At 59.2% G+C, this 112,302-nt stretch carries 113 protein-coding genes, 1 tRNA gene and 1 pseudogene (2 of these 115 only partly in view); 52 read left to right on the plus strand and 63 right to left on the minus strand.

Annotation, left to right across the window (positions count from 1 at the left end):
- Window positions 1-63, plus strand: the final stretch of a protein-coding gene (locus tag K7431_RS00345) for a hypothetical protein (protein WP_012724046.1). It extends 192 nt beyond the left edge of the window; the window shows 63 of its 255 coding nt (coding positions 193-255); its start codon lies off the left edge, out of view; its stop codon occupies window positions 61-63.
- Window positions 64-113: 50 nt separating this feature from the next.
- Here K7431_RS00345 and K7431_RS00350 read toward each other — a convergent pair whose 3' ends face one another.
- Window positions 114-335, minus strand: coding sequence for a hypothetical protein (locus K7431_RS00350; protein WP_012724047.1), 222 nt, complete (start codon window positions 333-335; stop codon window positions 114-116).
- Between the two features lie 89 nt (window positions 336-424).
- On the opposite strand from K7431_RS00350, the gene K7431_RS00355 reads away from it, so the two are divergent.
- From K7431_RS00355 to K7431_RS00455, 21 genes are all read left to right on the plus strand, one after another.
- Entirely contained in the window at window positions 425-1,024 is a 600-nt protein-coding gene (locus K7431_RS00355; protein ID WP_012724048.1) for a hypothetical protein, read from the plus strand.
- Window position 1,025: 1 nt separating this feature from the next.
- Window positions 1,026-2,516, plus strand: a complete 1,491-nt coding sequence (locus K7431_RS00360) for a terminase (RefSeq protein WP_012724049.1) — start codon at window positions 1,026-1,028, stop codon at window positions 2,514-2,516.
- The gene (locus K7431_RS00365; RefSeq protein WP_012724050.1) at window positions 2,516-3,976 is read left to right on the plus strand and encodes a DUF4055 domain-containing protein; all 1,461 of its coding nucleotides are present in this window, start codon (window positions 2,516-2,518) and stop codon (window positions 3,974-3,976) included. The genes K7431_RS00360 and K7431_RS00365 overlap by 1 nt, the downstream gene beginning before the upstream one ends.
- Window positions 3,894-5,006, plus strand: a complete 1,113-nt coding sequence (locus tag K7431_RS00370) for a minor capsid protein (RefSeq protein WP_255610689.1) — start codon at window positions 3,894-3,896, stop codon at window positions 5,004-5,006. The genes K7431_RS00365 and K7431_RS00370 overlap by 83 nt, the downstream gene beginning before the upstream one ends.
- 8 nt (window positions 5,007-5,014) lie before the next feature.
- A complete protein-coding gene (locus K7431_RS00375; protein WP_012724052.1) occupies window positions 5,015-5,503 on the plus strand; it encodes a DnaT-like ssDNA-binding protein in 489 nt (162 codons plus the stop codon).
- A 70-nt stretch (window positions 5,504-5,573) separates the two neighbouring features.
- Complete coding sequence (locus tag K7431_RS00380; protein WP_012724053.1) at window positions 5,574-5,792, plus strand: hypothetical protein; 219 nt, start codon at window positions 5,574-5,576, stop codon at window positions 5,790-5,792.
- A 98-nt stretch (window positions 5,793-5,890) separates the two neighbouring features.
- On the plus strand, window positions 5,891-6,658 hold the full coding sequence (locus tag K7431_RS00385) for a hypothetical protein (RefSeq protein ID WP_012724054.1): 768 nt from the start codon (window positions 5,891-5,893) through the stop codon (window positions 6,656-6,658).
- A 3-nt stretch (window positions 6,659-6,661) separates the two neighbouring features.
- Window positions 6,662-7,639, plus strand: coding sequence for a major capsid protein (locus K7431_RS00390; protein ID WP_012724055.1), 978 nt, complete (start codon window positions 6,662-6,664; stop codon window positions 7,637-7,639).
- A 55-nt stretch (window positions 7,640-7,694) separates the two neighbouring features.
- Window positions 7,695-8,000, plus strand: coding sequence for a HeH/LEM domain-containing protein (locus K7431_RS00395; RefSeq protein ID WP_012724056.1), 306 nt, complete (start codon window positions 7,695-7,697; stop codon window positions 7,998-8,000).
- 10 nt (window positions 8,001-8,010) lie between these two features.
- A complete protein-coding gene (locus tag K7431_RS00400; protein ID WP_012724057.1) occupies window positions 8,011-8,388 on the plus strand; it encodes a hypothetical protein in 378 nt (125 codons plus the stop codon).
- 2 nt (window positions 8,389-8,390) lie between these two features.
- Window positions 8,391-8,783 carry a hypothetical protein gene (locus tag K7431_RS00405; protein WP_012724058.1) on the plus strand — a complete coding sequence of 131 codons (393 nt, stop codon included), beginning with the start codon at window positions 8,391-8,393 and terminating at the stop codon, window positions 8,781-8,783.
- A gap of 1 nt (window position 8,784) precedes the next feature.
- Window positions 8,785-9,441 (plus strand): hypothetical protein, encoded by a 657-nt coding sequence (locus tag K7431_RS00410; protein WP_012724059.1) that lies wholly within the window; start codon window positions 8,785-8,787, stop codon window positions 9,439-9,441.
- The gene (locus K7431_RS00415) at window positions 9,438-9,854 is read left to right on the plus strand and encodes a phage tail terminator-like protein (RefSeq protein ID WP_012724060.1); all 417 of its coding nucleotides are present in this window, start codon (window positions 9,438-9,440) and stop codon (window positions 9,852-9,854) included. Before K7431_RS00410 ends, K7431_RS00415 begins: the two co-directional genes overlap by 4 nt.
- 73 nt (window positions 9,855-9,927) lie before the next feature.
- Window positions 9,928-10,584, plus strand: coding sequence for a phage tail protein (locus tag K7431_RS00420; RefSeq protein ID WP_012724061.1), 657 nt, complete (start codon window positions 9,928-9,930; stop codon window positions 10,582-10,584).
- Window positions 10,585-10,587: 3 nt separating this feature from the next.
- Window positions 10,588-10,968 (plus strand): phage tail assembly chaperone, encoded by a 381-nt coding sequence (locus tag K7431_RS00425; protein ID WP_012724062.1) that lies wholly within the window; start codon window positions 10,588-10,590, stop codon window positions 10,966-10,968.
- A 17-nt stretch (window positions 10,969-10,985) separates the two neighbouring features.
- A complete protein-coding gene (locus tag K7431_RS00430) occupies window positions 10,986-11,288 on the plus strand; it encodes a DUF1799 domain-containing protein (protein ID WP_012724063.1) in 303 nt (100 codons plus the stop codon).
- A gap of 27 nt (window positions 11,289-11,315) precedes the next feature.
- Window positions 11,316-14,369: a phage tail tape measure protein gene (locus tag K7431_RS00435; RefSeq protein ID WP_012724064.1), complete on the plus strand. Its 3,054-nt coding sequence runs from the start codon at window positions 11,316-11,318 to the stop codon at window positions 14,367-14,369.
- Complete coding sequence (locus K7431_RS00440; protein ID WP_012724065.1) at window positions 14,369-14,707, plus strand: phage tail protein; 339 nt, start codon at window positions 14,369-14,371, stop codon at window positions 14,705-14,707. The genes K7431_RS00435 and K7431_RS00440 overlap by 1 nt, the downstream gene beginning before the upstream one ends.
- Window positions 14,708-14,717: 10 nt before the next feature.
- A complete protein-coding gene (locus K7431_RS00445; protein ID WP_012724066.1) occupies window positions 14,718-15,470 on the plus strand; it encodes a phage minor tail protein L in 753 nt (250 codons plus the stop codon).
- Window positions 15,471-15,472: 2 nt separating this feature from the next.
- Window positions 15,473-16,237: a C40 family peptidase gene (locus K7431_RS00450; protein ID WP_012724067.1), complete on the plus strand. Its 765-nt coding sequence runs from the start codon at window positions 15,473-15,475 to the stop codon at window positions 16,235-16,237.
- A gap of 25 nt (window positions 16,238-16,262) precedes the next feature.
- The gene (locus K7431_RS00455; RefSeq protein ID WP_012724068.1) at window positions 16,263-16,508 is read left to right on the plus strand and encodes a hypothetical protein; all 246 of its coding nucleotides are present in this window, start codon (window positions 16,263-16,265) and stop codon (window positions 16,506-16,508) included.
- Between the two features lie 284 nt (window positions 16,509-16,792).
- Here K7431_RS00455 and K7431_RS00460 read toward each other — a convergent pair whose 3' ends face one another.
- Window positions 16,793-17,875, minus strand: a complete 1,083-nt coding sequence (locus tag K7431_RS00460; RefSeq protein ID WP_043205310.1) for a type I restriction endonuclease — start codon at window positions 17,873-17,875, stop codon at window positions 16,793-16,795.
- 182 nt (window positions 17,876-18,057) lie between these two features.
- Between K7431_RS00460 and K7431_RS00465 the strand changes: the two genes are divergently transcribed.
- The 9 genes from K7431_RS00465 (at window position 18,058) to K7431_RS00505 (ending at window position 26,603) form a co-directional block, all read left to right on the plus strand.
- On the plus strand, window positions 18,058-18,258 hold the full coding sequence (locus K7431_RS00465; RefSeq protein WP_148270915.1) for a hypothetical protein: 201 nt from the start codon (window positions 18,058-18,060) through the stop codon (window positions 18,256-18,258).
- Between the two features lie 89 nt (window positions 18,259-18,347).
- Window positions 18,348-18,770 carry a hypothetical protein gene (locus K7431_RS00470; RefSeq protein ID WP_012724072.1) on the plus strand — a complete coding sequence of 141 codons (423 nt, stop codon included), beginning with the start codon at window positions 18,348-18,350 and terminating at the stop codon, window positions 18,768-18,770.
- A 55-nt stretch (window positions 18,771-18,825) separates the two neighbouring features.
- Window positions 18,826-19,419: a tail assembly protein gene (locus K7431_RS00475; protein ID WP_043205312.1), complete on the plus strand. Its 594-nt coding sequence runs from the start codon at window positions 18,826-18,828 to the stop codon at window positions 19,417-19,419.
- A gap of 59 nt (window positions 19,420-19,478) precedes the next feature.
- Entirely contained in the window at window positions 19,479-23,048 is a 3,570-nt protein-coding gene (locus tag K7431_RS00480; protein WP_012724074.1) for a host specificity protein J, read from the plus strand.
- Window positions 23,049-23,389: 341 nt separating this feature from the next.
- A complete protein-coding gene (locus tag K7431_RS00485; protein WP_012724076.1) occupies window positions 23,390-24,019 on the plus strand; it encodes a hypothetical protein in 630 nt (209 codons plus the stop codon).
- Window positions 24,020-24,028: 9 nt separating this feature from the next.
- On the plus strand, window positions 24,029-25,249 hold the full coding sequence (locus tag K7431_RS00490) for a hypothetical protein (protein ID WP_012724077.1): 1,221 nt from the start codon (window positions 24,029-24,031) through the stop codon (window positions 25,247-25,249).
- Complete coding sequence (locus tag K7431_RS00495) at window positions 25,246-25,620, plus strand: hypothetical protein (protein WP_012724078.1); 375 nt, start codon at window positions 25,246-25,248, stop codon at window positions 25,618-25,620. Before K7431_RS00490 ends, K7431_RS00495 begins: the two co-directional genes overlap by 4 nt.
- A gap of 57 nt (window positions 25,621-25,677) precedes the next feature.
- Complete coding sequence (locus tag K7431_RS00500) at window positions 25,678-26,103, plus strand: cell wall hydrolase (protein ID WP_043205313.1); 426 nt, start codon at window positions 25,678-25,680, stop codon at window positions 26,101-26,103.
- Window positions 26,103-26,603 (plus strand): lysis system i-spanin subunit Rz, encoded by a 501-nt coding sequence (locus K7431_RS00505; protein ID WP_043205314.1) that lies wholly within the window; start codon window positions 26,103-26,105, stop codon window positions 26,601-26,603. The genes K7431_RS00500 and K7431_RS00505 overlap by 1 nt, the downstream gene beginning before the upstream one ends.
- Before the next feature lie 153 nt (window positions 26,604-26,756).
- Here the strand turns inward: K7431_RS00505 and K7431_RS00510 are convergent, their stop codons facing one another.
- From K7431_RS00510 to K7431_RS00540, 7 genes are all read right to left on the minus strand, one after another.
- A complete protein-coding gene (locus K7431_RS00510; protein ID WP_043205316.1) occupies window positions 26,757-27,437 on the minus strand; it encodes an SOS response-associated peptidase family protein in 681 nt (226 codons plus the stop codon).
- A 284-nt stretch (window positions 27,438-27,721) separates the two neighbouring features.
- Window positions 27,722-28,081, minus strand: a complete 360-nt coding sequence (locus tag K7431_RS00515; protein ID WP_012724082.1) for a hypothetical protein — start codon at window positions 28,079-28,081, stop codon at window positions 27,722-27,724.
- 93 nt (window positions 28,082-28,174) lie between these two features.
- Complete coding sequence (locus K7431_RS00520) at window positions 28,175-28,384, minus strand: hypothetical protein (RefSeq protein WP_012724083.1); 210 nt, start codon at window positions 28,382-28,384, stop codon at window positions 28,175-28,177.
- 181 nt (window positions 28,385-28,565) lie between these two features.
- Window positions 28,566-28,817, minus strand: a complete 252-nt coding sequence (locus K7431_RS00525) for a hypothetical protein (protein WP_012724084.1) — start codon at window positions 28,815-28,817, stop codon at window positions 28,566-28,568.
- A gap of 332 nt (window positions 28,818-29,149) precedes the next feature.
- Window positions 29,150-29,863 (minus strand): ankyrin repeat domain-containing protein, encoded by a 714-nt coding sequence (locus tag K7431_RS00530; RefSeq protein WP_012724085.1) that lies wholly within the window; start codon window positions 29,861-29,863, stop codon window positions 29,150-29,152.
- Window positions 29,864-30,108: 245 nt separating this feature from the next.
- Entirely contained in the window at window positions 30,109-30,318 is a 210-nt protein-coding gene (locus K7431_RS00535) for a hypothetical protein (RefSeq protein WP_043205317.1), read from the minus strand.
- A gap of 401 nt (window positions 30,319-30,719) precedes the next feature.
- A complete protein-coding gene (locus tag K7431_RS00540; protein WP_012724087.1) occupies window positions 30,720-31,958 on the minus strand; it encodes an MFS transporter in 1,239 nt (412 codons plus the stop codon).
- A gap of 155 nt (window positions 31,959-32,113) precedes the next feature.
- Between K7431_RS00540 and K7431_RS00545 the strand changes: the two genes are divergently transcribed.
- Entirely contained in the window at window positions 32,114-32,926 is an 813-nt protein-coding gene (locus tag K7431_RS00545) for a class I SAM-dependent methyltransferase (protein WP_012724088.1), read from the plus strand.
- A gap of 148 nt (window positions 32,927-33,074) precedes the next feature.
- On the opposite strand, the gene K7431_RS00550 is transcribed toward K7431_RS00545, so the two are convergent.
- Window positions 33,075-33,461, minus strand: a complete 387-nt coding sequence (locus K7431_RS00550; protein ID WP_012724089.1) for a TIGR03067 domain-containing protein — start codon at window positions 33,459-33,461, stop codon at window positions 33,075-33,077.
- 361 nt (window positions 33,462-33,822) lie between these two features.
- On the opposite strand from K7431_RS00550, the gene K7431_RS00555 reads away from it, so the two are divergent.
- Window positions 33,823-35,139 carry a Wzz/FepE/Etk N-terminal domain-containing protein gene (locus tag K7431_RS00555; protein WP_012724090.1) on the plus strand — a complete coding sequence of 439 codons (1,317 nt, stop codon included), beginning with the start codon at window positions 33,823-33,825 and terminating at the stop codon, window positions 35,137-35,139.
- Between the two features lie 249 nt (window positions 35,140-35,388).
- Window positions 35,389-36,288 carry a lipid A hydroxylase LpxO gene (lpxO, locus tag K7431_RS00560; protein WP_012724091.1) on the plus strand — a complete coding sequence of 300 codons (900 nt, stop codon included), beginning with the start codon at window positions 35,389-35,391 and terminating at the stop codon, window positions 36,286-36,288.
- Window positions 36,289-36,307: 19 nt separating this feature from the next.
- Here the strand turns inward: lpxO and ligD are convergent, their stop codons facing one another.
- Together ligD and ku are read right to left on the minus strand one after the other, a co-directional pair.
- On the minus strand, window positions 36,308-38,824 hold the full coding sequence (ligD, locus tag K7431_RS00565; protein WP_012724092.1) for a DNA ligase D: 2,517 nt from the start codon (window positions 38,822-38,824) through the stop codon (window positions 36,308-36,310).
- 3 nt (window positions 38,825-38,827) lie between these two features.
- A complete protein-coding gene (gene ku / locus K7431_RS00570; protein WP_012724093.1) occupies window positions 38,828-39,661 on the minus strand; it encodes a non-homologous end joining protein Ku in 834 nt (277 codons plus the stop codon).
- 183 nt (window positions 39,662-39,844) lie between these two features.
- On the opposite strand from ku, the gene K7431_RS00575 reads away from it, so the two are divergent.
- Both K7431_RS00575 and K7431_RS00580 read left to right on the plus strand, forming a co-directional pair.
- On the plus strand, window positions 39,845-40,159 hold the full coding sequence (locus tag K7431_RS00575) for a hypothetical protein (RefSeq protein WP_012724094.1): 315 nt from the start codon (window positions 39,845-39,847) through the stop codon (window positions 40,157-40,159).
- 12 nt (window positions 40,160-40,171) lie between these two features.
- Entirely contained in the window at window positions 40,172-41,329 is a 1,158-nt protein-coding gene (locus K7431_RS00580; RefSeq protein WP_012724095.1) for a PQQ-dependent sugar dehydrogenase, read from the plus strand.
- Window positions 41,330-41,397: 68 nt separating this feature from the next.
- Here the strand turns inward: K7431_RS00580 and K7431_RS00585 are convergent, their stop codons facing one another.
- A complete protein-coding gene (locus tag K7431_RS00585; RefSeq protein ID WP_012724096.1) occupies window positions 41,398-41,877 on the minus strand; it encodes a nuclear transport factor 2 family protein in 480 nt (159 codons plus the stop codon).
- Between the two features lie 56 nt (window positions 41,878-41,933).
- Window positions 41,934-42,497 carry a TetR/AcrR family transcriptional regulator gene (locus K7431_RS00590; protein WP_012724097.1) on the minus strand — a complete coding sequence of 188 codons (564 nt, stop codon included), beginning with the start codon at window positions 42,495-42,497 and terminating at the stop codon, window positions 41,934-41,936.
- Between the two features lie 123 nt (window positions 42,498-42,620).
- On the opposite strand from K7431_RS00590, the gene pssA reads away from it, so the two are divergent.
- The gene (gene pssA / locus K7431_RS00595; RefSeq protein ID WP_012724098.1) at window positions 42,621-43,964 is read left to right on the plus strand and encodes a CDP-diacylglycerol--serine O-phosphatidyltransferase; all 1,344 of its coding nucleotides are present in this window, start codon (window positions 42,621-42,623) and stop codon (window positions 43,962-43,964) included.
- Window positions 43,965-44,025: 61 nt separating this feature from the next.
- Here pssA and efeO (K7431_RS00600) read toward each other — a convergent pair whose 3' ends face one another.
- From efeO (K7431_RS00600) to K7431_RS00620, 5 genes are all read right to left on the minus strand, one after another.
- Window positions 44,026-44,844: an iron uptake system protein EfeO gene (gene efeO, locus K7431_RS00600; protein WP_012724099.1), complete on the minus strand. Its 819-nt coding sequence runs from the start codon at window positions 44,842-44,844 to the stop codon at window positions 44,026-44,028.
- Window positions 44,845-44,871: 27 nt separating this feature from the next.
- A complete protein-coding gene (gene efeB, locus K7431_RS00605) occupies window positions 44,872-46,176 on the minus strand; it encodes an iron uptake transporter deferrochelatase/peroxidase subunit (RefSeq protein ID WP_043206236.1) in 1,305 nt (434 codons plus the stop codon).
- 14 nt (window positions 46,177-46,190) lie between these two features.
- On the minus strand, window positions 46,191-47,393 hold the full coding sequence (gene efeO / locus K7431_RS00610; protein WP_012724101.1) for an iron uptake system protein EfeO: 1,203 nt from the start codon (window positions 47,391-47,393) through the stop codon (window positions 46,191-46,193).
- 10 nt (window positions 47,394-47,403) lie between these two features.
- On the minus strand, window positions 47,404-48,249 hold the full coding sequence (gene efeU / locus K7431_RS00615; protein WP_012724102.1) for an iron uptake transporter permease EfeU: 846 nt from the start codon (window positions 48,247-48,249) through the stop codon (window positions 47,404-47,406).
- A 114-nt stretch (window positions 48,250-48,363) separates the two neighbouring features.
- A complete protein-coding gene (locus K7431_RS00620) occupies window positions 48,364-49,758 on the minus strand; it encodes a J domain-containing protein (RefSeq protein ID WP_012724103.1) in 1,395 nt (464 codons plus the stop codon).
- A 130-nt stretch (window positions 49,759-49,888) separates the two neighbouring features.
- On the opposite strand from K7431_RS00620, the gene K7431_RS00625 reads away from it, so the two are divergent.
- Entirely contained in the window at window positions 49,889-50,905 is a 1,017-nt protein-coding gene (locus K7431_RS00625; RefSeq protein WP_012724104.1) for an AraC family transcriptional regulator, read from the plus strand.
- A 139-nt stretch (window positions 50,906-51,044) separates the two neighbouring features.
- On the opposite strand, the gene K7431_RS00630 is transcribed toward K7431_RS00625, so the two are convergent.
- From K7431_RS00630 to K7431_RS00680, 11 genes are all read right to left on the minus strand, one after another.
- Complete coding sequence (locus K7431_RS00630; protein ID WP_232504873.1) at window positions 51,045-52,199, minus strand: MFS transporter; 1,155 nt, start codon at window positions 52,197-52,199, stop codon at window positions 51,045-51,047.
- Between the two features lie 94 nt (window positions 52,200-52,293).
- A complete protein-coding gene (locus tag K7431_RS00635; RefSeq protein WP_012724106.1) occupies window positions 52,294-53,274 on the minus strand; it encodes a ThiF family adenylyltransferase in 981 nt (326 codons plus the stop codon).
- On the minus strand, window positions 53,267-54,700 hold the full coding sequence (locus tag K7431_RS00640; RefSeq protein ID WP_012724107.1) for a putative transporter-like protein: 1,434 nt from the start codon (window positions 54,698-54,700) through the stop codon (window positions 53,267-53,269). The genes K7431_RS00635 and K7431_RS00640 overlap by 8 nt, the downstream gene beginning before the upstream one ends.
- A gap of 38 nt (window positions 54,701-54,738) precedes the next feature.
- Window positions 54,739-55,971, minus strand: a complete 1,233-nt coding sequence (locus K7431_RS00645; RefSeq protein WP_012724108.1) for a hypothetical protein — start codon at window positions 55,969-55,971, stop codon at window positions 54,739-54,741.
- Between the two features lie 167 nt (window positions 55,972-56,138).
- Window positions 56,139-57,134: a cupin-like domain-containing protein gene (locus K7431_RS00650; RefSeq protein WP_012724109.1), complete on the minus strand. Its 996-nt coding sequence runs from the start codon at window positions 57,132-57,134 to the stop codon at window positions 56,139-56,141.
- A 92-nt stretch (window positions 57,135-57,226) separates the two neighbouring features.
- Entirely contained in the window at window positions 57,227-57,367 is a 141-nt protein-coding gene (locus K7431_RS00655) for a hypothetical protein (RefSeq protein ID WP_158309473.1), read from the minus strand.
- A 429-nt stretch (window positions 57,368-57,796) separates the two neighbouring features.
- Complete coding sequence (locus tag K7431_RS00660; RefSeq protein WP_012724110.1) at window positions 57,797-59,212, minus strand: efflux transporter outer membrane subunit; 1,416 nt, start codon at window positions 59,210-59,212, stop codon at window positions 57,797-57,799.
- Window positions 59,209-62,388 (minus strand): efflux RND transporter permease subunit, encoded by a 3,180-nt coding sequence (locus tag K7431_RS00665; RefSeq protein ID WP_012724111.1) that lies wholly within the window; start codon window positions 62,386-62,388, stop codon window positions 59,209-59,211. The genes K7431_RS00660 and K7431_RS00665 overlap by 4 nt, the downstream gene beginning before the upstream one ends.
- 15 nt (window positions 62,389-62,403) lie before the next feature.
- On the minus strand, window positions 62,404-63,645 hold the full coding sequence (gene mexE / locus K7431_RS00670) for a multidrug efflux RND transporter periplasmic adaptor subunit MexE (protein ID WP_012724112.1): 1,242 nt from the start codon (window positions 63,643-63,645) through the stop codon (window positions 62,404-62,406).
- Between the two features lie 211 nt (window positions 63,646-63,856).
- Window positions 63,857-64,384 (minus strand): sterol desaturase family protein, encoded by a 528-nt coding sequence (locus K7431_RS00675; protein WP_012724113.1) that lies wholly within the window; start codon window positions 64,382-64,384, stop codon window positions 63,857-63,859.
- Between the two features lie 97 nt (window positions 64,385-64,481).
- A complete protein-coding gene (locus tag K7431_RS00680) occupies window positions 64,482-65,396 on the minus strand; it encodes a LysR family transcriptional regulator (protein ID WP_012724114.1) in 915 nt (304 codons plus the stop codon).
- 106 nt (window positions 65,397-65,502) lie between these two features.
- On the opposite strand from K7431_RS00680, the gene K7431_RS00685 reads away from it, so the two are divergent.
- A complete protein-coding gene (locus K7431_RS00685; RefSeq protein ID WP_012724115.1) occupies window positions 65,503-66,318 on the plus strand; it encodes a phytanoyl-CoA dioxygenase family protein in 816 nt (271 codons plus the stop codon).
- A 79-nt stretch (window positions 66,319-66,397) separates the two neighbouring features.
- Entirely contained in the window at window positions 66,398-67,366 is a 969-nt protein-coding gene (locus K7431_RS00690; protein WP_043206240.1) for an ABC transporter substrate-binding protein, read from the plus strand.
- A gap of 9 nt (window positions 67,367-67,375) precedes the next feature.
- On the opposite strand, the gene K7431_RS00695 is transcribed toward K7431_RS00690, so the two are convergent.
- The 4 genes from K7431_RS00695 to K7431_RS00710 are packed head-to-tail and all read right to left on the minus strand — an operon-like array spanning window position 67,376 to window position 72,028.
- Complete coding sequence (locus K7431_RS00695) at window positions 67,376-67,885, minus strand: response regulator (protein ID WP_012724117.1); 510 nt, start codon at window positions 67,883-67,885, stop codon at window positions 67,376-67,378.
- A complete protein-coding gene (locus tag K7431_RS00700; RefSeq protein ID WP_012724118.1) occupies window positions 67,882-70,197 on the minus strand; it encodes an ATP-binding protein in 2,316 nt (771 codons plus the stop codon). Before K7431_RS00700 ends, K7431_RS00695 begins: the two co-directional genes overlap by 4 nt.
- Complete coding sequence (locus K7431_RS00705) at window positions 70,194-70,847, minus strand: response regulator (protein WP_012724119.1); 654 nt, start codon at window positions 70,845-70,847, stop codon at window positions 70,194-70,196. Before K7431_RS00705 ends, K7431_RS00700 begins: the two co-directional genes overlap by 4 nt.
- Complete coding sequence (locus tag K7431_RS00710; protein WP_043205322.1) at window positions 70,844-72,028, minus strand: sensor histidine kinase; 1,185 nt, start codon at window positions 72,026-72,028, stop codon at window positions 70,844-70,846. Before K7431_RS00710 ends, K7431_RS00705 begins: the two co-directional genes overlap by 4 nt.
- 170 nt (window positions 72,029-72,198) lie before the next feature.
- On the opposite strand from K7431_RS00710, the gene K7431_RS00715 reads away from it, so the two are divergent.
- Window positions 72,199-72,717, plus strand: coding sequence for an SgcJ/EcaC family oxidoreductase (locus tag K7431_RS00715; protein WP_012724121.1), 519 nt, complete (start codon window positions 72,199-72,201; stop codon window positions 72,715-72,717).
- Window positions 72,718-72,774: 57 nt separating this feature from the next.
- On the opposite strand, the gene K7431_RS00720 is transcribed toward K7431_RS00715, so the two are convergent.
- Both K7431_RS00720 and K7431_RS00725 read right to left on the minus strand, forming a co-directional pair.
- A complete protein-coding gene (locus K7431_RS00720) occupies window positions 72,775-74,850 on the minus strand; it encodes a TonB-dependent receptor (RefSeq protein ID WP_012724122.1) in 2,076 nt (691 codons plus the stop codon).
- Between the two features lie 51 nt (window positions 74,851-74,901).
- Entirely contained in the window at window positions 74,902-75,291 is a 390-nt protein-coding gene (locus K7431_RS00725; RefSeq protein WP_012724123.1) for a DUF2946 family protein, read from the minus strand.
- Window positions 75,292-75,574: 283 nt separating this feature from the next.
- On the opposite strand from K7431_RS00725, the gene K7431_RS00730 reads away from it, so the two are divergent.
- On the plus strand, window positions 75,575-76,915 hold the full coding sequence (locus K7431_RS00730; protein WP_012724124.1) for an ABC transporter substrate-binding protein: 1,341 nt from the start codon (window positions 75,575-75,577) through the stop codon (window positions 76,913-76,915).
- A 3-nt stretch (window positions 76,916-76,918) separates the two neighbouring features.
- Here the strand turns inward: K7431_RS00730 and K7431_RS00735 are convergent, their stop codons facing one another.
- The 6 genes from K7431_RS00735 to K7431_RS00760 all read right to left on the minus strand — a co-directional run bounded on the left by K7431_RS00735 (window position 76,919) and on the right by K7431_RS00760 (window position 85,101).
- Entirely contained in the window at window positions 76,919-78,541 is a 1,623-nt protein-coding gene (locus K7431_RS00735; RefSeq protein WP_012724125.1) for a dipeptide ABC transporter ATP-binding protein, read from the minus strand.
- On the minus strand, window positions 78,538-79,437 hold the full coding sequence (locus K7431_RS00740) for an ABC transporter permease (RefSeq protein ID WP_012724126.1): 900 nt from the start codon (window positions 79,435-79,437) through the stop codon (window positions 78,538-78,540). Before K7431_RS00740 ends, K7431_RS00735 begins: the two co-directional genes overlap by 4 nt.
- A 3-nt stretch (window positions 79,438-79,440) precedes the next feature.
- The gene (locus K7431_RS00745) at window positions 79,441-80,391 is read right to left on the minus strand and encodes an ABC transporter permease (protein WP_012724127.1); all 951 of its coding nucleotides are present in this window, start codon (window positions 80,389-80,391) and stop codon (window positions 79,441-79,443) included.
- The gene (locus tag K7431_RS00750) at window positions 80,388-81,998 is read right to left on the minus strand and encodes an ABC transporter substrate-binding protein (RefSeq protein WP_012724128.1); all 1,611 of its coding nucleotides are present in this window, start codon (window positions 81,996-81,998) and stop codon (window positions 80,388-80,390) included. The genes K7431_RS00745 and K7431_RS00750 overlap by 4 nt, the downstream gene beginning before the upstream one ends.
- Window positions 81,999-82,060: 62 nt before the next feature.
- Window positions 82,061-84,493, minus strand: a complete 2,433-nt coding sequence (locus tag K7431_RS00755; RefSeq protein WP_012724129.1) for a TonB-dependent receptor plug domain-containing protein — start codon at window positions 84,491-84,493, stop codon at window positions 82,061-82,063.
- Window positions 84,494-84,774: 281 nt separating this feature from the next.
- Window positions 84,775-85,101 carry a DUF2388 domain-containing protein gene (locus K7431_RS00760; protein ID WP_012724130.1) on the minus strand — a complete coding sequence of 109 codons (327 nt, stop codon included), beginning with the start codon at window positions 85,099-85,101 and terminating at the stop codon, window positions 84,775-84,777.
- Window positions 85,102-85,317: 216 nt separating this feature from the next.
- On the opposite strand from K7431_RS00760, the gene K7431_RS00765 reads away from it, so the two are divergent.
- Window positions 85,318-85,404 (plus strand) — tRNA-Leu (locus K7431_RS00765).
- Window positions 85,405-85,486: 82 nt separating this feature from the next.
- On the opposite strand, the pseudogene K7431_RS30970 reads toward K7431_RS00765, so the two are convergent.
- Window positions 85,487-85,561: pseudogene (locus K7431_RS30970) on the minus strand (tyrosine-type recombinase/integrase); the annotation flags it as partial.
- Window positions 85,562-85,640: 79 nt separating this feature from the next.
- Between K7431_RS30970 and K7431_RS00770 the strand changes: the two are divergent.
- From K7431_RS00770 to K7431_RS00780, 3 genes are all read left to right on the plus strand, one after another.
- Entirely contained in the window at window positions 85,641-86,261 is a 621-nt protein-coding gene (locus K7431_RS00770; RefSeq protein WP_012724131.1) for a hypothetical protein, read from the plus strand.
- A gap of 187 nt (window positions 86,262-86,448) precedes the next feature.
- On the plus strand, window positions 86,449-86,646 hold the full coding sequence (locus K7431_RS00775) for a hypothetical protein (RefSeq protein ID WP_043205324.1): 198 nt from the start codon (window positions 86,449-86,451) through the stop codon (window positions 86,644-86,646).
- Window positions 86,647-86,761: 115 nt separating this feature from the next.
- Window positions 86,762-86,941 (plus strand): hypothetical protein, encoded by a 180-nt coding sequence (locus tag K7431_RS00780; RefSeq protein ID WP_080567189.1) that lies wholly within the window; start codon window positions 86,762-86,764, stop codon window positions 86,939-86,941.
- 595 nt (window positions 86,942-87,536) lie between these two features.
- Here the strand turns inward: K7431_RS00780 and K7431_RS00785 are convergent.
- From K7431_RS00785 to K7431_RS00795, 3 genes are all read right to left on the minus strand, one after another.
- Window positions 87,537-87,863 carry a DUF2388 domain-containing protein gene (locus K7431_RS00785; RefSeq protein WP_012724133.1) on the minus strand — a complete coding sequence of 109 codons (327 nt, stop codon included), beginning with the start codon at window positions 87,861-87,863 and terminating at the stop codon, window positions 87,537-87,539.
- A 1,039-nt stretch (window positions 87,864-88,902) separates the two neighbouring features.
- Window positions 88,903-89,184, minus strand: a complete 282-nt coding sequence (locus K7431_RS00790; RefSeq protein ID WP_043205329.1) for a hypothetical protein — start codon at window positions 89,182-89,184, stop codon at window positions 88,903-88,905.
- Between the two features lie 194 nt (window positions 89,185-89,378).
- Entirely contained in the window at window positions 89,379-89,906 is a 528-nt protein-coding gene (locus K7431_RS00795) for a DinB family protein (protein ID WP_012724136.1), read from the minus strand.
- Window positions 89,907-90,031: 125 nt separating this feature from the next.
- Here K7431_RS00795 and K7431_RS00800 point away from each other — a divergent pair, with 125 nt between their 5' ends.
- Window positions 90,032-90,721 carry a tellurite resistance TerB family protein gene (locus tag K7431_RS00800; RefSeq protein WP_012724137.1) on the plus strand — a complete coding sequence of 230 codons (690 nt, stop codon included), beginning with the start codon at window positions 90,032-90,034 and terminating at the stop codon, window positions 90,719-90,721.
- A 746-nt stretch (window positions 90,722-91,467) separates the two neighbouring features.
- Here K7431_RS00800 and K7431_RS00805 read toward each other — a convergent pair.
- The 7 genes from K7431_RS00805 to K7431_RS00835 form a co-directional block, all read right to left on the minus strand.
- On the minus strand, window positions 91,468-92,289 hold the full coding sequence (locus K7431_RS00805) for a hypothetical protein (protein ID WP_012724138.1): 822 nt from the start codon (window positions 92,287-92,289) through the stop codon (window positions 91,468-91,470).
- 18 nt (window positions 92,290-92,307) lie between these two features.
- Window positions 92,308-92,655 carry a DUF2493 domain-containing protein gene (locus K7431_RS00810; protein ID WP_043205330.1) on the minus strand — a complete coding sequence of 116 codons (348 nt, stop codon included), beginning with the start codon at window positions 92,653-92,655 and terminating at the stop codon, window positions 92,308-92,310.
- Window positions 92,656-92,720: 65 nt separating this feature from the next.
- Window positions 92,721-95,435 (minus strand): magnesium-translocating P-type ATPase, encoded by a 2,715-nt coding sequence (gene mgtA, locus K7431_RS00815; protein ID WP_043205331.1) that lies wholly within the window; start codon window positions 95,433-95,435, stop codon window positions 92,721-92,723.
- A 724-nt stretch (window positions 95,436-96,159) separates the two neighbouring features.
- Window positions 96,160-96,771, minus strand: coding sequence for a LysE family transporter (locus K7431_RS00820; RefSeq protein ID WP_012724141.1), 612 nt, complete (start codon window positions 96,769-96,771; stop codon window positions 96,160-96,162).
- A gap of 73 nt (window positions 96,772-96,844) precedes the next feature.
- Window positions 96,845-97,636: an AraC family transcriptional regulator gene (locus K7431_RS00825; protein WP_012724142.1), complete on the minus strand. Its 792-nt coding sequence runs from the start codon at window positions 97,634-97,636 to the stop codon at window positions 96,845-96,847.
- A 43-nt stretch (window positions 97,637-97,679) separates the two neighbouring features.
- On the minus strand, window positions 97,680-98,150 hold the full coding sequence (locus tag K7431_RS00830) for an arsenate reductase ArsC (RefSeq protein WP_012724143.1): 471 nt from the start codon (window positions 98,148-98,150) through the stop codon (window positions 97,680-97,682).
- Window positions 98,151-98,163: 13 nt separating this feature from the next.
- Window positions 98,164-99,447, minus strand: coding sequence for an arsenic transporter (locus tag K7431_RS00835; RefSeq protein ID WP_012724144.1), 1,284 nt, complete (start codon window positions 99,445-99,447; stop codon window positions 98,164-98,166).
- A 250-nt stretch (window positions 99,448-99,697) separates the two neighbouring features.
- On the opposite strand from K7431_RS00835, the gene K7431_RS00840 reads away from it, so the two are divergent.
- The 4 genes from K7431_RS00840 to K7431_RS00855 all read left to right on the plus strand — a co-directional run bounded on the left by K7431_RS00840 (window position 99,698) and on the right by K7431_RS00855 (window position 101,516).
- On the plus strand, window positions 99,698-99,913 hold the full coding sequence (locus K7431_RS00840) for a hypothetical protein (protein WP_043205333.1): 216 nt from the start codon (window positions 99,698-99,700) through the stop codon (window positions 99,911-99,913).
- Window positions 99,914-99,984: 71 nt separating this feature from the next.
- Complete coding sequence (locus K7431_RS00845) at window positions 99,985-100,680, plus strand: AzlC family ABC transporter permease (protein WP_012724146.1); 696 nt, start codon at window positions 99,985-99,987, stop codon at window positions 100,678-100,680.
- Window positions 100,677-100,988 (plus strand): AzlD domain-containing protein, encoded by a 312-nt coding sequence (locus tag K7431_RS00850; protein WP_012724147.1) that lies wholly within the window; start codon window positions 100,677-100,679, stop codon window positions 100,986-100,988. The genes K7431_RS00845 and K7431_RS00850 overlap by 4 nt, the downstream gene beginning before the upstream one ends.
- A gap of 174 nt (window positions 100,989-101,162) precedes the next feature.
- Complete coding sequence (locus K7431_RS00855) at window positions 101,163-101,516, plus strand: hypothetical protein (protein WP_043205334.1); 354 nt, start codon at window positions 101,163-101,165, stop codon at window positions 101,514-101,516.
- 143 nt (window positions 101,517-101,659) lie between these two features.
- On the opposite strand, the gene K7431_RS00860 is transcribed toward K7431_RS00855, so the two are convergent.
- The 8 genes from K7431_RS00860 to K7431_RS00895 form a co-directional block, all read right to left on the minus strand.
- A complete protein-coding gene (locus K7431_RS00860; RefSeq protein ID WP_012724149.1) occupies window positions 101,660-102,364 on the minus strand; it encodes a YoaK family protein in 705 nt (234 codons plus the stop codon).
- 69 nt (window positions 102,365-102,433) lie between these two features.
- Complete coding sequence (locus K7431_RS00865; protein WP_012724150.1) at window positions 102,434-104,056, minus strand: ABC-F family ATP-binding cassette domain-containing protein; 1,623 nt, start codon at window positions 104,054-104,056, stop codon at window positions 102,434-102,436.
- A gap of 124 nt (window positions 104,057-104,180) precedes the next feature.
- Window positions 104,181-105,218 carry a DNA topoisomerase IB gene (locus tag K7431_RS00870; protein WP_012724151.1) on the minus strand — a complete coding sequence of 346 codons (1,038 nt, stop codon included), beginning with the start codon at window positions 105,216-105,218 and terminating at the stop codon, window positions 104,181-104,183.
- Between the two features lie 78 nt (window positions 105,219-105,296).
- Window positions 105,297-106,376 carry a molybdenum ABC transporter ATP-binding protein gene (gene modC / locus K7431_RS00875; protein ID WP_043206245.1) on the minus strand — a complete coding sequence of 360 codons (1,080 nt, stop codon included), beginning with the start codon at window positions 106,374-106,376 and terminating at the stop codon, window positions 105,297-105,299.
- Window positions 106,377-106,381: 5 nt separating this feature from the next.
- Window positions 106,382-107,062: a molybdate ABC transporter permease subunit gene (gene modB, locus K7431_RS00880; RefSeq protein WP_012724153.1), complete on the minus strand. Its 681-nt coding sequence runs from the start codon at window positions 107,060-107,062 to the stop codon at window positions 106,382-106,384.
- On the minus strand, window positions 107,063-107,821 hold the full coding sequence (modA, locus tag K7431_RS00885) for a molybdate ABC transporter substrate-binding protein (RefSeq protein ID WP_012724154.1): 759 nt from the start codon (window positions 107,819-107,821) through the stop codon (window positions 107,063-107,065). It abuts the gene before it with no gap.
- Between the two features lie 119 nt (window positions 107,822-107,940).
- Complete coding sequence (locus tag K7431_RS00890) at window positions 107,941-108,999, minus strand: NAD(P)H-dependent flavin oxidoreductase (RefSeq protein ID WP_012724155.1); 1,059 nt, start codon at window positions 108,997-108,999, stop codon at window positions 107,941-107,943.
- Window positions 109,000-109,108: 109 nt separating this feature from the next.
- Window positions 109,109-109,987 carry an alpha/beta fold hydrolase gene (locus K7431_RS00895; protein ID WP_012724156.1) on the minus strand — a complete coding sequence of 293 codons (879 nt, stop codon included), beginning with the start codon at window positions 109,985-109,987 and terminating at the stop codon, window positions 109,109-109,111.
- A 173-nt stretch (window positions 109,988-110,160) separates the two neighbouring features.
- On the opposite strand from K7431_RS00895, the gene K7431_RS00900 reads away from it, so the two are divergent.
- Window positions 110,161-110,739, plus strand: coding sequence for a CGNR zinc finger domain-containing protein (locus tag K7431_RS00900; RefSeq protein WP_012724157.1), 579 nt, complete (start codon window positions 110,161-110,163; stop codon window positions 110,737-110,739).
- Here K7431_RS00900 and ada read toward each other — a convergent pair.
- Window positions 110,736-111,782, minus strand: coding sequence for a bifunctional DNA-binding transcriptional regulator/O6-methylguanine-DNA methyltransferase Ada (gene ada / locus K7431_RS00905; RefSeq protein WP_043205335.1), 1,047 nt, complete (start codon window positions 111,780-111,782; stop codon window positions 110,736-110,738). The genes K7431_RS00900 and ada overlap by 4 nt on opposite strands.
- 75 nt (window positions 111,783-111,857) lie before the next feature.
- On the minus strand, window positions 111,858-112,302 hold the 3' portion of the coding sequence (alkB, locus tag K7431_RS00910) for a DNA oxidative demethylase AlkB (protein WP_012724159.1). The gene runs 221 nt beyond the window's last position; only the last 445 of its 666 coding nucleotides appear in the window; its start codon lies off the right edge, out of view — the gene reads right to left on this strand; its stop codon occupies window positions 111,858-111,860.

Raw genomic sequence — 112,302 nt, forward strand, 5'->3', positions numbered from 1 at the left:
GGTGCTATGCGCCTGGGTGAGCAGAAGCTGATTGATGTGCTGCTGGATCAAGGAGAAGGGTAGGTGTGCCGCACATTAGCGCGGCACTATTTGCGGGGGGGAGTAGATGTAGGTTAGCCGCGATCGATAATGACGATCTGGGCTTCGATTTCACCCTTAATCGAGCTGGCTTTACCCTGGAAAGTAACGCTTCCGTTCTCGAATACATTACAGATTGACTTGTCATCGAACGTGAATTTTGCAGTCCCAATTGCGTCTGGAAACTCCTTATTCACGGTTGTATATGAGTTTTCGATGTGTGCGATCAGGCGCGCGGGGTATTTGGTTTTCGCCATGGTGAAGCTCCATCCTTGTTAGTGGTTGTTGTTTATGGTGGCTAACTGCCTTGTTTTCAAGTGATTTTCCGAGTTAGGTGAAACAATTTATGACAACCAAGCAGCCCGATTGGGAGGCGATCGAACGTGCCTACCGGGCTGGTTCGCTTTCCATCAGAACTATCGCTGAGCGTCAAGGCGTAAGCGACACGGCAATTCGGAAGAAAGCCAAGGTTCAGGGATGGGCGCGAGACCTTTCTGACCAAGTGCGCAAAGAGGTTCGCAGCAAGCTGGTTCGCGGCGAGGTTCGCAACGACCAAGGCGCGAACTGCGAACTTGACGCCGAGATCATCGAGGAGGCCGCAGAAGAAGGGGCTCGGGTGGTTCGCAGCCATCGCCGAGACATTCGCAAGGCCACGAACCTTGCGAACCTGCTGATGGATGACTTGCTCAATACCATCCAGCGCCGCGAAGAGATCGAAGACGCGATCATCGACGAGACTGACGAGGACAATAACGGCATGCGCCGGGCCTCGATGCTCGCTGCTGTCGCGCTACCCAGCAATTCCAAAACCCTGTTTCAGCTTTCCTCTGCAATGAAGAACCTGCAGGTTCTGGAGCGTCAGGCATTCAGCCTGGACGAGAAGGAGAAGACGGACGACGCCGACGAGATCTCGAAGATGATGGATGAATTAACACAGGACGCCTGATATGAAACCCGAGCACATGAAACTGCTTCGGGATCGGTTCTGGCGACTGAATAATCTCTACTTCATCACCGACAAGCAGGGTAAGAAGGTTCGCTTCCGCATGACGCAGGAGCAGATCGACTACTTCCAGGGGATGCATACCCGGAATATCATCCTGAAAGCTCGCCAGCTTGGCTTTACAACGCTGGTGTGCATCGTTCAGTTGGATGCAGCGTTGTTCGAGGCTGCCAAGTGCGCCTTGATCGCTCACACACTGAACGACGCGAAGCGCCTGTTTCGAGAAAAGGTCAAATACGCCTACGACAACCTGCCGAAAGAGCTGCGTGCCGCCAACCCGGCGCGGAGCGACGCTGCCGGCGAGCTGGTGTTCAGTAAGGGTGGTTCGCTTTACGTTTCCACCTCGTTCCGGGGCGGCACGCTGCGATACCTGCACGTATCCGAGTTCGGAAAGATCTGCGCCAAGTTTCCGCACAAGGCGCGGGAGATCGTCACCGGTGCTTTCGAGGCTGTCGCTGCTGAGTGTTTCGTCACCATCGAATCGACCGCTGAAGGCCGGGCCGGGTATTTCTTTGATTACAGCCAGTCAGCGGAGCGCCAGCAATTAGCCGGTGTCCCGCTAGGCCTGCTGGATTGGAAGTTCTTTTTCTTCAGTTGGTGGAACAACAAGGCCTACTGGCTTGACCCGACTGACGTTGTCATCCCGCAGCGCCTGACCGACTACTTCAACGAGCTATTCGCAAAGCAGGGCATCGACACGAACCCTGGCCAGCGCGCCTGGTACGCCGCCAAGGAGAAGACCCTCGGCGACGACATGAAGCGGGAATACCCGTCACTGCCGGCGGAAGCCTTCCAGCAGTCGATTGAGGGTGCCTACTACGCCAAACAGTTCACCAAGCTGTATGGAGCGCAGAGGATTGGCGCGCTACCGGACAACAGTCATCTGCCGGTGCACACGATATGGGATATCGGCGTCGGCGACTCCACGGCCATCTGGTTTGTCCGGATTGTCGGCGAGGAATATCACGTCATCGACTTCTACGAGAACAGCGGTGAAGGCCTTCGGCACTACATGAAGGTGCTCAAAGATCGCAAATACACGTATGGCGATCACTGGGGCCCGCACGACATTGATAACCGCGAATTCGGCAGCGACGGCAAGACTCGGCGCGAACTGGCCCGTGAGGGCTACGAGATCGACGGACAAAAATACAGCCTCAAGTTCAGCGTTGTTCCAAAGCTGGGCATCGACGAAGGCATTGAGCAGGTTCGGGAGATCCTTCCGGCCTGTGCCTTCGATGAGTCCAAGTGCGAACTGGGTATTTCCTGCCTGGAGAACTACCGAAAGGAGTGGGACGACAAGCGGGGCTGCTGGAAAGACAAACCACTTCACGACTGGTCATCGCACGGCGCGGACGCCTTCCGCTACTTCGCCGTCTCGATGGGCCGACGCAAACGCACAGGCGGAACACGCCGAATTGGAGGCTTGGCCTGATGCCAGTGCAATCGACAAACCCCGACTACGACGCGCACATCGCCGAATGGGAAATGATGGACGACGCGCTCGAGGGCGAGTGCGCGGTGAAGCGCAACGAGCGCAATCTGTCTAAGCCGAGCGGTATGGTTGAGGCCGAGAAGATCGACGCCTCCGGCAACAAGCACCTGTACCAGAACTACACCGATCGGGCCCAGTACGAGCACTGGGTGCGTGACTCACTGCGCTCAATGATGGGCCTGGTTTCTCGGCTGATCCCGGAGATGGAGCTGCCCAGCGGCCTGAAAGGGCTGGAAGACAACGCCACTGCTGACGGCTTCGGCTTGAAGCAGTTGTTCTTCCGCATGGTGCGCCAGGCTATCTCGCACGGCCGGGTGCCGCTGGTGGTGAACATCGATGAGAGCGGCGAGCCTTATTTCTCGACGTACGCCACGCGCAATGCCATCAACTGGGACACGGCTGATCAAGGTGGGCGGCAGGACCTGGTCCTCTCTGTGTTCCGCGAGTTCCGTAAGAAGGGCGGCGACCGCTACAGCCATGACTGCGACACGGTGTTCCGTGAGTTCTTCATGCAGGGCGAGGTCTGCTACACCGCCGTGCGGAATGAAGGCGGTGAACTGGTCGAGGACGAAAAGCCGCTGGGCACAACAGGAACTGACAACCGCCTGGTCAAAGGCCTGTCGTACTTGCCGGTGATCTACTGCGGATCGACAGACAACTCGCCAGAAGTGGATGAGGTGCCGCTGCTGACCATGGCGCGGGCCGCACTGAAGTCCTACCAGTTGAGCGCCGACTACTTCACGTCGCTGCATCAGACCAGCCACCCGCAGCCTTGGGTTTCTGGGCTGGATGAGGCTGTAGAGCTGAGCGTCACCGGCCCATCTGCGGCATGGGACCTGGGCCCAAACGGCGAATGCGGCTACTTGGAGTTCCAGGGCGCGGGTATTGAAGCCGTGCGCAAAGCCATGGACGACCAGAAAAACGCCGCGCTTGAGGCCGGCGCGAAAGTCATGGACGTGGCCGGAACCGAGTCGGGTGAGGCGCGCAAAACACGCCAGAACGACCAGCACGCCACGCTGCATAGCATCGTCATCACGGTGGCCGAGGCAGTGGAGCAGGGCCTGCGTTACGCCGCCGAATGGAAGGGCTACGACCCCAAGCAGGTCAAGTTCAAGGTTAACCCTGAGTTCGTGACCCCGGTGGTCGACGCCCAGGTGCTCGCCGAGCTGCTCAAGGGTGTGATGGCCGGCACGATCAGCGCCGACACCTACTGGCAGTACCTTACCACCGGCAAGCTGCCGGAGCGCCCATACGAAGACGAAGCCGAACTGATCAGCGATGAGCGCGAGTCGGCCGGCATCAATTTGGACAAAGACGATGCCATCGACAAACCTGGTGCAGGCGGACAGCCAACTGTTGGAGCAGACGACGCGCCACTCGGTAATGCTGGAGCGGCTTAAGGCCGGCGAGGTCAAGAAGTTCGAAAAGTACCTGCGCCACATCGATACGCTGGTGCGGGAGCAGTTGACCCGCAAGGAGCTGACCACCTACAGCCGGGACCGCCTTGAGCAGTTTCTGGCCCGGGTGGATGGCAAGCTACTGGATATCTACAAGGCATACGGCGACCTGGTCCAGGCTGATCTGGTTGATATCGCCCTTTATGAGTCGACCTTCGAGGCTAAAAGCCTGAGTAACGCACTCTCCATCGACGCGGTGGTGCCGACCAACACGGTGATTCGCGCGGCTGTGTTCTCCTATCCGCTACAGGTGAAGGGCATCGACGGCGGCAAGCTGCTGAAGAGCTTCGTCAGCGGCTGGACTCGCACCGAGACGATGCGCGTCACGAACACAATCCGGCTCGGCTTCGGCCAGGGCCAGACCAATGCCCAGATCATCCAGGCGATTCGCGGTACCGCGGCGCAGAACTTCACGGACGGCGTCCTAGCGGTGAGCAACCGCAACGCTGCCGCCGTGGTGCAGACGGCAATCCAGCACGTAGCCACCACGGCACGAATGGAGACGCTGAAGGCCAATAGTGACGTGGTGCTGGGCTACCGCTGGGTGTCGACGCTCGACCGCAAGACCTCGCAGCAATGTAAGGGCCTGGATGGCATGCGCTTCGATCTGGGCAAAGGCCCGCTGCCGCCGGCGCACATCAACTGCCGATCAACCACGGTGCCGACCACCAGGCTTTCGGAGATGTTCGCCAAGGACGCCACGCGCGCATCCGTGGGCGATAACGGTGGGGCCCAGGTCGACGCAGGCCTGAACTATTACGAGTGGCTGGCAACGCAGCCAGCGAGCTTTCAGGATCACGCCCTCGGGCCGGTCCGGGGCAAGTTGTTCCGCGATGGAGGACTGACGCCGGAGAAGTTCGCCAAGCTGCAGCTGGATAAGTCGTTTAAACCGCTGACGTTGGCGCAGCTGAAGGAGGCAGAGCCCGACATGTTCACCCGAGCAGGCGTTACACTCGGCGCTCCACCAGGTTGAGATAGCGCATGCAGATCATCGTTGAAGACGGTAAGGGCAGGCCAGACGCGAATAGCTTCGTGCCGCTGGAGAAGCTGACCTTCTACCGCGACTACTACGGGTTCCGGATACCTGAAGCAGAGGCTGACCAGGTCGAACTGCTGCTGCGCGCCGCGGCCGACATCAACGGTCGCCAGTGGAAGGGTCGTAAGGCCAATCCTGAGCAGGCAATGTCCTGGCCCCGGCGTGACTGCAAGATCGAATACCAGACGTTGTCCGAGACGTTCGTGCCCTTTGAGCTTGAATGGGGCCAGGTACGGCTGGCGGTCGAGCTATACGCTGTCGACCAGGGCTTCCATATCGAGGAGCCAACGCATTGCACTGAGCCCAATGGCCGGCGCACGCGGCTCAATCGCGATACGCCAGGCTTTCGCATGCGTCCGCCGCCATACGCGCCGAGCAGGACGCAGTTCGCCGATTACCTGATGATGCGCGGCCTGTCGGTAGTGGATTCATGAATATGGGCTTGAATTAAAGCGTCTAAGTCCCCATGTGTAACGGCCTAGATATCAAAAGAGGCGCTTTATCATGACGGATAGGGAAGACGTTGCGCGTGCTATCAAGGCGCTCAGTCCGAAATCAGAAATTATGGAGTTTGATTTCACTCCACACGCTCCGAAAATTCTGCGTGAGCTGGCCGACGAAATAGAGAAAGGGACCAAAAACCTAAAGAGTGCAGCCTGGCATTGCAGTAAATCAACGCCGCACATTCAGCAAATGGTTGTAACCATTGAGCGCGATAGCTAACTCATAACCCAATTTGAAGTTCACAAACCTCGGCAATGCCGGGGTTTTTTTATGCCTGCTGATTAGGTCGGCAGCCCAGAAATCCCGAGGGGATACCCATGTTCAAGCTTAAACAACTTTTTCTGAATGCAGCCGGCGAAGGCGGCGAGGGTGGCGGCGGTCCGGCGATCACTCCTGAGATTCAGGCGCTGATTGATCAACAAGTCGCTGGGCTCAAGACCAAAAATAGCGAATTGCTCGCCTCCCTCCGGACCACCAAAACAGAATTGGATGGTTTCAAGACCCAGTTCGAAGGCCTGGACATCAACGCGGTGAAGGCCCTGCTCACCAAGGTGGGTCAGGATGAGGAGACCCGCCTGCTGGCTGAGGGCAAGCTCGACGAGGTCATCACCAAGCGCACCGAGCGCCTGCGCACCGATTACGACACCAAGCTGGCTGCTGAGAAGACCCGTGCTGACAAGGCCGAGGCCTTCGCCGCCAAGTACAGCGACAAGGTGCTGGCCGATTCCATCCGCGCTGCTGCCATCAAGGCCGGCGCGCTCCCCGAGGCTGCCGAGGACATCATCCTGCGCGCCCGGGGCACTTTCAAACTCAGTGAAGACGGCGAGGCGATTGCCACCGACCGTGACGGCGAGGTCGTTTACGGGAAGGACGGGAAAACCCCGCTGTCGCCGCTCGAATGGGCGGAGTCGCTGCGTGAAACAGCAACACACCTGTGGCCAAGGGCTCAGGGTGCCGGGCAGACCGGCGACAACGGTGGCAAGGCCACGAAAAAGTGGGGCGAGTACACGGAAACCGAGCGCGCTGCGATCGCCCGTGACAACCCTGAGCTCTTCAAGAAAATCCAGGCCACCAAAGGAACCTAATCCATGGCAACTACCCAACTGACCGACATCTTCGTCGGTGACTACTACGCCTCCCTGGCGCCGGTTAACAGCCCAGAAAAGACCGCTGTATACGAGTCGGGCATTGTGACCCGCTCGCCCGTGCTGGACGCGATCGCCTCCGGCAGCCAGGGCACCGCCGAGATCAGCTACTGGCAGGATCTCAACGCTGATGAAGCCCCGAACATCAGCAACGACGACCCGAACGACCAGGGCGAAGTCGGCAAAGTCACCCAGGACAGCATGCGTGCCCGGGTTCTGTATCTCAACAAAGGCTACGGCGTTACTGACCTGACCGCTGAGCTTGCGAACAGCGAGCCTCAGCAGCAGATCCGCAACCGCTTCGGCACCTACTGGACTCGCCAGTGGCAGCGCTACACTCTGGGTGCCGCTCGCGGCATCATCGCGTCGAACATCGCGAACAACGGCGGTGACATGGTCATCGACGCGGGTGCGACCATCAGCGCGAATGCCTTTCAGGATGCCGCGTTTACCGCCGGCGATGCGGCCGACCAGTTCGGCGCGATCGGCGTGCACTCGGTGGTGATGAACCAGATGGTCAAGCAGGACCTCATTGAGTATCTGCGTGACTCCGACGGCAAGATCATCCTGGCCACATACCTCGGCAAGCCAGTGTTCATGGACGATGCCCTGGTGTATGGCGCGGGCAAGTATCTGTCCGTGTTCTTCGGCCAGGGCGCGTTCGGTTACGGCGAAGGCACGCCGAAGGTTCCGGTAGAACTGGAGCGTAAGCCGGGCGGCGGTAACGGTGGCGGTGCCGAGGTGCTGTGGGAGCGGAAGACTTACATCCTCCAGCCTGCCGGCTTCAGCTGGAAGGGTTCCGAGGCTCAGAACCTCAGCCCAACCGCGACTCAGTACGCAGCTGCTGCGAACTGGCAACGTGTGTTCAGCCGCAAGCAGGTTCCGTTCGCCGCTGTGATCAGCGGTACCACCACGCCGTAATTCGGCCCACACAGCCTGGCGCCCTTATGGCGCCGGGATGCTTTTGAGGTGATTCATGAAAGTGATCTACACGGACAAACCGGGCAAAGAGCGCGGCGTGTGCTACCGCCTGTTGAGCGAGTTCTTTGGGGTGATCGGCACCGCGACTGAGGTTGTCGTCGAGGGCGATGCGCCGGATATCTTCGATGCCTACCAAGCGGCTGGCATCAAGGTTTCCGACGGCAAGGAGCCAGAGAACAAAGAAACCGACCCTCTGAAAATGAAGGTCCCCGAGCTGAAAGAATGGCTGACCGAGAAGGGCATTGCCTTCGACCCGTCCGCCAAGAAAGAAGACCTGCAGGCCCTGGTGCCAGCGAAATAAGGACAAGCATATGACCGACTTCATCACCGTTGCCGATGTTGATACCTCGCTGGGTCCTGGCTGGGCCGGCACCGGTGATCCGGTCCTTGCTGTGACCATGGCAAACGCCTGGCTCACTGCCAAGATTAAGCGGGCTGTTCCTGATCCGGTCCCGGCCGAGATCAAAACAGCTGGCGCCCAGGTCGCCAAAGAGGCGGCGGCGGGCAAGCTGTACACAGCAACGCAGAAGGAAGTGCAGAGCAAGACCGTATCCGCGCAGTCCGGCACGTCGGTGAGCAAAACGTACGTGGCAGGCTCTACCGACCAGTCGGCGGGCGTCAACTTCGCCCTGGCGCTGCTGGAGCCTTGGATCAAGCGCTCTGGCGTGATGATGCTGAAAAGGATCTGATCATGGGCATGCGCGAAGAGATCCAGGCTGAATTGGCCGAGGCGTTCGACGATCCCGATGGGCTGACCGACGCGGTTAAGCCCGTGACGGGCGTGCGCAAGGTTGCGGGCGAGTATGATCCGGACCTGGGCGGCGAAACGCCTGAGACCACCGTCAATTACATTGGGCGCGGTGTTCTGGGCAGCTACATGTCCAAGGAGATCGACGGTTCGCTCATCCAGACCACCGACAAGAAGCTGCTGGTGCTGCAAAACGAGCTGTTCCTGTCGGAGGCCGGCGTTCCGACGGCGGTACCGGCTGCCCCGGCCATTGGCGATATCGTCAACGGGCTGCGGGTGATGAACGTGTCAGCTGATCCGGCTGATGCGACGTGGACGGCTCAGTTGAGGAAGTGACATGGCAAGTAAAGGCGCAGGCCAGTCCGGCAGCTTCGCCCTGAGCCTGGCCGAGTTCGCCGCCCAGACCAGCGAAGCCATTGACGCCAGTGTGCGCGAAATCATCATCGAAGTCGGCAGCAGCCTGATCCGGATGTCCCCCGTGGGTAACCCGGAGATCTGGGCCGCAAACGTCGCTCACCGTGAGGTGAACACCCGGGCGGCCGACGACTATGACTTCAAGGTCGCGGTCCGCAATACGCTCATCAACCTCAACGAATCGAACTTCACCAAAGCTGGCAAACTGCGAAAGGGTGTGAAGTATGCCAAACCCCTGACAAAGACCGAGCGAGACCAGAACTTCAATGTGAACGGCTTGGTCGCTGGCAGTGACTACGTCGGTGGGCGGTTCCGGGCGAACTGGCACATATCGCTTGGCGTGGTAGAGAGCGTCACCTTTGATGAGGTTGACCCGAGCGGCGCCGAAACCACTGCTGCAATGGTTGCCGCGATGAGTGACTTCACCGCCGGCCAGATGGCCTACATCGTCAACAACTTGCCCTACGCGATCCCGTTGGAGTTCGGCCATTCCACCCAGGCCCCCGGCGGTATGGTCCGGGTAACCGTGGCTCGCTTCCAGCAGATCGTGCTGGAGGCCATCAGGAACAACCAGGTATGAGTCACGCAATCATCGCCTCGATCTACGAGGCCAAGCTGATCGCCTGGAACGCTGCCAGGTCGGACAAGCTCAAGATCGTTTTCGAGAACACGGCCTACTCGCCAGCGGAAGGCGAGACCTACCTGCGAGCCTTCACTATCCCGGGCGACACCGCGAGCAACACGCTCGGCGGTGATCACCGGCTGTTCACCGGCGTGTTTCAGGTCAGCATCATCGCGCCGGCGGGCACCGGCAAGATCAAGACCAACCCAATTACCACCGAACTGGTTGGCTTGTTCCCGCTATACGCCAGGGACACGAAGGGCGCGGTCACCGTGGTGACCATGTCGCCAGTTGACCCAGGGCCCGGCATCACAGGCGATTCAACTTACACCGCTCCAGTCTCGTTCTTGTACCGAGCCGACACCAACTGATCCCGCCCATTAGGCAAACCCAAAGACCCGCCATTGAGCGGGTTTTTTCACATCTGCAAAGAGGAAATACCCCATGGGCTACAAACTCCCGAACGGCGGCACCTTCCAGCACGCCGCAACCTACGCGACCGCACTGGCGTTCACTGCCATCAGCAACGCCGCCGAGGCCGTTGCCACTGTTGTCGGCGGCACCATTGCTGCCGGCGATATCGTTCTGCTCACGTCCGGCTGGAGCAAGCTGGATAGCAAGGTGGTGCGCGTGAAGGCGGCCACCGCGACGGCCATCACCCTGGAAGGTATCGACACCACGGATACTCAGGTTTTCCCGGCAGCGGGCGGCGCGGGCACGATGCGCAAAGTGCTGACCTGGGTGCAGATCCCGCAAATCTCCGACGTTGCCTTCTCCGGCGGCGAGCAGAACTACCTGGACGTGGTGTTCCTCGAGGACGACCAGGGCAAGCAGATCCCCACCGACAAATCGGCGGCAAGCATGGTCCTCACCATCGCAGACGATCCGGCCCAGGCGTTCAACGGAGTGCTGCTGAAGGCGGACGCCGGCAAGCAGATCGAAGCGGCCCGCTTGAACCTGCCCGGTAACGACACGCTGCTGTACGGCACCTACACGTCGTTCTCCAAACAGCCAGCGGTGTCCCGCAACAACCTGCTGACCCGCACCGTCAGCTTGGCGTTGCAGGCCGAGCCGACCCGCTACCTGACTGCGGTGGTTTAACCCATGGCTAAGATCCGTATTGCGCAAAAGGCTACGTTCAATGCGCCCGTGCTGATCCCGATCGTCGGCAGCGCGCCCGAGAAGGTTGAGTTCACCTTCAAGTACCGGGATCGCGCCGAGCTTGCCGCTTTATTCGATGAGTGGAACGAGGCGCGGGACAAGGCGCGGGCCGCGCTAGGCGATAAGCCGTCCTGGTCGGAAGTGGTCGCCGTGGACACCGAGCAGCAAACCCAGCAAATCAAGGACCTGGTAATCGGCTGGGGTTTCGACGACGAATACAACGACGACAACATCGTCGCATTCGTGAAGTCCTGCCAGGGTGCCGCCGAGGCGGTCGTTAAGGCCTACGAAGGCGCATACAACCAGGCCCGCCTGGGAAACTGACCGACGCCGCCCGCGCCATGTACTCGCCAAGCGTGCCCGACGCGATTATCGGCATGTTCGGCCTTGCCCCTGGTGATCTGGTTGAGGAAGTGGAGGTCTGGCCATGCAACTGGCCGGCCTTCCTCCTTTTCAACCGCATGTCCACCCAGTGGCGAGCAGGCGCCGGCGGCGCGATCGGTCTCGACTACAGCTGCATACGCGACGTGGCCGGTTTCCTCGGCATCAAGAAAAAGAAACTCGCTGAAATCTTCCCTGACCTTCAGGTGCTGGAAGGCGAAGCCCTGCGCGTTATGGCGGAGGAAAGGGAAAACAGCCCGTGACCACGGGCACTTATTCAAGGTGAGTCGATGAACATTGCAGAACTCGGTGTCAAGATCGACTCGGCCGATGCAATCCAGGCGAAAACGAGCCTGGATGAAATGGCGAAGGCCGGCGGCCGGGCCGAGCAGTCAGCCGTTTCGCTGATGAACGAAATGCAGGCCCTGGAAAAGTCGCTGTCCACCAGCGCCAAAACCACCCAGGACCTGGCAAAGCAGCGTGACGCTCTCGCCAAGCTGACCAAGACCGGCGCCTATGGCGAGGCCGAGGCGGCGAAGATCTCCGCTCAGCTGGACAAGCAGCAGATCGCCCTGGCCAAGTCTGCCCTGGACGAACAGAAGGCCCTGAACAGCCTGCTGGGTGCCATCGATCCAGCTCGCGCTGCCCTCGCCAAGCTGGATACGCAGGTCGAGCAGCTTGGCAAGCACCTGGATGCCGGCCGTATCAGCCAGGACCAGTACAACACTGCCCTGAGCAAGATCGACAAGGATTACGCCAAGCTCGAAAAGACCACCACCGGTTTCGACAAACTGCGCCTCGGTACACGCCAGGCGCAGGAAAACGTCGTGCAGTTGGGTAACGCGCTGTCGTCGGGTGATTGGGGTAGCGGCGTTCGCGCCGTCGCTCAGTTGGGCGCCGGTGCTGGCGCTGGTGCAGCTGGTATGCTCGCCATCCTGGCCCCGCTGGCCCTGGCCACTGCCGCCGTGGGTGGCCTCGCCGTTGCCTACTACAAGGGCAGCGAAGAGCAGGACCGCTATAACAAGTCACTGATCCTTACCGGCAACTACGCCGGCGTCAGTGCGGGGCAGCTTGGCGACATGGCGCGGCAGGTCAGCGCTACCGTGGGCACCACCGGCCAGGCCGCCGAAGTCTTGGCTCTGCTGGCTGGCAACGGCAAGATCGCTGGCGATAGCTTTACCGGCATCACCCAAGCCGCAGTATCGATGCAGGAAGCCACGGGCAAGGCAGTAAACGAGACGGTTGCTGAGTTCGTCAAGCTCGCCGATGACCCGGTAAAGGCATCCGCAGCGCTGAACGAGCAGTACCACTACCTCACCGCTTCGGTTTACTCGCAGATTGCCGCGCTGGAAGAGCAGGGCGATCACGCGGGCGCCGTGAAGCTGGCGACCGAGTCCTACGCCGATGCAATCAACGAGCGCACGCCGAAGATTCTGGAAAACCTGAGCTTCTGGGAGCGAGGCTACAACGCTGTTGCGCGCGCTGCTGACAACCTCAAAAACATCGGCCGACCGGACATTGGTGCAGACATTGAGCAGGCTCGCCGCGACCTGACCGATGCGCAGAAAGGCAATATCGGCCTGTTCCAAAACCAGAAGGAAATGATCGAGTTCCGGCAAAACCGCCTGAACATGCTGGAGGACGAAAAGGCAGCTCAGGCAGACATTGCCAAATGGGAGGGCGAGCAGGCCAAAGCCCAAGGGGCGGCGGTCACGGCAATGGCGAAGGTTGATGCGCTGACCAAGTCGTCGTTGACCAATGAGCAAAAGCGGACAAAGGAGATTGAGGACTATAAGCAGCAACTCGCGGATATCCGGAAGGTTGCGCCAAATGATCCCCGTCTCCAGCAGGACGTTGTCGAAAAAAACATCTCCAACATCAATGCCAAGTTCAAGGATCCAAAGGCTGCCGGCACACAGGTCGACCTGACCGCTTTCAACGACGCCAAAAACGAATTGGCCGCGATCACCGACACCTACAAAAACTACCAGAAGGAACTGGAAGCGGCGCAAAAGGCTGGCCTGCTGTCCGAGGAAGACTATCTGCTGCGGCGCCAGGCGCTGATCGGCAATCAACTCGACCAAACCACGGCAGCATACGAGGCTGAGATCGCCGCTCTTGAGGCCGCCAAGGGCAAGAAGTCCACATCTGCCGCGCAGAGCATCCAGCTCGACCAGAAGATCGCTGACGCACGCGCAGGGATGGTCAAGGCGCAGAAGGATGCGGATAGCCAGCTTGAGGTACTGGCGACCAACGAAACCGGGCGCCTTGCCAAACAGGAACGGGCCATCAGCACGTACGTGCAGGCCCTGGGGCAGCAGCAGCGGGCCTTGGAGCTGGCTGGCCAGCGCGCAGTTCTCGGCGTAGGACAGGGCGATCGCCAGAACGCGCTCAGCGGCGAGCTGAACAGCCAGCAGGACCGGTTTGCTCAGCAGTCGCTGGAGTTGGCCAACCAGAAGTCCGACCCGTCGCGCAACATGTCGGAAGAGGAGTTCAAGCGCAAATCGCAGGCGCTTGCCGATGCGAATAAGGCCGCGACGGACCAGATCCGGCAGAACTATGCGGACGTGGAGAATGCCCAGGGCGATTGGACGAAGGGTGCGACTGCGGCTTGGGACAACTACCTGGACTCGGCGCAGAACATCGCCGGCCAGACGAAAAGCCTGTTCAGTAACGCCTTCAGCTCCATGGAGGACTCGATCGTCAATTTTGCGATGACCGGCAAAGCGTCGTTCTCAGATTTCGCCAAATCGATCCTGGCTGATATGGCGCGTATCGCTACCCGTCAGGCGAGTTCGGCTTTGTTGGGCAGCTTGGTGGGCGCAGCGGCCAGTTACCTCGGCGGAAGTGCTGCAGGTGGCGGCAATGGCATGGCTGCAGGGTCTGCCGGTGCCACGTCGTCGAACCTCGGGGCGTCATCAGCCGGTTATTCCAGTACCTACTTCCCGCAAGCGAAGGGTGGCGCCTGGTCGGGTGGCGTGCAGATGTTTGCCGACGGCGGCGCCTTCACCAACTCCATCGTCAGCAAGCCCACGGCGTTTGGCATGGCCAACGGCAAGACAGGTGTTATGGGCGAGGCAGGGGAAGAGGCGATCATGCCGCTGACCCGTACTTCCAGTGGCAAGCTTGGGGTTATGGCTGCCGGCGGCGGATCTGGATCAACGCAGATCAATGTCGAGGTGCACATCGATGGCGAGGGCAACGCCTCGTCTTCGGCTGATGCTCCCGGCTATGACCTGTTCGGCAAGGAACTGGCCGCGTTCGTTGAGCAGAAGTACCAACAGATGCGCAACAAGGACATGGGCCAGGGTGGCGTCATCAACAAAGCAATTAAGGGGCGCTGATGGCTATCGAGCGATTCACCTGGGCGACAGAGAAGGGCGCAGAAGGTGATATCACCCAGCGCGTTCGCTCCAAGCAGTTTGGCGATGGATACGAACAGTCGGTAGAGGACGGCCTCAACAACCGGTCGCAATCCTGGCCCGTGACCTTCACGGGCATGAAGGGGCGCATCAAGGACATCATGGACTTCCTCGACCGACACAAGGGGGCGAAGGGCTTCCTGTGGGAGCCGCCCCTGGGTGAGCTTGGTCTCTACAAGTGCAACAGCTACAAGCCTGTGCACCGCGGTGGCCAGGTCTACGCCATCACCGCGACTTTCCAGCAAACCTTTCATCCCTGAGTAACCGCCCATGGCACTTATCACGGATATCCAGAAACTGGAGCCCGGCGGCGAGATTCGCCTCTTTGAAATTGATGGGACCGAATACGGCGCCGATTACCTTCGCTTCCACGGTCACGCCATCCCGCACACGCCAGAGGAATTGCTGGCCTATGAGGGCTCGGAAGAGGACCTGCCCGCCAAGTCGATTATCTGGCAGGGGCAGGAGTACGCAGCCTGGCCGGTGCAGATCGAGGGTATTTCCTCGAGCAGCGACGGCACCGCCTCTCGGCCGACTTTCGCCGCGGGTAACGTCAACGGTCGAGTCACGGCGCTGTGCCTGGCTTTCGAGGACATGCTTAAGTTCAAGCTGACGGTCCGTGAGACCCTGGCCCAGTATCTGGATGCGGCGAACTTCCCCGAGGGCAACCCGACCGCCGACCCGACCCAGGAGGCGCTGGAGATCTGGTACATCGACCAGAAAACCAGCGAGGACGGCGAAGCGGTGGTCTGGGAGCTGTCTTCCCCGGGCGAGATCGACAACCACGGTTTGCCCGGCCGGCAAATGACGACGTTCTGCCACTGGGCCATGACCAACGGTTACCGGGGGCCGGACTGCGGCTATACCGGTTCAGCGATGTTCGACGATGAGGACAACCCCACGGACGACCCGGCCCTGGACCAGTGCAAGGGCTGCCTATCGTCCTGCAAGCTGCGCTTCGGCGAGAACAACGAATTGTCCTTTGGCGGATTCCCCGCTGTATCCCTGATCGCCCGGAGCTGACCATGCGCAAGCACATCATTGCGGCCATCCAGGCGCACGCGCAGGCCGAGTATCCGCGCGAGTGTTGCGGCCTGCTGCTGGCCATCGGTCGGGCACAGAAATACTTCCAATGCCGGAACATCGCGACGGAGCCGAACGAAGAGTTCCGACTGGATCCAGAGGACTACGCAGCGGCGGAAGACCTGGGCGAGGTGATCGGCATTGTCCACTCGCACCCGGACGCCACCAGCAGGCCGTCACCGCATGACTTGGCCATGTGCGAGGCTACGGCCTTGCCCTGGCACATTCTGTCGTGGCCCGAGGGCGACATGCGCACGATCACGCCAACGGGCAGCACGCCGCTGCTCAAGCGCCCGTTCGTGCATGGGGCCTGGGATTGCTGGCAGGTGTGCGCTGATTGGTACGCCCGCGAGTGGGGTTTGGAGTTCGAGCCATTCCAGCGCGCCGATGGCTGGTGGGAGAGTGCGGAGAACGCAAGCCTGTACGAGCAGCACTACGAGGCGGCCGGGTTTGTGCGCGTAGACCGACCGCAGCGCGGTGACATGATCGTTATGCAGGTTGGCCGGACGGTTCACCCGAATCACGCCGGGATTTACCTGGGCACTGATCCGGCACTTCCTGGCGAAGAGTCGGGCGTGTACGGCCCCGGCCCGTTCCTGCTGCACCACCTGTACGGCAGGCCGTCGGAAATTATCGTATTCGGCGGGCCCTGGCACGACCGGACGCGCCTGATCCTCAGGCACAAAGACGCAACACAACCAAAATGACGCGGCAGAGCCGCAAGGGTGAGCTATGCAAGCCAGCCAGCGCTACACACTGAATATTCGAGATTTATTTATCAGCTCAAGCGAGGGCCTTTGCGGCGCCGAGGTGGTTGTCGCCATTCTAGACGGCGATACCGAAATCGACCGATTGAGCTTCAAGGGCAAAGTTGGGCCGGGTGGTGATGGTTGCGACAGAAGCTATACCGCGAAGCCGGGGCTGAAGGCGGAAAAAATCTCTGGCCCCGGGTCTATCACAATGAAATCAGCGATCTAGATCGGAGAAGATGAAATCATCCGTTCCGAGCCTGTGAGATCCGTACCCCGCGACGTAGCCATCACCCGCGGTCGTCGCTTGGGATTCAGCCTCATCTTTGCTCGAGAAAACGCCGTGAAGACTCCATGGAGAATTTCGGACAACACCCCAACCGAGTACGGACCCTGCGTTATCTGGATCTTTTGGTAGTTGATTACTCACATTGACCTCCAGGTCATAAACGCGCCGATATTGGCGCAACCCCAGTCTTTGGGATTACAGGCGTAGGACTGGGGAAATCCATTTTAGGTCTCCTGGTAAAAAGAGATCGTTTCTTTCAGCGAGGCTGAAAACTCATAGATCTCGTCCAGCGAGTTGATAGGGTGGCGCGTTTCGACTTTGTCCTTGTCGAAAATTCCCAGATATTTTTGACTGCGATTGAAGTGAAGCCTGGCGATAGGTTTTCGATTATTGTCGTCTAGGAGGATGCCGAAGTAGCTCTGTGTATCTCTGCTAGCTATGCGCTTTGCATCTATAACAGTCCGAACAATCGCTTTGATAATATGGAACCCTTCCAGCTCCTCCATCGTCGTCAGAATGCGATCTTCAGGCTCTTCCTGTGCATCAGTCTGATTTTCGGCCACGACCGATTCAGCGAGCGTGGGAAACGTGGCTTTACTCATCGCCGACTTCAGCCTGTCGTTGATCTGATCACTGAGAAACTGGGAAGCCGCCTTCCTTGTCAGCTGAGCAAATTGATCTCGAACTTTCTGGGTGATTACTCCTTCGTAGACTCGCGATGCGAAGAAACGAACGAAATCATCATCAGGCTGGGTGAACTGTTTGACCATTTCCTTTTTGATGTTTCCCACATACTTCAGTTCGCCAGCGGCATTGATGATCGAATCAACGTCGAAAGCGGATTTTGTCAGTTTTTGAAGCTCGGGGATGACATGCTCATCGATGTTGAGCAGGTCGATCTCAAGAAATGGCTTCTCGTCCATTTTGTTTGCAGCATCGAGATCTGTATAGAACCGATAAAATCTGCCATTTGTGAGGATGGAAATTCTCGCAGTCGTAACGTGGAAGTAGCGGAAGAGCTGGCTCGCATGGTTGATATTGAGCGGCTCGCCGACTTTTTTCGTTTCGATCAAAATCTGGATCTGGCCACCCTTCAAAATCGCGTAATCAATCTTTTCCCCTTTTTTCGTGCCGACATCGCATACGTATTCCGGAACGACTTCGGAGGGGTCGAACACATCGTAGCCCAGCACGGTATGAATGAACGGCATTACGAAAGCAGTCTTCGTTGCTTCCTCAGTTTGAATTGTCGATGCTAGCTGATTAACCTTCGCTGACATTGCGTTCAAGCGTTCTACAAAATCCATTTCTCTGCTCCGTTGCACGTTCATCCGGCTGGGCCGTAGAGGCGCAACGCTACTACGCCAAGCCCGTGCCCCGCCACTGGCATTCCATCCACGCTGGATGCCTGGCCAGCGTCGACTTTAGTCGAAGTTGATAGGCAACACTTGAGGCGCTAGATTCGTCTCGGCGATGGAGCCAATGCTCAATGCCAAACAAGGAAGAAGTAATGGTTAATAAGGTAAAAAACGAGGCCGAGCTGCAGGCGTGGGACCAATATGCTGCAGCAGCCATTGCCACGGCTTACAACGCCGTGCATGGTAATAACGCGCATGACTACGTATTGAAAGCTACACAAAGAGCTGCAGAAATTGCAGATGCGCTGATTGAAGAGCGCCGGAAGCGGTAAATATATATGACTTAGAGCCCAGCCCCGCGCTGGGCTTTTTGCATCTGCCCCCCAGTGCTACAGTCCCGCCAAACCAAAGAGGGAACGACATGCGGATTTTGATAGCGGCGATAGCGGTGGCGATGCTGGCGGGGTGCGCCTCATCGGCGATCTCGGTGCGGGATGCGAAGCCGGTCCCGTCGGACGAGGTTTATGCCTTCCAGACTAAACCAGCTGGCGAGAGCGGCAAAATCACCGTGGTGCGCGACTCCGGCGCGGTCGGTTCTGGCTGCGACATCGTTGTTTATGTCGACGGCCGCAGGGCTGCAAAAATCGGAACTGGTCAGCGGGCCACATTCTACCTTCCGCCGGGGTCGCCCAATCTCGGCGCGGGCCTGGCGGGCTCTGGCTTGTGCGCAGGTGCTGCAATTCGCACCATCGCAGCAACGGTGCAGCCAGGTAAGGAAAGCCTGTACCGTATCAGCGGCGACATGGCCGGGTTCTACATAGGGCCTTATGTCGATTACAACTGAATCAAGAAAACCTTGAAGCCGCCTCCGGGCGGTTTTTTATTACCCGGAGAAAATGATGCAGGCATCAGCGATCAACTACCAACCCATGACGACGGTTCGCCTGCATGGACAACTCCGACAGTTCGGCAAGTCGTTCCGGCTTTCCGTAAAGTCTCCAGCAGAGGCGATCAAGGCTCTTTGCGTTCAGATTCCTGGCTTTGAACGCTTCCTTTCGAATGCGAAATCACGCGGGCTTGAGTTCGCTGTCTTTCGTGATAATCGGAACATCGGTGAGAAAGAGCTGAATTACAACGGAGCGGGGGATATACGCATTGCACCGGTGGTTGTGGGTAGCAAGCGCGGCGGAATCCTCCAAACCATTGTCGGCGCCATCCTTATCGTGGTCGGGGTGATCTTCTCCGCTACACCTTTCGGCACCCCCCTCATAGGCGCCGGTATCGGTCTTGTCGCCGGCGGTGTTATCCAGATGCTGAGCCCTCAAGCCAGCGGCCTGAAGACCAGCGCTGCGCCAGAAAACACCCCCGGTTATGCGTTTGGCAGCGCCAAAAACACCACGGCATCGGGCAACCCAGTGCCGCTTTGCATCGGCGAACGGCGGTGGGGCGGCGCGATTATCAGCGCTGAGATCTACGCAGAAGATCGCATGTAACTACCACCTGTAGCACCACAGCCGCCCACGAGGCGGTTTTTTATTGCCTGGAGAAAAGCATGGGCGCAGCACACAAAATCGACGTTTATGGCGCCAAGGGCGGATCGGATAAGCCCAAAACACCTACTGAAGCGCCGGATAGTCTGCGCTCTGTCGCCATGGCCAAAATGCTGATCGCCGTGGGCGAGGGAGAGTTCGAAGGCACACCTACCGCGCGCGATATCTTCCTCGACAACACCCCGCTTCAAGACCCCCAAGGCAACATGAACTTCCCGAACGTTAAATGGGAGTGGCGCACCGGGGCGGTAGACCAAACCTATATCCAAGGCATCCCGTCGATCGCGAACGAAACAACGATCGGTACGGAGTTACGCAGTGGCACGCCCTGGGTTCGAGCCATCACCAACACTCAGCTTTCTGCTGTGCGCGTGCGCTTTGCCTGGCCGGCACTTCAATCGGTCGACTCGGGCGGGAACATCAACGGGTACACGATTGGCTACAAGGTCGAGTTGGCAACTGACGGTGGTGCCTACCAGGAAGTGCTGAATGAGGCCGTGTCCGGAAAGACTACAAGCGTCTACGAGCGCACGCGCCGCATCGATTTGCCGAGGGCGAGTTCAGGTTGGCTGCTGCGGATCACTCGTCTGACCGCGAACCAGAACAACAACAAAATCTCCGACACCATGCAGATTGCCGGCTTCACTGAGGTGATCGACGCGAAGATTCGATACCCGAACACCGCGCTGCTCTTCATTGAGTTCTCGGCAGAACAGTTCCGCAGCATCCCGGCCGTGACCTTGGGCTGCAAGGCTCGAAAGTGGCCGGTGCCGAGCAACTATGACCCTGCGACCCGAACTTATACGGGTATATGGGATGGCACCTTCAAAGAGGCGTATACCAACAATCCGACCTGGGCGACGCTCGGCATCACCACGAACGACCGTTTCGGCCTGGGCCGTCGCATCAAACCGTGGATGGTAGACAAGTGGGAGCTGTACCGCATCTCGCAGTACTGCGACCAGCTGGTGCCGGACGGCAAAGGCGGCATGGAACCGCGCTTCCTCTGCAACCTGAACCTGCAGAGCAAGGCTGACGCCTGGTCGCTGTTGCGCGATATCTCGGCGATTTACCGCGGCATGACCTACTGGGCCCAAGGCCAAGTATTCACGCTGTCGGACATGCCGCGCGCCACCGACTTCGACTTCGCGTACACCCGGGCGAACGTGATCGATGGCAAGTTCACTTACTCCAGCGCATCGGAACGCACCCGTTACAGCCGTGCGCTGGTCAGCTACGACAACCCGCTGAACAACTACGACACCGATGTAACGGCTGTGACCGATGCGAAGCTCCAGCGGCGCTACGGTGACAACCCGTTGGAGATCAGCGCAATTGGTTGCGACAGAGAGTCGGAGGCCCAGCGCCGCGGAAAGTGGGCGCTGCTCACGAACTCGAAGGACCGGGCCGTCACATTTAAGGTTGGCCTCGATGGTCGCATCCCGTTGCCAGGGTACGTGATCCCGATCGCTGACGAACTTCTGGCCGGCCGGCCGGTGGGCGGGCGTATCTCGGCGGTGAGCGGCAAGGTCATCACCCTGGACCGCGACACGCAAGCCAAGCCCGGCGACAGGCTGATCCTCAACCTGCCCGACGGCAAGTGCGAGGGCCGCACCGTGCAGATGGTCAGTGGCCGGCAGGTCACCGTGACCGTGGCTTACTCTGTGCCGCCTGAGCGTGAGTTGGTGTGGGCGCTGGATGCTGACGATCTGGCCATCCCGCTTTATCGCGTGGTCAGCGTGGCGCGGCCGGAGCCTGGCGTGTTTGAAATCTCGGCTGTGCAGTACGATCCGAGCAAGTTCGATCACATCGACACCGGTGCCCGGCTGGAAGAGCGCCCAATCAGCGTTGTGCCTATCACCGTGGTACCGGCGCCGGCGAGCGTCGACATCTCGTCGAACTACTCTGTGGATCAGGGCTTGGCGATCAGCACCATGAACATCTCATGGCCTGCCGTGGCTGGCGCTGTCGCGTATGACGTGGAGTGGCGCAAGGACAGCGGTAACTGGATCAAGCTGCAGCGCACCGGCTCTACCAGCGTCGACGTCACTGGCATTTACTCGGGCGCATACCTGGCCCGCGTTCGGTCGGTGAGCGCCTTCGAGATATCTTCCATCTGGAAGAGTTCCAACCTGACAAACTTGGAAGGGAAGGTCGGCTTGCCGCCGGCGGTGGCGTTTCTGTCCACCACCAGCGAACTGTTCGGGATCGGCATTCGTTGGGGATTCCCTGCTGGCGCCGAGGATACCCAGCGCACCGAGTTATGGTATGGCCAGGCCAATGACCTGTCGGTGGCCACCAAGCTGGCCGACCTGGCGCACCCCCAGGCGAATTACAGCATGCAGGCGCTCCAGGCCGGCGCGCAGTTCTTCTTCTGGGCGCGCCTGGTGGACCGCACCGGCAACGTGGGGCCGTTCTATCCAGTCGGCAACGGTGTAATGGGTATGGCCAGCGCCGATCCGGCGCCAGTGCTGGACTTGATCGCCGGGCAGATCGGTCGCACGGAGCTTGGCCAGGACATCGTTGACGAAATCGACAAGATTCCAGGCCTGCAGGCGCAGATCGATGCGCTCGATGGGCTGTCGGCCTATGACCCTGAGTCGGTCTACATCGAGGGCGACCTGGTGGTGGTCGGCAAGCGGATCTATCAGGCGACCCAGTTGGTGCCGGTAGATACCTCGCCGCCGAACGCCGCTTACTGGGTGGACGTGGGCCAAGTGCTGGTCACGGCAAACGGGCTGGCACGTCAGGTTGAGATCAACACCACCAGCATTACCGAGTTGGATGGTGTGGTCACGGCCCAGGCGTCGAGCCTTCAGTCCTTGCAGTCGGCATATCGGGATGACACTGGAGAGGGTGACCTGGCTGATGCGATCCATGGATACAACGCGGCAGCGAGTTTCGCGCAGGAAGTGAAGACGCGCGCCTCGCAGAACGAGGCCATGGTTCAGCGGCAGGCGGAACTCACCGCTTCGGTGGGCGATGTTGCCGGCAGCGTGACTGATCTGGAAAGTGTTGTGGTCACCGACCGCGAAGCAACCGCTCAGGCCATCCAGCAGATCGGCGTCAAGATCGATGACAACTCCGCAGACATCCAGACCGTAAGCCAGGCTCAAGCTGACACCGACGGCAAGTTCTCCACGATGTACTCCGTGAAAATGCAGGTCAATGCCGATGGGCAATTGGTCGCAGCTGGTTTTGGCTTGGGTATTGAGCAGGACGAAGAGGGGGTGCTTCAAAGCCAGTTCCTGGTCAGCGCTGATCGTTTTGCGATTGTCAGCACGTTGGCCGGCGGGCAGGTTTTTACGCCGTTCACGGTTGATAACGGGCAGGTCTTCATGCGCTCGGCGTTCATCCAGGACGGCAGCATCACCATGCTCAAGATCGGGCAGGCCCTGCAATCTGACAACTACGTCGCCGGTGTGCAGGGGTGGCGCCTCGATAAAGCTGGCAACTTGGAGTTCAACGGCCCAGCGCCCGGCGGTGGCCGGCTGACCATGACGAACCGCGCTATCAAGGTCTACGACGAAAACAACGTTAAGAGGGTTCAACTTGGGGATCTGACGGCATGAGCTTCGGCATGAGGATATGGGGGCCAACAGGGAAGTTGGAACTTGATGAGAACTCATTCACCGTAAGGATCATTTATTCAGGCGTTGTCGCGTTCATCACGGGAGGGAACCGGTACATCAATATTTCTATCCCTGGAGTTTCGCCGTCAACACACTCCGCAATCTGCATTCCGATTGGTGCATACCCCCAAGATCCAAACGCTCAGAACAACTATGCGGTTCAGTACGAGCCGGCGGTTTACTCTGGTGGTGTGACTGTATGGTTTGGGAATCGGACTGGAGCGGTGAATGCCATTAACGGACTTGGCCCTCAGAGACTATTGGTTATGAAGGATAGGTAGATGACATTTGGTTTGACGTTTACCAACAATAACGACGTGGTTACGCTCGACTCTGAATTCTCTAGGCTGGTGATTGTGCAGTCTGGGAGATACTCGGGCGGCGCCGCGTTCTCCCCAGCCATCACTACTGCCGAGCCTCCCCTGGTTTTCGTGCGCCCGGACGGAACGACGACTTTCCAGTACACCACTATCAGTGGCGGCTCTGGAAACTGGACTGGCTTTTCATTCTTGTCGGCTGGATCTGGCAATTACTTTTGTGCTGCGTTCAAGTCACGCGAGCTTGCAACCTATGGACTTAGGCTGTGGGACGGCGGAGCGAATCTGCTATTTGATAGCGGAACGCCTTGTGCTCAGTTCACACGCACGATAACCAGTTGGACATATACAGGTTCAAGTCAAACAGGGCAGGGCACAACTAAATCGAATTGGACTGCTTATTCGCCGCTGGATACCGGCGACTACATGCTAGTTAATAACATTGGCATGGATGTTGGTGGTAATTCGACGAGAGCAGCAAAGCTTTATGTTGTTTGGAATTACGGTAATAACAGGCTTGAGCCTTACATTATAGGTGTAAATAACTCGGTAAACTTCTTCATTCCCATCGTGTTCGCCAAGCCTATTTCATAGGGGATTTATATGACCTGGTACAAAACAGGCACAGTTTCTGTGACGCCTGGCAGCAATGCCGTGCTCGGCGCTGGCACATCGTTCATTGCGAACTCTCGTGTTGGCGATGCGTTTCGTGGGCCAGACGGTGAATGGTACGAAGTCACCAATATTGCCAGTGATTCTGCGCTTTCGATCGCGCCGGCCTACCAAGGCTCGGCTGTTGCAACTGGCGTTTACTCGCTTGCGCCGATGCAGGGGTACGTCAAGGACTCGGCTGATGCACTGAGAGCAGCTACCCAGGTGATTGCCAGCGGCGTTGCCGACATGCAGGAGCAAGTGGAGGTCGCTACCGAAGCGGCAACATCTGCCGGCCAGTCCAAGACGGTAGCCACTGAGCAGGCGGGTATCGCAACCGCTGCTGCTTCTTTGTCCACAGATAATAAAGACGCTGCACAGCTGGCTGCTCAGCAAAGCGCATCATCCTCTCAAGCCTCAGGCGCTGCTGCAAATCTCGCGGAGACGGCTAAGAATTCAAGTGTGCAATCGCAGCAAGCTGCCGCCTCGTCTGCAGCGGCGGCGGCTGCATCTGCTGCACACGCTGAAGAGGTTACAGTAGGCAAGGCTGCCAGCGGCGATAACAACGATATCACATCGCTGCGAGCGATAAGCGCTGATGGCTTCGACAGGATCAGGCTGGGAATCGCTCAGATGGCCGGGGCTACGGCGGGTGTCGGGGGAGTTAAAGGCCTGGTGCCCGCCCCCTCGATAGCTGACCGGCTGAAGGTGTTAAGCGGTGCAGGTACTTGGGTCGTTCTTCCATCCCCTTCTTGGGGTAATATCAGCGGCTCGCTTTCTGCGCAGACAGATTTGCAGACGGCTCTAGATAATAAGATAGAATCTGGATTAGTACAGTTTTCATACCTGTATCCAAATGGTGGGAGTGCAGCGAGCCCCGCGTCCGTAACAATCAATCAACGTTACGTTAATTCTAACCCATTCCCCGGGCACCCTGTTATATGCCAAGCTGAGCTGCTGGTAAATGGAGTTTGGGGTGACGCCGGATGGATGTTTGCAACTGCATCAAATATTCAGGGCACGAGAGCAAGTCAATACGGTGACGACATAGTTGTAGCTACTGGCGTATCTTTTCTGGCAAATATTAGTCAGAGTTCAGGTGGAGGGTTCCCTACTTCGCCCCAGAACTCTACCTATCCATGCAGAGTTAGGGTGTGGAGGATAAAGGCATGAAGTTTTATGCTCAGATTAATGGCAATCTACAAACGGTTGATGAGGCCGATTCGGGCTGTCCTGATGGTTGGATTGAAATGAAATATAGGCGTCCAGAGGATGCATATACGCTTGAATATACCGCTCAAGCGGATGGTACATGGGAAATCACTCAGGAAACATTGAACTCAAAGTTAGCTCCTATTGAGAACGATTGGCGGGACTCTGAAATGCCCAAAGCGCAGCAGAACGTTACCGCCATCGAGTACGGCGAGGAAGACATCCCGGGCACTGCACAGCAGTGGCAGAAATACTGGCTGGCGCTGCGCAAGTGGAACGACACCAACCCCGACTTTCCCGACAGCAGCAAGCGCCCAGTGGCCCCGAGCTGATCGTAATCAGAACAACACCACCCGCCATGAGCGGGTATTTTTTTGCCAGGAGAAAATATGAACGCGACTGATAAAGACCGCGATGTTTTGGCGCGCACGCTTTGGGGTGAGGCACGCGGCGAGGGCCTGGCAGGCCAAATCGCCGTTGCCTGGACTATCCGCAACCGGGTGTTCGACGGAAAGCCGAAGTCTTGGTGGGGGGAGGGCTATGCCGGGGTGTGCCTGAAGCCTTGGCAGTTCAGCTGCTGGAACCAAAACGACCCGAATTATGCGTACCTGAGTGGCGCCAAGTCGATTCCGGCCGCGCAGTTCGCCCAGGCTCAGCGCGCAGCTGATCAGGTGATGTCAGGCGCAACGCCCGATCCAACCGGCGGTGCCACGCACTACTACGCCACGACCATGCCTAAGGCGCCGGCCTGGGCGTTGGGTGCCAAGGAGACGCTGCGTCTCGGTCACCACATTTTCTTTAAGGATGTACCGTGATGACGCCGGGCCAGATCCTAGCGTCGATCCTCCTGGCGCTGTCCATCGGCTTTGGGGGCGCCTGGCAGGTGCAGGACTGGCGCATGGGCGAGAAGCTCGCTCTGCAGGATGGGCTGCATAAGAATGACCTGGCCGCTATCAGCAATGCCGCATCTGCCCAGGCCCGCGCTGATCAAGACAAGCGACTGGCCACCGAGCAGCAGCTCGCCATCCAAGACCAACAACACACCAAGGAATTATCCGATGCCCAACGTGATCAGGCTCGCCTGCGCGATCGCCTTGCCACTTCTGATCTGCGGTTGTCAGTCCTCCTCGAGGATCCAGCCGGTGGCTGCAACGTGCGTGCCGCCCCCGGCGCCGTCGGCGTGGTTCATGCAACCCGTCGAGCCCAACTTGACCCAGCGCATGCTCAACGAATTATCGGAATCACCGATGCCGGCGACCAAGGATTGATCGCCCTGCGGGCATGTCAGGCGTACGTCCGTGCAATTGCTCCCTGAGATCAATGAACTACTCTCTCGGAGATGGTTCGTATTGCGATGATTTGATTTATTGAAGGGTGCCATGGATAAGAGGCTTGCAGGCCTTTCGTTTCTGCTGACCTTGTGCTGGGTGGCGGCGGTAGCGTTTGTGATGTGGTATTTCTCGGGGCCTTAGCGCAGAGGGTGGATCAGTTCGGGCCCCTTGTTCCTGACGTTTCCAACGGCTGTGTCGACCTTGAACCATTCAAATGCTTCGGCTGGCTCTCCCTGGTGCAACACCATCTGCTCGGCGCGCTCCTCGGGAGTTGCGGGGTCTAGCCATTCCCGGGCCAGGTCCGGCGTCAGCACCACAGGGCGCCGGTCGTGGATGTCCACCATGCCGCCGGCGCTGTCGGCGGTGATGATCACGAAGCCGTCATGTTCGCCTGGCCCTTCATCTGCGTCTGGCAGTTGGCCGATCGCGGCGCAGAATATCGGCGCGCCATCCTGCCGCCGGATCAGATAGGGCTGCTTTTTGGGACCGCCTTCATCTACCCATTCAAACCAACCGTCTATGGGTGTGACAGCCCGGTGCGGCCAGATCGCCCGGAAGAATGGGCCGTGGGCTACCTTCTCGACGCGCGCGTTGATTGGAACTGCGCGGTCCTTCGCCCAATGTGGTCGCCATCCCCAGCGGACCGGGTCGGCGTGCAGCAAGTCGCCCTGCAGGTGGAGCAGTGCAACCTGAGTTGTTGGCGCGACGTTAAAGCGCTCAATCGGCTGATCGCCCATGGAGTTGGCCAGGGCATTGGGCATGCTCAGCGCTGCAACAAAGTCATGGATGCCGCGGTACTGCGTCAATCTTCCGCACATGATCGTCTCCGCTCGTCGGGGCTGATGAACAGACAGGCTTCGGTCAGTCTCTAACGGGTAGACACTGGGCAAGAGCATTCGTCATGAAGATCAGTAATGGGCAAGGCAATGCATTAGAGGGATCAACCCCGCCGAGCAATAGCGCAGCGACCGGATCTCTATCCCCCAAAGAGCGTTACGACATGAGCATGTCCGCTGCGAACGTTTTGAGGTCGCATGGACTGATTGACGGGGCCGGTTGGATCGACTTGTCAGATAGAGCTCTGACTGTATACGCAGACGAGCTAGGCTGAAGGCTCTTTTAGATTTGTCAGCTCCATCAGCAACTGCTGATTCTCCCTTAACAGGTGTTCGTTCTGACTTGCGATCATTTTCAAGTCCATGATCTCTTTTGCCATTTCCGAGGACTGGACATTTGTACGGCTTAGCTCCGCTTCAAAATATCGCAGCTTCGCCTCTGCTGTCGTCTTTCCGGTAGCCAGCAAGTCATTCATCTGTACAACGCCGGCCACATTGGCCCGTGCCTTGTGAAGCATCGCCTCAGTCTGGATGAGTTCGTCCTCAAGTCGCGCGCATTGGTGCTGGTACATTTCGAGGGGCGTGGGGCACCTGAGCCAGTCCTCTGTGGCTAAGTCGATGCTCATGTTTGTTACATCCAAATATTGTATGCGTGTACAGCGATCCGGATTTGGTCAGACGGAAGGCTTGAGGCGACGAACTGCAGGGTTACCCGTCGATCAGTCAGGCGACATGAGGACTGCCAGAGTCAGCTTCATGAACTCCTCGTTTTCGTCGATGGTGTGCAAAGCGCCTCGGATGTTCTCAGCCACATCGGCGGAGCCGCGCTGTTCGACCCAGTTCGAGAGCTCCATTATGGAGGCTTCCAAGGCCAGCTGATTTTCGTAGAGCTTGGACAGGAGGGAGGGAAGTAGGTCTGAGTTTGGCATCGGCGTTCCTCTGGTGGAGTGAACAGCGTAGCAGTTGGCGATTGGGAGCCCATCCCAAGGTTATGAGTGTCCACTCTCGACCCATAGCCACCTTTGGCCGAGGTCGGCTAACGGCCAAAAGCAGTCCCTAACACCTGAGAATTAAGCCAAGCCGCGAAGCGGTGTCGGCTTGAATGAATTGTCAGGCCACGGCCGTTCCAGCTGGGATCCAAAGATCATCGCCCTCAACATCATAGGTGCGCTGCTCGCAGCCACCGTCTTTGCAGCGGACATAGGAAAGCATACGGGTCGCGCCATCGCTGTGCGCCACCAACCAGTAGTAAGCATAACCATCATTCGAAAACTCGCTATCTGGCCAAACTTCGATACTGGGATGAAATGCGCTAAGGCGAGAGAACACTTCCGTCGATTTAATCATGGGTATGTCGGACATACTCTTTCCTGCGGTTAATTGTTTTGGGGTTCAAATTGGCCGAGTATTAAAAATATCAGTAAAAGCCTGCCTCAGATTGAACCCCTTTCGCGTGCTTCTTCTAGGTGCGCAAAATACTGGTCAGACATTAATTTTATGGCGCCGGCGGCACTTAGTTCGATCATGCGCCGATAAGCGTCCGCTTTTGGCCGAAAGCGGGCGCTCGCGTGAGGCTGTTATCCGCCCCGCTTAAGAGTGAGTGATCTCACCGCACTGCAGACCGACGGTGCTGACTAGCAATTTAGCTTTTGCCCGACTACCACTCAGTTTTCGTCTCCCATGACGCTAGAAAGTCACCTCAACTGCACAATTTGAGAACCCCACTCAGGCTCTGGAGCCCCTCGTGCCCTCAATTCAGCGAAGACTTGCGCAGAACACTCACCGTAACCCGAATAGCCGAGTTTGATAGCCGACATACCATCTTCCTCCCGAACGTAGGTAGCGTCCGCTCCTGCTTGCAGAAGCAACATAGCGATCTCGCTTCCCTTTTTCTTTCCGGCACTGCACGCGTGGAGCAAGGGCGTCAGCCCGTAGCGATCGACCTGGTCAATGGGTGCGCCGACCTCGATAAGAAATTTCACGAAGGCAATACGAAGCTTGTCCACTGCCGCCTCCATAGCGCCGTCCAGACTTGCGCCTGCATCCGCTAGCAACTTGGCTGCAGCAATCGTCCCGTTGTACACCGCCGATATCATTGCTGTACGGCCGAACTTATCTTTCAGGTCGACCTCTGCTCCGCGTTTGAGCAGCAACTTCGCAAGCTTTAAGTCGCCCCTTCCGCAGACCGACGCCAGCGGCGTTGAGAGTTCACCCGTACCATTGGGGTTTCCTCCATGGTCGAGCGCATGCAGGAGTATTTCCTCCCTGCCGTAATAGGCGGCTTTGTCGAGCACGCTGTGGGGATCAGCTTCAAAGTCATAGTCATGCCCAATGAAATCCAGAAGCTGCTGCAGGTCACAATCACGCATGAGGTTGCTGAGATCGTTTCTAAAACTCAATTCGCTCATTCAGACAAGTCCATTTGTTAGAGGTGAGTTTACGGGTGTTCAATGGATGGCAAAATAGTAGCAGACGATCTTGAGATATCGCTGAGTACGCACGCTCTCGATCAAAAAAATTGAAGGCTTGCATCAATCAAGTAGGAGGGCTTGTTAACCCCATAGATTAAAGTTTACTGGGTTTTTATTGGCTTGCGCACCTAGTTCCGTAGACACCCGAAGGCCGCTTTTGGCCGATTTCTGCCTGTTAGCGATTACTCCGGTGTCATCATGACCGCGAGCGTCATGTGGATAAATTCTTCATTGCGGTCGATGGCGACCAGAGCGCCTCGGATGTTCTCGGCTACATCTGCGGAGCCGCGCTGCTCCACCCAGTTCGACAGCTCCATGATGGAGGCTTCAAGTGCCAACTGGTTTTCGTAGAGTTTGGATAGCAGGGAGGGGAGTAGGTCTGAATTCGGCATGCGCGTTCCTCTTTTGAGTGAACAGCTTAGCAGCCGTTGAAGCTTGGGATTTGATATAGGTCGGCAGGACACCGTGGGAGGGTTATGCAGTTTCGGCATGGGCTGAAATTAGCCCGTTGGGACCAGTCTTGGGACCAACGGGTGCGTTTCGGTGCTTTATTGCTGATTACTCATGACGACTTGGCCCAGGAAACACTGATCAGCAGTAATCACAAGAATGCGTTTCATACCGCATGGTGATGTTAGCTGTGGAGATCAATTACTTTACCTATCAATGGGTTGCGAGCGTGGCGGCAGGAGCCTTCAGGCATGCGTCAACAGCGACATCAAGGCGCGAAACCCGGTCGCTGAGCAGAAAATTTGGGATGTGTGTTGGAATTTGGCGCGCATTGTCGCATATGTCAGGCGACAGTTGTATGTCGAGCGAAGGAAGGTTTCTCCAACGTCTCCGGCATCGCCAGCCATAACAGCGCCAAGGCCAGCGCCGCCACGCCGGCCAGGGTCAGGAATGCCGCGTTGTAGCCGGCCTCTTGCACCACAAAACCTGCCAGGCTGCTGCTCAGCGCCGCGCCCAGGCCAAAGACGGTGGAGAGGGCGCCCAGGCTGACGTTGAACCGGCCGGTGCCCTGGGTCAGGTCCTTGACGATTACCGGGAACAACGCGCCGAAGATACCTGCGCCGATGCCGTCGAGCATTTGCACGGCCACCAGCCAGTAAGGGTCGCTGGACAGGGTGTAGAGCACGCCGCGCAACGGCAGGATCATGAAGCCGGCCATCAGCAACGGCTTGCGACCCCAGATGTCGGCCTTCAACCCAACCAGCCAGGCCATCGGCACCATCACGAGTTGCGCGGCGACGATGCACGCCGACGTCAGCGGGGTGGCCATGTGCAGGTTGATCTGCGCCAGCTTTTGGCTGACCAGCGGCAGCATCGCCGCATTGGCCAGGTGGAACAGCGCGCAGCAGATGGCGAACAACAACAGCGGGCGGTTCGCCAGCAATACCTTCATGCCGGACGGTTGCTCATGATCGGTGTGATGCGCCGGGTCGAAGCCTCGGGCGACGTCGTGGTCGATCGCCTCGGCCGACACGCAACTGATCGCGACGATACTGGCCACCGCCATAAAGGCCATCAGGTAGAACACCACCACCGGCCCGAACAGGTAGGCCAGGCCGCCGGCCAACAACGCGGCCACGGCATTGCCGGCGTGGTTGAAGGTTTCATTGCGCCCTGTGCGGCGGGTGAACGCGCGGGGGCCGGTGATGCCCAGGGAGATCGCGCTGATCGCTGGGGCAAACACGGACGCAGCAACGGCACTGGCGGCCTGGGTAAGGGCGACCAGGCTGAAAGAACTGACAAAGGGCAGCAGCAGGCAACTGGCGGTGACCACAATGGCGGCCAGCGCAATGACCGCGCGCTTGCTGCGGGTACGGTCGATCAACGCGCCCGCCGGCCCCTGGGTGAGCAGCGCGGCGATACCCGCCAGGGTCATGACCACGCCGATACTGGCCGGGTCCCATTTGTGCACGGCCAGCAAGTAGATGGCGAGGTAGGGACCGAGTCCGTCGCGCACATCCGCCAGGAAGAAGTTCAGGCTGTCCAGGGACAGGGTATTACGCAGGTCGGAATGTTTGGCCACGGCAAGAACTTCTGAGGCGGCGTTCAGGGGTTGAACACTCACAGCGTAAATGACCTACAGGCGTGGCGTTAAGTTTCGCCCGTTTCTCGGGGTTTTAATCCGCAGGCACTTGGCTTATTTTCAGAGCCCCACTCAATGGATTATCTGGAGACGCAATGGACATGCCCTCACCTCAACAGGCGGTCGCCTGCAACAAGGACGCCTGGGACCAATCTGCCAGCCTGCACAAAACCACCGACACTTGGAACGCGCTGCTCAGCGGTGTCGGCAAGCCTGGTTTTTCATGTCTGGACCCGACCATCACCGGCGTGCTGCAAGACGTAGGCGTGGCCGGCAAAGACGTGGTGCAACTGTGTTGTAACAATGGTCGCGAGAGCCTCTCGTTGTTCAGCCTGGGCGCGCGCTCGGTCGTGGGCGTGGACCAATCGCCGGCGTTTCTGCAGCAGGCCCGTGAACTGGCGGGTGTCTCGCCGCACAACCCTGAGTTCGTGGAAAGTGATATTCATCAGCTGCCGCACGCGTTGCACGAGCGTTTCGATATCGCCTTGGTGACCATCGGTGTGCTGGGCTGGATGCCGGACGTGGCGCTGTTCATGCACCACGTTGCCAGCACCCTGAAACCCGGCGGCACGCTGGTGATGTACGAAACCCATCCGTTCCTGGAGGTGTTCGATCCTCGCGCGCAAAACCCATTCCTGCCGGCCAGCTCCTACTTCCAGCGCGAGCCCTTTGTGCTGCAGGAGTCAATTGTTTATGAAGGCCAGGGCGAGATTGCCGGGCCCACCTCTTATTGGTATGTGCATACCTTGGGCGACCTGGTAAACGCCGCGATCTGCGCGGGCTTGCAGATCAGCCACCTGGAGGAATATGCCCATTCCAACCGCGAAGAGCTTTACGACCAGTACGAAGACCAGCCTGCGCAATTGCCGATGTGCTTTACCTTGACGGCCATCAAGCGTGCCGATTGAGGCGTCATTCCACAGGCAAAAAAAGCCCGCGAAAAGACGCGGGCTAAGGGATTCACTGGAGATTCACTGGAGTAGGTAGGCTTCACCCTATAGACCCGAAAGTGAAGGCCCTGTGAAAATACTGTCACAGGTTCGTAAGGCGCGTCGTTCAGGAGCGCCGTACGAAAGTGCGCATGGTTTGACCTGGACCAGTACTGAATACGATTGGCCTGGGCATACTTTCATCGGCTGCAATGAACACAAACTCATCCCCTTCGAGGCGATAACTGGCAGGCAAGTGTTTGCCGGCGTCATCCCCTATGGAGTCGACCCAGGTAATGCCCTTGGGAACGGTGCTGCTGTCCAGGAAAAACCGGCCAGCCAGCAACACCTCGCCACTGACGGTTTTCACTTCGAAGTGGTCGCCGCTAATCGTGGTGATTGCGCCGGGGGCGCTGTGCGCGTCGACGGGATTAAGCACGCCACTGTCTTCGAGTGAGGTTTGCTCCCAGGCACCTTGGAGGGCTTGAAGGTCTGGGTCGGAAATGGATGACATACAAATTCCTTTTTGCTGAGGGGGTGAAGGCCTAATGCGTAGTCAAGCGTAGGAAGGGTCCTGTTTTTTATTTTCTTATGCAATTTTTCGTTATGAACACAGGCAATTGGCGTACTTTGCCTGCCCTCCGGGTAACGTCTTGTAACGGAGCGTCAATGCTCTGGGTGTCGGTCACTAATGACACCCGTGTCACTGAAATGAAACCGCTTGCTGCTTAGGCTGACGTTTCAGTGAATTGGGTGGCTCCGTTACCGCAGAGGGCCATGCGTGTCGTGTGGCCGGACGTTGCCCCCTGTTTATTCAGTTGTTGATCAGGTCTGTTGTCAGGCGCTGAATTTCAACTCACCAGGGTGTAAGACATTTGAACAACACTCCCCAGCTGCATCAATATTTGCCTACGGATGAAATCGATCTGTTTGAACTGTTTCACGCGATCTGGAAGCAAAAAAAACTGATCATCGGTTGCACGATTCTGGCGGGCCTTCTGGGAGTAGGCTACGCGTTCCTTGCGCCGAGGGTTTACCAAGTCAGCAGTGTGTTGCGGCCTGCGGCAATCAATGAGCTGGATGCACTCAACCGCTCCGAAGTCTACAAGTTACCGCCAGCCGATGCGCTGGCCAAGGTCGGTGCACAGCTGGATTCCTACGAAACGCGGCTGGGCTTCTTCAGGGCCAACCTGCCTTTGTTCGAGGCCTTTCAACAACCTGGGCGAAGCCTGGAACAGAGCTTTGAAGCGTTCAATCAGAACGCTATCAACTTGGTGGGCGCAGATCCCAAGAAGCCCGACGCACTCAACAATTACCTCCGCTTGGAAATGCAGTACCCCAATGGGATTGATGGGGTGGCGATTCTAAACGGGTTAGTAGCCTATGCGATCACGCAGCAACGCGAGCAAGTGGGCGCGGACCTCAAGGTGATCGTGAACAACCGCCTGAACGAGCTCAAAGGCAAGATCGACGCGGCACGCGCCAACTACGAAACGGGCAAAGCGTCAAAAATCGCCAGGTTGCTGGAGGCGGATAAGGTCAAGCGCGCTCAATTGAAGGATGAGCTCTCCGCGCTGCGCTTGCAGATGAAAATGCAGCGCGTCAGCCGCCTGGCAGAATTGGCCGAAGCTATTTCCATCGCCAAGTCCATCGGCATCAACAGCCCCACCACGCCTTCCGCCATGGGAGCCAGCGCGGTTCGTGGGGCCGGCCAGGTGATGCGCACCGAAGTTACCAACCAGAAAATCCCGCTGTACTTCATGGGCACCGAGGCGCTGGAGGCCGAGCGCACAGCGTTGGCGCAACGTTCCAATGATGACTTCACCAACAATCGGGTTGCCGAAATCAGCAAGGAGTTGCGCATGCTTGATGTCAATCGCGAAGTGGAGGTGCTCAACAGCCGTAAGGATGAGGACATATTCCTGCAAGGTGTGGAGCCACTGTGGGCGGAGGAGGCCCGGCTGCGCGGCCTCAGTATCGATATGAGCGCGCTGAAGTTGGTAACAGTGGACCGCCAGGCGCAGGAACCGCTGGGGCCGATCAAACCGAAAAAAGCCCTGATTATTGCATTGAGCCTGATGGCAGGGCTGATGCTGGGTGTTTTGGTGGCGTTGATTCGGCATTTCGCACAAGTGCGCCGGGAGAACGGGCCATTTTCGGTGATCGATGAGCGTCGTTTACCCCCTCGGTAAGATGGATTAACCGCACCGCGGGCGTGCCCCTGAGCAAGCCCGCTCAACACATTCAGAAGACAGCTTTTCACAATTCTTAGTTAACTTTTGGTTACAAACTGTGGCTAAATAACTGCCAATGGCAACGCACCGATCTCTCAGACGGTGGTGCCGATTGTGTGAATTGTGATTTCAGGTGCTGCTATCCATCCTCGGCCGTCGTGGGCACGCAGGAGCAGCCTGTTCTCTTCTGACGTGTGACGAAATCCCTTGAAGCTCATCATTGTTGTTCTTTACGTTGCCTCGATTGCGTATGTCCACCTGCGTGGCCGGGTGCGACACAAGCTGGGCCGCCAGCTCAGTGATCATTCGACCTTTCTCGCCCCGATCAACTGTTTTCTCTATCTCTTCTCCAAGCTGCCCAGCCGGCCCTACCTGTCGCCCAGCGATTTTCCCGACCTGAGCCCCCTCCAGGAACACTGGGAAGAAATCCGCCGGGAAGGCCAGAACCTGATGCGTGCCGGGGAAATCAAGCGTTCGGACCAATACAACGACGTCGGCTTCAATTCGTTCTTCAAGTCGGGTTGGAAACGCTTTTACCTGAAATGGTATGGCGACAGCCATCCGTCGGCGATGAAGCTGTGCCCGCGCACCACGGCGTTGGTCCAGAGCATCGGCTCGATCAAGGCCGCGATGTTTGCCGAGCTGCCGCCGGGCTCAAAATTGGTACGCCACCGTGACCCGTATGCCGGCTCGTATCGTTATCACCTGGGCCTGGATACGCCTAATGACCCAGGTTGCTACATCAACGTGGATGGCGAAAGCTACTCCTGGCGTGATGGCGAGCCGGTGATGTTCGACGAGACTTATATCCACTACGCGGAAAACACCACACAGCAGAACCGCATCATCCTGTTCTGCGACATTGAGCGTCCGATGAAGTACCGCTGGGCGGCGGCTTTCAATCGCTGGTTCAGCCGTACGGTCATGGCCGCTGCGGGTTCGCCCAATGATGAGGGTGACAAGACCGGTGGGCTCAACCGCGCATTCACGCGGCTGTACAAGATCCGTCTGCGTGGCAAAGAGCTGAAGAAGCGCAACCGTACACGTTATTACCTGGAAAAGTGGGCGATCTTCGCTGGTTTGGCAGCGATCTTCCTACTGATCTGATCGTCACGTTGGGCGGCATTCACACCGGTGGACGGGCGCCCAATTTGTCCCACATCTTCTGGCTGAGTTTCTGTCGGTTGGTATACCCGGCCCAGGGATCAGCCTTCAAACCGTTCAACCGCTGCTGCACATTGGCGACAGTCCATTGCTGCGCGCTGCGTAAACCCTTCAACTCCTCACGGCTGATCGGCACCGACACCGGCAGGCCAGGGCGTGCCCGCACGGAGTAGGCCGCCACGGTGCTGGCGCCCCGCGCGTTGCGCAGGTAGTCGATAAAGATCTTGCCGACGCGGTTTTTGGGCCCTGACGTCGCGGTAAAACGCTCGGGCAGTTGCTCGGTCATGAACTGGGCGATGGCCTTGGCGAACGCCTTGACGGTGTCCCAACCGTCGCGGCGCGCCAGTGGCACGACCAGGTGCAGTCCCTTGCCTCCGCTGGTCTTGACGAACGCTTGCAGCCCCAGTTCATCCAGCACCGACAGGGTCAGTTGCGCCGCTTCCAGCATGGCTTTCCAGGGCAGCGCCGGGTCCGGGTCGAGATCGAGCACAAACAGGTCGGGGGTTTCGATCTTGTCTGAGGTGGCGCCCCAGGTGTGAAATTCTACGGCACCCATTTGTACGGCACCGATCAACGCGCGGGTGCTGTCGATTTCCATCAGGCGCGCATGCCCTGGGTCGAGTGCCTGATCCAGGTGCTTGATGTTGGGAATGGCTAGGCGCTCTGAATGTTTCTGGAAGAATGGCTCGCCTTCGATGCCTTCAGGCGCTCGCAGCAATGAAACAGGGCGGTGGCGCAGGAAGGGCAGGATCCACTGGCTGATGCTGTCGTAGAACTGTGCCAGTTGCTGCTTCCGGGTGCCGCTTTGCGGGTCGATCACCCGGTCGGGGTGGGTGATCGTTACCGCAGCGCTGGTTTTTTTCGCGGGTTTCATGGCGTTGGCCGTTCGTGGTAGCTCGTGAATGATCTCGGCGGCCGGTTTGTCGCTGCGCAGCCCCACGAATGCCGCCTGGCGGACCACACCTTCCCGGGTCCATTCGGCGAATTGCACCTCGCCAACCAACGTCGGCTCCACCCAGTGCACGCCACGGGCCTGGGCGCTGCTCAGCGGCTTTTCCAGCGGCGATGTCTTGCGTTCCAGGGGCTTGAGTTGCGCGTAAATCGCTTTCAGTGACGCGTGATCAAAGCCTGTGCCCACACGCCCGGCATACACCAGCCCGGCATCGTCATTCACCGCCAGCAACAGCGCGCCGAAACCACTGCGTGAACCCTGTGGCCGGGTGTAGCCGACGATCACGAACTCCTGGCGCAGGCGGCATTTGAGCTTGATCCAATCGGCACTGCGACTCGACACATAGGGGCTGCCCAGGCGCTTACCGATCACGCCTTCCAGGGCGAGGTCACAGGCACTTTCGAAGATATCGCGAGGGTGGGCGGTGAAGGCTTCGGAGAACCGCAGCAACTTGCTTCTGCTTACGGCCAGCGCGTCCTTGAGCGCGGCGCGGCGTGCCTCGACAGGCGCTTGGCGTTGATCCTGGCCGTTGAGGAATGGCGCATCGAACAGGTAGTAGACAATGTCCAGGCTGCGGCCGATATCGAAGGCGTTTTGCAGTGCCTGGAAGTCCGGCAGGCCGTCGCCGTTCAGGCTGACCACCTCGCCGTCGAGCCAGCTGTCCTTGAGCTTGAGGGCCTGCAGGGCCTTGACCTGGCGCGGCAGGCGTTCGGTCCAGTCATGGCCGTTGCGGGTGAACAGGCGCACCTCGCCGTCACGAATGCGCGTGAGCATGCGGTAACCGTCGAACTTGATTTCGTACTGCCAGTCGCCTTCGGGGGCGCGGTCCACCAGCGTGGCCAATTGTGGGTTGAATTGTTCGGGGAGGGCGGTTGCCGCTGCTTGTTGTCGCGTAGCTTTGGTGCTGGGCTTGGCGTTGTATTTAACGTTGTATTTAACGTTGTATTTAACGTTGGATTTACCTGCCGAGGCGTCGCTGACCACGCTGTCCGGTTGAGCCTGAACGATGTCGTAGTCGTCTGCCGGGCGCGCCTGCGCGTCCTTTTCCTTGATCAACAGCCATTGTTCCTTGTCGCCGCTGCCCTTCAGGCGGGTGCGCACCAGCGCCCAGTCGCCGGAGAGTTTCTCGCCGACCAGGGTGAATGTGAGCTTGCCGGCGGCGTAGGCCTTACGCGGGTCATCATGGGGTTGCCAGATGCCGCGATCCCACACGATGACGTCGCCAGCGCCGTATTGGCCGGCGGGAATACTGCCTTCGAAGCTGCCATAGCTGAGGGGGTGATCTTCCACGTGGACGGCCAGGCGCTTTTGGCTCGGGTCCAGGCTCGGGCCCTTGGGCACCGCCCAACTGAGCAGCACGCCGTCGAGTTCCAGGCGAAAGTCATAGTGCAGGTTGCGCGCGTCATGTTTCTGGATCACAAAAGACAGCGCCGACGCGTTGCGTTTGCCGGCAGGTGCACGGCCTGCCGGTTCGCCGGTAACGCCGAAGTCGCGCTTACGGTTGTACTCGCTGAGGGGCTTTGGCATGGGTCATGAGGCCTTGGTGGATTTCTTCGCCGCCGGCTTCTTGGCGGGCTTGCCGGCCAGGCTGCGCTTGAGCAGTTCCGTCAGGTCGATCACGTCGGCGGACTTGCGCGCTTCGCTGTCCTGGCTGGTTTCCACGTCTTCGATCTTGCCGGCCTTGGCCTTCTTGGCCACCAGCGCCATGATTTTTTCCTGGAAACTGTCACGGTAGTCATCCGGCTGCCAGTCGGCGCTCATGTCTTCTACCAGGCGCTTGGCCATGTCCAGTTCGCCCTTGGCTAGGCTGGGTTTGGTCACGTCGCTGTCCAGTTCCAGGTCGTCCAGGCTGCGGACTTCGGCGGGCCAGCGCAGCATCACCAACACCAGCGCCGATTCCAGTGGCATCAAGGCCGCCAGGTGCTGCTTGGTGTGCAGCACCACATTGGCCAGCGCAACTTTGCCGGTTTTCTTAAGGGTTTCCCTTAGCAGCGCGTAGACCTTGCCGCCCCGTTTATCCGGCGCGAGGAAGTAGGGGGTGTCGATGTTCTGCAACGGGATCTGGTCACTGGCTACAAACGCGATGATTTCGATGGTCTGGGTCGACTTGGGGTGGGCCGAGCGGATTTCCTCTTCGCTGAGCACCACATAGCGGCCTTTTTCGAACGCAACGCCTTTGACGATGTTCTCTTTCGTCACCTCTTTACCGGTGGTCTTGTTGATGCGCTTGTAGCCCACCGGGTCCATGCTGCGCTTGTCGAGCCAGTCAAAGTCCACGCCCTGTGATGACGTGGCCGAGACCAGCGAGACCGGGATATGCACCAGGCCAAAGCTGATGGCGCCTTTCCAGATTGCCCGTGGCATAGGTGCGATTCCTTAAGTAGAGGCTGTGTTCTGGTGACTCGGACGCTGTACGAAAAGTTTCCACCGACAGATGCGCGGACAGATCGTGTTACACCTGATGAGAAACTATTTAGTGTCGAAAGCCGAACCCTAGGCGTAGCGTGTTATCGAAAGCAGGTAATCCTCGCCCTGAGAGGTTTCGTCATGAATAGCGGTATGCGTCACGTTGCAGCGCTGCTTGTGGGTTTGGCCCTTGCGCCTTTGGCGCATGCGCAAAACCTGCCCGGCAACAACAACGCCAACAACGGCCCGATCCACCGGGCCAACCCCAATAGCATGCAGGGCACTCAGCCCAATGCGCCGGCCATTCGCGGTATCCAGACCGGGCCGACCACGCGCACGCCGACCCTGGAGAACGGCGGTATCGGCAATCGTTACCCGCAACGCGATGCCACCCCCAGCCGTCCGACCACCGAAACCAAAGCCCCCACCTATGATGCCAACGGCAATCGCCGGTAAGGATTCAGCCTTATGTTTCTACGCAAAACCCTTCTAGCCGCCCTTTGTGCAACCACGTTGCTGCCGTTGACCACGGCTTTCGCCGCCGACGCCCAGCAGTTTCCCAGCGAACAAGGCAGCGTTACCGCCACCCCCATCGCCAAAGGCCTCGATCACCCGTGGGCAGTGGCCTTTCTGCCGGACAAGCAAGGCTTCCTGGTTACCGAGCGTCCTGGCCACCTGCGTTTTGTCAGCCCGGACGGCAAGCTCTCCGCGCCGCTGAAAGGCGTGCCTGAAGTATGGGCCAAAGGGCAGGGCGGCCTGTTGGACGTGGTGCTGTCGCCCGACTTCAAGCAGGACCGCATGGTCTACCTGTCCTACGCCGAAGGCGGCGGCAAGGGCGGTACGGCCGGCACTGCGGTGGGCCGTGGTCGCCTGGCGGCTGATCTGAGTGGCTTGACCGACTTCACCGTCATCCTGCGCCAGGAGCCGAAGCTGTCCACCGGCAATCACTTCGGTTCACGCCTGGCCTTTGACCGTGATGGCTACCTGTTCGTGACGCTGGGGGAAAACAACGATCGCCCGACCGCCCAGGACCTGGACAAATTGCAAGGCAAGGTCGTGCGCATCTATCCGGACGGCCGCGTGCCGGACGACAACCCCTTTGTCGGTCAAGAAGGCGTGCGCCCGGAGATCTGGTCCTACGGCCAGCGCAACCCTCAGGGGCTGGCGTTGAACCCCTGGAGTGGCACGATCTGGGAAAACGAACACGGCCCGCGTGGCGGTGATGAGATCAACATCATCGAGCGGGGCAAGAACTACGGTTGGCCGCTGGCAACCCACGGCATCAATTATTCGCTGACACCGATTCCCGAAGCCAAGGGCAAGACGGTGGAAGGCACAGTGCCGCCGCATCACGTCTGGGAAAAATCACCGGGTATCAGCGGTATGGCGTTTTATGATGCGGATCGCTTCAAGCCCTGGCAGCACAACGTGTTTATCGGTGCGCTGGTCGACCAGGAGTTGATCCGGTTGCAGTTTGATGGCGACAAGGTGATTCACGAAGAGCGCTTGCTGGGAGGCTTGAAGGCGCGGATCCGCGATGTGCGGCAGGGGCCGGATGGGTTCTTGTATGTGCTGACGGATGAGGATGATGGGGTGCTGTATCGGGTAGGGCTGAATCAGGACTGAAGTGCCGTAGCCGCGCGTGAGGGGGCAAGTCGAATCGTCGCACCGCCCCCTCACACATTTGCCAGGTCTTAAAGCCCCAGATCAGAAAGCCCCGGATGATCATCCGGGCGCCGCCCCAGCGGCCAGTGGAACTTGCGTTCGCTTTCCTTGATCGGCAGGTCGTTGATGCAGGCAAAACGATTGGCCATCAGGCCGTTTTCGTCGAACTCCCAGTTCTCGTTGCCATAGGAACGGAACCAGTTGCCGGAATCGTCGTGCCACTCATACGCATAACGCACCGCGATGCGGTTGTCGGTAAACGCCCACAGCTCTTTGATCAACCGATAATCCAGCTCCTTGGCCCATTTGCGGGTCAGGAAGCCCTTGGCGTCTTCGCGGTTGTAGGCAAATTCGGCGCGGTTACGCCAGTGGGTGTCGAGGGTGTAGGCCAGGGATACGCGGTGCGGGTCGCGGGAATTCCAGCCGTCTTCGGCCAGACGGACTTTTTCGATAGCCGACTCGCGCGTGAACGGCGGCAGCGGCGGGCGTGTTTCTGCGGCGGATGACATGGGCATTTTCCTCAAGACAATAAGGTTTCAGTCGAAAGTTGCGCTGACCTGTGCGTTCACAGTCCCAATAACGTTCGCGCCATGCATTGCGCATTATCGGCAGCTGTTGAATCACCCATCACCAGGGCAACGGTGATGGCGCCATCGATCAGGATCAGCAGTTGCGCGGCCTGCTGTGCCGGGTCGGGGGTGCCATGTGCTTGACAGAGTTCAAGTGCGTACTCGAACAGTTTCTGTTTGTGGGCCTTGGCCAGCAGGCGCACCGGGTCGTGCGGGTTGCCGGTTTCGCCGCTGGTGTTGATAAACGCACAGCCGCGGAAATCCGCTGTGTCGAACCAGGCCTTGAGCGCGCTGAACACCGCGAGCAGCCGTTCACCCGTGCCTTCGCTGCGTTCCACTTCGTCGCGCAGCCACTGCATCCAGCGCTCGTCACGACGTTGCAGGGCGGCAATCACCAATTCGTCTTTGTTGGCGAAGTAGCGGTAAACGCTTTTTCTCGAGACGCCGGCGGTTTTCACCAGGAAGTCCATGCCCGTGGCGGCGATGCCATGGCGATAGATCAACTTTTCGGCCACGTCGAGGATGATGTCGCGGGTTTCATTACCGGTCATATCGTTCATGTTGCAAACAGTAGAACGATCGTTCTTCTTGGTCAATAAATTTTTACATGCCGCGCAGCAAGACCTGAGCACCCCCATGGTGTAAGCTCGGGGACTCTTCGGATTCGACCCATTGCGAGCCTTATGCCGTCGTTCTTCAAACGCTCCCTGTTGCCCAAACTGCGCGGTTTCCCCCTCACTCCCGATGCCCTTGAGGTGCTGTCCGGCGCCGACGCGTACCGCCGTTGCCTGCTGGAAAAAATCGCCCAGGCCACGCGGCGTATCTACATCGTCGCGCTGTATCTGCAGCAGGACGAAGCGGGGCAGGAGATCTACGATGCCCTGCACGCGGCCAAGGCTGCGCGGCCGGAGTTGGATATCGTGGTGGTGGTCGACTGGCTGCGCGCCCAGCGTGGCTTGATCGGTGCCGGTAAACAGCCGGGCAACAGCGCCTGGTACCAGGCCATGACCCAAAGCCACAGCAGCGACGTGCCGGTGTATGGCGTGCCGGTGCAAACCCGCGAGCTGTTCGGCGTGCTGCACCTCAAGGGCTTCGTGATCGACGACAGCGTGCTGTACAGCGGGGCGAGCCTGAACAACGTGTACTTGCACAAGTTCGACAAGTACCGTTTCGACCGCTACCACCTGATCCACAGCAAGCCCCTGGCGGACTCGATGCAACACCTGGTGGAGCACGGGCTGATCGCCTCCAAGGCGGTTAATCGCCTGGACCTGCCCAACCCACCCACCACGCGCAGCTTGCGCAATGATATCGGCGACTTGCGCAGCCGCCTGAAACACGCGACCTATGACACCACGACGGGGCAGTTGCCCAATGGTCACCTGTCGGTCAGCCCGTTGCTCGGGGTGGGCAAGAACAACCCGCTGAACCGGGTGATCCTCGAACTGATCGCCAGCGCCCAGCAGCAACTGACCATCTGCACGCCGTACTTCAACCTGCCGCTGCCGGTGACCCGCGAGATCAACCGTGCCCTGGCGCGTGGGGTGAAGATCGACATCGTCGTCGGCGACAAGACCGCCAACGACTTCTACATCCCGCCGAGCGAGCCATTCAAGGTCATTGCCGCGCTGCCGTACCTGTACGAAATCAGCCTGCGCCGCTTCGCCAAACGCCATCAGCCGATGATCGACAGCGGCCAACTGAACCTGCACCTGTGGCGCGACGGCGACAACACCTACCACCTCAAGGGGATGTGGGTTGACCAGCGCTACACCTTGCTCACCGGCAATAACCTCAACCCGCGCGCGTTCCGTCTCGACTTGGAAAACGCCTTGTTGATCGATGACCCCCAAGGCCAGTGGCTGGCGCCGCGGCGTACCGAGCTGGCGCAGATTTTCCAGCACACCACGCGCATCGAGCGTTATCAGGATTTGCAAACGCTGCCGGACTATCCCGAAGCGGTCGGCAAGTTCCTGCGTCGGGTCAGCCGCGTGCGCATCGAGCGGTTGCTGTACCGGATCCTGTAAACCGGCAGGCAAAAAAAGACCCAGCCCCTTCAACAGGGCTGGGTCTTTTTTTGTGCGGCGTTTAGTTCAAGCCCAGCTTGCCACGCAAGGTGGACAGGTCTTCTGCCAGGGTATTGACCGGTCCCACCAGGGCCTTGCGGTCGTTTTCCTTGACCTTGTCGTAGGTCTCGAAGCCGCCGTCCTTGGTCTTGTACTTGGCCAGGATCTTGTCCACGCTGGCGAAGTTTTTGTCGACCTTGGCCAGGAAGGCCTTGTCTTGTTTCTCGATCTGCCCACGGAACAGGTCGACGATTTTCTTCGCGCCGTCGATGTTGCCTTGGAAGTCATACAGGTCGGTGTGGCTGTAGCGGTCTTCTTCGCCGGAGATCTTGGTCGCGGCGACTTCTTCCAACAGTGCTGCGGCGCCGCCCACGACTTTCTCCGGTGGGAAGGTCAGGCCGTCAACGCGGGTCTTGAGGTCGTTGACGTCGGTGTTGAGCTTGGCGGTGAGGGTTTCCAGGCCTTTGGTGGTGTTCTGCGAAAACAGCGCGTATTCGATGCGGTGAAAGCCGGTGAAGTCCTCGGCGGTCACGCCTTTTTCGTGGTCGTCGACGCGGGAGTCGATGGATGCATCGAGGTCGCTGAACAACTCGGCGATCGGCTCGATGGACTCATAGTGCACACGGGTCGGCGCGTAGAGTTTCTTGGCGGTGGCCAGGTCGCCTTGGTTGATGGCATCGGTGAACGCTTGGGTCTGGGTGACCAGTTCACCGATTTCTTCGGTGACGTAGATTTTGTAGTCCGACACCGGCCCTACCAAATCCAGCGGCGCGGTAGCGGCGAAGGCTGCCAGCGGCGAAAGGGTCAGCAATAACGACAACGCGATAGACGACTTTTTCATGGGAGGGTTTCCGCTCTGGGGTTTGTTTTAGGTAGGGGCAGTGGTGTGAGGGTGCGTTGCAGCCAGCAGCGTGCGCCCGAGGAAATCCTTCGGTCCCGTGACCCCCGGTAAGGTGAAGAAATACCCGCCGCCGACCGGCTTGAGGTATTCCTCCAGGGGCTCGCCGTTGAGCCGGGTTTGCACGCTGATAAAGCCTTTTTCCAGGTCAGCCTGGTAGCAGATGAACAACAGCCCCATGTCCAGCTGACCGTTTTTGTTGACGCCGTTGGAGTAGTTGAACGGCCGGCGCAGGATCAGGTTGGCCTGAGTCTGCGGGGTGCGCGGGTTGGCCAGGCGGATGTGGGCATCGAGCTTGGTCAACTTGCCTTCCGGGTCCTTGCTGTAGTCGGGCACCTGGCTTTCTTTGTCGCCGTCCATAGGCGCGCCGGTGGGCTTGATGCGGCCGATGATGCTTTCCTGCTCTTGCAGCGGGGTACGGTCCCAGCGCTCGACGAAGTTGCGGATGATGCGCACAGCCTGATAGCTGCCGTTGGCCGCCCAGGCCGGTTCGTCGCTGCCAGGCTGCACCCATACAATCTGGTTCATCGCCTTGTCATCGTTGGAGTTCGGGTTGGCCGAACCGTCACGGAAACCGAGGAAATTGCGTGCGCTCTGGGCCGGCTCGCCAGGTTTGGCAGGCGCCTGGGGCGGCACGCTGCCTTCCTGTTTCCAGCGCACCAGCAGCAGGTCCGGCAGGTTCTTCACGATGTCGCGCAGGGCGTGGATATTGGTGTCCGTGGTGTTAGAGCTGAATTGCAGGCTCAGGTCGCCGTGGCACTGCGCCGGCTCAAGCGCATCGTTGGGGAAACCGACCATGCGGCTCAAGCGCTTGGGCTTGACTGCCGCGAGGCCGAAGCGCTCATCGAACAGTGATTCGCCGACGGACACGGTGATGGTCAGGTTGTCCGGTGTGACCACCGGGCCGAGGATCCCAGAGTCGGTGGGCGGCAGCTTCGGGTCGACTTGCGGCACGGTGCCGCCGGTCATCAGGAAGGCGATGCGTTCGTTCAAGGTGCGGAACAGGCGCTCCAGGTCTTCACGATCACTGGCCAGTACGTCGAACGCCACGAGCATGCCGCAGGCCGGGCGTGGGGTGACGATACCGGCTTGGTGCGTGCCGAAAAAGTCGTGGTGGTCCTGGGTTTTATCACTGCGTGGCGCGGTGGTGACTTGCTCGGCGGCGGCGGCCATGGCCGGGCAGGTCAGGCTGCTGCCGGCTATGGCAGCGCCGGTGGCCGCCATGCCCAGGAGGACACGCCGGCGTTGGAGGTCAAACTGTGCTGAATCGCTCATGTATGCGGTCGTCTTCACTGCAGGCCGGAAAGGCCAAGGGCGGGGTCGATTCCATCGAGTGCAACGGCCAGAGCCTTGGCCTTGTCGGCGATCTGCTTGCGCTGATCGACGGTAATGCTGTCGTAGGTGGCATAGCCCTTGTCGACCTTGAAGCCCTGGAGTTCGGCATCGAAGGCGGCGAGGGCGCTGTCGACCTTGGGCAACAGGTCGGCGGCGGATTTGCTCAGCAGCGGTCGCATCAACTCGACGACCTTGTGGGCGGCCTCCAGGTTGGCGGCGAAGCCATTCAGGTCGACGTGGCTGTAGCGCTCCTCTTCACCGCTGATGGCACGTACATCGGCCAGGCTGTTGAGGTTGCGTACCACGATGCTCACCAGTTGCTCCGGCGGCAGCGACTGGGCCAGCAATTGTTGCTTTAGGGTGGTGACGTCGGTTACCAGGCGCTGTGCAATCGGCGCCAGGCCGTCGAGGCTGCGTTGCTGGAACAGGCTGTATTCCACGCGGTGGAAGCCACTGAAGGCCGGGTCCTGTTCGCGTTTTTCAAAGTAGTCGGCGCGGGCGTTGATCGCATTGTCCAGCTCCGCCAGGCGTTGAGACGCCGGGGCCAGTCGCTGGTAGGCCTCACGGGCGGGAACATAGAGCGCTTGAGCCTGGGCGAGGTCGCCGCTGTCGATGGCTTGCTGCAAGGCGGTCACCGCCTTGATCAGCGCGCTGCCCTGGCTGCTCAAATACACGCGGAACTCCGACAGCGGGCCAATAAACGCCACCATCGACGGCTTGGCCTTGGCCTGTGCGTCGGACTCGGCGGTGGGCGTCACGTGCAAGGTGCCACGTGGATTGCTCAGCAGGCCGCAGGTGATTGCATAGTCGCCGGGCAACAGGTTGGCGTTGATCACCTGGCTGAGGCCGGGGGCGATGTTTTCCCGTTCTTCGACCACCAGCACGCCGTCGAGGATTTCCCATTCCACCGCGCGGTCGGAGCGGTTGATGATGCGGAAGCTGGCGCGGCCGGCCGGTACCGTCAGTTCATTCGGCTCACAGGCGTGACCATGAATGGTCACGGCAATTTCATTGTGGTTGGTCTGGCGCTTGCTGGCCGCCAACTGCGAGGCGTAATAGAACAGGCCACCGGCGGCGATCATCACGACCACCGAGCCCGCCACGGCCCAGCGCAGGGCGCGGGGTGGCGAAGCCGGTTGAGGAGTTGGGTTGGACAAGGGACGGTCCTTACTGGCTGGAAACGGAAGAGGGGGCGGCGGCAGGCTTGGACGGCGCGGCGGGCAGGAAGAACATCACCAGGGCCACCACCAGGTAAATCAGGTAGGCGCCGAGGGTGCTGATGGTGGGGGCTTCCTGATAGCCGAACATGCCGGCAAGTACCGAGCCCAGCGGGCTGTCCATTGGCAGCGCGGCGCTGAAGTCGAACAGCACGGTCTGCAGGTGATTCCACACGCCGGCTTCGTGCAGCGCTTGCACTGAATTGGCGAGGATGCCGGCGGCCACCACCAGGATAAACAGGCCGGTCCAGCGGAAAAACGCACCGAGGTTCAGGCGCATGCTGCCGGTGTAGATCAGGAAACCCACGATGATCGCCAGGATCAGGCCGAGTAGGGCGCCAATCGGTGCGCCTGGGCCTTCGCTCTGCTGGAACACCGCTAGCAGGAAGAACACGGTTTCCAGGCCTTCACGGGCCACGGCGAAAAACACCATGAGAATCAGGGCGGTGACTTGATGCTTGGAGCCCGCCAGCGCGTGATCAAGGGATTCGTGCAGCGAGTGCTTGATGGAGCGCGCCACTTTGCGCATCCAGAACACCATGGAACTGAGGATGCCCACGGCGACCAGGCCGACGATGCCTTCGAACAGCTCCTGCTGCTTTTGCGGGAATTCGGCGCTGACCAGCTCCAGGCCGCCACCGACCAGCAGGGCCAGCGCAGCGGCGAGAAACACGCCGATCCACACGGCGGGCATCCACTGGCCCCGGCCGGTCTGCTGCAGGTAACTGGCGATAATGCCAACAATCAATGCGGCTTCAATGCCTTCGCGCAGCATGATGAGAAAAGGAACGAGCATTCGGCACCGCATCAGAATTAGATAGGATGCTAATTTGTAACATAATGATACTCATTACTAAACAGGCAATCTTGACATTTGCTGAACCGTGGCTGAACAGCTGTTGAGGGCGTGTCAGCCACGCCTGCCGAACAACCGCTGTGCGAGACCCAGGCCCTGCAGCGTCGCCACGTAGCCGATAAAGGCGTAAGGGCCAAGGATGACCCAGATCAGCGCGCCCAACAGCCAGCACGGCAAAATCTCGCGGATGAACAAGGGCGAGGGTCGGCGAAAGCTCAGCCAGCGCGACAGCGGCGAGAGTCCGTCGTCGATTTCACCGTAGCCATCGGTGGCGGGACGCCAGATCGCCAGGATCAACAACGCCGGAATGGCAATCAGGAAGGCCCAGGTTGGCGCCATTCCGAGGGTTTCCATCAGGGTATGGTTGGTCACCTGTTGGTCGTGGATCGTCCAGCCGGCGGCCATGCCCAGTAAGGCTACGAACATCGGCCACGGTCGGGTGGCACGTTCCCAGTCGCGCCAGAAATACGGATCGCCGCCGGGCATCAGGGCGCAGAGTGACGGGTACTGGCTGAGGATGGTTTCGCTGAGCGTACGGCAGGCGTTCCAGTCGGACTCGCCAAAGCGCCGGGCGAAACGTTGCCGTTGCGCCAGTGGCATGTCGCCAAACAGCAATTTGGCTGCGCGACACTCCGCATCGCGCGAGTCCAGGCTGGCCTGCGCGAGTGTATGCGCCTTGAAACGCTCCAGCGCATTGCGTGCCTGGAGCTGCGACCATTCAGGCTCGGGGCAGGGGTTCTCCAAGTCTTTATCGGACCAGGCTTGCTGGGCGCACAAGGTGTCGAACAGGTCCTCGGACCAGCATCGGCTCGCCAGTAGGGCACGGGCCAGCAGGTCGTTGATCCGCGCGTGGCGAGGCAGCGGCTTTAGCCATTCAGTGTGGTTCATTTCGCTCAATGCGGCTTTGAAGGCTTCGACCTGTTGTTGATCGAGCAGCCCGACCAACCGCTGTTCGACGTGCGCAAACATCTGTTCCAGCAGCGCATCAAGGCGGTATGCGGGCAAGCGTGCGGGGGCTTCGCGTAACCAGGGGGTCAGCCAATGCAGGTGGGTGACGGCCCACTCGCTGATGGCGGGGTCTGCCGACGTCAGGCAGCGCTGCAAGAGCAGGGCCTCAAAGGCGTCGGCGCACTCACTGTCCCTGGCTTGCTGATAGAGGTGACGCAGATCACTGGGAGTGGCCTGCGCCACCAAGGCTCGGGCCTGTTCGACACGCGTGTCCGGTTCGGCCGGGGCAGGTTGCACGCTGTCGACGGGCACCGGCTGCGGTGTGTCAGCGGGCGCCTCGAAACGGCTCCACGCCAGGGCATGCTCATACGCCTCGCGCAAGCGCTGGAAGCCGCTGGGGTCCTCATCCGGACGATGCTGCTTGAGCAAGACGGCGTACTGACGCTTGATTGTGCGAGTGTCAGCGTCATGCGGTAGCCCAAGTACTTCCCAACAACTCATCGTTGCAACTTCCTGTCAGTAAAAATCCCGGCGCAGAATACCCGAGACCGGTTGCGCGGCGCCTACTCTTTTGTCGCGCGACTGCCTAAGATGGCGGCATTTCACGCCACCCAGGGCACGGACCGCGCCAATGTCGGAAAAAGACACCATCTCCCTCCACCTCGTGCGCGAAGCCTTGTTGCAAAGCTGCGCCCCTGGGGCGGCCACTGCCGACGTGCTGCTTAAAGCCGGGATCGAACCGCAACGGTTGGCCGAGCCCGGCGCGCGGGTCTCGGCCACGACCTATGCACGCCTGTGGCGCCTGCTGGCACGGCGCCTGGATGATGAGTTTTTCGGCATGGACCCACGCAAGCTCAAGTCCGGCAGCTTGGCGTTCCTCTGCCATGCGGCGATGGCGCAGCCGACCTTGGCCACTGGCCTGGAAACCGGCCTGGGGTTTCTGTCGTTGATGCTCGAACGCCTGCCCGCTGAATTGGTGCGCCAACAAAGTCTGGCGGAGATTGTGTTGCTCGAACCCGAGTCTGAACCCAACCGGGCCTTCACTTACTTTACCTACTGGATGATCGTGCACGGCGTCGCCTGTTGGCTCGCGGGACGGCGGATTCCGATCCTGGCGATTGAACTGCGTTGTCCGAAACCGGATTTCTGCGACGACTACCAGATCATGTTCTCCGACAACCTGCGTTTCGATCGGCCGCGTACCCGCATGATCTTCTCCGCCGACTGCCTGGACCTGCCGATCAAGCGCACCGCTGAAGAACTAAAACGCTTCCTGGCCCACGCGCCCGCCAACATCCTGGTCAAATACCGCGACCCCGACAGCCTCGCCACCCGCATCAAGCACGACCTGCGCCAATTGCCCCCCGACACCTGGCCGGAAACCGAAGGCCTCGCCGCCAGCCTGTGCATCTCCGCCTCCACCCTGCGCCGCCGTCTGGCGGAAGAAGGGCAGACGTATCAGGGGCTCAAGGACAGTGTGCGCAAGGAGCTGGCGATTGTGTGGCTGGCGGAGCCGCAGATCAGTTTTGCCGAGATTGCGGAGCGGTTGGGGTTTGCTGATACGAGCTCGTTTTATAAGGCGTTTCGTAAGTGGAGTGGGTCTAATCCTGGGCATTATCGGAGTTTGATATTGAATGATGCTACATAAAGCATTAGCGCGCAGATAAGGCTCTACTCCCTTCATGCGGTCGCGGTTCAGAAAAAACATCACAAGGTCGAACACGGCAAATTTGATGTCCAATTCGACCAAGACCGCCAAGCTGCGGATGGATTTCCAAAATCCATATTCAGGCTTCTTGTCTTGTTAAATCGTTTTTTTTGCCACCTAAGAGCAATGTTGTGCTAACACCAAACAAGCCAACAAAACAGGTGGCTGCAACTATGATCAAAGTCAGCGAGAAGCCATACCTATCTAATAGCCCTCCGAAAACAGTGTAGGAGATACCGATGATGACTGAGTTAACTAGATTTGCAACTGAGAGACAAGACGCTCGGATACGTGACTCAATATTATCGTGAATATAGGTTTCATATGCGGTTTCATATATGGCAGGGAGCGACATTATTAGAAGAAAGGTTGCAATTGAAGTGATTACTCCGATGTTTAAAGATAAAACAAAAAGAAGAAAGGTGACAGCGCAGGTCGTAGTGAGAGCAATTGTGCCGAGAGAGAGCCTGGAACAAACGTAACCAGCAACCATGAACATTAATGCTGATATAGCTTCAACCGTAGCATAAATACCAGCGATCATAGGCACGTCTAAACCCTGCAGGGAGAAAAATGGCTGGCCGTAGATGAACAAAGGAATTGTTGAAAGCTCAAATAAAGAATATCCAATAAATAAAGGTATAAGGAAGGCACCTTTTTTAGAACGGAAAAAATTAATGAGTAGAGTAAAAATCCCCTCTGTTTTTTTATTGTTTATACCTGATTGTTTGATCGGGTTAAGTGACGTGTGCGGGAGTTTTATTTCTGGGATGAGTGTTACAGCAAAAGCTCCGATAAGCTTGGATAGCGCAAAAAATATATATACGCTATTCCAGTCAAAAGTATCTTGCAATACGCCACCAAGAAGCATAGATAAACCTAACGAAATCGCGCCAATGGCACGCGCGCGCGATATTATTTTAGGGTAGTCTTCCGCTCGACGTTCAGCTAGTAAGTTGTCATACAATAGTGCTCTGTCTGACCCGGAGCCCATAGCGATACTGGCGCCGAATAAGCAAAATATAATTGCGAAAGGAGTGAAAGAGGAAAATAATAAAAACCCAATGCCGCTTATAAATAATCCTAAAAAGCTAATGATAAGAGAAAGTTTGCGGCCGTATCGATCGGCGAGTAAACCAGACGGGATCTCTAACGCTACTGAAGAAAAGAATAGAAAAGATTGGAGAATACCTATCTCTCCTTGTGTGATACCAAGCTGCAGCAGGTAAAGCACAAATAAACTCCTTTGAACATCAAGATTCATGAGTATTGATAAGGAGTAGTATAAGTTATCGTTCTTGTTTTTTAGTATGTTTGAAATCCCCATTTTATTTAAATACCTGTTTTTTTGTAAGCTCAAAAGACCTGAAGTTAAAGTTTAAAATGCATGCATCTACTTTTGAAGTGCCAATTTTTGCTAAGTGCTGAAAAGCTTCCCAAGCCATAAGGTTAGCAATGATTGAATTTGTTATCCCGTTGGAAGGAAAACGTGCAGGAACAATTATTGTCTTACAAGCCTTGCGCACCTCTTTAATCCAGTTTAAATAGGCCTGAAATGAAGATCTATCTTTCAGGAGCGGTCCAAGTACGCCGTTATTAATGCCAACAGCACCGAACAGCGCTGATGAGCCTAATTTTAATGCTGCATTAGCTACGTGACTCTGAATAGCTCCTTTGGGTTCGTCAGCACAACAGATTATTAAGTCCGCGCCCCTGGCTAATTCTGATAACTGCTTGCTGGAGGTTATCTCAGCTATAATGGATTTAGCTTCTACGACTTTTTGATCTTCCAATAATCGTCGAGCAAGTATATCAGCCTTGTATTGACCAATATCTTGTGCGTTAAAAACAAATTGACGATTGAGATTGCTCATGCTTACTTTGTCGAAATCAATCAGTACAAAAGAGCCCACACCTGAACCTGCCAGGCTTTGTGCAAGTAAAGATCCAGTGCCGCCGCATCCAACCACTACTACTGATGAGTTGTTTAACTGTTGACTCATTTCTTGGTTTGGTGCAATAGCTTCATTCCATGACCATTGCATGGTTTGCAGCGGAGTCATCCCATGTGGCGGGGCACCATGGATGAGGTTAGCCTCTTTTAGCTTTCGAAGAAAGCTTCCTTCTGGCTCAGTATTAAATTCCAACACAACTCCCGTTGTGCTAAGAAGGTGAAGTGATTTAGCAATATCGGGATTATGGATATTGATGCTTTTGATGCCGTTTTCTGTGATTAATTTAAGTTGGTTGTCATAACTAAGAATGGCAATATCGCCGCGCAGTATCCAATGGTCTTTTTTCTTAAGCAAGGGAAGAGTCCTCTGTTATATTTGTGTCACTTATATGTTTAACAAACATCGCCATCGGTCTATAAACCGTTTCAGCTAGTAGCATAGGTAAAGCTTCACTACTGGATTTAGAGTAGAGTTTTAGAAAAATAGACCTCATCCGGGTGGTGGATTTAACCGAGGTGCTCAAACCAGATATTTTTCTTTGAAAGAGAATTAGACGCAAACTTTTTTCACTGGCCGCGTTGATAGTTAGTGTCTTTAGTTTTTCCTTTTCTGTATTTGTCAGTTCCTGCCAGAGTTGACTGCACTCCATAATGAGGTGAAGTGATTTCGTTATATTTTTTTGTCGTGGCTCAACAAATGCTTGAAGCAATATCTCTTCGGGGCTCATTATTTCAAACGGGCTATTTAACCGCTGATAGTTTGCAAGGATAGGGAAAGAGTAATATGAAGAAAATGCAGACCATGATAATAGTATTTTTGTATTGGTGTTGGGCATTATATCTAATGCCTTGGTTAGCCCAATGCCACGATATTGTGGATGTACAATAACTCGAAATGATTGCAATACATGTCTATTTACTTCTGAAAACTCTGTGAATATCTCAAATGCTTTTGGCCAAGGACGAATACATAAATTAACACCAATCAACTCTTCTTTAGAGTAAGCGGTGACAACGTGGTCAACTAGAGGCGCTAACATATCGATGTCATTAGGGTTGTCGTTTTCATAATGATAGCGAGAGAGTTTTTTGTAATCGTCTATGGTGCCTTTTTTGATTTTTATTCCTAGGTGTTCTAACATGTTTGTGGATATATTTTTTTTATTAAGAATGCGGTGTTTGCCATTTGAGCAAAGTTCAATGTGAATATCAGGTTTTAAGAAATCTACAATGTCATCATGACAACTTGCAATAAAAGCGCTTTGTTTACTAGAGCGAAGGTTTTTCCCTACAGTCATGGCGACAATTTGAGCTGTGCGCCTGTCCAGTCGTGTAGTAAATTCGTCAAGGATAATTGGCCCTACTCCTTGGAGTAAAGCTAGTGCAATTAGGAAACGTTCTTTTTGCCCATCAGATAGGTTAGAAAACGGACTAATCAGTATGCGTGGTTCTCCCAACCCAAATTTTGAAAGATAGCGGATGACTTCACCTGCATCTGTATAAGATATAATTTCCGCGATAGATTTTTCTTTGTTGATATAATTTGGTATCTTTCTTATTGCTGGGAAATGTCGAGAAATATCTTTTAATAGCAGGCTTTTACCTACTCCACTTGCCCCTGTTATTAGAATAATACCGTCTGTAGGGATATCTAAATCTGATAGCGACTCCTTCCATCCTTCTTCAGATAGACCAAAAATTCTTATTATATCTCGGAAAACTTTACTCGAACTGTTCAGTGGAGGAATATGCAGATCTACTTTTGTATTTATCGTTTTCATAGCATGGCTCGCATTAGCTATTAGTCACAGTAGGTATGTCAAATTTTGAGGTTGATATTGCTCAAGCAAATACTTGGAATGGCACCAATTATCACGGCTGGACATAAATCATCTAATAGGTCGTCCAGTAATTGTCTGTGCGCATTACTGAACTCAGGTGATTTTAATGTATTAAAATATAGCTTTTGGGCTTGTGATTCACTTCTCCAAGCTGGGCACAATATTAATGATGCATATCTACCCCAAGCATCATCGGTTGGTCCAGAAACGATCATTAGTCGCATAGCCGCTTTAACTTTTGGGTTTGAATAGCTATCAGAAACAGGGGTGCAAAGTATGCCGTTTTTATGAAGAGTCGTCGCAATAGACCAGGCTACTGTAGCGTTAGGATAATAATCGGAGAACGCTAGAATAAGACCATTTTTCGATGCGGTGGGCGACCAATCTAGAGTGATTAGGTTTTCAAGCGGCATTGGATCATCAAATGGCGTCGATGCGTTTGCCCAACCTACATGCTCCCCGCAGTTGTTTTGTTTTAAAATGTGTTTAATTTCTTTTCGAAGTGTTTTTTTATCATTCCCAACAAGCTCACCTGAAAAAACAAGAATACCTCTAAGGGATGTTTTTTTAACGATACGCTGTCCATTTGCTGATGGCATTGAGTTAAATGGAGTAGCGGTGTCTGCCGTTTGATTAATAATTCCTTTGTCGTAAAGAATGATGTTCTCTTCAGGGTTTCGAACAACTTCTATGAGGATAGAAGGGATGCTGTTGTCGGGGCAAAAAGCTTCCCACCGGTTGGGGGCAATTTCGCAGATTTGTCGTGCCCCAGGCCATTTATTAGCACGAAACGGTATCCAAGCAGGGGACGATAGCAATCCCTCAAAAGCTGAAACTTTTTCCTGAAAGCTGATAATGGCGCTGCCATTCTCTGTTAACCCAAACGTTGCTTTATTCGTGATTAGATTACGGACAATGACATCATGACTAGTCAGATGATTAAGTCCGTTTAAGTAATCCGTTCCTGAGATGTCATGAAGTTTGCAACTATTGTTGGCTTTGGGGGAAAGAGTATAAGTATGTCCCTCATCTTTAACGTATATATCGCATCCGCCTCCTATGCTAACGTTTGGGAGTGGTGCAGACAATGGTGCTCGTGGAGGAAGAGCTCCCAAGCTTGCTAACTGTAAAGCTCCATAGTTTCGAGGAGATTTTAATGATCCAGGAGGCGCGTCCACGGCAATTCTAATTAATTTATTGGTCTCTGTCACACATCCTCCTAACTTTCTTTCGGTATCAGTTTGCCAAGAGTGTTTGATTGTTTTTCGTTTTGTGTGTGTCGGTCGAGTTAATTCATATTAATGCTATATGTTGACTGTATTGAAGGGTCGTAAAAAGTATTTGATTTTTTAACGTTTTCTGGTTAAAGCGTTGCGCATTAACTAACAGAGTTTTTAAAATAATAGTCGTTTAGGTAGTCTTGGGAGGTTTTTGCTGATTTTTCAAGAAAATCAATATAGTTTTTCTCATTCTCAATAAAGCTACCAATCTTGTGAGATAAAGGAGGGGGTGATTTTTTTTCAGCTTTTAATAGTTCCTTTCTAGCATCCTTTCCTAAATTTTCGATTTTACTTAATATGGGTAGAACGAACCCACGCATTTGTTGTTCAAAAAGTGGAAGTCTATGAGTATCTACATGTAGGTTTTGAACTGCAATAGTGAACCCGCAGTTGATTACATTATGCCACCAACCAGGGGGGATATAAAATGCATCACCTGCCGATATCGTACCTTCAAAAATTTCGGCTCCTTGCGCGAATACATGATTAGCAATTTCAGGATTGAATAAATCTTGTCCATTCGAAACTGCAAATGTATGGGAAGGCGAAACCATACGTGCTTTTTTTTCACCCACAATCATGGTTAATACAGAGTTGACGAAAAAAGAATCTGTATGTAAAGGGCTTGATACATGTTGGTAGCCGATAATTAAATTTGTCGGTGGTATTGATATAGAAGATGGCAGCTTGTACAACCAATTATCAGGAAAACAAGGTAATGTCATATCTATATCATCTAGAAGCTCAGGAAATTCTTTATGATAGATCCATCCACCCAAATATGGTAACTCAAAGTTATTATCATAAGTAGGTATGTTGTTTTCAGCTAAATTTATATATTCTCTTAGAGGTATTTTAACTTGGTTCTTATAAAGTTCTTGCTGTTTTGTTTTATAATAACAAACAGGCACTTGAACATGGCCATAGGTATTTCTGAAGAAGTCTGCAGACCAACGCTTAATAGCAGTCCAGTCTTTGCCCATTCCTTTTAGGATGACTGGCTTTTCATTCATGAGATAATTTTTTTGGAATAGTATTGCATTGCTAGCATCAATGCTCTCGAGAAGCGTGATGTTTTTATTTGAGGTTGACAAGGGAGTAATCCTTATTGAACCAGTCGCTGTTAGTCTTTTTAAAAAAGGCCAAACTAATGAATGGCCTTTTTTATCATGGTTTCAGCGAACTATTAACAGCGACTAAAAACAGCCTGAAGCATCAGTTCATCATCTGCTAAATCCATGAAGAAGGAGATATCTTCACTTTCATTAGTGGTGGAAAAAGTGATGTCTGATTCTAATGCGCATTCAACGGTTTCTTCACTTTTCATTTTGTGTACTCGCTATTTAATTGATGAGGTGGTAGAGGTTTCGGATTAAGTAGCCGCTGATTAATTAACATTTTGGTCCGGAACCACGCCACAGGCCCTGGTTCATTAGGGGTAAGTCGCGCAGTTCCTAAACTAATCAGCGCACCTTGATTAAAGACCATGTTGTCAGTCTTAAGCAAATGTGCACTTTGTAATTCTATGTGTCGGTGCGTCTCCAATAGGAGAAGTGGTTCCATCGATAGAAAATACTTCACTCTCTCCGCAAGGCGCAGTGCGGTATTAGGAAATTACTTACTTGGGACTTCTGGTTTGTCTTACGGAAGTAACCTTCCATATTTTAGGACGTTCCAAACAAAAAAAGCCCCGTGACCAAATGGATCACGGGGCTAAAAATTGGCTGGATGCGACCAACCAAAGGAGCTCTTTACATCACTTGGCGGTAGCGACCACCGTATCCGGCTTCCACCCACCCCCCAGCGCCTTGTAGATCGCCACGATCCCGCGATACAGATCCACTTCGGCCTGGGCCTGGGAGTCCTCGGCTGCCAAACGCTCACGTTGCGCGTCGAGCAATACCAGGAAGTCCACTGTGCCTTCGCGGTAGCGGATCGCGGCCAGGTCGGCGGCGGCGCGGCTGGATTCGCTTTGGCGGATCAGCGAGACCAGACGTTGCTGACGCTTGCCGTAGTCGCTGAAGGCGTTCTCGGATTCTTCCAGCGCCAGCAACACTTGCTGCTCGTAGCTTGCCAGGGCGCCATCGGCCTCGGCATCGGCGCCGCGCAAGCGGGCGCGCACGCTGCCCAGGTCAAACGCGGCCCAGGTGATGCTCGGGCCCAGGGCCCAGGCATTCGCGGCGGATGAGCCGATCTGCGAGCCGCGCCCGGCGGTAAAGCCGAGGAAGCCGCTGAGGCTGACGCGTGGGAACAGGTCGGCCTTGGCCACGCCGATACGCGCGGTGGCGGCAGCCAGTTTGCGTTCGGCGCTGAGAATGTCCGGGCGACGTTGCAGCAGTTGCCCCGGGTCGCCGATCGGCAGCGCTTTGGCAATCGCCGGCAGGTCTTTCGGGCCCAGGTCTACGCTGAGCTTGTCGGGCCGCTGGCCGAGGAGGGTGGCGATGCGGTTACGCTCGCGCACTTGTTCGGCCTGCAGTTGCGGCACGCTGGCTTCAACCGCCGCGAGGCGTGCGTCGGCACGCTCCACGTCGAGTTGGTCGCCCACACCGGCATCGCGCAGGCTGACGGTGATGGTGCGCGATTCCTGCTGGTTCTTCAGGTTGTCCAGGGCAATGCGTTCACGCAGTTGCGCGCCACGCAGTTGACCGTAGGCGTCCACCAGTTCGGCGATCAGGGTGACTTGCAGCTGGTACAAGTCAGCCTCGGCGGCCTGCTGGTCGGCGTCGGTGGCTTCCAGGTTGCGCTGGATGCGGCCGAACAGGTCGAGTTCCCAGGCCATGTCCAGCCCGAGGTCGTAACGCTCGGTCTTCACGCGGCGAGTGGTCTGGCCCGGAATCTGGCCTTTGCCCTGGTCACTGCTGGCGCGGCTGGTGATGGTCGGCATGGCGTCATTGCTGGCGTCATCGCGGATCGCCCGTGCGGCCCGCAGGCGGGCAAAGGCGACGCGCAGATCACGGTTGCCTTGCAGCGACTGCGTGACCAACTGGTTGAGCGTCGGGTCCTCGAACTGCTGCCACCAGATGCCTTCGAACTTGGCGTGATCGTACTGCTTGGCGTCGGCAGCGGCCGTGATATTGGCCGCCTCCGGGGTCTGGGTTTTGTAGTCCGGGCCTACGGCACAGGCGCTCAGCGCCAGTACCAGCAAGCTCGGCAGAAAGACTTTCACACTCATTGCTGTGTCTCCAGCTTCAAGGCCTTGGCCGCTTTGCGCGCTTCGCTGCGCTCCACATAGCGACGGATCAGTACGTAGAACACTGGCGTCAGCAACAGACCGAAGAAGGTCACACCGATCATCCCGGAGAACACCGCCACGCCCATGGCATGACGCATCTCGGCACCGGCACCGCTGGACAACACCAGTGGCACCACACCCATGATGAAGGCGAACGAGGTCATCAGGATCGGCCGCAGACGCAAACGGCAGGCTTCCAGTACCGCAGCGAGCGGGTCGAGGCCTTCTGCCTGTTTATCCTTGGCGAACTCGACGATCAGAATCGCGTTCTTACACGCCAGGCCCACCAGTACGATTAAGCCGATCTGGGTAAAGATGTTGTTGTCGCCGCCCGAGATGATCACCCCGGTAATCGCCGACAGCAGCGTCATCGGTACGATCAGGATCACCGCCAACGGCAGGCTCCAGCTTTCGTATTGGGCCGCCAGTACCAGGAACGCCAGCAGTACGCAGAGCGGGAACACGAACAGTGCGGTGTTGCCCGAGAGGATTTGCTGATAGGTCAGGTCGGTCCACTCGTAGGTCATGCCGTTGGGCAGTTCCTCTTTCAACAGTTTTTCAATCGCCGCCTGGGCCTGGCCGGAGCTGTAGCCCGGTGCCGCGTTGCCGTTGATTTCAGCGGTGATAAAGCCGTTGTAGTGCATCACGCGGTCCGGGCCCGAGGTGTCGCTGACCTTGATAAAGGTCGCCAGCGGGATCATCTCGCCTTTGTTGTTGCGCACTTTCAGCTGGCCGATCTGGTCTTCATCCAGGCGGAACTGTTGCTCAGCCTGCACGTTGACCTGGTAGGTCCGACCGAAGCGGTTGAAGTCGTTGGCATACAACGAACCCAGGTAGATCTGCAGGGTGTCGAAGATGTCGCTGATCGCCACGCCGTGGGTCTTGGCCTTTTCACGGTCGATGGCGGCATCGACCTGGGGCACGTTGACCGTGTAGCTGGTGAACAGGCCGAACAGCTCCGGCGTAGTGCGGCTCTTGGTGATGATGTTCTGCACTTCTTTGTACAGCTCGTCATAACCCAGGTTGCCACGGTCTTCGATCTGCAGGCGGAAGCCGCCGATCGTCCCCAGGCCCTGAACCGGCGGCGGTGGGAAGATCGCCATGTAGGCTTCCTGGATGTCGCTGTATTTGCCGTTCAACGCGCCGGCAATCGCACCGGCTGACATGCTCGGGTCTTTACGCTCGTCGAACGGCTTCAAGGTCACGAACACGATGCCGCTGTTCGGGCTGTTGGTGAAACCGTTGATCGACAGGCCTGGGAAGGCCACGGCGGCTTCCACGCCCGGCTGTTTCAGCGCGATGTCGGACATGCGCTTGATCACGTCTTCGGTGCGATCCAGGCTGGCGGCGTCCGGTAACTGGGCGAAGGCCACCAGGTATTGCTTGTCCTGGGCCGGCACGAAACCGGTCGGGGTATGGGCAAAACCGAACCAGGTCAGCACCATCAACCCGGCGTACAGGAACAGCGCGATACCACTGCCGCGAATCACACGGCGTACGGTGCCGACATAGCCGTGGCTGGCTTTGTCAAAGAAGCGGTTGAACGGTTTGAACAACCATCCGCCGAAGAGCTTGTCGAGAACCTTGGAGAAGCGATCCTTTGGCGCGTCATGGCTGCGCAGCAACACGGCGGCCAGGGCCGGGGACAAGGTCAGCGAGTTGAAGGCCGAAATCACCGTCGAGATCGCAATGGTCAATGCGAACTGCTTATAGAACTGCCCGGTCAAGCCGCTGATAAAGGCCGCCGGAATGAACACCGCACACAGCACCAACGCAGTTGCCACAATCGGACCGGTCACTTCGCTCATGGCTTTTTCAGTCGCCGCAAACGGTTCCAGGCCCAGCTCGATGTTGCGCTCGACGTTCTCCACCACCACGATGGCGTCGTCCACCACGATACCGATGGCCAATACCAGTCCGAACAATGACAACGCGTTGAGCGAGAAGCCAAACAGGTGCATCACCGCAAACGTACCGATCAAGGATACCGGCACCGCTACCAACGGAATGATCGAGGCGCGCCAGGTCTGCAGGAACAGGATCACTACCAAGACAACGAGAATCAGCGCCTCGAACAGGGTGTGCACCACCGCTTCGATGGAACCACGCACAAAGATGGTCGGGTCATAGACGATGCTGTAGTCCATCCCTTGCGGGAAGCTCTTTTTCAGCTCATCCATCTTGCCGCGGACTTCGTTGGAAATCTCGATGGCGTTGGAGCCTGGGCGCTGGAAGATCGGGATCGCCACGGCCGGCTGGTTGTTGAGCAGCGAACGCAGGGCGTATTGGCTGGAACCCAGCTCGATCCGCGCGATGTCTTTGAGGCGGGTGATTTCACCGTTAGCGCCTGAACGGATCACGATGTTCTCGAACTCTTCCTCGGTCACCAAGCGACCTTGGGTGTTCACGGATAACTGGAACGCGGTGGCAGTCGGCGCAGGTTGTGCACCCAGCGCACCCGCGGCCACTTGACGGTTCTGCTCACGGATCGCGGTCACCACATCGGTGGCAGTGAGGTTGCGCGAAGCGGTCTTGTTTGGGTCCAGCCACACCCGCAGAGAGTAGTCGCCCATGCCGAACAGCTGCACATCACCCACACCGCCCAGCCGCGCCAGCTCATCCTTGACGTTGAGCAAGGCGTAGTTGGACAGGTACAGCATGTCGTAGCGCTGATCCGGGGAGGTCAAGTGCACCACCATGGTCAGGTCGGGGGAGGCCTTGTCCACGGTGATACCGATGCGCGTCACTTCTTCAGGCAATTTCGGCTGAGTCCGTGTCACGCGGTTTTGCACTTGCACCTGCGCGTTGTCCAGGTCGGTGCCCAGGGCGAAGGTGATGGTCAGCGTCAGCTTGCCGTCGGCGGTCGACTGCGAGGACATGTACAGCATGTTCTCGACGCCGGTGATCGCCTGCTCCAGCGGCGCGGCCACGGTTTCACCGATGACCTTGGGGTTGGCGCCCGGGAAGTTGGCGCGTACCACCACCGTCGGCGGCACCACTTCCGGGTATTCGCTGATCGGCAATTGGAACAGCGAGATCGCACCGGCGATCAGGATCAACAGCGAGAGCACCGCTGCGAAGATCGGCCGCGAAATGAAGAACTTGGAAAAATTCATCTTGAGTTGTATCCCTTAACCGCGTGGAGTCGCAGCGCTGGCCAGTTTGGGCGCGGTTTTTTCCGGCGCCACTTGTTCCAGGTTGCTGGCTTCAAGCGCTTGTCGTTGTTGGGCCAAGGCGGCGAGGGTTTCCTTGCTGGCCATCGGAATGGTTTCCGGGGCGACCGGCGAGCCAGGGCGCACGCGTTGCAGGCCCTTGACGATAATGGTGTCGTCTTTGTTCAAGCCGCTGCGCACGATGCGCAAACCTTCGATCTTCGGCCCCAGCTCCACCGAGCGATAAGCCGGCTTGTCGCCTTCCATCACCAGCACGAACTTCTTGCCCAGGTCGGTGCCGACCGCTTCGTCGTTGATCAACACAGCGGAGTAGGTGCCGCTGCCGACCAGCTTCAAGCGGGCGTACAGGCCAGGGGTGTATTCACCTTTGCTGTTATCGAACACGGCGCGACCGCGGATGGTGCCGGTGGCCGGGTTGACCTGGTTGTCGACGAAGTTCATCTGGCCCAGGTGCGGGTTGCCGGTTTCGTTGGACAGGCCCAGGTACACCGGGGTGGTCGCACCACGACGGCCTTGGCGAGCCAGTTCGGTGTACTTGAGGAAGACGCGCTCATCGGCGTCGAAATAGGCGTAGACCTTGTCGGTGGAGACCACGCTGGTCAGCGCCGTGACATCGGCGGTCACCAGGTTGCCGGCGGTGATTTCGGCACGGCTGACGCGGCCGCTGATCGGCGAAGTCACGCGGGTAAAGCTCAGGTTCAGCTTGGCCAGGTCCAATTGCGCCTGGATCCCGGCGACGGCGGCGCGGGCTTCCTGGGCGGAGGTGGTGCGCGAGTCGGCCAGTTCGGCGGAGATCGCATTGCTCTGGCGCAGGCGTTCGCCACGTTGCGCTTCGTTGTCGCTACGGGTGGCAGCGGCGCGGGTTTGTTGCAACTGGGCTTCAAGGCGACGCACTTCGGCCTGGAACGGGCGTGGGTCGATCTGGAACAGCAGGTCGCCTTTCTTGACCAAAGCGCCTTCAGTGAAAGCGACTTGGTCAATCTGGCCAGAGACCCGTGGACGAATCTGTACGGTTTCGGGCGCTTCCAGGCGACCGGTGAATTCATCCCACTCGTTGACCGGTTGTTCCAGCACCTTGGCCACGCTGACTTTGGCCGCTGGCATGGCGGCCGCTTGGTCCGGGGTCTTGCCGCACGCGCTCATCACCACCACGGCCAAAATCGCCAGGGGGAAGCGCAAATGTTTGAGTGACTGTTCCATGAGGTGTATCCGCCAATGTATTTGAGATGGGCGGATCATGCGCGGCGAGGGGGTATGTCACGAATCGAATGAAGCAAAGGTAACTATCATTCGGAATGATATAAGCGAGGTGTTAGCCCTCTAGCATGGGGGTTTCGTTAGGGGGCTATCAATAGGAATGATGACAAAAGACTGTTGCGGTGTGCGCAACAGGTCCCGTCAGCCTGAACGCTTAATCGTAATGGGTGAGGGGTTCAGCGCGAACGTAGGTGCCAAACACATGGTCCCACAGCGGCGACGATACCCCGAAGTTCTTCTCCACACCTTGGCGATGGTGCAGGTCATGATTGGCCACCAGCGTCGGCATAAAACGGTAAGCCCAATGCGCGGGGCGGTGCATCACGTAGTGCACCGAGATGTAATAAAAGTAACCCGCTACCACGCCGATAAAGGCCGAGGTCAGGCCGCTGTACCAGGCAACCAGCAACAGCGCGGCAAAGGTTGAGCTGGTTTTCCAGCTCGACACACCGATGTAGGCGAGTACGTCGATATGGTGGGTCCAATGTTCGCGGCGATACAGTGAGTGGAACAGAAAACGGTGTGCCGAGTATTCCACCAGGCTCCAGGCCAGCAGGCCGGCGATGGCCAGTGCGGGATCGAAGGGCGCCAAGTAAATAGCGAGGATAACGAAGAGAGGAGCGGTGAAAAAATCGAGGTAATACGCGAGCGATGACATCAGCCATTTATTTGAAGCGGCCATGTGCGGAATATCCCTGTAGTGCGCAATGGAGGGGGGTGGGGATTCTCAGGTGCGGCGCCGCCGCAGGCAACCGCGTCATGAGGGCTGTGTCACAGATTCAGAAGATTGCGAACGGTTGTCGCTGCGAGAACCAGGCCAACGCCTGAGCCTTGAACGCGTCGGCGGGCGGCGTCAACGGGTAGCGCCGGTCGTAGGCCAGCACGATGCGTTGCGTGGGCAACTGCTGTTTGATGGGTCGACACACCAAAGGCTGGCCATCGTAGCTGTGATCGCCGAAAGGGCGGGTGTAGGTGAGTGCCACGCCAAAGCCGTTGGCAACCAGGCTGCGCTGGAATTCAAAGCTGTGGGTGGGTTGGACGCTTCCCGGTGTCAGGCCAAAGCTGTTGAACAAATCCAGAATGTGCTGCCAGCTGTGGATCTGATCCATCACCACCAGGTTGCATGCACTGAGTGCGGCCATATCAACGCGTGTTTCCTGCGCCAAGGGGTGATCTGCCGCCAGCAAGGCGTGGGCAGTCAATTGGCACAGTTCGACGCGCTCCGTGTTGACCGGCAAGCCCAGGTCGTAGGTCAATGCAAGCTCCAGCGTGCCTTCACCGAGGCGTTTTCCCAAATATTCAAACCCGCCTTCACGCATATCCACGCTGATGCGGGGCGACACCTGCTGCAAGCGCCTGAGAATCTGGGGCAGGCAGTAGGGGGCAATATCGGCATAGCAACCCAGTACAAGGTCTCCGGCAAAATCGTCGGGTTCGCTGCCTATATCTGCAAACGTTCGCGCTTCAGCGAGTACGCGTTTTGCCTGCGCCATCACCGTTCGACCAAACGGCGTCAACGACACACCCAGACCGCGTTGGCGCACAAATAGCGGTTGGCCGTAAAGGCCTTCAAGCTCAGTGATCGCGGTGGATATCGACGGTTGGGAAACGTGCAGTTCCTCGGCAGCCAGGGTGAGGTTGCCGTGCTTGGCCGCAGCCAGTGCGTAGCGCAATTGACGCAAGGTGAAGTTCATTGGTTTTTCTTGGGTGATAAATCAAGAGTTGTTATTTTATCTTATTTGAGCGGCATGGAATATTGGGCCTGCACACCCTTCATCTTGTTATTGGGAGTTTCAGGCCATGACCCACCGTTCATACACCGTCGACCCAAAAGACATCGACGCCTTCCAGCGTGATGGCGCGGTGTGCCTGAGAGGCGTCTTCAGCGACTGGATCGCACACATTGCGGCAGGCATCGAGCGCAACCTCGCAGAGCCTGGCGGGTACGCCAGCCGCTACGTCGAGCAAGGTGACGACTCGTCCGGCGGTTTTTTCGATGACTACTGCAACTGGCAGCGTATTCCTGAGTTTCGCGCAATCATCGAACAGTCGCCGGCAGCGTCCATCGCCGCGCAGGTAATGCAGTCGCGCACCGCGCAGTTCTTCCATGACCATGTCCTGGTCAAAGAGCCCGGTGCGCAAAAAGCCACACCCTGGCATCAGGACATTCCGTATTACTTTCTTGAGGGCAGCCAGTCCGTGAGTTTCTGGATTCCGGTGGACCCGGTACGTGAGTCAACCCTGCGGCTGTTGCCCGGCTCCCATCGTTGGGAGCAAGGGATAAGGCCGGTGCGTTGGGCCGATCAAAGCGACTTTTACCAAGGGGCCGACGACTATCGAGATGCACCGGATCCGGATGCGGAGGAGGGTATGCCGGTACTGGAATGGGAAATGCAACCCGGTGATGCGGTGCTGTTTGATTTTCGAACGGTGCATGGCGCCAGGGGCAATGGTTCCGCACAGCGTCGCCGGGTACTGTCGCTGCGCTGGGTGGGTGATGACGTTCGCTACCTCGAACGCCCTGGTCGCACCTCTCCACCGTACCCGGGGCACGCCATGCAAACAGGCCAGCGGCTGCGTGAAGACTGGTTTCCTACACTACATAAAGCTGGCTGACACATAACTTTTCAGAGCGTATTTCGCTGCCATCTGCCCCTCCCTGATCTGACCCTTTCACTGCATAGGTGCACCGATGATGAAGCTGAATAGAAACGTGATGGCTGGCCTGCTCTCGCTTGGGCTGTTTGCGGGCAGCGCAGCGACCCAGGCTGCCGGTTGGTGCGATTCGGGCAAACCGGTGAAGTTCGCCGGATTGAATTGGGAGAGCGCCATGTTGCTGACTGACGTGCTGCAAACCCTGCTCAAGGAGGGCTATGGCTGTACGGTCGATACCTTGCCTGGGAACTCCATCACCATGGAGAGCGCGTTGAGCAGTAATGACATTCAGGTGCTGTCCGAAGAGTGGGTGGGGCGCAGCGAGGTCTGGAACAAGGCCGCCGCCAGCGGCAAGGTCGTGGGGGTGGGCGCACCCATCGTTGGCGCGACCGAAGGGTGGTACGTGCCCCGCTACGTGGTGGAAGGGGATGCCAAGCGCGCGCTGAAAGCCAAGGCGCCAGCGCTCAAGACGATTGCCGATCTGGCGCAGTACGCCGAGCTGTTCAAGGACCCGGAAGAGCCCGGCAAAGGCCGTTTCTACAATTGTCCGGCGGGATGGACGTGCGAGCTGGAGAACAGCGAAATGCTCAAAAGCTATGGCCTGGAATCGCGCTATACCAACTTTCGACCGGGTACCGGCCCGGCTTTGGATGCGGCGGTGCTGTCGAGTTACAAGCGGGGTGAGCCGATCCTGTTCTATTACTGGACGCCTACGCCGTTGATGGGGCAAGTCGACCTGATCAAGCTGGAGGAGAAACCGGGGGTGGATAAGAAGATCAGCATTCAGGTGGGTTTATCCAAAGCTTTCCATGAGCAAGCACCTGAACTGGTCGCGGTGCTGGAAAAGGTCAATTTGCCGATTGACCTGCTCAACCAGAACTTGGCACGGATGACCAGGGAGCACATCGACTCTCCCAAGCTGGCAAAGCTGTTCCTCCAGCAACACCCGGAAATCTGGCACGGCTGGGTGAGTGAGGCGGCAGCCAAAAAGATCGACGCTACGCTGTAGCCGGTCGGATTAACAACGTCGTATCGCCGGTGAACCCGGCCCTCCCTCAAGCGTGCTGGGCGCGGTCATAGTGCCGCGTCGTTGCAACAACTCGATCTGGTCCGCCGGCACCCGCGTGCGCAAGGTTTTGTACAGCACGCGGGTTTCCAGCAGGTTCCATACCCGCAGCATGGTTTCCAACGCATCCAAGGGTTTGCTGATGAAGTCCCTGGCACCGAGTGCCAGGGCGCGCAGGCGGGTGTCGCGGGTGGCGTCGGCGGTCAGCACCAGGATCGGCAGGTATTCACCGTTGGGAATGCGTCGGTTGAGTTGCTCCAGCACCGCAAACCCGTCGAGCTCGGGCATGTGCAGGTCAAGAATGACCAGGTCCGGTTCGAAGCTGTTGAACAGCTCCAGGGTGCGCAATGGCTCGGTGCTGCTCAGTACGTTGGTCAGCCCTTCACGTGCCAGCAATTGTTCCACCAGCTCAAGGTTCGGGCGTTGGTCGTCGATGATCAGGATGCGCAGGTCAAGGTTCACGCGGGCTCCGGAAAGTACTGGTCGAGGTGGGCTAAAAAGGCCGGCACGTTGATCGGCTTGTGCAGAATGGCCGTCGCGCCGGCTGCGTGCAAGGCTTGGCGGGTGAGGTCGCTGGCATCGGCGGTGAGCATCAGCACCGGTGTGTCCTGGGTGATCGCGGAGCGGCGCAACCGCTGTAGCACGGCCAAGCCGTCGATGTCCGGCAGTGACACGTCCAGCAGAATCAACCGGGGCGCATGCTGCGCGGCCAGGTCCAGGCCGAGTTGGCCTTGCATGCTGGACAGCAGTTTTATCCCCGGCCTGCGGTGCAGCAACGTCTCGATCAGCGCGAGGCTGGAGAGGTTGTCTTCGATATACAGCACCTTGCCTTGGGTGGCGGGGGCGACGGGGGCAGGGCGTATCGACACCGTGTCGGCGACGGCGGCGGGCAGGCCATTGGATGCCTGCACACTCATGAACGGCAACTCCAGCGTGAAGCGTGAACCGATGCCCTGTTGGGTGTGCACGCTCAGTTGGCCATCCATCTTTTCCAGCAGGCTTTTACTCAGCGCCAGGCCCAGGCCGCTGCCTTCCACATTCGGGTCGGCGCCCAGGCGCTCGAACGGTTTGAACAACTGCCCGAGCTTGTCCGCCGGGATGCCTTTGCCGGTATCGCACACCGCCACGCCGATGCGCGGCCCTTCGACCTTGACCTCAATGCTCACCTGGCCCTGAGGCTGGTTGTATTTGATCGCATTGGACAGCAAGTTCAGCAGCACCTGGGTCAAGCGTTGAGGGTCGGCCGCGATGCCGATATCCGCCGCCAGCGCAGGCAGCGGCTGCAACTGGATACCGGCGTCGGCAGCCATGGGAGACACCAGCGCCAGGGCTTCCTGCAGTGCGCCCGCCAACCGGATCGGCTCGATGTTCAACGGCAGACGTCCGGCCTCGATCTTGGCAATGTCCAACACTTCGTTGATCAGCGTCAGCAGGTGTTGGCCAGCCCGCAGGATATGCCCGACGTGCGCTTTTTGCCCTCCGGCCGAGTCCATGTCGAGCAGTTGCGCAAAGCCCAGGATCGAGTTGAGCGGGGTGCGCAGCTCGTGGCTCATGCGCGACAAAAACTCGCTCTTGGCCCGGCTGGCGCGCTCGGCCTCCTCACGGGCGTTACCCAGCGCCATCTCCGCCGCGCGGCGGTCGGTGATGTCGCGGGTGATCTTCGAAAAACCGCGCAACGCCCCGGTCGCGTCGAACTGTGCCGTGATCACCACGCTGGCCCAAAAACGTGTGCCGTCCTGGCGCAGGCGCCAGCCTTCTTCCATGTAATGCCCGTGACGGGTGGCCTCATCCAGGGCCATGGCCGGGTGTTGCGGGCATTCCTGTGGCAGGTAGAACACCGAGAAATGCTGGCCGATGATTTCCTGCTCGGTGTAGCCCTTGATCCGCTCGGCCCCGGCGTTCCAGCTGGTGACGTGGCCCGCCGTGTCGAGGGCGAAAATCCCGTAGTCCTTCACCCCGTCGATGATCAGCCGTAAACGTTCTTCGTTCTCGCGCAGCGCACGTTCGCGTTCCGCCAGCAGCAAGCCGGCCTCCACCAGCCGCGTGCCCAACTGGCCAATCTCGTCATGCTCCGGCGGTTGTGGCAACAGCGGTTGGCCGAGGGCCAGGCGTTGTGCGTTGCCTTGCACATTCTGCACACGCGCCACAATGCCCTTGGACAAGAACAGCACCGCGACAATAGCCCCGAACAACCCGCAGATCGCCGCCAGCCACGTGGACAGTAGTAACCGCTGGCGCGTCTCGGCCGCAGCGGCGGTGCGCTCGGCCAGCAACGAGTCCTCCAGCATGAGCATGTTGGCGATGTGTTGGCGCAGGGCGTCGAGGATGTGTTTGTTGCTGACCAGAATCTCGGTCATCGTGGCGGTGCTGGTCGTCGGGTCGCTGAGCATGTCTTCCAGCCCCTCGACTTTGCTGTTGATCAGCGGCCTGATGGCGACGAGTTGTTCGCGCACGCGCTGATCGCGCACATTGCCGTCGAGCCGCTGCAGGGCCGCTGCAATCTGTGGCTTGGCGTTCAGGTAGCCTGGCAGGAAGTCCTCGCGACGCGTCAGCAGGTAGCCACGCACGCTGGCAGCCGCCTCGGCCAACAGCGTGTGTACGGCGCGGATATCGCTTTGCACGCGCAATACCCGACGCACGTCTTCTTCGGCGCGTGCGGTCTGCCGCTCGGTGGTGTAGATCAGCACCAGCGACAGCAGCAGCACCACCAGCGGCAGGGAAATCACCACCAGCGCCTTGCCCCGCAGGGGCAGGTCGGCCCACCGTCTTTTCATGACTGTGTCACCAGGCCCAGTGCGATGCCGCGCACAGCCGCCTGGGTTCGATCGGCGGCACCGAGCTTGCCGATGACCCGTTCAACATGGGCCTTGGCGGTGCCGGTGGTAATCCCCAGGTGCTCACCGATTTGCCGGTTGCTCATGCCGTTCGCCACCAGCCCGAGCACCTGGCGCTCCCGTGGGGTCAGGTGCTCGGTGGGTAGGCTGCCGGCGGCGTTGCGCTCGGTCATGCGTCGCAACAACCGCGCGCTCACCGCCGTGTTGAGCGCTTCTTCACCGGCAGCGACCCGTTGCAACGCCTCGATCACCTCGTTACGGCTGGCATCTTTGAGCAGGTAGCCCACCGCCCCGGCATTCATCGCGGCTTCCAGATGGTCGGGGCTGTCGTCCATGGTGAAAATCACCACTTTGATGGCCGGCAGGCGCTGTTGCAGCAGGCGCGCCGCGCCCAGTCCATTGAGCACCGGCATCCGAATGTCGAGGATGACGATATCCGGCAGCAGTTGTTCACACAGCTCCACCGCTTGCTGCCCATCGCGGGCCTGGCCGACGACTTCGAACTGCGGGTGACCCGCCAGCAGTGCGACAAAACCGGTGCGTGTGACTTCATGGTCGTCCGCCAGCACCAGGCGCAAGAGTCGGCTCATTGCGGCATTCCATTCAGAGGGGCAGGCACGCGAGCGTGCAGTTGAGTGCCGCCACCGGGGGCGCTGGTGCAGATGAACTGCCCGCCCAGCAGGCTGGCGCGCTCGTGCATGGTGGCGAGGCCCAGGTGCTGCGCATCCTGGGCGTCGAGCGGTTGGCCGGGGTCAAAGCCTTTGCCGTTGTCGTCTATGCGCAGCGAAACCTGGCCGTCGTGCAGTGCCAGGGCCAGTTGCACATGGCCAGCCTGTGCATGCTTGAGCACGTTATTGATGGCTTCCTGGCCGATCCTGAACAGGGCGATTTCCACCTGGCTGGGCAAGCGCTCCGCGTAGCCGGTGGACCATTGCACGCTGACGGCGGCTTCGCGCAGGCGGTCAGCCTCTTTGTCGAGCGCCTTGAATAACCCGAAATCGTCCAGCACAGTCGGGCGCAGGCCGGCGATCAGTTGCCGGCCTTCACCCACCGAATGCTGGGCCAGGGTCAGAATCGCCTGCAGGTCCGCGTTCAAGGTGCCTGGCAGCGTCGGGCAGCGCCCGGCAAACCCTTGCAGGCGCTGATGCAACCCCGCGAGGGTTTGCGCCAACCCGTCGTGCAAGTCGTAGGCCACGCGTTTGCGCTCGTCTTCCTGGGCGCGCAGCAGCCGGTTGACCAGGTCGGACAGCGTCCTGTCCCGCGCCTTCAGGGTGGTCAGCAGGCGATCGTTCTGCAGGTGCGCGGCCAGCAGCGTGGCGAGCAATTGCAGCGATTCACTGTCTTCGTGGTCGGGCGCGCGCAGGCTGACGCTATTGCCCAGCACCAGCACGCCCAAGGCATCGCCGTCGCCACCGCGCAACGGCACCTGCAACACACTGGGCAGGGCACTGCCCGGCAGCTCCAGCCAGCAGGGATTGCGCAGGCGCCGGTCGGCGACGGCGGCAAGGCTGCTGAGGCGATCCTGGCTGCCGTGACGCGCGGTAACCGTGATGCCGCCCTCGGCATCCCACTCCTGAATCAACCCATGGTCCATCGCCAAGAACGCGCATGCCCGCGACAGCACGCGCTCACGCATGGCCTCCGGCGCCAGTTGGGGTAGCGCCTGCCCGGTATCGACCAGCAACCGCAACCGCGCGGTACGACTTTCGGATTGTCGATAATGCGCGCGGATAGCCAAGGCACTCCCGGGATCGTGTGGTGTGTTTTGCATGCTTGGGCTCCGCTGTCGACACAGGCTCGCAGGCGCGAGGGAGGCTATTAAACCTTGGCGAGCGGGTTGGGCGCCATCTGCCAAATGGCATAGGCAAATGGCTCCGGTTGGCCGATGTCGGCCGGGCAGGCGATTGGCAAAGTGGGCTCACTCACAACAGGAGCATCCCAATGAACGTTAAAGCCGTGTCGATCGCCGTGATTTTTGCCTTGAGCGCCCCCTTTGTGCAGGCGGCCCAGACCGCTCCCTACGTCTACCGCGACGTGGCCCAGGCGCCTGCCAATGCGCAAGACCGCGAGATTGCCGGGTTGTTTGACCGTTGGAACAGCGCGCTGCAGACCGGTAACGTCAAGTCGGTGGTCGACTTGTATGCACCGGGCGCGGTGCTGCAGCCGACCGTGTCCAACCAGGTCCGTACCACCCCGGAGCAGATCACGGATTACTTTGATCACTTCATGACCCTCAAGCCGGTAGGCCAGATCAATTACCGTGAAATCCGCCAACTGGGCAGTAACGTGGCGATGGACAGCGGGGTCTACACCTTCACCCTGACCGAGAAGAACGGCAAGGTGCGTCATGTGCAGGCCCGCTACACCTTTGTCTACGAGCAGGTCGGCGGCCAGTGGAAAATCCTCAACCACCACTCCTCGGCGATGCCCGAGGTTCAGGCGAAACACGCCAAGCAGTAACCGCAGATCGCACAGTCCACGCCCTGGCGGGTGTGGACTTTTTTGCGTGTGCGCCGATCAGAAATCCAGCGTCACCCCGCTGTACAACGCACGCCCGTCAACCGGTGAGTGCAGCGACGCACGCGCACCGTCCGGGTCATACCAGACGTACTCGTAGTAGCGGTTGGTGAGGTTTTTCAGCTGCAGGTCAACGCTGACCGACTCGGTCACCTGATACGTCGCCCCCAGGTTTATCAGGACATAGCCGCCGTAGGTGCCCTTGGTGTTCTCGCGCTCCAGGTAGTAGTTCGTCTGGCCGTTCATCCAGGCGGTCAGTTGCAGCGACGGCGTGGCCTTGTAGCTGACGCCCGCGTTGTACAGGTGATGGGGGATGTGGTCGATTTCCTGACCTTTACTGTTGGGCAGCGTGGCGCTGGCCTTGAGGATTTTCGAGTACTGCCAGGCGTAGGCCATCCAGATGTCGGTGCGCGCGTTCGGGTGCAGGTTCAACTGGGCGTCGTAGCCCCAGCGGCGGGTTTCGCCGACATTATCCGATTCGCCACTCGGGTCGTTGAGCCGGCGGCTGACTTCGCCACTGGCGTCCTGTTGCCAATACGCCACACGGCCGTCGATCCAGTCGGCAGGGGTGAATTTAATGCCGGTTTCCCAGCCTTCATTGATCGACGGCGCCAGGTCGGTATCCCTGGGCGGAATCTTGTAGGCCGCCGCGCCGGTCCCCACCTGGAAGGTACGTCCCCAGTTGGCGTACACGCTGGCCACCTCCCAGGGTGAATACACCACGCTGAGCTTGGGTTGTTTGATCAACCCATAGTCATTGATGTCGTAATCCAGGCCGGTCATTTCATTGGTGAAGTCCCCCTGGATCTTGTCGACGCGATACGCCGGGATGATCTTCAGCGACTCGAACGGTTTGATCTCGGCCTGGATATAGGCACCGTAAGTGTCGAAGTCAAATTGCTGGTCGCGGGTTTGTGCCTGGCGCGCCCGGTCACGGGTGCGGTAGCGCTCGCTCTTGTTCTGTTGCTGCTGCATGTCCGCGCCGCCTTCCAGGACGAAGTCGTAGAGCCAGCTGACCTGCGGGCGCCAGGTCAGGGAGGTGAGGGCGCCGTACTGGGTTTCGTAGGCGTCGCGTTCCTGCTGGGCGCTGGTGCTCCAGTATTGCGTCCAGCGCCGGTCGTCGAAGGTGTTCACGTAGGTTTTCGCCGACCAGGCCAGGGTCTCGGCCAGCTCGGTGTCGACATGCACACTGAGCTGGTTCATCCGCCGTGTGCCTTTGTCGGTGGCGTTGTAGCGGTTGGTCATGCGCGGATGCTGGTGGGCATCCTCTTCACTCAAGTAGCCGGGCTCCTGTGCCTCGGTTTCATAATGCCGGGCGATCAGGCCGATACGGTAGCTGTCGTCGTCCGGCGTATAGAACCATTTGCCGGACAGCGAGAATTTGTCCGCCTCGGCATGATCGCGGTAGCCATCGGACTTCTGGTAAGCGAAGAAGTAGTTCTGCGTCCAGTTGCTGCCTTGGATGCCTTTGGCGAGTTGAGCTTCCTGGGTGTTGTAGCTGCCATAGCGCAGCCGTGCCCGGGTGTATTCGCCGCCTGTGCGGGTGAGCATGTTGACGTTGCCGGCGATATTGTTGAGGCCATAGCGCGCATCGCTGGTGCCGCGCACCACCTCGATACTGTCGAGCTCCAGCGGGAATATCATGTCCAAGAACGGCATGTTGCCGTCGTTGCTGTTGCTGGGGATGCCATCGATCAGCAGCTTCACCGCATTCACTTCGCCTTCGCCATTGAAGCCGCGAAAGGAGATCTTGCCGGACGTCGTGCCTTGGTTGAACTCGGTGAGCATGACCCCCGGCGCGCGGCTGAACAGTTCCCAGCTGTAGTTGACCGGCATTTTTTCCAGGATGTCCGCGCCGAGGATATCCACCGAGCTGAGTACGCTGGCGGTGCTCAGCGGGCCGCTGGCACCCGTTGCGCCTTGCACCGTGACGGTACCGAGGGTGAGGGTCGAATCCTCAGTGTTACCAACGGCGGCAAGCGGGTGAAGTGTGAACAGGCCGGTGGAAAGCAGCGGCCACAGGTAACGCGAGCCCGGGCGACGTTTTGCGCCGGGCACAGGGAATGGAGCAGGCATAAGCCAGACCTCTTGATGACCAAAAGACGAACACAACGAAGGTGGGGTCGATCAGGCCACAGGGGAGGCGCGCGGGGTCAGGTTCGGCCAGCGAACCCTGGGGTGCAGCGCGGGCAGTGTCGGGTTGTCGAGGACGGTATCCGGCGTGAAGCGCGGCAGCCAGTGCCGGTAATAGTCGGACGGCAGTGCGGCCAGCCCGGCATGGCCACAGCAGCAGTCGCTATGCTTCATCGCGGGTTTGGCGGGGCCGGACTGCGAGAGGTCGATCAGCCGGTCAAACCCTGGCGGAAGGGCCTGGGAGGCGCCCCCGGAACAGAATCCGCCCCACAGCATCAAGCCGGTATCCGGCGTCTGCATGGCACGGCTCAGCGGCATGGCCAGCATGTTCAGCAGCAGGGCCAGGCAGGCGATCCAGGGGCTGATGCGTTTGAACGTAGCCATCAGAGCAGTCGACGCAAGGGGGGCGGATATTTAGCCGCAGTTCAGGGATGAAGTAAAAGTGCTTTCCCGCGCCATTTCGCCGCAGGCCCGGCGAATGCAGTGTTGGTGGCGCAACAGACGTTCAATAAAGTGCCCGATTTTGCGGGCCGAGGGCTCGCCCGGTCGCGCGTGAGCACCTGAGTTTGAGGGCTTGAGGGGTTGGCATGGATTGTGTTGTGAGGTGATTGGCGCTGACCCGACCACGGGAGGGAAATCCCCAACCTTTTCATAAGAAACCACACCCATGCACAACGTCTTGCAACGCACAGTTTTCGCCAGCCTGCTGGCACTCGGCGCCCTGGGCGGGCCATTGTCCACGCTCGCCCAGGCGGCCAACGACCGACAGTTCATCCCACTGGCCACCTACCGGGTCGGTGCCTATGCCTCCAGCGGTATTCCGTGGTGGGCGGGGGAGATCGACTACTTGCGCTACATCAACGAAGTCGAAGGCGGCGTGAATGGCGTCAAGCTGGTCTGGCAGGAATGCGAGACCGAATGGAAAACCGACCGCATCATCGAATGCTACGAGCGCTACAAAGGCGGCCTGGACGGCGCACCCACCGCATTCTTCTTCACTCACAGTACGCCGGCGTCCTACGCGTTGATGGACCGTGCGGCGGTTGATCACATTCCGCTGATCGACGGCGCGGGCGGGCGTACCGAGTCGACCGATGGCCGCGTGTTCCCTTACGCCTTCCCGCTGCTGCTCAACTACTACGGCCAGGCGTCGGTGGGGATCAATTACATCGCCCAACGCGAAGGCGGCCTGGACAAGCTCAAGGGCAAGAAAATCGTGACGGTCTACCACGATTCCGCCTACGGTCGTGAAACCCAGGCGGCCATGCAGCTGCTCGCCGAAAAGTACGGTTTCGAGAACATTCAGATCCCGGTCGCCGACCCCGGCAACGAGCAGTCCACCCAATGGCGCCAGGTCCGCCAGCTCAACCCGGACTGGGTGTTCTTGCGCACCTGGGGCGTGTCCACGCCGGTCGCCATCAAGACCGCCGTGCGCTTTGGCGTGCCGGTGGACCGCCTGATCGGTGATGTGTGGGCAGGCTCCGAAGCCGATGTGATTCCCGCCGGCACTGCCGCCAAAGGCTACCAGGCCCTGGCGCCATTCCCCGGAGGCGACACCTTTGACATCCATAAGAAGCTCAAGCAGTTCATTCTCGATCCCGGCAAAAGCAACCTCAAGGACGCCAGCTACTTCGGCAAGGTCTACTACAATATCGGCCTGATCAACGCGGCGATTGCGGTCGAAGCGCTGCGCACCGGCCAGGCCAAGTTTGGTCACCGTGCGCTCAATGGCGAGGAAACCCGCTGGGCCTTCGAACACCTGGACATCGACGCCGCGCGCATCAAAGCATTGGGCCTTGAAGGTTTGCTGGCGCCACTGAAGTTGACCTGCGCCGATCATGAAGGTGGCGGTTCGGCCCGCGTGCAGCAATGGGACGGGCAAAAGTGGGTGCTGGTGACTGACTGGCTGCAAGCCGACCGCGCCACCCTGCGCCCGCTGATCGAGGCCAAGTCCGCCGCGTATGCCCAGGAGAAGGGCATCGTGGCGCGGGACTGTTCGGCGCCGTAGCCCTCAGGCGGCGGTGGCGGTCACGTGCCGGCCAGGGATGGCGGCAATCAGTTCACGGGTGTAGTCGCTGGCCGGCTGGTTGAAGATGTGTGCCACCGAACCCTGCTCAACCACGCGGCCATTGCGCAGCACCAGCACCTCATGCGCAAAGTTAGCCACCACCGACAGGTCGTGGGACACCAGCACATAGGCAATCCCCATCTCCCGTTGCAGCTCTTCCAGCAGGTCGAGAATGTGCGCCTGCACCGACACATCCAGGGCGCTGACCGGTTCGTCGAGCAGCAGCAGGTCGGGTTTCAATGCCAGGGCCCGGGCGATGGCGACCCGTTGGCACTGGCCGCCGGAGAGTTCGCGCGGCAGACGATCCAGAAAACTCACCGGCAAGTGCACGCGGCTGATCAACTCCCGTGCCGCCTGCTCCAGGGCCGGGCCCTTGAGCACGCCGAACGACACCAGCGGCTCGACGATGCTGTCGAACACGGTGAAGCGCGGGTCGAGGGCGGCAAACGGGTTTTGCTGCACCAGTTGCAGGCGTTGGCGCAGCGGGCGGAATTCGCGCCAGCTCAGGTGAGTGACGTCCTGCTGTTCGAACCAGACCCGACCTCGTGTGGGTTGTTCCAGGCCCAGGGCGATGCGCAGCGCGGTGCTCTTGCCCGAGCCCGACTCGCCGACGATGGCCAACGTCTGGCCGGGAAACACCTGCAGGCTCAGGTCTTCCAGGGCCACAAAGGTCGAGTCCTCACCCTTGACCTTGGGCAAGGTGAACGTCTTGCCGACGTTTTGCAGGCGCAGGATCGGCGCCTGCAGCGGGTCAATCTTGATCAAAGGTTCGCGACGCTTGGCGAACGCCGGTGCGGCGGCAATCAATGCGCGTGTGTAGTCATGCTGCGGTGCGTTCAGGATCTGCCGTGGCGGGCCTTGCTCGACCACTTGGCCTTGTTGCATCACCAGGATCCGGTCGGCGCGGTCGGTGGCCACGCCCAGGTCGTGGGTAATGATCAGCAGCGAAATCCCGCGTTCACTGACCAGGCGTTGCAAGTGGTCGAGAATCTTGCGCTGCACGGTGACGTCCAACGCGCTGGTGGGCTCGTCGGCGATGATCAGGCGTGGGTTGCCGGCCAGGGCGATGGCGATCAGCACGCGCTGGCGCATGCCGCCGGAGAGCTCATGGGGGTATTGGCGGGCGCGCAGCACCGGTTTGTCGATGCCGACCTGTTGCAGCAACTCGACAATGTCCGCATCCACCGCGGGGTAGCGTTTGCCCTTGGCCAATATCAGCGCCTCGGCGATTTGCTGGCCGACGCGCAAGGTCGGGTTGAGGCTGACCATTGGGTCCTGTGGCACCAGGCCGACGGTGCGGCCGCGCAGGGTGCGTTTCTGCCGCTCGCTGGCGTGGGTCAGGTCGTTGCCGTCGACCCATAATTGCCCGGCGCTGATCTGTGCAGTGTCGGGCAGCAGGCCGAGGATGGCGTTGGCCAGGGTCGACTTGCCCGAGCCGGACTCGCCGACAATCGCCACGGTCTCGCCTTGGGCGATGGCGAACGACAGCGTGCGCACCGCTTGGTTGAGTTGCCCGCCGGAACGGTAGGTGACACTGAGTTGGCGAACATCCACTAAAGCGCTCATCGCTGGATCTCCTCGAAGGTGCGGGCGATATGGTTGAGGCTGAACACCACGGCGACCAGGAACAGGCCGGGCAGCAGCGACACCCACGGGGCGGTGATCAGAAAGTGCCGGCCGTTGGCGATCAAGGTGCCCCATTCGGCGGCCGGTGGCGCGGCGCCAAAACCGAGGAAGCTCAGGCCGGCAGTGGCCAGGATGGCCGCGCCAAAGTCCAGGGTCGCGAGTACCGCCACCGGTCCCCAGGCGTTGGGCAAGATGTGCCGCAGCAAGGTGCGCGCCCAGCTGGCGCCGCCCAGGCGCGCGGCCTCGACGTAGGGCAGGGTCTTGATCCGCAGCACTTCGGCACGGGTGGTGCGGGCGAACCCTGGGATAATGCCGATGCCCACGGCGATGGCCACTGGCACGGTACCGAAGCCGATGGCCGTGACGATTGCCAGGGCCAGCAGCAGGCCGGGCAGGGCCAGCAGCACATCGACGAAGCGCATGATCACGGCATCAATGCGGCCACCGGCAAAGCCCGACAGGATGCCCAGGCCCAGGCCGCCCAACAGCGCGATACCGACGGCCAGGAACGCCGCGAGTACCGACAGGCTGGCGCCGTATACCACGCGGGTGTACAGGTCGCGGCCCAGCTCATCGGTGCCGAACCAGTGGCTCAGGTTGGGGGCGCGCAGCTTGTCGAGGGGGGACGTGGCGTAAGGGTCAAAGCTGCTCAACAGGTGCGGCGCGATGGCCGCCACCAGGGAAAACACCACCACCAACAGCGCCAGGCTGAACCCCGGCCGGCGCAGCAGCGGCAACACCACCGCCGTCGCGCGTTGAAGGCGGCTGCGGCGCCGCCAGAGTGCGGGGCTGGCCGGGATGGCCTTGCGGCCCAGGTTCTGCTCAAGGATGGTCATGGTCTAGGACACCTTTGGCGTGTGGGAGATACGCGGGTCGAGCCACGGGTAGAGCAGGTCGACCAACAGGTTGACCAGGACAAACGCCGCCGCCGACACCGCGACAATCGCCAGCACCACTGGAATGTCCTGGCGCAACACCGCCTCCTGGGCCAGGCGGCCAATGCCGGAGCGGGCGAAGATGGTTTCCACCAGCACCGCGCCCGACACCGTGTTGCCGACCTGCAGGCCGATCAGCGTGAGTATCGGCAGCGCGGCATTCTTGAATCCGTGGCGCGCCTGCACCTGGCCACGGCTCAGGCCCTTGGCGTAGGCGGTGGTGATGTAGGACTCTTTCCAGACACCCTGGAAACTGCGTTGCAGCACCTGGGCGCACACCGCCGCGCTCGGAATCGCCAGGGTGATGGCGGGCAGCACCAGGCTTTCAACGCCCCGGCTGCCGGTGGCGGGGAACCAGCCGAGGCCGAAGGCGAACACCTGGATCAACAGCAGGCCCATCCAGAACACCGGCACCGAAAAGCCCAGGGATGGCAGGCGCGCCAGGGCTTTTTTCAACGGTTGCCAGCGGATATAGGCGGTGAGGTAGGCCAGGCCGATGCCACCCAGTAGCGACAGCACGATGGCCAGGCCTGCCAGGGACAAGGTTTGCGGCAGGCGTTCGGCGAGCAGCTCGGCTACCGGGCGGTTAAGCGAGAGTGACTGGCCAAAGTCGCCCCGCAGTGCGCCCAGCAGCAGGTCGAAATACTGTTCGAACAGGCCCTTGTCCAGGCCGTAGTAAGCCCGCGCTTTTGCCAGGTCTTCCACCGACAACGAGTCGGCTTCCATGCCCGAGGCGCTGAGCATGATCGACAGCGTGTCGCCCGGCAGCAGATAAAGGATGAAATACGTGATGCTGTAGGCGCCCCACAGCACCAGCAGCGCTTGGCCCACCCGACCGATCAGGTAACGGCTCATGGCGTGCCGATCTCGATATCACCCAGCAGCGCAAAGCCTTCGGCGGTCCAGCGGAAGTTCTTCACCTTGGGCGACGTCGCCGCCTGCCACACGCGTTCATACACCGGGAATGCCGAGCTTTCATCAATCAGCAGGTCTTGCAGGTCGCCGTAGGCCGCGGCGCGCTGTTGGCTTTGGGTCGCGGTGATACCGGCATCAAATAAGGCTTTGGCTTTGTCCAGCGCCGCCGGCTCGTAGGTGTTGGTGGCCAGGGTCGAGCTGTTGGCGCTACGCGGGTCCAGGATGGTTTGCAGGATGATCGGGTCGGCGCGGGTCATGTAGTTGATCGTCAGGTCGTAATTGCCCGCGGAGTTGTTGGCGACCCATTCGGCGCGGGTGACCACGCTGAGTTTCAGCTCGATCCCGACCTTGCGCAGTTGGTCCTGGATCAGCACGTCGCCCGCCGTTTCCGCTGGGCTGATGTTGTAGCTCAGGCTCAGGCGCTTGCCGTTCTTGTGCCGGTAACCGTCCGCACCCTTGGTCCAGCCGGCGTGATCCAGCAGTTGCTCGGCGCCCGCCGGGTCGTAGGCGAGCTTATTGCCCTGGCTTTTGAAGTAAGGCGTGGTCACGTCGAAAATGCCGTCCACCACCGGGAACTCGGCGTTGTAGACGGTGCTGGCGTAGCTCTTGCGATCGAGCGCCTTTTGCACGGCCAGGCGCACGTGCGGGTCCGCGAGGATGCGTTCGCCACGGGTGTTGGGGTACAGGTTGAGCGCAGGCCCTGGCAGCGAGCGGCTCTGGATGGTTGCGCCCTTGGACTGGAACAGTTTCAGGTCGACTTCCGAGAACGGGTTGCGCGGCCATAGGATGTCGGCCTTGCCTTGCAGGAACAGGCCGTTGCGCACGCTTTCTTCGGGGATATAGCTGATGTCCACGGCGTCCAGGTGCGCTTCTCCCTGGTTTTTCATGTTGGCCGAGGCCCAGGCGTAACCCTTGCGCTTGGTCAGGTGCGCACCGACTTCCGGGGTGTAGCTGGCCAGCACGAAGGGCCCGGTGCCGATGATCTTGCCCAGGGAGCGCTCCTTGACGGTCAGGGCGTAGGAGGCGGGCGCGAGGATCGCCAGGTTGGTCGTCGACGTGGCTTGCAGGAAGCCGGCGTTGGGTTTCGAGAGCACCAGTTTGACGGTGAAGTCGTCCACCACTTCGGCGTGATCATAGCCCGCCAGGTAGGTGGCGCCGAAGGTCGCCGGCAGCTCGGTCGCCAGGGCCTTGTCACTGTCGAAGGCGATCTTCACCGCCTTGGCATCGAAGCGCTCGCCATTGCTGAACGTGACGTTATCGCGCAGGTGGAAGGTGTAGGTCAGCGCGTCGTCACTCACCTCCCAGCTTTTGGCCAGCCAGGGAATGATTTTGCCGGTCTGCGGGTCCTGGTCGGTCAGGGACTCGGCGACATTGCGCAGCAGCACACGGTGTTCCAGCCAATAGACCTGGAACGGGTCGACACTGACCAGGGTGGTGTTGTCGCCGAAGAACGCGATGTTCAGGGTTTTGCCGGCCTGGGTGTCATTCCCGGGCGAGCAAGCGGCGAGGCTTAGCGCCAAGGCGCAGGGGGCCAGCAGACGGCTCATCAAGTTGGAGGTATTCAATGGGGTGCCCTCATGTGGCGTTTCGGGTGCATGCACGGTGTGAATCAGAAGTCGTAGGCCAGCTTGGTGTACCAATAGCCGCCGCCTGGGTAGAACGGCGGGTTGCCGTAGGCCGCCAGGCCGAGGTTGCTGTACACGGCGTTTTTGTCGGGACGTACGTCGAAGATGTTGGTACCGCCGATGCTGACGGTGACGCTGTCGACGAAGGTGTAGCTGATGTCCAGGTCGGTGATCCATTTGGCGCCGAAGCTGCGGTCGCCGGTGGGGTTGACGGCCAGGGTCTTGACCGCGCCATAGCGTGCGGTTTGCAGGTTGACGGCCACGTCCTCGACCTTCCAGTTGGCGCCCAGGATCCACTTGGTCTTGGGTGAAGCGTCGGTGAGGTCGCCTTCGCGGTCGCGGCCCACCAGGGTCACGCCGGAACCGGCCAGCGCACTCGGCGTGTCGCGGGTGCCTTCAATGGTGGTCTTGTTCCAGTTGAAGCCCAGGCTCCAGCGCACCTCGCCCCAGGCGTCCAGCGGGGTGGTGTGGTCAGCCACCACATCCAGGCCCTTGGTGCGCGTGTCAAAGGCGTTGGTGTAATAGTTGACCCAGGTGCCGGTGGGCACGCCTTGCGCGGCGAGGATGGCGTTGATCGCGCCATTGCCGCGGTCGTAGATATTGCTGGTCAGGGCGATGCGGTCGTCGATGTCGATCAGGTAGGCATCGGCGGTGATGCTGGTGCGTGGTGCCGGTTGCCAGGTCAGGCCCAGCCCTAAGTTGCGCGACTTCTCCGGCTTGAGGTCATCGCCACCGAGGGCCTTGGCCAGGTTGCTGCCCGACGGCGTCAGGCGGGTCACGGCGGGCACCACATTGCCGTTCACATCCACCGCCACCCGGTTGTCGGCCACGGTGTAGCCGATCTGCGTCAGGGAGGGTGCACGGAAACCAGTGCCCACGGTGCCGCGCACGGCCACGGTGTCGGTCAGTTCGTAGCGCGAATTCACTTTCAGGCCGAAGGTATTGCCGGAGTCATCGTCGTAATGCTCGACGCGACCGGCCACGTCGAGAAACCAACGCTCGGTCAGGTCGAAACCGAGGTCCAGGTAACCCGCGTAGTTGTTGCGGATCAGGCTCACTTCATCTTCCGGGCGAATCGTCACGGCGGCCTGCGCGCCGGAAGCGGCGGGGTAGGTGCCGGTGAGATAAGCCTCGGGGTCGCCGGCGAACGTACTGAAATGCTCCCAGCGATGCTCCAGGCCCGCCGACACCTGCACCGGCGGCGTCAGCTTGAACAGGCTGTCATAGCGGCGGGTGAAGTCCAGGTTGTTGACCCACTGCTCGAAGCGGAAGGTTGCCAGGTTGTCGAACTGGGTCGGTGATGCGGTGCCCAGCGACGGGTTGATGTTCAGGTCGCTGGAATGGTGCACGTTGTTGCGCCCGTAGGTGGTGCTCAGGTCCCAGTTCCAGTCGGCCACCAGGCCCTTGCCGCCGAACAGGAACTGGTAGTCACGGTCCTTGATGTTGTTCAGCGGGAAGTAACCGTCGGGGAACACCTCAGGCACCGCCGCCGTGCCGGTGGGCAGGCGGAAATAGTTGGCGGCTTCGGCGTCACGTTCACCGTAGGTAGAGAACGAGTACAGCGTGAGGTCTTCCAGGGGCAGTTCGGCGTTGTAGGCCAGGTTGAAGGCCTTCAGGTCGGGGTCGCCGTTCTTGATCGCCACCCGGTCCCAGGCTGCTTCCTTGGCCGGGTCATTGAAGGCCCGCACGCTGTTGTCGGCCTTGTCGTTCCAGGAGGCGCTGCCGCGTTTGCGCGCATCGGCCGAAAGGTGGAAGAAGCCGCCATCACCCCACTTGAAACCCTGGTCGCCCGCGACCTTGATGGTTTCGCCCTGGCCGGTATACAGCTGCCCATAACTGGTTTCCAGGTGCCCGCCGTCATGGGTGGACTTGAGGATGATATTGATCACCCCGGCCACCGCGTCCGAACCGTATTGCGCGGCCGCGCTGTCTTTGAGTACCTCGATATGGTCCACCGCGCTGACCGGGATCAGGTCGATGTCCACCGCGTTCGCGCCGCTGTTGTCGATGGAACCGCGTTGGCCGGTGGCACCGTTGTGCCGGCGCTTGCCGTTGACCAGCACCAACGTGTAGGCAGGCCCGAGGCTGCGGTTGCTCAGCGGGCGGGTCACCGAGTTGTAGCCGGCGATGTTGGTGCCGAAGTTGAAGGACGGCAACAGCTTGGCAATCGCCTCGGACAACTCGGCGCGGCCGGTCTTGAGCAACTGGTCGCTGTTGATCACATCGATCGGCGCCGGGCTGTCAGCCACGGTGCGTTCCTGGCCACGCAGGCCGGTGGAGATCACCGTCACAGTGCCGAGCTTGGCGTCCTCGGTAGCGGCCTCGGCGAAAGTGGGCGCGACCGCCAGGAGCAGGGAGCTGGTCAGCAGCGACAAGTGAAAGTTGTTGAGCGTGGCGGGAGAGGCGATGTGTGGCATAGCGAGAAGGATCCCTTAAGCCTGGTAGGCTCCTGATGGTCGGAGGTACGTCCTCCACCAGGTATGGGGTCGGTCTGTGAAGCGAAGATAATCCTATAAAAAAGCTGAGTGAAAGTCTTTTTTGGAATAAGCTAATTATCAGATAATGTTATTTATATTATTTTTAAGATTACCTATTTTTATTATTTTGGTTGGCGTTCAACGGCAGTTGAATCGTTGAATAAGAGGCGCGCGGAGGCTGGTTCACCCAAGACGCCTGCGCCGGACGCCGGGGCTGTGGGTCAGAACGCCGTGGCAATTGCCTGGGCCAACTGCATGTCAGACATGAGCGGCGTGTTGTAGGTGGAACGATAAAATCGTGATGCTTGTTCAAACCGTGCCCCACGGATCTCACCGCCTGAACCGATAAACGCCAGCGCATCACTCTTGGACGATGTGAACTGCTCTGGAATGGCGGAGGTCAGGGCTGTGGCCCCTGAGACAAGCAAAAAGGGCGCGACCGACGTGAGCATCAGCGCGCCTTGAACCGGGTTGTTGTTTTCGGCCGCTACGACCGGAGTGCCGAGCAATGCCAGGCTGGCGATTGCGATAACCTTGAATGAATCCATTCTGCAGCGCTTCCATGCGTTTTGGGTGGGCGTGACTTTAACAGAGTAGCGGGAGGCTCTTCGAGCCGAAAACCTGTTGCTTTGCCTTTATTCGCGTATCTAGATCACTGATCTACCAAGCTTTTTCAGCTGTCCCGTGGTGCAAGAAAGCTGCCCTGCGAACTTGCGTCGAAGCGGCTGGATCTATATATTCCCAACCCTGCAACACGCGCTACCGCCCGAATGGCGAAACTGGTAGACGCATGGGACTTAAAATCCCCCGCTCGTAAGGGCGTCCCGGTTCGATTCCGGGTTCGGGCACCATCTAAAATCAAGGGTTTGCGGGCGAAAGCTGATGCAAGCCCTTGTTTGTTTCCGCTCCGCAATAAAACAACGGGTCCGCAATTCACTTCGTTGGTGAGACTTTCTTGCCTTTGCGGTTGCGGATGTACTGCTCGGTCATCACGACAGTGGTATGCCCAGAGAAAGCCCTGTGATCCGTTTCCAGACTGTCCGGTAGTAGTGATAACGTCTGCGCTGCAATCCCTGGAGACGGCCAGATGAATCATCAAAGACCCGCTAGCGCCACAGCAACCAATGCTGGCGGGCTAAGTACTGCCCACCCGCCTATTTGGTATTACGGCCCCGAAATACCAATTATCGGAAGCAATGGTATGGGTGTTTTTGGCTTCTCTCTTGCGCTGCTTCTGCTTTTACCGGGCTACGGGCTTGCGACGTTCCTTTTCACAGGGCCGGACGTCATTCAGGGTGTGCAGGCTAACCAGGGTGAGAGCCTCACAGCGTCATCTTTCATTCTGATAATGCTGGCCAGTGCAGTGTTCATTGGTGCGTTCTTTGCGTGGGTTGTCTCTGAGCCTCAAGTGCAGGCCTTCACGTTCGACGAAAACCAGCAGCTGTTGACCCTCACCCTAACTCGTCGTTGTCGAAGCCCCGTTGAAGTACACGTACCGTTTAGCGAAATCATCTCCATCCGCCCTTATGTGATGACATCGTCTGCTCATGATGGACATTTTCGCGTCGTGTATCGCGGAGCGAAGGGCAAGGTTTTTGAGCATCGTCTAGGTGACGGTACTTCTCTCGAAAATATTGAGTTTCATGGTGCGTGGTTGCGTGGAATGTTAGGAGGGCGAATGGGCGAGCTGCTAGATCTCGACAAATGAAAGCAGCGTAAGCCAGTCTTGATCCGCACTACGGGTCCCAAAGTAGGGCGAAAGGAATTATGAAAGCCTCGCCTTGTGCGGGGGCGTTTTCGTTTTCTGCCGTTCGTCCAGTGCTCGGCACTCGCTGTGACCTGCCGACTCCCATGTTTAAGCGCGGATATCCCGAGCGTTAGAACGGAGAGCCAGCATGGAAATCAATGAAAATGCACCAGGGAATATTTCCCAGCAGGATGTAACTCGCGGCACTGACAACGAGACAGGGCACGACCCGAAGCGCGATGAGGACGGTATCCCGTTGCCGCCAGACGATGACGCGCCGCTCGAAGAGGACATGTCGGATGTAGACGCCGCTGATTCAGTAGCAAGCGAGCATCCTGACAACTGAGTAAAATCAGCCTGCAAACCCGGCCTTTGAGTCGGGTTTTTTATTGCCCATGGAAAGGGCGATTCAGCAAAAGGAATGTGCAGATGTTGAAAGAATTCAGATGCGGTAACCCACCCTGAATCTTGAGCTGATCAACGCCATCGCCTGCGGCCTTATCGCGTTTTGGGCGACCTTGTGCGTACTGAGCGGGAAGGTGAGGGACGGGGTAAAGGTCTGGCTGTGCCGGACGTTGCACTGCGTGCACTGCCTGCACTGTGACAAGGCGCCTGGTGGCGTCGAGCGCCGGGTCAAGTGATCCACGCCACGGTTTAGAATGTGCAAAATCGTACTGCTGGTTTTTTACGGTGTATGAGTGGGACTAGATGACGCGGCATAGCAAGCGCGCAAAGTCTGTTGATATTGGTCCATCATTTCTTTAAGGGAGCCAACCCTCTCGGGGTAGTACTTCATTGCCGAGCTGATATCGGACCTTATATCGTCGACATCCGATTTGATGGGCGTGCACCGATCGTTTTCCAACTGACGCACTCTCTCCTCTGAAGCTGCGAGCGTCGCGGCCTGTTTGTTGTAGGCCCCTATCCATTGGTTGAGTGAAGTATTTAGGCTGTCGTTTGCCTTTCTGAAGTCTTCGACTCGCTCCCTTACGTTTGTTAGGTCGCTGTCCTGACGACCGTAGTGGGCGGCTGCTCCAGCTATCGTTGTAGCGACCCCCAACGCGAATGACCAAAACGCGATTGTTAGTTTGGGGCGGAGAGGGCCAGCGTGTTGCGTTTCACTCATGTGGACTTCCTTGTGATTTGACAACTATCAATATCGGGAACCATTCACCAACTCAAGGCGGGGTAGCACATCGATGACGACCATTGCCTACGACAGCTTGCCGGCCGACCTCAGAATGAAGCCGCGATTGCCTGGGCCAGCTGCTGGTCAGTCATCAACGGTGGCGTGTAAGTCGTGCGATAAAAGCGCACCGCCTGCTCAAACTCTGCACCACGAATCTCGCTGTCCGAACCGATGAATGCCAGAGCATCGGTCTTGGCGGACTTGAAAATCTTTGGGGGCTCGGTTGTGAGCGATGTGGTTGCTCCAATTAAGATGGTTGGGAAGGAAATTGTGATAAATATTCCTGCCGCGACAGGGTTGACGTTGTCACCTGACACGGCCTGAGTGTTGACCGATGCCAGTAGGGCTAACGCCAGAATCTTCCATGAGTCCATTCTTCGTTGATTCCATTTGCTGTCGATTGGGGCGATACCTTAGCAGAGTGAGTTCCCGCACGGGGAGGAGGAGCTAGGGTAAGCGGATGGCGAACACACCTACCTTTTTGCCAACCAGCGGGCCAACCGCATGAAAGTGCTAGTGCATGACGGCGCGGCGAATAAAAATCAGTTGGGCGAGTGAAATCGATCAATTGCTGCCGCATAAGTGATCGCCGGTTTAATGACGCGAGGCGTGATGGCTGGGCATATAAAAGGGAATGCCGATGCCAAACGAATTACAAGATGGGAGCCCGCAGCAATGAGCTTTGACATTATTATTTTGAAGCCTACAGACCTCAGTGAAAGCGATCTGTCCAACGTCGAGGACGTGCTAGACATTGGATGCCCTGAGGCCGTAATCACATTTCTGGAGTTGGTGTTCCCTGGATGTGCCCGAGGTACATTTTCGGATGGTGAACGCTACTCGCTCGAGTCTGCTCAGAATGGAGACCCGGTGACCTCCATACACCTGACTCTCAGATACGGCCGAGCCTGGTCTGAGGCAATCAATGCTGAGTTCCTGACCCTGCTCTTGAGGCTCTGCCAATTGCTCCAGTCAGTAGCTTTTGCGGTCTCCGATAACTCAAGGATCACACCTCCCTGCTAAAGACGGCCCATCTTGCTCGCCATAGAGCGGCTCACCTAGCCAATTGGTGCGTGTACTTGATCACATGGTCAGCAAACAACGCTTCATAAAAAGCAGTGGGAATGCCGAGGATACTTATCTCGATGCAATCGGGCAGAAGCTCTTCGGCGTAAGCCAGAATGGCGAGTCAAATCAAGGGTTTGCGGACGAAATCTGATGCAGGCCCTTGTTTGTTTCCGGTCTGCAATTTCAAATATTGCTCCGTAACTCACTTAGTTGGTGTGACCTTTTTGCCTATTCGTTTGCGGATGGAGTTCTCGGTCATCACCACATTGGTGTGCTGGAGTTGATCCCTCGCTTGTAGGGTGCAAAAAAGCCCCGGAACATCCAGGGCTTTTTTGCATCGGTGGCTTACACGAAAGGCTGACCACTGAAACCGCGGGGTAAACGCTGCAAACCGGGCAGGTCGGTGAGGCGTTGTGTCCACGCACTGCGCCAATCAACGGCGGTAGGGGTCTTGGCCTTGCGGTTGGCGCGGCGGGCGGCGTTGCGCTGGGTGCGGCGCGCGTCCTTGTAAGCTTCGGTATTGCGGCAGGTACGGCATTTGACTCGGTTCAGCTCGGTGCTGGAAGGGAGGTTGGTGCCGTGGTGGCCACAGGCTAAGTGACCTGCGACCTTGAAGTGAATGACCATGTAAGCGTCTCCTTCTTGGGGGTACGCGCATCGGTAGACCCACAATGCACGCGGGGAGGGCGGGGCGGTAAAAATCCCGGCACCTGGGGTTTCGACCCCATCGGCGAGGCAGCGTTCGGTTTTGTTTGCGGGGCTGTTCAGCCCCAGGGCCGCTGCCGCGGTGAACGTGTGCGTTCCCGCGTTTGATGCTGAATTCAGTCGATCAGCGCCAGTAAGTCCGTAGTGCCCACATCCAACCCTGCTTGGCTCAACAGGGTGGTTGCCTGGCCCCGGTGGTGGGTCTGGTGATTGAAAAAATGCACCAGCAGGCTGAAGAAGTCTTTATCGGCGGCGACACCTCGCATGTTGTTGTAATGCAGGCGATGGTCCAGATCGGGGTCCTGCACCGTGTGAGCCCAGTCGACGATCAGCTGATCCAGCCAGGCGCGATGGGCTGACAGCTCGCGGATATCGGCAAAGGCCAGTTGCGTGAGATCGGCAGGGGCTGTGATCGCACTCAACGGAGCCAATGCCGCGTAGCCTGCGGGATGCTCGGCAAAACGCTTGAGCCAGACCGTGTCGCCCAAGGCCAGATGGTTCAGCGTGCCGAGGATCGAGCCGAAAAACGCCTTGCGGTCCATGAGTAACGCCGCGTCCGACAGCGTGCCGGCCGCGTCATAGAGCTTGCGGTTCATCCACTGGTTATAGCTCGCCATCAACGCGAGGTGCTCAATCCGGTTCACTTGGGTTTTCTCTCACAGGCACGGTGACGCCATGATAGGCCGTGCCCGCCCGGCGGTCATGGTTTTCCGACAGCGGCGGGCTATGGTTGGTAGACGCCAACACTGCGCCCTGGGAGGGTGACACCATGAACACCAGCGACTTACTGGAGCAACTCTTGCGCGCCGGGCAAGGGGGGAGTGCTTCCTCGGGCGGCCTGGGTGGGCTGCTCGGCGGTTTATTGAAGGGTACCAGCACTGGCAATGCTTCGGCCGGTGGTGGTTTGGGTGGTCTGTTGGGCGGCCTGGGCGGTCTGTTGGGAGGTGCCACTGGCGCGCGTCCGGCTCAAGGACGCTCTGGCGGGATGAACTATGCAGCGCTGGCTTCCCTGGGCATGGCGGCATTCCAGGCCTACCAAGCCTGGCAGCGCCAGCAAGCTAATGCCCCGCAGCAAGCCTTGCAGACTGTGGACCAGCTTGACGGCGCCGAAGCTGAGGCCCATAGCCATGCGGTGTTGCGTGCCTTGATTGCTGCCGCCAAAGCCGACGGCCGCATTGATGAAAAAGAGCAGCAACTGATTTCCAGTGAACTGGGCCGGCATACCGACGACCCGCAATTGAAGCAGTGGCTTGACGCTGAGGTTGCCAAGCCTCTGGACGCGTCGGACTTCGCCGAATTCGCCAGCGACCCGGCTGTTGCGGCAGAGGTTTACCTGGCCAGTGTGATGATGGTGGATGATCAGCAGGACGCCGAACGCAACTACCTGGACGACCTGGCGGGGCAACTGCAGATTGACCCGCAATTACAGCTGCACTTGGAACAACAGGCCAAGGCCTGAGGGAAAACGGAATTCCAGGCTAAAGCAAATCCCCTGTGGGAGCTGTCGAGCTTTAGCGAGGCTGCGATAGCGGAGTGTCAGGCGCAAAAAATGCCGGCAGTACCGCCGCCTTCGCAGCCTCGCCGGGGCTCGACAGCTCCCACAGTTGATCTTCGTCGTGGCTCAAATTGCGCTCGCCACTACGACCGAAATCCCACTTACACAGCCGATCCCTTGTGGGAGTTGTCGAGCTTTAGCGAGGCTGCGATGGCGGAGTGTCAGGCGCAAAAAAATGCCGGCAGTACCGCCGCCATCGCAGCCTCGCTGGGGCTCGACAGCTCCCACACTTGATCTTCATCGTGGTTCAAATTGTGCTCGCCACTACGACCGAAATCCCACTTACACAGCCGATCCCTTGTGGGAGTTGTCGAGCTTTAGCGAGGCTGCGATAGCGGTGTGTCAGCCGCTGAAGATGCCCGCAGTGCCGCCGCCTTCGCAGCCTCGCCGGGGCTCGACAGCTCCCACAGTTGATCTTCATCGTGGTTCAAATTGTGCTCGCCGTTACGACCGAAATCCCACTTACACAGCCGATCCCTTGTGGGAGTTGTCGAGCTTTAGCGAGGCTGCGATAGCGGTGTGTCAGACGCTGAAGATGCCCGCAGTGCCGCCGCCTTCGCAGCCTCGCTGGGGCTCGACAGCTCCCACAGTTGATCTTCGTCTTCGATGAAAAACGGTGTCTGTAGGCGCCACCGAAGTCCAGGTGGCCGCTAGAAACGCAGCGTGGCGCCGGTGGTCAGCCATTGCGCACGCTCGCCGATCAGGCTGCGCCCGACCACCAAGTCGATGTCGACATATTCGCGCAAATGGAACCTCGGCCCGGCCTGCCAGGCCTGATCACCGCCTTCCTGGCCGTAACGCTCGGCGATCAGCGTCAGCAAGGGCGCTGCCTGGTACTCAAAACCCGTGCCCCAGGTCGGGCGGTGTTGCTGATCACCGTCGTTGTAGGCATGGGACCAACCGGCATTCAGGTTAAGTCGCAGTGCCTCCAGCGGCTGCCACGTCAACGGGATGTTGAAGTCGGCGCCATCAAACCCGTGCCGGCGATCCAGCGCAAAGTGCGCGCCGGCTGCCACGGCCATTTGCAGCCCCAGGTCATCCCGTGACCACACCTGTGCCTTGAGCTGCGGGCTCACCTGGGTTTCGCGCGTGTCTGTGCTGCTGGCGCGTGACAGCGCCGCGCCCCACTGCACCGACGGCATCGCGGCGAAGGTGCAGGCCGGTGACAGCGTTTCATTATGGGTGCTGCCGTCGTGCCGGTTCGCGGTGGACCAGGCGTCGATGTTGCATTCGCCTGGCGCATTGATTGCGCCGTCGTCGACCCCATAAGCACCACCGGCCGCGTTGGCTTTTGACAGAACGGCAAGCGTCAACAACGTGCCCAGGGTCAGCCCGATAAAGATCAGGTTGCGCTGCAATGCGCGACGCTTGGCCGGCGGCAGTAGCAGTAAGGTGTGGCGTGCGCCTCGGGCCTGACGCGCACGGTATTTGGCAAACCCGTCCTTGCGCAGTGGAAGGTGTTTTTTGTGCATGATGCACCTCGCTTGAATTCAGCTTTCTACGGTCAGCACCGAAATGCCGTTGGCTTTGGCCTGGCAGACCAGCTCGCAGGTGTCGTCCCCGCCTGGCAGGGCGATGACCACGTCAGGGCGGCTGTCGGTCAGCATGAAATGGTTGCGCTGGCGTTCCGCCTGCTTGCCGTGGCGTTGCCAGTTGGGCGGATAGCGCACCACGTCGATGCCCAGTTCCCGCGCCCACTCCTCGACGTCGCTGCCGAGGAATTGGTTGCCGCCGTGGATCAGTACCTGCACCGGGCGCAGGCGGTGGTAAGCGTCCAGCACTTGGCGGGACATTTTGGTGTCGGCGTAATGACGACCTGCACAGATCAAGACGCGCATAAGGTATTTCCTTGTAGTGCGCGGTGGCGGCCGGGCGACCGCCACCGTTTAAACGGCGGGGGCGATCAGTACCACTGCTTGAAGCGGCGGATGTAGATCGTCTTCATCAGTTGCGCCACGCAGCAGTAGCTGACCAGGGTGCCTGCCAGCCATGGGAAGTACGCCAGCGGCAGCGGTTGCAGGCCCACCAGGGTGCCCAGCGGCGAGAACGGCACGTAGATCCCCAGTACGATCACCACGCAGGTCATCATCAACACCGGCCACGCGGCGGTGCTCTGGAAGAACGGGATCTTGCGGGTGCGCAGCATGTGCACCACCAGGGTTTGCGAGAGCAGGCCCTCGATAAACCAGCCGGACTGGAACAGGGTCTGCATTTCCACGCTATTGGCCGCGAACACGTACCACATCAGCGCAAAGGTGGTGATGTCGAAGATCGACGAGGTCGGCCCGATCCAGATCATGAAGCGACCGATGTTTTTCGCATCCCACTTGCGCGGCTTGGCCAGGTATTCCTTGTCCATCTTGTCCCACGGCAGGGCCAGTTGGGAGATGTCGTACATCAGGTTCTGCAGCAGCAGGTGGATCGACAGCATCGGCAGGAACGGAATGAACGCACTGGCCACCAGCACCGAGAACACGTTGCCGAAGTTGGAGCTGGCGGTCATGTTCAGGTACTTCATGATATTGCCGAAGGTTTCGCGGCCCTTGAGCACGCCTTCTTCCAGCACCATCAGGCTCTTTTCCAGCAGGATGATGTCGGCCGATTCCTTGGCAATGTCCGTCCCGCTGTCGACCGAGATACCCACGTCGGCATCGCGCAGCGCTGGCGCATCGTTGATGCCGTCACCGAGGAAGCCCACGGTGTGGCCGTTGGCTTGCAGCGCCTTGAGCACCCGCGACTTCTGCAGCGGCGTGAGCTTGGCGAACACCGTGCGTTCTTCCACGCGGCGCAGCAGGGTGGCGTCGTCCATCGCTTCGATTTCAGCCCCCAGCAGCGGTTGGCCGGGTTCCAGGCCGACCTGGCGGCAGATCTTGCTGGTGACCACGGCGTTGTCGCCGGTCAATACCTTGACCGCCACACCGATCTGTTGCAGTGCCGCAATCGCCGGGCCAGCGGTTTCCTTCGGTGGATCGAGGAAGGTCAGGAAGCCCTGGATCACCAGGTTGCGCTCATCGGCGGTGGTGTATTGCTGGCGTGCCATTGATTTAGGGATGTGACGGCTGGCCACCACCAGCACACGGAAACCGTCTTCGTTGTAGTCGTTGGCAAGCGCCAATAACACTTCACGGCGACGCTCATCCAGCGGCACGGCTTTACCGGCTTCCATCACATGCGTGGAAATGCTCAGCATCTCTTCCACGGCGCCTTTGCACACCAGCAGTTGGTCGTCGGCGGCATCCTTGACCACGATCGACAGGCGACGGCGGACGAAGTCGAAGGGCAATTCATCGACCTTGCTGTACGCGAACGGCACCTGGAACTTCGGGTTCTGCTCGGCAAACTGCACCACCGCCTGGTCCATCAGGTTCTTCATGCCGCTCTGGTGATAGCTGTTGAGCCAGGCCAGGGACAGCACCGCCTCATCTCGCTGGCCGAAAGCGTTGACGTGATGTTCGAGGATGATCTTGTCCTGGGTCAGGGTGCCGGTCTTGTCGGTGCACAGCACGTCCATCGAACCGAAGTTCTGGATCGCGTTGAGGCGCTTGACCACCACTTTGCGCTTGGCCATGGCGGTGGCGCCCTTGGCCAGGTTGGCGCTGACGATCATCGGCAGCATTTCCGGGGTAAGGCCGACCGCAACCGCCAAGGCAAACAGAAAGGCATCGCCCCAGTCGCCCTTGGAGAAACCGTTGAGGAAGAACACGATCGGCACCATTACCAACATGAAACGGATCAGCAACCAGCTGACGCTGTTCACCCCACGGTCGAAGGCGGTTTGCACCCGCGAGCCGACAATCGCCTTGGCCAGGGAGCCAAAGTAGGTGCGCGGCCCGGTCGCGACCACCACGGCTTTGGCGCGGCCGCTGACCACGTTGGTGCCCATGAAGCAGATGTTGGGCAGGTCCAGCAGGTTGCCTTGGTCGGCGGTCACCGGCCCGGCGGATTTCTGCGTGACATCGCCAAGGGTGTCGTACTTCTCCACCGGCAAGGCTTCGCCGGTCAACACGGCCTGGCTGATGAACAGGTCGCGGGATTCGATCAAGCGGATATCGGCCGGGATCATGTCGCCGGCCGACAGTTGCACGATATCGCCAGCCACCAGCTCGCGCATCGGTATTTCGCGCAAGGTCGGTTGGGCGCCCACTTGCTCACGGCGCAGCACGGTAGCCGTGGTGCGCACCATGGCTTTCAGGGCTTCGGCGGATTTGGCCGAGCGGTGTTCCTGCCAGAAGCGCAGCAGGCTGCTGAGCAGCACCATGGTCATGATAATGATGACTTTGGTGGGGTCCGCGTCTTCGCCTTCCTGCATCGGCAGCCAGCAATCGGTGAAGAAGCTGATGCCACCCAGGGTCAGCAGTACGTAGATGAACGGGTTGTTCAGTGCCTGCAGGAACTGGACGATGGCGTGAGGCGGCTTGTCGTGGGCGACTTCGTTGTAGCCTTCCCGTTGCAGGCGGGCGCTTGCATCCAACTCGGTCAAGCCGTCCTGGGTGGCACGCACGTTCGCCAGGGTGGCCGACAGCCCGTTGTGGGCTTCGCGGGCGGCACGCATCGACAGTTTGATGTCAGCGGCGGTGCTGGTTTTTTTGTTCAATGGGACGTTTTTTACGGCGCTCATGGTGTGTGCTCCTGTCGCCAACTTTTCGACAAAACATACCCGGTACTTACCTGAATACAGGCGAGCGAAAGCATGCCGAGTCGCTAACTTCGCGATCGGTTTAAATGAGGTGCTTACATAACTTCTACTGGCGCGTTAGTTAACAGGCGCGCAGCGGACTACAACTGGAATAGTTCATAAAGAACTCCAGGGTTTAATCAGGAAACGGCTGTTTCAGTGGGGTTGAATGGCGCGAGCGCTCAGCAAAAACCCAGGCTGAAAACCTTCGGTCTCTGTGGGTCTTGGGGGGAGGGTGCGACACCGGTCGTGCGCTGCGGGAGAAACACCACGCAGGTAACACAACGCTTGGCGCGCAGGGCTGCGGCCAGTGTAGATGGATCGGGCAAAGCATGGGTTTTGAAGGTCATAACACACCTCGGGACCGGACGGGCGACCGGCGAGGCAGTTACGGTGGAGCATCGAGCTCTAGCGCAGCTTACCGGACCGGGAAGCGAGTCCTGTCATTTTCTGGGTTTGGCGCCCGATGCCCGCTGATGCGGTGCTCGGACAGCGACTAGATACTGTGTCCATTGGCTTCTTTTGTGAGGTTTAAAAAAGGCCCAAGTTGCGGGCACGGGCAATCTACTCAGACGGTTACAAAATGTCAACGCATGATTAATTAAATGATCCGCTGTTCAGAGTTCATTCAGACAAGAGGCGTTCGAAAGTGAGTGTGTATATAACTTCATATACCCAGTGCCGCGAGAACTGACAGATAGATCAGTACTATCCCGCAAGTGCCATAACTGATGCGTTGCCACAACGGTGATGCGTTCTTGCGCAGCAGGTTGACCAGCGCTGCGATCAGAAAACACGACAGCACCGACGCCAGCATGAACCCGGCGAAAAACATCAGTGTCTGCCCGTGGCTCGGCGTGGCACCGACGATGCCCGACAGCGCACTGCCCAGCGCGCCCCAGTAGACAATATTCTTCGGGTTGGCCAGGGAAATCGCCGCGCCCACGGCCAGCGCATTTTGCCGGGTGGTGGTGGGGGCATCGTCTGGTTCTGGCAGTTTCCACGCATCGATCAGGCTACGGACGCCCAGCCAGGCCAGGTACAGCGCGCAGACAACGGTCAACGGCACGCGCACCGCGTCATGCTGGATCAGCAGGGCGATTCCGGTCAGGCCGATCACCGCCCACACTGCGTCGCCGACCAGGGAGCCGAACTGCACCAGCAGCGCTGGGGTGAACCCGTGGAGTAAGCCACGGCGCAAAGTCTCCGCCAGCACCGCGCCGGGCGACAGGCAAAACACAAAACCGAATATCAGTGCGTAGAAAAAGATCGTCAGCATGCCCGCATTCCTTCAAGAGAGGGTGGGCAGTTTGGCGATAAGCAGGGACGCTGTCTTGGACCAGATTGCGCTGTCAGCGCTTCAACACGCTTTGATAGCGACCGGGCGTGATGCCGTAGGCGGCGCGGAAGTGCCGATTGAGATGGCTTTGGTCGGCAAACCCGAGGTCGTGGGCGATGTCGGATACCGCCACGCCTGCCCGCAACAGGCCCTTGGCCCGACGGGTGCGTAACTGCATGGCCCACTGACGGGGGCTCAGCCCGGTTTCTTTCTGGAACGTGCGCAGCAGGTGGAACTTGGTCAACCCCAGTTCATTGCTAAGCTGCTCCAAGGGCAATGTTTGATGCAGGTGTTCGGCGAGCAATGCCTGGGCGCGGCTGATCAGGTGTTTGCCTGGGGCGGCGCTGCCCGCGAGGCGCACGCCACTGAGGCTGACCACCTCACCGAGCAACAGGACCAAGGCGTCTTCGTTCAGTTCGCGGGCCCGCGCCTCATCGCTCAATGCGCTTCGTACGGTCTGCGCCAGTCGCCGGGCGAGGTCCGGCTGAACACACAGCGAGCGATCGAACTCCACGTGTACCAGCCCGAGGTCGGCGGCCAATTGGTCGGCGTTGACGTACAGGCTCACAAACTGCCACGGCGCGCCATTCGCTGCACCCCCGCCCTGGATCTGCCCAGGGTTGTACAAGGTAATCGACCCCGGCCCGGCGTCGAATTCCCGGCGGTCCAGCCAGACCTTTTCCTCGCCGACCAGGTTCACGCCGATCACGCATTCATCATGACTGTGGCGGGCAAAGGTCAGGCCGGTGCAGACGGTGCTGCTGATTTCGTAGGGGCCCAGCCAGGCGTGTTGCACGGCGCTCATCGATTCGACTCGGGCAAGGGCAGGGTGGTCATGGTTCCTCCGGTTACAGCAGTGCAATGCGCGCCAGTTCAGCGTTGCGTTCCGCAGGGCTGAGGCGGTCAAATGGCACGGCAAAAAACGCCCGGCAGCGCGTGGCAATGATCGCCAGGGTGGCGTCGAATGCAGCTTGCACACTCGCCTCATCACCGAGCACATCCGAAGGGTCTGCCAAGCCCCAATGCGCCTTCATGGCGGGCCCGAAGTACACCGGGCAGGCTTCGCCGGCCGCCTTGTCGCACACGGTGATCACCACATCCGGCGGGCTCTCTGCAAAGGCCTCGTTACCCTTGCTGTAGAGGCCCTCGGTGCTGATGCCCGCGGCCTGTAGCGTACTCAGGCTGCGCGGCAGGACCTGGCCCTTGGGAAAGCTGCCGGAGCTGATCGCCTCAAAACCCGGCGGCGCCAGGTGGTTGAATACTGCTTCGGACAAGATGCTGCGGCAACTGTTGGCGGTGCACATGAACAGGACTTTCATTGCGGTATCTCCGTCAGACACTCAGGCGCACGGCGAGGGCGGCAAGGGTGATCAACAACACCGGCAACGTCAGTACGATGCCGACCTTGAAGTAGTAGCCCCAGGTGATGGTGATGCCCTTGCGCGCAAGAATATGCAGCCACAGCAACGTGGCCAGGCTGCCGATCGGGGTGATTTTCGGGCCCAGGTCGCTGCCGATGACGTTGGCGTAGATCATCGCGTCCTTGACCACGCCCACGGCATGGCTGGACTCGATGGACAGCGCGCCGATCAACACCGTCGGCAAGTTGTTCATCGCCGAGGATAACAGCGCCGTCAGCACCCCTGTGCCCATGGCTGCGCCCCACACGCCGTAAGTGGCGAAGGTGTCGAGCCAGGTCGCCAGGTAGGTGGTGAGGCCGGCGTTACGCAAGCCGTACACCACCAGGTACATCCCGAGCGAAAAGATTACGATCTGCCACGGTGCTTCCTTCAGCACTTTGCGTGTGGAGATCTTGTGGCCCTTGGCGGCGATCACCAGCAGGAGCACGGCGCAGACGGCGGAAATCGCGCTGATGGGAATGCCCAGCGGCTCCAGGGCGAAGCAACCGACCAGCAGGATGCCCAGCACCCACCAGCCGGCGCGGAAGGTGGCGCGGTCGTGGACGGCGCTGGCGGGGTCTTCGAGGTCGGCTGGGTCGTAGGTCTGGGGGATATCGCGACGGAAGAACCACAGCAACACCGCCAGCGTAGCTGCGACGCTGACAAAGTTGACCGGCACCATCACCGCCGCGTATTCGTTGAAGCCGATCTTGAAATAGTCCGCCGAGACGATATTGACCAGGTTCGACACCACCAGCGGCAGGCTTGCGGTGTCGGCGATAAAGCCTGCGCCCATGACGAATGCCAGGGTCGCTGCCGGGGAGAAGCGCAGGGCCAACAGCATCGACATCACGATCGGCGTAAGGATCAGCGCCGCGCCGTCATTGGCGAACAGGGCCGACACCAGCGCGCCGAGCAACACCATATAAGCAAACAGGCGACGGCCGCGGCCACGGCCCCAGCGCGCGACGTGCAAGGCGGTCCAGGCAAAGAAGCCGGCCTCGTCCAGCAGCAGGCTGATGATGATCAACGCGACAAAGGTCCCGGTGGCATTCCAGATGATGTGCCACACCACCGGGATGTCGGCCAGGCTGATCACGCCAGAGGCCAGGGCCAGGATGGCGCCCATTGTTGCACTCCAGCCGACGCCCAAGCCCTTGGGCTGCCAGATGACCAGTACGATGGTGAAGATGAAAATGCCAATTGCGACAAGCATGGGTTAACGCTCCGATGGCTCAGCAGGTGCTGCTGGCGCGCTGTGGTAGGTGGTGCAGAGCATGGATCAGTTCGCGGACGCAAAGTTCGCATGCCAGAGGGTTCGATAGCGGCATGGCTGAAGTATCGGTCAAATGCTGTATCAATTGATATGGATCAAATCCCTTGAAATCCGCCACAAGTGTTTGAAATTAAAATGAAACATGAATGTCCTAAAGTGCCTCCCCATTGCTGATGAAGGAAGACCCCGCGTGACCCGTGCCACTCGCAACCTGCGCAAGACCCTGGATTCCGTCGCGGATAATAACGAAACCGCGGCGTTCGACTTGATGCGCGCGGTCGAAAAACTCGGCGATGAAGTGCTGCGCCAGCGCCTGCTCAATACCATTCACCGGCTCAACCAGGACGCCCACGAATTGCGCGAAGCACGCGACTCAGTGGAGCAAGTGTCTGTCAGGCTCGCCTGAGCAAGATCGTTCAAGACAAGTCCCTTGTTGCGCTGGCATGCTTGTCGACTGTCTGTCGATGAGCCGTTTCCATGCCTACCGCCTTACCTCATTACGCCTTCGCTCGCGGCGCAATCGCCGTGATTCCGCTGTCCCTGGCCTGTGCGCCGTGGGGGCTGCTCGCCGGTTCCATGGCCATTGATGCGCAGTTCAGCCCATTGGAAGCCCAGGGCTTGTCCGCCATCGTGTTTGCCGGCGCTGCGCAACTGGTCGCTATCGGCATGGTCAAGAGCGGCGCCAGCCTGATTTCCATTGTGCTGACCACCTTGCTGCTCACCTCCCAGCATTTGCTCTACGGCATGCACTTGCGCCCGATCCTGTCGCCCCTCAACACCCGCTGGCGCATGAGCCTGGGCTTTCTGCTCACCGATGAATTCTTCGCCCTGGTCAGCCACTACGACCGCGAGACGTTCAATCGCTGGTACGCCCTGGGCGTGGGCCTGACGTTTTATATCGCCTGGAACCTGTTCACCCTGGCCGGCATCGTGCTCGGTAAAAGCATTCCCGGCCTCGATCAACTGGGCCTGGAGTTTTCCATCGCTGCGACGTTTATCGCGTTGATTACGCCGGTGGTGCGTGACATCCCCACGGTGGTCTGCGTGGCGGTGTCGCTGCTGTTTTCGGTGTGGCTGAGTTTCCTGCAGTGGGAGTCGGCGGTGGTGGTGTCCGGCGTGCTGGGCATGAGCGCAGGGTATGCCTGCAAGCGACTGGGAGTGGGGCAGCGATGATCTACATCATGATTGTGGCGATGGGCCTGGTGGTCTTCCTCAACCGTTACCTGTTTATCGAACCGCGCCTGCCGGTGCGGCTCAACCGCGGTGCGCGGGAGTTTCTCGGGTTTGCGGTGCCGGGCATGCTCACGGCGATTTGCGGACCGATCATCTTTCTCGCCGACCACCAGCTTAACCTGAGCCCGGCCAACCCTTATTTGCTGGCGGGTATCAGCGCGGTGGCGTTGATGTTCTGGACGCGTAACGTGCTGATGACCGTGCTGCTGAGCATGACGTTGTTCTACCTGTTCCGCTGGTTGCTCTGACAACCACCCAGCAAAAAAAAGCCCGCGGGAGAGCGGGCAGAAGGGATACTTCTAAAAATGAGCGTGGCCACTATAGGCCGCGTTTTCCGTCTTTACAGTGAAACAAAGTTCATGCATCCGGCAGTCCGGCGCGCGGCAATGGTACAGTCGCGTTTTTTCCAACGGAGCAATGGCATGCACAAGGTGGTAATTGGCGCACTGGTACTGGCGGCCCTGGCCGGTTGCGCGGGTTCGAAGATGAAAGAGGCGCGTGCAGGCACGCCCTACAAGACCCTGGCTTCGGACAAGGCCACCCTGGTAGTTGCCGAATGCGTCCAGTTCGGCTGGCAGGACGAAAGCGTCTTCGGCGTTGACGCCGGCGGCTTCAAGGAGCCGATCGGCGCGGGCGGTTTTACCGTCTACACCACCGCGGGTGATTACTTCGCCGACGTGCAAAGCGCGGGTACCGGTTCGACCATCAACTACTACGCCGCACAAGACAACATGCCGGCCAAGCGTCGTTTGGCCGCACTCGCGACCTGCCTGTAGGCGAATGCCTTAGTCGTTTTAGGAAATGCCTGGCACGACAGCCGCGAGGCATTAGCTTATGATTCACCGGCTCGCCCGACATGATGGCTCTTTACCAGTACACGGACGTCGAGGCCTAAACGTCGGGCGAGCATCTTCTTTTTTCAGCGCGGCATGTAACCCAGGTGCCAACGGCGCGGGATTTTCAGCGAGATCAGCCCCAGCAACCCCGCCAGTACGCCGCTGACCAGCAGCGCCTTCAGGCCCAGCTGCTGCTCCAACAGCGCGCCAATGACTGCCCCCACGAACATCCCGCCCCACGGGATCAACTGCACACGCCAGCCACTGCGGCGCTCCCCCAGCAGCCAGCGTCCCAGCCCGCGACCAAAGCGGGAAAGCGCGCCGGTGACGTAAGTCAGCCCTACCGGCAGCCCGTTGACCTCTTCCACAGCGGCATTGAGCATGCCCATCGCGACGATCGCCGCCAGCAGCGCGGGCAACGTATCGGCGAACGGCAGGAATGCCGCACCGCATAACAGGGCGGCAATACACAACAGCAAGGGCAACGCATGGCGGCGGCTCAGCCGGCTGACCACTACCCCCAAGGCGTTGCCGACGATAAATGTCGCAACCAGCAACAACAGGCGCCCGGTGAGGCCAAGCTCTCCCGCGCTGATTGCCACCGCCAGGCGCGTGGTATTGCCGCTCATGAACGAAACAAAGTCGCCGCTTGCCATGAAACCGATGGCATCGGTCATGCCTGCCAGTACCGACAGGCTGGCCACCAGCATCAGCCCGACCCGACCACGCCAGCGCTGTCGATGGGCAAGTGCAGCGTTGGCGTAGGGCTTGCGGGGCGAAGGCAGCATAGGACCGGGTTCCTCGGTGAGATTATACGGCCACTACCGTAGGACGCTTTCAGCGCGTATGCAATGACCTCAAAAACACTGCAGGGACCAACCCGTGCGATGCCAGTCGAGGTAATGCGTCGGCCTGATCGTTTGCACAAACGCCGGGTCATGGGACACCACAATGATTGCCCCGGTAAACCCCTGCAGCGCCTGCTCAACCGCCGTCACCGATTCCAGGTCCAGGTGGTTGGTCGGCTCGTCCAGCAACAGCAGCTGCGCGGGCTCCTCGCGCCACAGGGCAATGGCCATGGCTGCCTTTAATCGTTCGCCACCACTGAGCTGCCCGACCGGCTGGGTCACCCGCAAGGCATCCAGTTGCAGCAAAGCCAGGCGCGTGCGCAATGGGGCTTCGGCCAGTGGCGTGTCGAGCAGGTTGAGCTGTTCAACGATGGAGCGTTGATCGTCCAGCAGTGCGAGGTGTTGATCAATGTAGGCAGTGGGCACCGTCACCCGGCACTCCCCGCTCACCGCCCGCCATGCTCCCGCCAATACCTTGAGCAGTGTGGACTTGCCACAGCCGTTGGGCCCACGCACCGCGACGCGCACCGGGCCGGCGAGTTGGACGTTGAGGCGGCTCGACGGCAGCCAAGGCAATTCTAGGTCTATCAGGGACACCACCTGGCGACCGCCGGGCACTGCGGAAGCGGGCAACGCCAACAGCGTCGGCGTTTCCTCCATGACCCGTTCGTAGGCCTCGCGCACCTGGGCATCCAGGTCATGTTTGCGCTGCTCGTGCGCGCTGCGCAGGGTGTGGACGATTTCCGTGGCGGCGCCTTTCCAGCGTGCCTGGGTGAATCGGTCGACGTTGGCGGTCTCGGCGTGTTTGCGTGAGCGAGCGGCATTGCGCTGCAGGCTGTCATGATCTTTTTGCAGGCGCCGACGTTCGCGGCTGCGCGCCAGGCGGGCGTGTTCCAGTGCGCAGACGGCGGCCTGTTGTTCGGCATTGCGCTGGTGCCGATAGGCATCGTAGTTGCCGCCATACACGTGGACGCCGAGGGGCGACAGTTCAACGATGCGTGCCATGGTGTTGAGCAATTGTCGATCATGACTGACCACCACCAGGCCGCCGCGCCACTCACTGAGCTGGCGCAGCAGCCATGCACGGCCATCGCTGTCGAGGTGGTTGGTGGGCTCGTCGAGCACCAGCAGGTGTGGCGCAGCCAATAGCGCGCCGATAACCGCAATCCGTGCCAACTGACCGCCGCTGAGTGTATCGGCCGGGGTGTCGACACCAAGCGCTTCCAGGCCCGCGGCATCCAGGGCGTTGCGCAAGCGTTCGGCCAGGTCCCAACGGTCGTCGATCAACTCAAGATCATCGACCTGCGCCGTGCCTTGGGCCATGCGCCCAAGGGCTGACAAGATCGCGGTGGTGCCGGTGAGGTCGGCAATGCTCGCGCCTGGCGCAACCACGGGGTTCTGCGCCACATAAACCACAGTAGCCGTACCATTGCGGGTGCCGGAGGAGGGCGACAGCAGCCCGGCGATCACGTGGGCCAGGACGCTCTTACCGCATCCGTTGCGCCCCACAATGCCGGTGGGGGTGTGATCGATGGACAGGCTCAGGTCGTCCAGCAAGGTCTCGCCATTGGCGAACTGGACACTCAGGTGTTGCAGGGAAACAAGCGCGGGCAGCCGGTTGACGTCAGTCATCAGCACCTCCAAAAAAATGTCGGACAGGCCAACAAGCGCGCCAGGCGGCTTGTTGCAGATACATTTTGGAAGGCTTAGTGGTTCACGTCGGCGATCGTCCTGCGAATCAGAAGGGAGGCAAAGCCTAACCCGCCTTGGCTTTTTTCGGCAAGTCCGCCGCCAGTTGTTCAAGGAACATCGCCAAGGCGACCTCTTCGGCCTTGAGCCCTTTGCGCAGTCGCGGCTTAGGCAGCTTGGAGAGTTCGCCCAGGCTGAAATGCTCCAGTACGGCGGGGTGGATGTAGCACTTGCGGCACACCGCCGGGGTGTTGCCCAACTGCTTGGCGACGTCCTTGACCATCGCCACGACGTGTCGCTTGGCATCGGACTCAGGCTGCCACTCCAATTCCCGCAACACCGCTAGCGCCATGGCCGTGCCGGCCCAGGTGCGGTAGTCCTTGGCGGTGAAGTCCGCACCGGTGAGGCTGTGCAGGTATTCATTCACGTCCTGGGAGCTGACAGTGTGCCGCTCGCCGTCTTCGTCCAGGTACTGGAACAGGTTCTGCCCCGGCAATTCCAGGCAGCGCTTGACCACCGTGGCCAGGCGCCGATCCTTGACGCTGATCTGATGCTCCACGCCACTCTTGCCGCGAAACTGGAACTGGATCTCGCTGCCTTTCACATCCACGTGGCGGGTGCGCAGGGTGGTCAGCCCGTAGGATTTGTTGTCCCGCGCATATTGGGTATTGCCGACGCGGATCAGCGTAGCGTCCAACAGCATCACCACGGTGGCCAAGACTTTTTCGCGAGTGAAACCGGGCTCGGCGATTTTCGCTTCCAATTGTTTGCGTAATGTCGGCAGGGCGTTGCCGAATTCCTGCAGCCGAGCGTACTTGTCGCTGTCGCGCACTTCACGCCAACGCGCGTGATAGCGGTACTGCTTACGCCCACGTGCATCGCGGCCGGTGGCTTGCAGGTGGCCGCGCGGGTCGGCGCAGATCCACACATCGGTGTAGGCCGGTGGGACCGCCAGGGCGTTGAGGCGCTTGATCTCATCGGCGTCGGTGATGCGTACGCCCTTGGGGTCGAAATACTGGAACTTGCCGCGCACCGTCTTGCGACGGATGCCAGGCTGGGTGTCGTCAACGTAATGCAGGTCGCGGGGCAGCGCAGAGTCGGACATGGGACGGGTTCCTTGGCAACAAATCAGGCCGGTATGTCTGATTGACCGCAGCCGTATGCGGTCGTGCCAAAAGGTTGTTTACGCCAGCACGGCGACCGCCTTGATCTGCGCCCACAGCGTCTGGCCGGGGTGCAATTGCAGTTGGTCGCGGGAGAAGCGCGTGATGCGCGCCAGCAAAGGCGTGCCCCCCGCGTCCAGGCGCACCAGCACGTGCGCGCTGTTGTCCGCCGAGATCTCCTGAATGACCGTCACCGGCAAGCGGTTGAGGATGCTGCTGTGTTCCTCGGCCTGCAGGCTCAGGCTGACATCACGCGCCTGCACCTTGATGCGCAGCGCTTTGCCCACGGCCAGCGGTGCATGGGCCACACGCATGTGCAGGGCGCTGGCGGGCAGCTGCAGGGTGAGCAACTGGTAGTGATCGTCGTAGGCGTTGACCGTGCCGTTGATCACCACACCTGCGTCGTCGCCCAACGCCAGGGGCAGGTCCAGCCGCGCCAGGGTTTCGCCGATGGGGCCGCTGGCCAAGGCCTTGCCGTCGCTGAGCAACACGATGTGATCGGCCAGGCGCGCCACCTCATCCTGAGCATGGCTGACGTACAGTACCGGGATATCCAGCTCATCGTGCAGGCGTTCGAGGTACGGCAGGATCTCGCCTTTGCGCTGGCTGTCGAGGGCGGCCAGCGGCTCGTCCATCAACAGCAGGCTTGGGCTGGTGAGCAACGCGCGGGCGATGCCGATGCGTTGGCGTTCACCGCCGGAGAGGTGCTGGGGATGGCGGTCAAGCAGGTGACCGATGCCCAGCAACTCGGTGGCCTGGGCCATGTCCACACGGCGCTGCTGTCGAGGAATGCGCTTGAGGCCGAACGCCAAGTTGTCCCGCACCGACAGATGCGCAAACAGGCTGGCCTCCTGAAACACGTAACCCAGCGCGCGTTTATGCGGAGGTACAAACCGCCCGTTGTGGCTGTCTTGCCAGACTTCATCGTTGATCTGGATAAAACCGTCTTCGGCGCGCTCCAGCCCGGCGATACAGCGCAGGCACGTGGTCTTGCCGGAGCCGGAATGCCCATACAACGCGGTCACCCCGCGGCCGGGCAGGTGCAGGTCGACGTCGAGGGCAAAGCCCGAATACTGGAGGTGCAGGCGTACATCAATCATCGACATCAGCTCCAGCCCATCTTGGTTTTACGGCTGGAATAGAGCGCCAGCAACACCAGGAACGCGAACACCACCATGGCACCGGCCAGCCAATGGGCCTGGGCATATTCCATGGCTTCCACGTGGTCGTAGATCTGTACGGACACCACCCGGGTCTTGTCCGGGATATTGCCGCCGATCATCAGCACCACGCCGAATTCACCGACGGTGTGCGCGAAACCGAGGATCGAAGCGGTGATGAAACCTGGGCGCGCCAGGGGCAGGATCACGCTAAAAAACGTATCCCAGGGATTGGCGCGCAAGGTCGCCGCCACTTCCAGCGGGCGCGTGCCGATGGCGGAGAAGGCGTTTTGCAACGGCTGCACCACAAACGGCATGGAATAGATCACCGAGCCGATGACCAGCCCGGCGAAGCTGAAGGTTAGCGTGCCCAGGCCCAGCCACTGGGTGAACTGGCCGAAATAGCCACTGGGGCCCATGGTCAACAGCAGGTAGAAGCCGATCACCGTCGGCGGCAACACCAACGGCAAGGCGACGACGGCGCCGATGGGGCCGCGCCACCAGGAGCGGGTGCGCGACAGCCACAGGGCAATCGGAGTGCCGATGACCAGCAGGATCACGGTGGTCAGTGACGCCAGCTTGATGGTCAGCCAGATAGCGGAAAAATCGGCACTCGATAACGGCATTTACTTGGCCAGCTCGTAACCGTAGGACTTGATGACGGCAGCGGCTTTAGGCCCCTTGAGGTACTCAACCAGTGCCTTGGCAGCCGCGCTGTCCTTGCCCTTGTTGAGGATCACTGCGTCCTGTTTGATCGGGTCATGCATCGCGGCTGGAACAATCCAGGCCGAACCGCTGGTGACTTTGCCGTCTTTGTAGATCTGCGACAAGGCGACAAAACCCAGCTCGGCGTTGCCGGTGGACACGAACTGATAGGCCTGGGTGATGTTCTGGCCTTCGACGAGCTTGTCTTTGACCTTCTCGGTCAGACCTTCCTTGGCCAACACCTGGGTGGCGGCGAGGCCGTAGGGTGCGGCTTTGGGGTTGGCGATGGAGAGGTGCCGGAATTCGTTTTTCTTCAGCACGTCACCTTTGGCGTCCACGTAGCCTTCTTTGGCCGACCACAGCGCGAGGGTGCCGACGGCGTAGGTGAAGCGTGAGCCCTTGACAGTGTCGCCTTCGGTTTCGAGTTTTTGCGGCGTGGTGTCGTCGGCGCTCAGGAACACTTCGAAGGGCGCGCCGTTCTTGATCTGGGTGTAGAACTGGCCGGTGGCACCGTAGGCGGCGACCAACTTGTGGCCGGTGTCTTTCTCGAAGTCGGCGGCAATCGCCTGGATCGGTGCGGTGAAGTTGGCGGCCACGGCCACCTGGACTTCATCGGCCTGCGCCGAACCGAAGGCGAGGGCAGCGACCAGGACGGCCAAGCGTGAGGCGTGAATCTTCATGAAGCAGCTCCTTTGAATCTGTACGGCTTGTTATAGGGAGAAGGCCTTACCGCTATGTATGGGAATATATAGCGGTTGGCCATTGCCGGTACAGTGCAAAGTTGCCACAGGTGAAGGTTCTAGTTGAGCTTGGCCAACGCCTGCTCCGCCAGTTCGCGGGTCAGCTCATACGTGGTGATGTCTTTGCCCAGGCGCAGGGCCTGGCCGGACCACAGGTTACTGAAGCCGGCCTCATCCTTGGCCTTGAGCGGTATCAGCGCACCGCCGGAGGTCGGGAAGGCCGGCGCGGCCGGGTTGATCGCACCGAGCTCACGCATGACCCGGTTGACGATGCCGCGTGCGGGGCGACCGGTGAACAGGTTGGTCAGCGCGGTTTCGCTGGCCTGGGCGTGGCGCAGTGCGTGATGGTGGGACGCGGTGACATTGGCTTCGGGGGTAAACAGGTACGCCGTACCAATCTGCACCGCCGAGGCGCCCAGGGCGAATGCCGCGACAATCCCACGTGCATCACCGATGCCGCCGGCGGCAATCACCGGCACGCTGACGGCGTCGACCACTTGCGGCACCAGGGCGAACAAGCCGATCTGGGTGTTGAGGTCATCGCTGAGAAACAAGCCACGATGCCCACCCGCTTCACTGCCCATGGCGATGATTGCATCGCAGCCGTGCTGTTCCAGCCAGAGGGCTTCTTCTACGGTGGTGGCCGAGGACAGCACTTTCGCACCCGTGGCTTTTACTCGGTCCAACAGGGAATTTTCCGGTAGGCCAAAGTGGAAACTGACCACCTCCGGGCGAAACTCTTCAACCACTTGGCAAGCCGCCTCGTTGAACGGTTCGCGGTTGGAGACCGGGGTTGGCGCGTCATAGTCGGCACCCAATTCGCGGTAGTAGGGCTCCAGCAACGCCTTCCAGCGTTGATCGCGCGCTGCATCGGGCGCAGGTGGTTGGTGGCAGAAGAAATTGACGTTGATCGGCCGTGCGCCGGCCTGGCGGATAGTGCTCAGCGCGTCGCGCAGTTGCTCGATGCTCAGCGCGGCCGCCGGTAATGAACCCAGCGCACCCGCAGCGTTGGCGGCGATGACCATGGCCGTGGTGGTGCCGACGGCCATGGGGGCCTGGATGATCGGCACGTCGATGCCCAGCAGGTCGAGAATTCGGGTGTCTGGCCAGGTGCTCATGGGATGCGTCTCCAGCGTCAGTGAGGCTTTTCGCTGTTGTAACAGGGCCATTGGCACCCGGCCAGTCTGTTTTATTCACTGGACGAACGTGTGCGTTCGTGGTGCGCCATCAGTTGATGGCGTTGCCCAGTACCGTGTGAATCCGCTCGGCGATATGCGCCGCATGGGTTTCCAGGGCGAAGTGGCCGGTGTCCAGCAGTTCCACCACCGCGTTGGGGTTGTCGGTTTTATAGGCGTGCGCACCTGGCGGGATGAAGAACGGATCGTTCTGGCCCCAGATCACCAGTGTCGGCACTTGCGTGGCGTTGAAGAAGGCCTGGAATGCCGGGTAGAGCGTCAGGTTGTTACGGTAGTCGAGGAACAGGTCCAGCTGGATCTCGTCGTTGCCGGGACGCTGCATGAGCAGTACGTCGAGCATGTAGGCTTCCGGCGCCACCCGCTCGGGCTGATTCACACCATGCAGGTACTGGTAGCGCGTGCCTTCGAGGCTGATCACGGCGTTGCGGATCACTTCACGGTTGGCTTGGCTCGGCTCGGCCCAGTAGGTACGAATCGGCGCCCAGGCATCGCCCAGGCCTTCCAGGTAGGCGTTGCCGTTTTGCGACACCAACGCGCTGACCCGTTCCGGGTGCGCCACCGCCAGGCGCAGACCGACCGGCGCACCGTAATCGAAGACGTACAGGGCGTAGCGGCTCAACGCCAACGCCTCGACAAAATGCCCCACCGTGATCGCCAGGTTATCGAAACTGTAGAGGTAATCGCGTTCGGCCGGCACCTCGGTAAAGCCGAAACCCGGCAAATCCGGGGCGATCACCCGGAATCGCGTGGCGAGTAAAGGGATCAGGTCGCGGAACATATGCGACGAACTGGGGAAGCCATGCAGCAACAACATGACCGGGGCCGACGGAGCACCGGCCTCACGGTAGAACATGCGTACGCCGTCGACATCAACGTGACGGTAATGGATGACGGGGGCTGGAGTGGTCATGAGGTCCGTACCTTAGTAACTAGATTAAGTTGATTTACGGGTTACCGTTTTTAAAAACTGCGCCTGAATAGGTAACCTGTCAAACGTTTTATTCAGGTTACAAAATCATTTTCTGTAACTACCCTTGAGAAGAAATACAGGTTACGATCCGCAGATGCTCAAGAGGATCCGCCATGACCACCCACGTACTTCCGGAACCCTATGTCCTTGCCGATGACCCGGTACTGGACATGCTCAATACCCGCGCCAATGTCGACGGTGAGCCCTTTGAGTTCTGGCAGGCCGACGCCGATGTCGAGCGCTGGCTGGTGCGCTTGGGCTGGGTGGAAGAGGGCGAGGTGCCAGCGTTTGACGCGGGGGCTTTACTGGCGACGGCCAGGACGCTGCGGGAAGTGATTCGAGTGTTGCTTGAGGCACGCAAGGCGGGCGAGCAGGCCGACCCCGCCGCGCTCAATGGGTTTTTGCGCAAGGCGGTCAGTCATCCGCAGCTCAGCTGGCCGGCGCCGGGTGAAGTGCACCTGGTGCGTCAACGCAAACGGCAAACGCCGGAGCAGTTTCTTTCACCGATTGCCGAAGCGGCTGCCGTCTTGCTGGTGGACGCAGATTTCAACTTGATTCGCACCTGCGAGCATCCCGATTGCGTGTTGTGGTTCTACGACCGTACCAAGGCGCATAAGCGTCGTTGGTGCAGCATGGCGTTGTGTGGCAACCGTCATAAAGTCGCCGAGTTTCGCAAGCGCAAGCTGGGTTAGGCCTCGCTTTCACGCGCCAGCAATTGCTGCTTGCGCTCCACGCCCCAGCGGTAGCCGGAGAGCTCGCCATTACTGCGTACTACGCGGTGACAGGGGATTGCCACCGCGATGCTGTTTGCACCACAGGCCTGGGCCACGGCGCGGAAGGACTTTGGCGCGCCGATGCGCTCAGCGATCTGCGCGTAGCTGGCCGTGCTCCCCGGAGGAATCTCACGCAAGGCTTGCCACACCCGCTCCTGAAACGCCGTGCCGCGCAGGTCCAGCGGCAGGTCCAGGCCGAGCGCGGGCGCTTCGATAAACCCCACGACCTGTGCGACCAACTGTTCGAAGCGCGGGTCGGCGCCGACCAGCTCGGCCTTGGGAAACTGATCCTGCAGGTCGCGCACCAGTTGGTCCGGGTCATCCCCCAGCAGAATCGCGCACACGCCACGGGTGCTTTGTGCCACCAGGATCGCACCCAGCGAGCACTGCCCGACGGCAAACAGAATCGCGTTGTTAGTGCCGCCGGCCTTGTAGTCACTGGGCGTCATGCCGAGCAATTGATTGGCCGATTCATAAAAACGGCTGTTGGAATTGAAGCCTGCGTCATACAGCGCATCCGTCACCGAGTGCGAGCCCTTGAGGCCATCGCGTACTTTGCGTGAACGATGGGCACTGGCGTAGCCCTTGGGGGTCAGGCCGGTGATGGCTTTGAACACGCGATGAAAATGGAAGGGGCTCAGTTTGGCGTGCGTGGCCAGCATGTTCAGGCTGGGCGGGGTGTCGGCCTGTTCGATATGGCGGCAGGCGTTGGCCACCAGTTGCGCATGGTGCGCCGCAAGCTGGGTCTGGTCCCCGGCCGCGCGCTTGCTGGCGCGATAACCCGCGGCTTCGGCCTGTGCCGGGGTGTCAAAGAATTCGATATTTTCCGGGCGCGGCAAGCGTGAAGCGCTGCTGGGGCGGCAGTACACGCCGGTGGTCTTCACGCCGTAGACGAACAGCGCATCGGCCTTGGGGTCGCGGGCGAGAATGGCTGCCCAGCGCGGATCTTGTTCGATACTCATGGTCGGCACTCTTGACGGTTCCTGGCCAGATTAGTCATGCCGTGAACCCATGGCACTCTGAAGCTTGCGGTCAAATCAGCCGGCGGTGCGAAAGGTCAGGTTGATGCGTTGCGGCCCCATGACCGGGTGCACGCCGTCCTTGATCGGCATCACACCGTGAAAACGCAGGCGGTCCACACCGCCCCAGACCACCACGTCGCCATGGAACAGCGAGACTTTCTGAGCCTTGGCACTGCGCTCATGCCCGCCAAACAGAAAAATCGCCGGTAACCCCAGCGACACCGACACCACCGGTTCGCTGTAGCGGCGCTCGTTCTTGTCCTGGTGCAGGGACATCTTTGCACCCGGAACATAACGGTTGATCAGGCAGGCGTCGGGGGCAAAGTCGACAAAGCCGGCGTCTGCCGCCGCCAGCACAGCCAATTGCCGCAAGGTGTCCGGCATGTGCGGCCAGGGCTGCTGGGTGCGCGGGTCGAGTGGTGAGTAGCGGTAACCGGAAGTGTCGGTGGTCCAGCCCAGG

Origin of the sequence: Pseudomonas fluorescens group sp. (assembly GCF_020093335.1) — a bacterium.
GTDB classification, from domain to species: Bacteria; Pseudomonadota; Gammaproteobacteria; order Pseudomonadales; family Pseudomonadaceae; genus Aquipseudomonas; species Aquipseudomonas petroselini.

Excerpts from the sequence above, each read along its gene's own strand:
- K7431_RS00535 (WP_043205317.1), bottom strand. The coding sequence starts at position 30,318 with ATGCCGAATTCAGACCTACTCCCCTCCCTGCTATCCAAACTCTACGAA.
- K7431_RS00405 (WP_012724058.1), top strand. The coding sequence starts at position 8,391 with ATGGGCATGCGCGAAGAGATCCAGGCTGAATTGGCCGAGGCGTTCGAC.
- K7431_RS00350 (WP_012724047.1), bottom strand. The coding sequence starts at position 335 with ATGGCGAAAACCAAATACCCCGCGCGCCTGATCGCACACATCGAAAAC.
- K7431_RS00725 (WP_012724123.1), bottom strand. The coding sequence starts at position 75,291 with ATGGCTACGTTCAAACGCATCAGCCCCTGGATCGCCTGCCTGGCCCTG.
- efeU (WP_012724102.1), bottom strand. The coding sequence starts at position 48,249 with ATGCTCGTTCCTTTTCTCATCATGCTGCGCGAAGGCATTGAAGCCGCA.
- K7431_RS00735 (WP_012724125.1), bottom strand. The coding sequence starts at position 78,541 with ATGAGCGCTTTAGTGGATGTTCGCCAACTCAGTGTCACCTACCGTTCC.
- K7431_RS00830 (WP_012724143.1), bottom strand. The coding sequence starts at position 98,150 with ATGAAAGTCCTGTTCATGTGCACCGCCAACAGTTGCCGCAGCATCTTG.
- K7431_RS00390 (WP_012724055.1), top strand. The coding sequence starts at position 6,662 with ATGGCAACTACCCAACTGACCGACATCTTCGTCGGTGACTACTACGCC.
- K7431_RS00485 (WP_012724076.1), top strand. The coding sequence starts at position 23,390 with ATGACATTTGGTTTGACGTTTACCAACAATAACGACGTGGTTACGCTC.
- K7431_RS00465 (WP_148270915.1), top strand. The coding sequence starts at position 18,058 with ATGCCAAACAAGGAAGAAGTAATGGTTAATAAGGTAAAAAACGAGGCC.
- K7431_RS00675 (WP_012724113.1), bottom strand. The coding sequence starts at position 64,384 with ATGGCCGCTTCAAATAAATGGCTGATGTCATCGCTCGCGTATTACCTC.
- K7431_RS00845 (WP_012724146.1), top strand. The coding sequence starts at position 99,985 with ATGCCTACCGCCTTACCTCATTACGCCTTCGCTCGCGGCGCAATCGCC.
- K7431_RS00740 (WP_012724126.1), bottom strand. The coding sequence starts at position 79,437 with ATGACCATCCTTGAGCAGAACCTGGGCCGCAAGGCCATCCCGGCCAGC.
- K7431_RS00860 (WP_012724149.1), bottom strand. The coding sequence starts at position 102,364 with ATGCTGCCTTCGCCCCGCAAGCCCTACGCCAACGCTGCACTTGCCCAT.
- K7431_RS00825 (WP_012724142.1), bottom strand. The coding sequence starts at position 97,636 with ATGAGCGCCGTGCAACACGCCTGGCTGGGCCCCTACGAAATCAGCAGC.
- K7431_RS00375 (WP_012724052.1), top strand. The coding sequence starts at position 5,015 with ATGCAGATCATCGTTGAAGACGGTAAGGGCAGGCCAGACGCGAATAGC.
- K7431_RS00685 (WP_012724115.1), top strand. The coding sequence starts at position 65,503 with ATGACCCACCGTTCATACACCGTCGACCCAAAAGACATCGACGCCTTC.
- K7431_RS00445 (WP_012724066.1), top strand. The coding sequence starts at position 14,718 with ATGGCACTTATCACGGATATCCAGAAACTGGAGCCCGGCGGCGAGATT.
- K7431_RS00660 (WP_012724110.1), bottom strand. The coding sequence starts at position 59,212 with ATGAGTGTGAAAGTCTTTCTGCCGAGCTTGCTGGTACTGGCGCTGAGC.
- K7431_RS00460 (WP_043205310.1), bottom strand. The coding sequence starts at position 17,875 with ATGGATTTTGTAGAACGCTTGAACGCAATGTCAGCGAAGGTTAATCAG.
- K7431_RS00620 (WP_012724103.1), bottom strand. The coding sequence starts at position 49,758 with ATGAGTTGTTGGGAAGTACTTGGGCTACCGCATGACGCTGACACTCGC.
- pssA (WP_012724098.1), top strand. The coding sequence starts at position 42,621 with ATGCCGTCGTTCTTCAAACGCTCCCTGTTGCCCAAACTGCGCGGTTTC.
- K7431_RS00355 (WP_012724048.1), top strand. The coding sequence starts at position 425 with ATGACAACCAAGCAGCCCGATTGGGAGGCGATCGAACGTGCCTACCGG.
- K7431_RS00440 (WP_012724065.1), top strand. The coding sequence starts at position 14,369 with ATGGCTATCGAGCGATTCACCTGGGCGACAGAGAAGGGCGCAGAAGGT.
- K7431_RS00665 (WP_012724111.1), bottom strand. The coding sequence starts at position 62,388 with ATGAATTTTTCCAAGTTCTTCATTTCGCGGCCGATCTTCGCAGCGGTG.
- modA (WP_012724154.1), bottom strand. The coding sequence starts at position 107,821 with ATGAAGATTCACGCCTCACGCTTGGCCGTCCTGGTCGCTGCCCTCGCC.
- mgtA (WP_043205331.1), bottom strand. The coding sequence starts at position 95,435 with ATGAGCGCCGTAAAAAACGTCCCATTGAACAAAAAAACCAGCACCGCC.
- K7431_RS00870 (WP_012724151.1), bottom strand. The coding sequence starts at position 105,218 with ATGTCCGACTCTGCGCTGCCCCGCGACCTGCATTACGTTGACGACACC.
- K7431_RS00365 (WP_012724050.1), top strand. The coding sequence starts at position 2,516 with ATGCCAGTGCAATCGACAAACCCCGACTACGACGCGCACATCGCCGAA.
- K7431_RS00575 (WP_012724094.1), top strand. The coding sequence starts at position 39,845 with ATGAATAGCGGTATGCGTCACGTTGCAGCGCTGCTTGTGGGTTTGGCC.
- K7431_RS00420 (WP_012724061.1), top strand. The coding sequence starts at position 9,928 with ATGGGCTACAAACTCCCGAACGGCGGCACCTTCCAGCACGCCGCAACC.
- K7431_RS00505 (WP_043205314.1), top strand. The coding sequence starts at position 26,103 with ATGACGCCGGGCCAGATCCTAGCGTCGATCCTCCTGGCGCTGTCCATC.
- K7431_RS00655 (WP_158309473.1), bottom strand. The coding sequence starts at position 57,367 with ATGAAAAGTGAAGAAACCGTTGAATGCGCATTAGAATCAGACATCACT.
- K7431_RS00410 (WP_012724059.1), top strand. The coding sequence starts at position 8,785 with ATGGCAAGTAAAGGCGCAGGCCAGTCCGGCAGCTTCGCCCTGAGCCTG.
- modC (WP_043206245.1), bottom strand. The coding sequence starts at position 106,376 with ATGATTGATGTACGCCTGCACCTCCAGTATTCGGGCTTTGCCCTCGAC.
- K7431_RS00470 (WP_012724072.1), top strand. The coding sequence starts at position 18,348 with ATGCGGATTTTGATAGCGGCGATAGCGGTGGCGATGCTGGCGGGGTGC.
- K7431_RS00580 (WP_012724095.1), top strand. The coding sequence starts at position 40,172 with ATGTTTCTACGCAAAACCCTTCTAGCCGCCCTTTGTGCAACCACGTTG.
- K7431_RS00690 (WP_043206240.1), top strand. The coding sequence starts at position 66,398 with ATGAAGCTGAATAGAAACGTGATGGCTGGCCTGCTCTCGCTTGGGCTG.
- K7431_RS00525 (WP_012724084.1), bottom strand. The coding sequence starts at position 28,817 with ATGTCCGACATACCCATGATTAAATCGACGGAAGTGTTCTCTCGCCTT.
- K7431_RS00715 (WP_012724121.1), top strand. The coding sequence starts at position 72,199 with ATGAACGTTAAAGCCGTGTCGATCGCCGTGATTTTTGCCTTGAGCGCC.
- ligD (WP_012724092.1), bottom strand. The coding sequence starts at position 38,824 with ATGCCAAAGCCCCTCAGCGAGTACAACCGTAAGCGCGACTTCGGCGTT.
- K7431_RS00515 (WP_012724082.1), bottom strand. The coding sequence starts at position 28,081 with ATGAGCATCGACTTAGCCACAGAGGACTGGCTCAGGTGCCCCACGCCC.
- K7431_RS00900 (WP_012724157.1), top strand. The coding sequence starts at position 110,161 with ATGACCACCCACGTACTTCCGGAACCCTATGTCCTTGCCGATGACCCG.
- K7431_RS00835 (WP_012724144.1), bottom strand. The coding sequence starts at position 99,447 with ATGCTTGTCGCAATTGGCATTTTCATCTTCACCATCGTACTGGTCATC.
- K7431_RS00380 (WP_012724053.1), top strand. The coding sequence starts at position 5,574 with ATGACGGATAGGGAAGACGTTGCGCGTGCTATCAAGGCGCTCAGTCCG.
- efeO (WP_012724099.1), bottom strand. The coding sequence starts at position 44,844 with ATGAAAAAGTCGTCTATCGCGTTGTCGTTATTGCTGACCCTTTCGCCG.
- K7431_RS00520 (WP_012724083.1), bottom strand. The coding sequence starts at position 28,384 with ATGCCAAACTCAGACCTACTTCCCTCCCTCCTGTCCAAGCTCTACGAA.
- K7431_RS00710 (WP_043205322.1), bottom strand. The coding sequence starts at position 72,028 with ATGCAAAACACACCACACGATCCCGGGAGTGCCTTGGCTATCCGCGCG.
- ada (WP_043205335.1), bottom strand. The coding sequence starts at position 111,782 with ATGAGTATCGAACAAGATCCGCGCTGGGCAGCCATTCTCGCCCGCGAC.
- K7431_RS00775 (WP_043205324.1), top strand. The coding sequence starts at position 86,449 with ATGGAAATCAATGAAAATGCACCAGGGAATATTTCCCAGCAGGATGTA.
- K7431_RS00500 (WP_043205313.1), top strand. The coding sequence starts at position 25,678 with ATGAACGCGACTGATAAAGACCGCGATGTTTTGGCGCGCACGCTTTGG.
- K7431_RS00625 (WP_012724104.1), top strand. The coding sequence starts at position 49,889 with ATGTCGGAAAAAGACACCATCTCCCTCCACCTCGTGCGCGAAGCCTTG.
- K7431_RS00455 (WP_012724068.1), top strand. The coding sequence starts at position 16,263 with ATGCAAGCCAGCCAGCGCTACACACTGAATATTCGAGATTTATTTATC.
- K7431_RS00585 (WP_012724096.1), bottom strand. The coding sequence starts at position 41,877 with ATGTCATCCGCCGCAGAAACACGCCCGCCGCTGCCGCCGTTCACGCGC.
- K7431_RS00425 (WP_012724062.1), top strand. The coding sequence starts at position 10,588 with ATGGCTAAGATCCGTATTGCGCAAAAGGCTACGTTCAATGCGCCCGTG.
- K7431_RS00790 (WP_043205329.1), bottom strand. The coding sequence starts at position 89,184 with ATGGTCATTCACTTCAAGGTCGCAGGTCACTTAGCCTGTGGCCACCAC.
- K7431_RS00435 (WP_012724064.1), top strand. The coding sequence starts at position 11,316 with ATGAACATTGCAGAACTCGGTGTCAAGATCGACTCGGCCGATGCAATC.
- modB (WP_012724153.1), bottom strand. The coding sequence starts at position 107,062 with ATGCCGTTATCGAGTGCCGATTTTTCCGCTATCTGGCTGACCATCAAG.
- mexE (WP_012724112.1), bottom strand. The coding sequence starts at position 63,645 with ATGGAACAGTCACTCAAACATTTGCGCTTCCCCCTGGCGATTTTGGCC.
- K7431_RS00400 (WP_012724057.1), top strand. The coding sequence starts at position 8,011 with ATGACCGACTTCATCACCGTTGCCGATGTTGATACCTCGCTGGGTCCT.
- K7431_RS00785 (WP_012724133.1), bottom strand. The coding sequence starts at position 87,863 with ATGGACTCATGGAAGATTCTGGCGTTAGCCCTACTGGCATCGGTCAAC.
- K7431_RS00700 (WP_012724118.1), bottom strand. The coding sequence starts at position 70,197 with ATGAAAAGACGGTGGGCCGACCTGCCCCTGCGGGGCAAGGCGCTGGTG.
- K7431_RS00820 (WP_012724141.1), bottom strand. The coding sequence starts at position 96,771 with ATGCTGACGATCTTTTTCTACGCACTGATATTCGGTTTTGTGTTTTGC.
- K7431_RS00890 (WP_012724155.1), bottom strand. The coding sequence starts at position 108,999 with ATGAGCACCTGGCCAGACACCCGAATTCTCGACCTGCTGGGCATCGAC.
- K7431_RS00750 (WP_012724128.1), bottom strand. The coding sequence starts at position 81,998 with ATGAGCCGTCTGCTGGCCCCCTGCGCCTTGGCGCTAAGCCTCGCCGCT.
- K7431_RS00640 (WP_012724107.1), bottom strand. The coding sequence starts at position 54,700 with ATGAAAACGATAAATACAAAAGTAGATCTGCATATTCCTCCACTGAAC.
- K7431_RS00760 (WP_012724130.1), bottom strand. The coding sequence starts at position 85,101 with ATGGATTCATTCAAGGTTATCGCAATCGCCAGCCTGGCATTGCTCGGC.
- ku (WP_012724093.1), bottom strand. The coding sequence starts at position 39,661 with ATGCCACGGGCAATCTGGAAAGGCGCCATCAGCTTTGGCCTGGTGCAT.
- K7431_RS00850 (WP_012724147.1), top strand. The coding sequence starts at position 100,677 with ATGATCTACATCATGATTGTGGCGATGGGCCTGGTGGTCTTCCTCAAC.
- K7431_RS00800 (WP_012724137.1), top strand. The coding sequence starts at position 90,032 with ATGAACACCAGCGACTTACTGGAGCAACTCTTGCGCGCCGGGCAAGGG.
- K7431_RS00805 (WP_012724138.1), bottom strand. The coding sequence starts at position 92,289 with ATGCACAAAAAACACCTTCCACTGCGCAAGGACGGGTTTGCCAAATAC.
- K7431_RS00450 (WP_012724067.1), top strand. The coding sequence starts at position 15,473 with ATGCGCAAGCACATCATTGCGGCCATCCAGGCGCACGCGCAGGCCGAG.
- K7431_RS00475 (WP_043205312.1), top strand. The coding sequence starts at position 18,826 with ATGCAGGCATCAGCGATCAACTACCAACCCATGACGACGGTTCGCCTG.
- K7431_RS00550 (WP_012724089.1), bottom strand. The coding sequence starts at position 33,461 with ATGTCATCCATTTCCGACCCAGACCTTCAAGCCCTCCAAGGTGCCTGG.
- K7431_RS00430 (WP_012724063.1), top strand. The coding sequence starts at position 10,986 with ATGTACTCGCCAAGCGTGCCCGACGCGATTATCGGCATGTTCGGCCTT.
- K7431_RS00730 (WP_012724124.1), top strand. The coding sequence starts at position 75,575 with ATGCACAACGTCTTGCAACGCACAGTTTTCGCCAGCCTGCTGGCACTC.
- K7431_RS00590 (WP_012724097.1), bottom strand. The coding sequence starts at position 42,497 with ATGAACGATATGACCGGTAATGAAACCCGCGACATCATCCTCGACGTG.
- K7431_RS00395 (WP_012724056.1), top strand. The coding sequence starts at position 7,695 with ATGAAAGTGATCTACACGGACAAACCGGGCAAAGAGCGCGGCGTGTGC.
- K7431_RS00705 (WP_012724119.1), bottom strand. The coding sequence starts at position 70,847 with ATGAGCCGACTCTTGCGCCTGGTGCTGGCGGACGACCATGAAGTCACA.
- efeB (WP_043206236.1), bottom strand. The coding sequence starts at position 46,176 with ATGAGCGATTCAGCACAGTTTGACCTCCAACGCCGGCGTGTCCTCCTG.
- K7431_RS00865 (WP_012724150.1), bottom strand. The coding sequence starts at position 104,056 with ATGACTGACGTCAACCGGCTGCCCGCGCTTGTTTCCCTGCAACACCTG.
- K7431_RS00545 (WP_012724088.1), top strand. The coding sequence starts at position 32,114 with ATGGACATGCCCTCACCTCAACAGGCGGTCGCCTGCAACAAGGACGCC.
- K7431_RS00370 (WP_255610689.1), top strand. The coding sequence starts at position 3,894 with ATGCCATCGACAAACCTGGTGCAGGCGGACAGCCAACTGTTGGAGCAG.
- K7431_RS00745 (WP_012724127.1), bottom strand. The coding sequence starts at position 80,391 with ATGAGCCGTTACCTGATCGGTCGGGTGGGCCAAGCGCTGCTGGTGCTG.
- K7431_RS00755 (WP_012724129.1), bottom strand. The coding sequence starts at position 84,493 with ATGCCACACATCGCCTCTCCCGCCACGCTCAACAACTTTCACTTGTCG.
- K7431_RS00415 (WP_012724060.1), top strand. The coding sequence starts at position 9,438 with ATGAGTCACGCAATCATCGCCTCGATCTACGAGGCCAAGCTGATCGCC.
- K7431_RS00530 (WP_012724085.1), bottom strand. The coding sequence starts at position 29,863 with ATGAGCGAATTGAGTTTTAGAAACGATCTCAGCAACCTCATGCGTGAT.
- K7431_RS00810 (WP_043205330.1), bottom strand. The coding sequence starts at position 92,655 with ATGCGCGTCTTGATCTGTGCAGGTCGTCATTACGCCGACACCAAAATG.
- K7431_RS00510 (WP_043205316.1), bottom strand. The coding sequence starts at position 27,437 with ATGTGCGGAAGATTGACGCAGTACCGCGGCATCCATGACTTTGTTGCA.
- K7431_RS00855 (WP_043205334.1), top strand. The coding sequence starts at position 101,163 with ATGCACAAGGTGGTAATTGGCGCACTGGTACTGGCGGCCCTGGCCGGT.
- K7431_RS00480 (WP_012724074.1), top strand. The coding sequence starts at position 19,479 with ATGGGCGCAGCACACAAAATCGACGTTTATGGCGCCAAGGGCGGATCG.
- K7431_RS00490 (WP_012724077.1), top strand. The coding sequence starts at position 24,029 with ATGACCTGGTACAAAACAGGCACAGTTTCTGTGACGCCTGGCAGCAAT.
- K7431_RS00360 (WP_012724049.1), top strand. The coding sequence starts at position 1,026 with ATGAAACCCGAGCACATGAAACTGCTTCGGGATCGGTTCTGGCGACTG.
- K7431_RS00895 (WP_012724156.1), bottom strand. The coding sequence starts at position 109,987 with ATGACCACTCCAGCCCCCGTCATCCATTACCGTCACGTTGATGTCGAC.
- K7431_RS00680 (WP_012724114.1), bottom strand. The coding sequence starts at position 65,396 with ATGAACTTCACCTTGCGTCAATTGCGCTACGCACTGGCTGCGGCCAAG.
- K7431_RS00385 (WP_012724054.1), top strand. The coding sequence starts at position 5,891 with ATGTTCAAGCTTAAACAACTTTTTCTGAATGCAGCCGGCGAAGGCGGC.
- K7431_RS00770 (WP_012724131.1), top strand. The coding sequence starts at position 85,641 with ATGAATCATCAAAGACCCGCTAGCGCCACAGCAACCAATGCTGGCGGG.
- K7431_RS00495 (WP_012724078.1), top strand. The coding sequence starts at position 25,246 with ATGAAGTTTTATGCTCAGATTAATGGCAATCTACAAACGGTTGATGAG.
- K7431_RS00720 (WP_012724122.1), bottom strand. The coding sequence starts at position 74,850 with ATGCCTGCTCCATTCCCTGTGCCCGGCGCAAAACGTCGCCCGGGCTCG.